At 71.3% G+C, this 111,689-nt stretch carries 101 protein-coding genes, 1 tRNA gene and 1 riboswitch (2 of these 103 cut by a window edge); of the genes, 52 read left to right on the top strand and 50 right to left on the bottom strand.

The genetic code is table 11. From position 1 onward, the window contains the following. Both ACZ5ID_RS04510 and ACZ5ID_RS04515 read right to left on the bottom strand, forming a co-directional pair. Window positions 1-968 carry the 5' portion of an MFS transporter gene (locus tag ACZ5ID_RS04510; protein WP_468893362.1) on the bottom strand. 391 nt of this gene lie to the left of the window's left edge, so the window shows 968 of its 1,359 coding nt (coding positions 1-968); the start codon lies at window positions 966-968; the stop codon falls past the left edge of the window. A 30-nt stretch (window positions 969-998) separates the two neighbouring features. Next, entirely contained in the window at window positions 999-1,442 is a 444-nt protein-coding gene (locus ACZ5ID_RS04515; protein ID WP_358831497.1) for a MarR family winged helix-turn-helix transcriptional regulator, read from the bottom strand. 169 nt (window positions 1,443-1,611) lie between these two features. Here ACZ5ID_RS04515 and ACZ5ID_RS04520 point away from each other — a divergent pair, with 169 nt between their 5' ends. Further along, a complete protein-coding gene (locus ACZ5ID_RS04520) occupies window positions 1,612-1,794 on the top strand; it encodes a ribbon-helix-helix protein, CopG family (protein ID WP_358831498.1) in 183 nt (60 codons plus the stop codon). Window positions 1,795-1,815: 21 nt separating this feature from the next. Here ACZ5ID_RS04520 and ACZ5ID_RS04525 read toward each other — a convergent pair whose 3' ends face one another. Next, window positions 1,816-3,264 carry an NCS2 family permease gene (locus tag ACZ5ID_RS04525; RefSeq protein WP_468893365.1) on the bottom strand — a complete coding sequence of 483 codons (1,449 nt, stop codon included), beginning with the start codon at window positions 3,262-3,264 and terminating at the stop codon, window positions 1,816-1,818. 236 nt (window positions 3,265-3,500) lie between these two features. Between ACZ5ID_RS04525 and ACZ5ID_RS04530 the strand changes: the two genes are divergently transcribed. Next, a complete protein-coding gene (locus tag ACZ5ID_RS04530; protein WP_406556891.1) occupies window positions 3,501-3,773 on the top strand; it encodes a DUF2530 domain-containing protein in 273 nt (90 codons plus the stop codon). A 143-nt stretch (window positions 3,774-3,916) separates the two neighbouring features. Then, the gene (locus tag ACZ5ID_RS04535) at window positions 3,917-6,334 is read left to right on the top strand and encodes an HAD-IC family P-type ATPase (RefSeq protein ID WP_468893367.1); all 2,418 of its coding nucleotides are present in this window, start codon (window positions 3,917-3,919) and stop codon (window positions 6,332-6,334) included. Window positions 6,335-6,722: 388 nt separating this feature from the next. Here ACZ5ID_RS04535 and ACZ5ID_RS04540 read toward each other — a convergent pair whose 3' ends face one another. Together ACZ5ID_RS04540 and ACZ5ID_RS04545 are read right to left on the bottom strand one after the other, a co-directional pair. After that, window positions 6,723-9,821 carry a sacsin N-terminal ATP-binding-like domain-containing protein gene (locus ACZ5ID_RS04540; protein WP_468894177.1) on the bottom strand — a complete coding sequence of 1,033 codons (3,099 nt, stop codon included), beginning with the start codon at window positions 9,819-9,821 and terminating at the stop codon, window positions 6,723-6,725. Between the two features lie 325 nt (window positions 9,822-10,146). Then, complete coding sequence (locus ACZ5ID_RS04545; protein WP_468893369.1) at window positions 10,147-11,058, bottom strand: DUF3027 domain-containing protein; 912 nt, start codon at window positions 11,056-11,058, stop codon at window positions 10,147-10,149. 291 nt (window positions 11,059-11,349) lie between these two features. On the opposite strand from ACZ5ID_RS04545, the gene ACZ5ID_RS04550 reads away from it, so the two are divergent. Genes ACZ5ID_RS04550 through ACZ5ID_RS04565 form a run of 4 tightly spaced genes read left to right on the top strand, consistent with a single transcriptional unit; the run spans window position 11,350 to window position 14,708 of the window. Beyond that, the gene (locus tag ACZ5ID_RS04550; protein ID WP_468893371.1) at window positions 11,350-12,696 is read left to right on the top strand and encodes an MFS transporter; all 1,347 of its coding nucleotides are present in this window, start codon (window positions 11,350-11,352) and stop codon (window positions 12,694-12,696) included. Window positions 12,697-12,723: 27 nt separating this feature from the next. Then, window positions 12,724-13,218 carry a DUF2771 domain-containing protein gene (locus ACZ5ID_RS04555; protein ID WP_468893373.1) on the top strand — a complete coding sequence of 165 codons (495 nt, stop codon included), beginning with the start codon at window positions 12,724-12,726 and terminating at the stop codon, window positions 13,216-13,218. 1 nt (window position 13,219) lies between these two features. After that, a complete protein-coding gene (locus ACZ5ID_RS04560; RefSeq protein WP_468893374.1) occupies window positions 13,220-13,858 on the top strand; it encodes a futalosine hydrolase in 639 nt (212 codons plus the stop codon). Next, window positions 13,851-14,708 (top strand): 1,4-dihydroxy-6-naphthoate synthase, encoded by an 858-nt coding sequence (locus tag ACZ5ID_RS04565; protein ID WP_468893376.1) that lies wholly within the window; start codon window positions 13,851-13,853, stop codon window positions 14,706-14,708. The genes ACZ5ID_RS04560 and ACZ5ID_RS04565 overlap by 8 nt, the downstream gene beginning before the upstream one ends. Before the next feature lie 21 nt (window positions 14,709-14,729). Here the strand turns inward: ACZ5ID_RS04565 and ACZ5ID_RS04570 are convergent, their stop codons facing one another. Further along, a complete protein-coding gene (locus ACZ5ID_RS04570; protein ID WP_067162767.1) occupies window positions 14,730-15,113 on the bottom strand; it encodes a cold-shock protein in 384 nt (127 codons plus the stop codon). A 173-nt stretch (window positions 15,114-15,286) separates the two neighbouring features. Here ACZ5ID_RS04570 and ACZ5ID_RS04575 point away from each other — a divergent pair, with 173 nt between their 5' ends. Continuing rightward, window positions 15,287-15,535 carry a hypothetical protein gene (locus tag ACZ5ID_RS04575; protein ID WP_406555777.1) on the top strand — a complete coding sequence of 83 codons (249 nt, stop codon included), beginning with the start codon at window positions 15,287-15,289 and terminating at the stop codon, window positions 15,533-15,535. On the opposite strand, the gene ACZ5ID_RS04580 is transcribed toward ACZ5ID_RS04575, so the two are convergent. Both ACZ5ID_RS04580 and ACZ5ID_RS04585 read right to left on the bottom strand, forming a co-directional pair. Further along, window positions 15,532-16,164 carry an HAD family hydrolase gene (locus ACZ5ID_RS04580; RefSeq protein ID WP_468893379.1) on the bottom strand — a complete coding sequence of 211 codons (633 nt, stop codon included), beginning with the start codon at window positions 16,162-16,164 and terminating at the stop codon, window positions 15,532-15,534. The two genes, ACZ5ID_RS04575 and ACZ5ID_RS04580, sit on opposite strands and share 4 nt — an antisense overlap. Before the next feature lie 620 nt (window positions 16,165-16,784). Further along, window positions 16,785-17,807, bottom strand: coding sequence for a hypothetical protein (locus ACZ5ID_RS04585; protein WP_468893381.1), 1,023 nt, complete (start codon window positions 17,805-17,807; stop codon window positions 16,785-16,787). 81 nt (window positions 17,808-17,888) lie between these two features. Between ACZ5ID_RS04585 and ACZ5ID_RS04590 the strand changes: the two genes are divergently transcribed. The 4 genes from ACZ5ID_RS04590 (at window position 17,889) to ACZ5ID_RS04605 (ending at window position 25,068) form a co-directional block, all read left to right on the top strand. Continuing rightward, the gene (locus ACZ5ID_RS04590; protein WP_468893383.1) at window positions 17,889-20,522 is read left to right on the top strand and encodes a helicase-associated domain-containing protein; all 2,634 of its coding nucleotides are present in this window, start codon (window positions 17,889-17,891) and stop codon (window positions 20,520-20,522) included. A gap of 1,030 nt (window positions 20,523-21,552) precedes the next feature. After that, entirely contained in the window at window positions 21,553-22,146 is a 594-nt protein-coding gene (locus ACZ5ID_RS04595) for an ABC-three component system protein (protein ID WP_468893385.1), read from the top strand. A gap of 212 nt (window positions 22,147-22,358) precedes the next feature. After that, the gene (locus ACZ5ID_RS04600; RefSeq protein WP_468893387.1) at window positions 22,359-24,089 is read left to right on the top strand and encodes a DUF2326 domain-containing protein; all 1,731 of its coding nucleotides are present in this window, start codon (window positions 22,359-22,361) and stop codon (window positions 24,087-24,089) included. A gap of 235 nt (window positions 24,090-24,324) precedes the next feature. Beyond that, window positions 24,325-25,068 (top strand): Shedu immune nuclease family protein, encoded by a 744-nt coding sequence (locus ACZ5ID_RS04605; RefSeq protein ID WP_468893389.1) that lies wholly within the window; start codon window positions 24,325-24,327, stop codon window positions 25,066-25,068. 1,876 nt (window positions 25,069-26,944) lie between these two features. Here ACZ5ID_RS04605 and ACZ5ID_RS04610 read toward each other — a convergent pair. Beyond that, complete coding sequence (locus ACZ5ID_RS04610) at window positions 26,945-27,415, bottom strand: NUDIX domain-containing protein (protein WP_468893390.1); 471 nt, start codon at window positions 27,413-27,415, stop codon at window positions 26,945-26,947. A gap of 2 nt (window positions 27,416-27,417) precedes the next feature. Continuing rightward, window positions 27,418-28,161, bottom strand: a complete 744-nt coding sequence (locus tag ACZ5ID_RS04615) for an XRE family transcriptional regulator (RefSeq protein ID WP_468893392.1) — start codon at window positions 28,159-28,161, stop codon at window positions 27,418-27,420. A gap of 119 nt (window positions 28,162-28,280) precedes the next feature. Between ACZ5ID_RS04615 and ACZ5ID_RS04620 the strand changes: the two genes are divergently transcribed. The 3 genes from ACZ5ID_RS04620 (at window position 28,281) to ACZ5ID_RS04630 (ending at window position 30,111) form a co-directional block, all read left to right on the top strand. Then, window positions 28,281-28,511, top strand: a complete 231-nt coding sequence (locus ACZ5ID_RS04620; RefSeq protein ID WP_468893393.1) for a hypothetical protein — start codon at window positions 28,281-28,283, stop codon at window positions 28,509-28,511. Between the two features lie 247 nt (window positions 28,512-28,758). After that, window positions 28,759-29,202: a glycine-rich domain-containing protein gene (locus tag ACZ5ID_RS04625; protein ID WP_468893395.1), complete on the top strand. Its 444-nt coding sequence runs from the start codon at window positions 28,759-28,761 to the stop codon at window positions 29,200-29,202. 72 nt (window positions 29,203-29,274) lie between these two features. Continuing rightward, entirely contained in the window at window positions 29,275-30,111 is an 837-nt protein-coding gene (locus ACZ5ID_RS04630) for a serine/threonine-protein kinase (RefSeq protein WP_468893397.1), read from the top strand. A 926-nt stretch (window positions 30,112-31,037) separates the two neighbouring features. Here ACZ5ID_RS04630 and ACZ5ID_RS04635 read toward each other — a convergent pair. Further along, entirely contained in the window at window positions 31,038-31,526 is a 489-nt protein-coding gene (locus ACZ5ID_RS04635) for a winged helix-turn-helix domain-containing protein (protein WP_468893399.1), read from the bottom strand. A gap of 171 nt (window positions 31,527-31,697) precedes the next feature. Here ACZ5ID_RS04635 and ACZ5ID_RS04640 point away from each other — a divergent pair, with 171 nt between their 5' ends. From ACZ5ID_RS04640 to ACZ5ID_RS04665, 6 genes are all read left to right on the top strand, one after another. After that, window positions 31,698-32,048 (top strand): SCO3933 family regulatory protein, encoded by a 351-nt coding sequence (locus ACZ5ID_RS04640; RefSeq protein WP_329411206.1) that lies wholly within the window; start codon window positions 31,698-31,700, stop codon window positions 32,046-32,048. Further along, entirely contained in the window at window positions 32,045-32,257 is a 213-nt protein-coding gene (locus ACZ5ID_RS04645) for a hypothetical protein (RefSeq protein ID WP_468893401.1), read from the top strand. The genes ACZ5ID_RS04640 and ACZ5ID_RS04645 overlap by 4 nt, the downstream gene beginning before the upstream one ends. Continuing rightward, complete coding sequence (locus tag ACZ5ID_RS04650) at window positions 32,254-33,660, top strand: FtsK/SpoIIIE domain-containing protein (RefSeq protein WP_468893403.1); 1,407 nt, start codon at window positions 32,254-32,256, stop codon at window positions 33,658-33,660. Before ACZ5ID_RS04645 ends, ACZ5ID_RS04650 begins: the two co-directional genes overlap by 4 nt. A gap of 58 nt (window positions 33,661-33,718) precedes the next feature. After that, window positions 33,719-34,417 carry a DUF2637 domain-containing protein gene (locus tag ACZ5ID_RS04655; protein WP_468893405.1) on the top strand — a complete coding sequence of 233 codons (699 nt, stop codon included), beginning with the start codon at window positions 33,719-33,721 and terminating at the stop codon, window positions 34,415-34,417. Window positions 34,418-34,568: 151 nt separating this feature from the next. After that, window positions 34,569-36,029, top strand: coding sequence for a replication initiator (locus ACZ5ID_RS04660; protein WP_468893407.1), 1,461 nt, complete (start codon window positions 34,569-34,571; stop codon window positions 36,027-36,029). Next, window positions 36,026-36,535 (top strand): hypothetical protein, encoded by a 510-nt coding sequence (locus ACZ5ID_RS04665; protein WP_468893411.1) that lies wholly within the window; start codon window positions 36,026-36,028, stop codon window positions 36,533-36,535. The genes ACZ5ID_RS04660 and ACZ5ID_RS04665 overlap by 4 nt, the downstream gene beginning before the upstream one ends. Before the next feature lie 76 nt (window positions 36,536-36,611). Here ACZ5ID_RS04665 and ACZ5ID_RS04670 read toward each other — a convergent pair whose 3' ends face one another. After that, window positions 36,612-38,171 (bottom strand): recombinase family protein, encoded by a 1,560-nt coding sequence (locus ACZ5ID_RS04670; protein WP_468893415.1) that lies wholly within the window; start codon window positions 38,169-38,171, stop codon window positions 36,612-36,614. Window positions 38,172-38,279: 108 nt separating this feature from the next. Between ACZ5ID_RS04670 and ACZ5ID_RS04675 the strand changes: the two genes are divergently transcribed. Next, window positions 38,280-39,926, top strand: a complete 1,647-nt coding sequence (locus ACZ5ID_RS04675) for a DNA repair helicase XPB (protein ID WP_468893417.1) — start codon at window positions 38,280-38,282, stop codon at window positions 39,924-39,926. Window positions 39,927-39,970: 44 nt separating this feature from the next. Here the strand turns inward: ACZ5ID_RS04675 and ACZ5ID_RS04680 are convergent, their stop codons facing one another. After that, window positions 39,971-41,191 carry a glycosyltransferase 87 family protein gene (locus ACZ5ID_RS04680; RefSeq protein WP_468893419.1) on the bottom strand — a complete coding sequence of 407 codons (1,221 nt, stop codon included), beginning with the start codon at window positions 41,189-41,191 and terminating at the stop codon, window positions 39,971-39,973. 60 nt (window positions 41,192-41,251) lie between these two features. Then, a complete protein-coding gene (locus ACZ5ID_RS04685) occupies window positions 41,252-41,443 on the bottom strand; it encodes a hypothetical protein (RefSeq protein ID WP_468893421.1) in 192 nt (63 codons plus the stop codon). Window positions 41,444-41,739: 296 nt separating this feature from the next. Between ACZ5ID_RS04685 and ACZ5ID_RS04690 the strand changes: the two genes are divergently transcribed. After that, window positions 41,740-43,791, top strand: a complete 2,052-nt coding sequence (locus tag ACZ5ID_RS04690; protein WP_468893423.1) for a HelD family protein — start codon at window positions 41,740-41,742, stop codon at window positions 43,789-43,791. 214 nt (window positions 43,792-44,005) lie between these two features. Further along, the gene (locus ACZ5ID_RS04695) at window positions 44,006-44,671 is read left to right on the top strand and encodes a hypothetical protein (protein WP_468893425.1); all 666 of its coding nucleotides are present in this window, start codon (window positions 44,006-44,008) and stop codon (window positions 44,669-44,671) included. A 7-nt stretch (window positions 44,672-44,678) separates the two neighbouring features. Here ACZ5ID_RS04695 and ACZ5ID_RS04700 read toward each other — a convergent pair whose 3' ends face one another. Then, on the bottom strand, window positions 44,679-44,921 hold the full coding sequence (locus tag ACZ5ID_RS04700) for a DUF397 domain-containing protein (protein WP_468893427.1): 243 nt from the start codon (window positions 44,919-44,921) through the stop codon (window positions 44,679-44,681). Continuing rightward, complete coding sequence (locus ACZ5ID_RS04705; RefSeq protein ID WP_468893429.1) at window positions 44,918-45,754, bottom strand: helix-turn-helix domain-containing protein; 837 nt, start codon at window positions 45,752-45,754, stop codon at window positions 44,918-44,920. The genes ACZ5ID_RS04700 and ACZ5ID_RS04705 overlap by 4 nt, the downstream gene beginning before the upstream one ends. A gap of 205 nt (window positions 45,755-45,959) precedes the next feature. On the opposite strand from ACZ5ID_RS04705, the gene ACZ5ID_RS04710 reads away from it, so the two are divergent. Together ACZ5ID_RS04710 and ACZ5ID_RS04715 are read left to right on the top strand one after the other, a co-directional pair. Next, window positions 45,960-46,373, top strand: coding sequence for an ATP-binding protein (locus tag ACZ5ID_RS04710; RefSeq protein ID WP_406555749.1), 414 nt, complete (start codon window positions 45,960-45,962; stop codon window positions 46,371-46,373). Between the two features lie 89 nt (window positions 46,374-46,462). After that, window positions 46,463-47,704: an LmeA family phospholipid-binding protein gene (locus ACZ5ID_RS04715; RefSeq protein ID WP_468893431.1), complete on the top strand. Its 1,242-nt coding sequence runs from the start codon at window positions 46,463-46,465 to the stop codon at window positions 47,702-47,704. Window positions 47,705-47,764: 60 nt separating this feature from the next. Here ACZ5ID_RS04715 and ACZ5ID_RS04720 read toward each other — a convergent pair whose 3' ends face one another. Both ACZ5ID_RS04720 and ACZ5ID_RS04725 read right to left on the bottom strand, forming a co-directional pair. Then, the gene (locus ACZ5ID_RS04720) at window positions 47,765-48,454 is read right to left on the bottom strand and encodes a copper homeostasis protein CutC (protein ID WP_468893433.1); all 690 of its coding nucleotides are present in this window, start codon (window positions 48,452-48,454) and stop codon (window positions 47,765-47,767) included. A 105-nt stretch (window positions 48,455-48,559) separates the two neighbouring features. After that, window positions 48,560-49,792: an alpha/beta hydrolase family protein gene (locus ACZ5ID_RS04725; protein WP_468893435.1), complete on the bottom strand. Its 1,233-nt coding sequence runs from the start codon at window positions 49,790-49,792 to the stop codon at window positions 48,560-48,562. A gap of 549 nt (window positions 49,793-50,341) precedes the next feature. On the opposite strand from ACZ5ID_RS04725, the gene ACZ5ID_RS04730 reads away from it, so the two are divergent. Next, on the top strand, window positions 50,342-50,974 hold the full coding sequence (locus tag ACZ5ID_RS04730; RefSeq protein WP_468893436.1) for an HD domain-containing protein: 633 nt from the start codon (window positions 50,342-50,344) through the stop codon (window positions 50,972-50,974). Window positions 50,975-50,991: 17 nt separating this feature from the next. Here ACZ5ID_RS04730 and ACZ5ID_RS04735 read toward each other — a convergent pair whose 3' ends face one another. Beyond that, window positions 50,992-51,261 carry a DUF4031 domain-containing protein gene (locus tag ACZ5ID_RS04735; protein WP_468893438.1) on the bottom strand — a complete coding sequence of 90 codons (270 nt, stop codon included), beginning with the start codon at window positions 51,259-51,261 and terminating at the stop codon, window positions 50,992-50,994. After that, window positions 51,258-51,629: a hypothetical protein gene (locus ACZ5ID_RS04740; protein ID WP_468893440.1), complete on the bottom strand. Its 372-nt coding sequence runs from the start codon at window positions 51,627-51,629 to the stop codon at window positions 51,258-51,260. Before ACZ5ID_RS04740 ends, ACZ5ID_RS04735 begins: the two co-directional genes overlap by 4 nt. Before the next feature lie 86 nt (window positions 51,630-51,715). Between ACZ5ID_RS04740 and ACZ5ID_RS04745 the strand changes: the two genes are divergently transcribed. Together ACZ5ID_RS04745 and murQ are read left to right on the top strand one after the other, a co-directional pair. After that, a complete protein-coding gene (locus tag ACZ5ID_RS04745; protein WP_468893442.1) occupies window positions 51,716-52,636 on the top strand; it encodes a MurR/RpiR family transcriptional regulator in 921 nt (306 codons plus the stop codon). 42 nt (window positions 52,637-52,678) lie between these two features. Continuing rightward, window positions 52,679-53,596 carry an N-acetylmuramic acid 6-phosphate etherase gene (murQ, locus tag ACZ5ID_RS04750; RefSeq protein WP_468893444.1) on the top strand — a complete coding sequence of 306 codons (918 nt, stop codon included), beginning with the start codon at window positions 52,679-52,681 and terminating at the stop codon, window positions 53,594-53,596. 94 nt (window positions 53,597-53,690) lie between these two features. Here the strand turns inward: murQ and groL are convergent, their stop codons facing one another. The 4 genes from groL to thrC all read right to left on the bottom strand — a co-directional run bounded on the left by groL (window position 53,691) and on the right by thrC (window position 57,939). Then, window positions 53,691-55,316, bottom strand: a complete 1,626-nt coding sequence (gene groL, locus ACZ5ID_RS04755; RefSeq protein WP_365100344.1) for a chaperonin GroEL — start codon at window positions 55,314-55,316, stop codon at window positions 53,691-53,693. A 344-nt stretch (window positions 55,317-55,660) separates the two neighbouring features. Further along, complete coding sequence (locus ACZ5ID_RS04760) at window positions 55,661-55,864, bottom strand: cold-shock protein (RefSeq protein ID WP_005315736.1); 204 nt, start codon at window positions 55,862-55,864, stop codon at window positions 55,661-55,663. Window positions 55,865-56,273: 409 nt separating this feature from the next. Beyond that, window positions 56,274-56,552: a MoaD/ThiS family protein gene (locus ACZ5ID_RS04765; RefSeq protein ID WP_468893447.1), complete on the bottom strand. Its 279-nt coding sequence runs from the start codon at window positions 56,550-56,552 to the stop codon at window positions 56,274-56,276. Window positions 56,553-56,586: 34 nt separating this feature from the next. Next, window positions 56,587-57,939: a threonine synthase gene (gene thrC, locus ACZ5ID_RS04770; RefSeq protein WP_468894179.1), complete on the bottom strand. Its 1,353-nt coding sequence runs from the start codon at window positions 57,937-57,939 to the stop codon at window positions 56,587-56,589. Continuing rightward, a riboswitch (SAM riboswitch) is annotated at window positions 57,933-58,060 on the bottom strand. It overlaps the preceding gene by 7 nt. Before the next feature lie 188 nt (window positions 58,061-58,248). Between thrC and ACZ5ID_RS04775 the strand changes: the two genes are divergently transcribed. After that, on the top strand, window positions 58,249-59,196 hold the full coding sequence (locus tag ACZ5ID_RS04775) for a glucosyl-3-phosphoglycerate synthase (protein WP_468893448.1): 948 nt from the start codon (window positions 58,249-58,251) through the stop codon (window positions 59,194-59,196). Between the two features lie 74 nt (window positions 59,197-59,270). Next, window positions 59,271-60,656 carry an alpha,alpha-trehalose-phosphate synthase (UDP-forming) gene (locus ACZ5ID_RS04780; protein ID WP_468893450.1) on the top strand — a complete coding sequence of 462 codons (1,386 nt, stop codon included), beginning with the start codon at window positions 59,271-59,273 and terminating at the stop codon, window positions 60,654-60,656. Between the two features lie 174 nt (window positions 60,657-60,830). Here the strand turns inward: ACZ5ID_RS04780 and otsB are convergent, their stop codons facing one another. Genes otsB through ACZ5ID_RS04795 form a run of 3 tightly spaced genes read right to left on the bottom strand, consistent with a single transcriptional unit; the run spans window position 60,831 to window position 63,234 of the window. Then, window positions 60,831-61,673, bottom strand: a complete 843-nt coding sequence (otsB, locus tag ACZ5ID_RS04785) for a trehalose-phosphatase (protein ID WP_468893452.1) — start codon at window positions 61,671-61,673, stop codon at window positions 60,831-60,833. A gap of 60 nt (window positions 61,674-61,733) precedes the next feature. Then, a complete protein-coding gene (locus ACZ5ID_RS04790; protein WP_468893454.1) occupies window positions 61,734-61,970 on the bottom strand; it encodes a DUF3263 domain-containing protein in 237 nt (78 codons plus the stop codon). Window positions 61,971-62,016: 46 nt separating this feature from the next. Next, window positions 62,017-63,234 (bottom strand): extracellular solute-binding protein, encoded by a 1,218-nt coding sequence (locus ACZ5ID_RS04795; protein ID WP_468894181.1) that lies wholly within the window; start codon window positions 63,232-63,234, stop codon window positions 62,017-62,019. A 305-nt stretch (window positions 63,235-63,539) separates the two neighbouring features. Between ACZ5ID_RS04795 and ACZ5ID_RS04800 the strand changes: the two genes are divergently transcribed. From ACZ5ID_RS04800 to ACZ5ID_RS04810, 3 genes are all read left to right on the top strand, one after another. Continuing rightward, window positions 63,540-64,529: an ROK family protein gene (locus tag ACZ5ID_RS04800; protein WP_468893456.1), complete on the top strand. Its 990-nt coding sequence runs from the start codon at window positions 63,540-63,542 to the stop codon at window positions 64,527-64,529. Continuing rightward, complete coding sequence (gene nagA / locus ACZ5ID_RS04805; RefSeq protein WP_468893458.1) at window positions 64,529-65,674, top strand: N-acetylglucosamine-6-phosphate deacetylase; 1,146 nt, start codon at window positions 64,529-64,531, stop codon at window positions 65,672-65,674. The genes ACZ5ID_RS04800 and nagA overlap by 1 nt, the downstream gene beginning before the upstream one ends. 79 nt (window positions 65,675-65,753) lie before the next feature. Next, window positions 65,754-66,674, top strand: coding sequence for a 1-phosphofructokinase family hexose kinase (locus ACZ5ID_RS04810; RefSeq protein WP_468893460.1), 921 nt, complete (start codon window positions 65,754-65,756; stop codon window positions 66,672-66,674). Window positions 66,675-66,751: 77 nt separating this feature from the next. Here ACZ5ID_RS04810 and ACZ5ID_RS04815 read toward each other — a convergent pair whose 3' ends face one another. Together ACZ5ID_RS04815 and cdgB are read right to left on the bottom strand one after the other, a co-directional pair. Then, complete coding sequence (locus ACZ5ID_RS04815) at window positions 66,752-67,750, bottom strand: carbohydrate-binding protein (protein ID WP_468893462.1); 999 nt, start codon at window positions 67,748-67,750, stop codon at window positions 66,752-66,754. 107 nt (window positions 67,751-67,857) lie between these two features. Further along, entirely contained in the window at window positions 67,858-69,528 is a 1,671-nt protein-coding gene (cdgB, locus tag ACZ5ID_RS04820) for a diguanylate cyclase CdgB (RefSeq protein WP_468893464.1), read from the bottom strand. Between the two features lie 553 nt (window positions 69,529-70,081). Between cdgB and ACZ5ID_RS04825 the strand changes: the two genes are divergently transcribed. Continuing rightward, a complete protein-coding gene (locus ACZ5ID_RS04825) occupies window positions 70,082-70,555 on the top strand; it encodes a flavin reductase family protein (protein ID WP_468894183.1) in 474 nt (157 codons plus the stop codon). Between the two features lie 422 nt (window positions 70,556-70,977). On the opposite strand, the gene arfB is transcribed toward ACZ5ID_RS04825, so the two are convergent. Next, window positions 70,978-71,412, bottom strand: a complete 435-nt coding sequence (arfB, locus tag ACZ5ID_RS04830; RefSeq protein ID WP_468893466.1) for an alternative ribosome rescue aminoacyl-tRNA hydrolase ArfB — start codon at window positions 71,410-71,412, stop codon at window positions 70,978-70,980. Window positions 71,413-71,585: 173 nt separating this feature from the next. On the opposite strand from arfB, the gene ACZ5ID_RS04835 reads away from it, so the two are divergent. Further along, on the top strand, window positions 71,586-72,161 hold the full coding sequence (locus ACZ5ID_RS04835) for a TerD family protein (protein ID WP_101388906.1): 576 nt from the start codon (window positions 71,586-71,588) through the stop codon (window positions 72,159-72,161). A 346-nt stretch (window positions 72,162-72,507) separates the two neighbouring features. Further along, window positions 72,508-74,013, top strand: coding sequence for a M4 family metallopeptidase (locus ACZ5ID_RS04840; protein ID WP_468894185.1), 1,506 nt, complete (start codon window positions 72,508-72,510; stop codon window positions 74,011-74,013). A gap of 27 nt (window positions 74,014-74,040) precedes the next feature. On the opposite strand, the gene ACZ5ID_RS04845 is transcribed toward ACZ5ID_RS04840, so the two are convergent. Together ACZ5ID_RS04845 and ACZ5ID_RS04850 are read right to left on the bottom strand one after the other, a co-directional pair. Further along, entirely contained in the window at window positions 74,041-75,438 is a 1,398-nt protein-coding gene (locus tag ACZ5ID_RS04845) for a M1 family metallopeptidase (RefSeq protein ID WP_468893468.1), read from the bottom strand. Between the two features lie 178 nt (window positions 75,439-75,616). Continuing rightward, a complete protein-coding gene (locus ACZ5ID_RS04850) occupies window positions 75,617-76,177 on the bottom strand; it encodes a GlcG/HbpS family heme-binding protein (RefSeq protein WP_468894187.1) in 561 nt (186 codons plus the stop codon). A 267-nt stretch (window positions 76,178-76,444) separates the two neighbouring features. Here ACZ5ID_RS04850 and ACZ5ID_RS04855 point away from each other — a divergent pair, with 267 nt between their 5' ends. After that, window positions 76,445-77,572 carry a sensor histidine kinase gene (locus ACZ5ID_RS04855; protein WP_468894189.1) on the top strand — a complete coding sequence of 376 codons (1,128 nt, stop codon included), beginning with the start codon at window positions 76,445-76,447 and terminating at the stop codon, window positions 77,570-77,572. Then, window positions 77,569-78,195 carry a response regulator gene (locus tag ACZ5ID_RS04860; protein WP_406557078.1) on the top strand — a complete coding sequence of 209 codons (627 nt, stop codon included), beginning with the start codon at window positions 77,569-77,571 and terminating at the stop codon, window positions 78,193-78,195. Before ACZ5ID_RS04855 ends, ACZ5ID_RS04860 begins: the two co-directional genes overlap by 4 nt. A gap of 551 nt (window positions 78,196-78,746) precedes the next feature. Here ACZ5ID_RS04860 and ACZ5ID_RS04865 read toward each other — a convergent pair. After that, on the bottom strand, window positions 78,747-79,904 hold the full coding sequence (locus tag ACZ5ID_RS04865) for an NAD(P)-binding protein (protein WP_468893471.1): 1,158 nt from the start codon (window positions 79,902-79,904) through the stop codon (window positions 78,747-78,749). 111 nt (window positions 79,905-80,015) lie between these two features. Here ACZ5ID_RS04865 and ACZ5ID_RS04870 point away from each other — a divergent pair, with 111 nt between their 5' ends. Next, a complete protein-coding gene (locus tag ACZ5ID_RS04870) occupies window positions 80,016-80,684 on the top strand; it encodes a pentapeptide repeat-containing protein (protein ID WP_468893472.1) in 669 nt (222 codons plus the stop codon). A gap of 31 nt (window positions 80,685-80,715) precedes the next feature. Here ACZ5ID_RS04870 and ACZ5ID_RS04875 read toward each other — a convergent pair whose 3' ends face one another. Beyond that, the gene (locus ACZ5ID_RS04875) at window positions 80,716-81,219 is read right to left on the bottom strand and encodes a hypothetical protein (protein ID WP_468894191.1); all 504 of its coding nucleotides are present in this window, start codon (window positions 81,217-81,219) and stop codon (window positions 80,716-80,718) included. Between the two features lie 53 nt (window positions 81,220-81,272). Continuing rightward, window positions 81,273-82,670 (bottom strand): NAD(P)/FAD-dependent oxidoreductase, encoded by a 1,398-nt coding sequence (locus ACZ5ID_RS04880; protein ID WP_468893474.1) that lies wholly within the window; start codon window positions 82,668-82,670, stop codon window positions 81,273-81,275. 103 nt (window positions 82,671-82,773) lie between these two features. On the opposite strand from ACZ5ID_RS04880, the gene ACZ5ID_RS04885 reads away from it, so the two are divergent. Together ACZ5ID_RS04885 and ACZ5ID_RS04890 are read left to right on the top strand one after the other, a co-directional pair. Next, window positions 82,774-83,694 (top strand): aminoglycoside phosphotransferase family protein, encoded by a 921-nt coding sequence (locus ACZ5ID_RS04885; protein ID WP_468893476.1) that lies wholly within the window; start codon window positions 82,774-82,776, stop codon window positions 83,692-83,694. A 61-nt stretch (window positions 83,695-83,755) separates the two neighbouring features. Beyond that, complete coding sequence (locus ACZ5ID_RS04890) at window positions 83,756-84,232, top strand: GNAT family N-acetyltransferase (RefSeq protein WP_468893478.1); 477 nt, start codon at window positions 83,756-83,758, stop codon at window positions 84,230-84,232. A gap of 148 nt (window positions 84,233-84,380) precedes the next feature. Here the strand turns inward: ACZ5ID_RS04890 and ACZ5ID_RS04895 are convergent, their stop codons facing one another. Together ACZ5ID_RS04895 and ACZ5ID_RS04900 are read right to left on the bottom strand one after the other, a co-directional pair. Next, window positions 84,381-86,525 carry a restriction endonuclease gene (locus ACZ5ID_RS04895; RefSeq protein ID WP_468893480.1) on the bottom strand — a complete coding sequence of 715 codons (2,145 nt, stop codon included), beginning with the start codon at window positions 86,523-86,525 and terminating at the stop codon, window positions 84,381-84,383. A gap of 92 nt (window positions 86,526-86,617) precedes the next feature. After that, window positions 86,618-86,694: transfer RNA gene (locus tag ACZ5ID_RS04900), tRNA-Thr, on the bottom strand. 229 nt (window positions 86,695-86,923) lie between these two features. Here ACZ5ID_RS04900 and ACZ5ID_RS04905 point away from each other — a divergent pair. The 3 genes from ACZ5ID_RS04905 to ACZ5ID_RS04915 all read left to right on the top strand — a co-directional run bounded on the left by ACZ5ID_RS04905 (window position 86,924) and on the right by ACZ5ID_RS04915 (window position 89,485). Beyond that, window positions 86,924-88,066 (top strand): ABC transporter ATP-binding protein, encoded by a 1,143-nt coding sequence (locus ACZ5ID_RS04905; RefSeq protein ID WP_468893481.1) that lies wholly within the window; start codon window positions 86,924-86,926, stop codon window positions 88,064-88,066. Between the two features lie 224 nt (window positions 88,067-88,290). Beyond that, window positions 88,291-88,701 (top strand): hypothetical protein, encoded by a 411-nt coding sequence (locus ACZ5ID_RS04910; RefSeq protein ID WP_468893484.1) that lies wholly within the window; start codon window positions 88,291-88,293, stop codon window positions 88,699-88,701. A gap of 52 nt (window positions 88,702-88,753) precedes the next feature. Then, window positions 88,754-89,485: a nucleotidyltransferase family protein gene (locus tag ACZ5ID_RS04915; RefSeq protein WP_406556341.1), complete on the top strand. Its 732-nt coding sequence runs from the start codon at window positions 88,754-88,756 to the stop codon at window positions 89,483-89,485. 311 nt (window positions 89,486-89,796) lie between these two features. On the opposite strand, the gene ACZ5ID_RS04920 is transcribed toward ACZ5ID_RS04915, so the two are convergent. The 6 genes from ACZ5ID_RS04920 to ACZ5ID_RS04945 form a co-directional block, all read right to left on the bottom strand. Beyond that, on the bottom strand, window positions 89,797-91,359 hold the full coding sequence (locus ACZ5ID_RS04920) for a DoxX family protein (RefSeq protein WP_468893486.1): 1,563 nt from the start codon (window positions 91,357-91,359) through the stop codon (window positions 89,797-89,799). Window positions 91,360-91,461: 102 nt separating this feature from the next. Continuing rightward, the gene (gene rlmB / locus ACZ5ID_RS04925; RefSeq protein ID WP_406552762.1) at window positions 91,462-92,421 is read right to left on the bottom strand and encodes a 23S rRNA (guanosine(2251)-2'-O)-methyltransferase RlmB; all 960 of its coding nucleotides are present in this window, start codon (window positions 92,419-92,421) and stop codon (window positions 91,462-91,464) included. A 119-nt stretch (window positions 92,422-92,540) separates the two neighbouring features. Further along, the gene (cysS, locus tag ACZ5ID_RS04930; protein ID WP_468893489.1) at window positions 92,541-93,938 is read right to left on the bottom strand and encodes a cysteine--tRNA ligase; all 1,398 of its coding nucleotides are present in this window, start codon (window positions 93,936-93,938) and stop codon (window positions 92,541-92,543) included. Window positions 93,939-94,130: 192 nt separating this feature from the next. After that, on the bottom strand, window positions 94,131-94,670 hold the full coding sequence (gene ispF / locus ACZ5ID_RS04935; RefSeq protein WP_468893490.1) for a 2-C-methyl-D-erythritol 2,4-cyclodiphosphate synthase: 540 nt from the start codon (window positions 94,668-94,670) through the stop codon (window positions 94,131-94,133). Continuing rightward, the gene (gene ispD, locus ACZ5ID_RS04940; RefSeq protein WP_468893492.1) at window positions 94,660-95,397 is read right to left on the bottom strand and encodes a 2-C-methyl-D-erythritol 4-phosphate cytidylyltransferase; all 738 of its coding nucleotides are present in this window, start codon (window positions 95,395-95,397) and stop codon (window positions 94,660-94,662) included. Before ispD ends, ispF begins: the two co-directional genes overlap by 11 nt. A gap of 252 nt (window positions 95,398-95,649) precedes the next feature. Beyond that, window positions 95,650-96,132 carry a CarD family transcriptional regulator gene (locus tag ACZ5ID_RS04945; RefSeq protein WP_003953493.1) on the bottom strand — a complete coding sequence of 161 codons (483 nt, stop codon included), beginning with the start codon at window positions 96,130-96,132 and terminating at the stop codon, window positions 95,650-95,652. Window positions 96,133-96,761: 629 nt separating this feature from the next. Between ACZ5ID_RS04945 and ACZ5ID_RS04950 the strand changes: the two genes are divergently transcribed. Continuing rightward, on the top strand, window positions 96,762-97,445 hold the full coding sequence (locus ACZ5ID_RS04950; protein ID WP_468893495.1) for a copper chaperone PCu(A)C domain-containing protein: 684 nt from the start codon (window positions 96,762-96,764) through the stop codon (window positions 97,443-97,445). Between the two features lie 119 nt (window positions 97,446-97,564). Here the strand turns inward: ACZ5ID_RS04950 and phoP are convergent, their stop codons facing one another. After that, complete coding sequence (phoP, locus tag ACZ5ID_RS04955; protein ID WP_466134857.1) at window positions 97,565-98,236, bottom strand: two-component system response regulator PhoP; 672 nt, start codon at window positions 98,234-98,236, stop codon at window positions 97,565-97,567. A gap of 5 nt (window positions 98,237-98,241) precedes the next feature. Then, window positions 98,242-99,519, bottom strand: a complete 1,278-nt coding sequence (phoR, locus tag ACZ5ID_RS04960) for a two-component system sensor histidine kinase PhoR (RefSeq protein ID WP_406552757.1) — start codon at window positions 99,517-99,519, stop codon at window positions 98,242-98,244. 212 nt (window positions 99,520-99,731) lie between these two features. Between phoR and phoU the strand changes: the two genes are divergently transcribed. Then, window positions 99,732-100,496 carry a phosphate signaling complex protein PhoU gene (phoU, locus tag ACZ5ID_RS04965; RefSeq protein ID WP_468893497.1) on the top strand — a complete coding sequence of 255 codons (765 nt, stop codon included), beginning with the start codon at window positions 99,732-99,734 and terminating at the stop codon, window positions 100,494-100,496. Window positions 100,497-100,897: 401 nt separating this feature from the next. Here phoU and ACZ5ID_RS04970 read toward each other — a convergent pair whose 3' ends face one another. Continuing rightward, window positions 100,898-101,311, bottom strand: a complete 414-nt coding sequence (locus ACZ5ID_RS04970) for an ATP-binding protein (protein WP_468893499.1) — start codon at window positions 101,309-101,311, stop codon at window positions 100,898-100,900. A gap of 212 nt (window positions 101,312-101,523) precedes the next feature. On the opposite strand from ACZ5ID_RS04970, the gene ACZ5ID_RS04975 reads away from it, so the two are divergent. Both ACZ5ID_RS04975 and ACZ5ID_RS04980 read left to right on the top strand, forming a co-directional pair. Then, a complete protein-coding gene (locus ACZ5ID_RS04975) occupies window positions 101,524-101,838 on the top strand; it encodes a putative quinol monooxygenase (protein ID WP_468893502.1) in 315 nt (104 codons plus the stop codon). After that, complete coding sequence (locus tag ACZ5ID_RS04980) at window positions 101,828-103,057, top strand: helix-turn-helix domain-containing protein (protein WP_468893504.1); 1,230 nt, start codon at window positions 101,828-101,830, stop codon at window positions 103,055-103,057. The genes ACZ5ID_RS04975 and ACZ5ID_RS04980 overlap by 11 nt, the downstream gene beginning before the upstream one ends. Window positions 103,058-103,601: 544 nt before the next feature. Here the strand turns inward: ACZ5ID_RS04980 and ACZ5ID_RS04985 are convergent. Beyond that, window positions 103,602-104,363 (bottom strand): phosphoglyceromutase, encoded by a 762-nt coding sequence (locus tag ACZ5ID_RS04985; RefSeq protein WP_468893507.1) that lies wholly within the window; start codon window positions 104,361-104,363, stop codon window positions 103,602-103,604. A 197-nt stretch (window positions 104,364-104,560) separates the two neighbouring features. On the opposite strand from ACZ5ID_RS04985, the gene ACZ5ID_RS04990 reads away from it, so the two are divergent. Beyond that, window positions 104,561-105,835 carry an MDR family MFS transporter gene (locus ACZ5ID_RS04990; protein WP_468893509.1) on the top strand — a complete coding sequence of 425 codons (1,275 nt, stop codon included), beginning with the start codon at window positions 104,561-104,563 and terminating at the stop codon, window positions 105,833-105,835. Here ACZ5ID_RS04990 and ACZ5ID_RS04995 read toward each other — a convergent pair. The 3 genes from ACZ5ID_RS04995 to mshA form a co-directional block, all read right to left on the bottom strand. Beyond that, on the bottom strand, window positions 105,789-107,468 hold the full coding sequence (locus ACZ5ID_RS04995) for a glycosyl hydrolase family 28-related protein (protein ID WP_468893511.1): 1,680 nt from the start codon (window positions 107,466-107,468) through the stop codon (window positions 105,789-105,791). The two genes, ACZ5ID_RS04990 and ACZ5ID_RS04995, sit on opposite strands and share 47 nt — an antisense overlap. 413 nt (window positions 107,469-107,881) lie before the next feature. Further along, complete coding sequence (locus ACZ5ID_RS05000) at window positions 107,882-108,370, bottom strand: type III secretion system chaperone family protein (RefSeq protein WP_468893513.1); 489 nt, start codon at window positions 108,368-108,370, stop codon at window positions 107,882-107,884. Continuing rightward, complete coding sequence (mshA, locus tag ACZ5ID_RS05005; RefSeq protein ID WP_468893515.1) at window positions 108,363-109,706, bottom strand: D-inositol-3-phosphate glycosyltransferase; 1,344 nt, start codon at window positions 109,704-109,706, stop codon at window positions 108,363-108,365. The genes ACZ5ID_RS05000 and mshA overlap by 8 nt, the downstream gene beginning before the upstream one ends. Window positions 109,707-109,920: 214 nt before the next feature. Here mshA and ACZ5ID_RS05010 point away from each other — a divergent pair, with 214 nt between their 5' ends. Both ACZ5ID_RS05010 and ACZ5ID_RS05015 read left to right on the top strand, forming a co-directional pair. Continuing rightward, complete coding sequence (locus ACZ5ID_RS05010; RefSeq protein ID WP_468893517.1) at window positions 109,921-110,709, top strand: class I SAM-dependent methyltransferase; 789 nt, start codon at window positions 109,921-109,923, stop codon at window positions 110,707-110,709. A gap of 320 nt (window positions 110,710-111,029) precedes the next feature. Continuing rightward, a protein-coding gene (locus tag ACZ5ID_RS05015; protein WP_468894193.1) for a C40 family peptidase crosses the window boundary here: on the top strand, window positions 111,030-111,689 show its 5' portion. Its footprint extends 360 nt past the window's final position; 660 of the gene's 1,020 nt are visible here — the first part of the coding sequence; it begins with the start codon at window positions 111,030-111,032; its stop codon lies off the right edge, out of view.

The raw sequence follows: 111,689 nt of genomic DNA on the forward strand, positions 1-111,689 counted from the left end.
ATCTCCAGGACCGCGAACAGGCCCGCCGCGCCCGCCAGCAGCCGCAGCCGTGTCGTGCCCCGGCGGGCCGCGAGCAGCGCGCCGATCAGGGAGCCGATCGCCATGAGGCTGTTGAACAGGCCGTACATCCCGGAGCCGCCGTGGAAGACGTCATGGGCGAAGGCGCTGAGCCAGATCGGGAAGTTGAAGCCGAAGGTGCCGACGAAGCCGACCAGGACGATGGGCCAGATCAGCTCCGGCCGCTTGGAGACGTAGTCCAGGCCCTCGCGGAGCTGGCCCTTGCCGCGCGGGGCGAGCTTGGTGGGCCGCAGATCCGCCGTACGCATCAGGGCCAGGCCCGCCAGCGGAGCGAGGAAGGAGAGGCCGTTGGCGAGGAACGCCCAGCCGGGGCCCACCGCCGCCATCACACCGCCCGCGACCGCGGGGCCGACCAGCCGGGCCGACTGGAAGTTGGCCGAGTTCAGGCTGACCGCGTTGCGGACCTGGTCGGGGCCGACCATCTCGGAGACGAAGGACTGGCGGGTCGGGTTGTCGACGACCGTCACCAGTCCGGTGAAGAACGCCGTCAGATAGACGTGCCAGACCTGGACGTGGCCGGAGAGCGTCATGGCCGCCAGGAACAGTCCGCCCAGGCCCATCGCGCTCTGGGTGACGAAGAGGATGCTCCGCTTGGCGAAGCGGTCGGCGATGACGCCGCCGTACAGGCCGAAGAGCAGCATCGGCAGGAACTGCATGGCGGTGGTGATGCCCACCGCCACCGAGGAGCCGGTGATCTGCAGGACCAGCCAGTCCTGGGTGATCCGCGCCATCCACGTCCCGATGTTGGAGACGATGGCACCGGAGAAGAACAGCCGGTAGTTGCGGATCGCGAGCGAGGAGAACGTCCCCCGCCGGGTGCTGCCGGGGGCAGCGGTGTCGTGGGTGGATTTGTGTGCGGGGGCGGAGTCTGCTCCGGATCCCGTACTCAAAGGGGTTCGCCTCCTATCATGCGCGGTCGGTCACAGGTGTGCGAGCTTCTCCAGTACGGGTGCGGCGGCGCGCAGCTTCGCCCACTCGTCCTCGTCCAGGCCTTCCGCGAGGGAAGCCAGCCAGACGTTGCGCCTGCGGCGGCTCTCTTCGAGCATCGCCTCGGCCTCCTCGGTCTGGCTGACCACCTTCTGGCGGCGGTCGTCGGGGTGCGGCTCCAGCCTGACCAGTCCCTTGGCCTCCAGCAGCGCGACGATGCGGGTCATCGACGGCGGCTGGACGTGCTCCTTGCGGGCCAGCTCACCGGGGGTGGCCGAGCCGCAGCGGAAGAGGGTGCCGAGCACCGACATCTCGGTCGGGCTCAGCGACTCGTCGACGCGCTGGTGCTTCAGGCGCCGGCTCAGGCGCATGATCGCCGAGCGGAGGGAGTTCACGGCGGCGACGTCGGCGTCGCTGTCGTGGGGCAGGTCAGACATGTTCGTTAGATTAACTCATTACTCTGGCTAAATACCAGCCGCAGCACCGCCCCCGCGCTGTAACGGTGGCCACACCCCGCCCCGTACACCGCCCCACACATCACCCGAACGAGTGAGAGTCGTCGGAAAAGTGACGCACCGGGGCGGGGTCTGCGGCGACCCTCGTCCCATGGGGACCAGCGTGCTCAGCCTGCGGATAGACGGTGAGCTGCTCGAACGGCTCCGGCAGCATGCCGCCAAACGCCGAATGAGCGTCCAGGACTATGTGGTCCGGACGCTCATTCGGGACGACTTCGACGAGCGGTTCAACGCCGCGGTCGACGAGACGGAGAAGTTCTACGGCGCGGCCTAGCGCCACCCCGCGCGGGGCCGGTCAGGTCAGGTCGAGCGCCGGCATCAGGTAGTAGAAGGCGAACACCGCCGAGACGACGTACATCGCCACCGGAACCTCACGCCCGCGGCCCGCCACCAGGCGCAGCACCGTGAAGGTGAGGAAGCCCATGCCGATGCCGTTGGTGATCGAGTACGTGAACGGCATCATCACCATCGTCACGAACGCCGGGATCGCGATCGTCCAGTCGTCCCAGTCGATCTGCCGGACCGAGCCGGACAGGATCAGGAAGCCCACCGCCAGCAGCGCCGGGGTGGCCGCCTGAGACGGGACCATGGTGGCGAGCGGGGTCAGGAAGAGCGCGACGGTGAACAGACCGCCGGTGACCACGTTCGCGAGGCCGGTGCGCGCGCCCTCGCCGACGCCCGCCGTGGACTCCACGAAGCAGGTGGTGGCCGAGGAGGACGAGGCGCCGCCCGCCGCGACCGCGATGCCGTCCACGAACAGCACCCGGTTGATGCCCGGCATGTTGCCCTCGGCGTCGGTCAGCCCGGCCTCGTCGCTGATGCCCATGATCGTGCCCATGGCGTCGAAGAAGCACGACAGCAGCACGGTGAAGACGAACAGGACGCCGGTCAGCACCCCGACCTTGTCGAAGCCGCCGAACAGGCTGACCTTGCCGACCAGCCCGAAGTCGGGGCTGGCGACCGGGTTGCCGGGCCACGTCGGGGTGGTCAGGCCCCAGGACGGAACGGTGGTCACCGCGTTGATGATCATCGCGACGCCGGTCATCACCACGATGGAGATGAGGATCGCGCCGGGCGTCTTGCGGACCAGCAGCGCCAGGGTGAGCAGGACGCCGAGCACGAAGACCAGGACCGGCCAGCCCAGCAGATGGCCGTTGCCGCCGAGCTGGAGCGGGACGGTGGTGTGGGCGGCGTCCGGGATACGGGAGACGAAGCCCGAGTCGACCAGGCCGATCAGCATGATGAACAGGCCGATGCCGATGGCGATGCCCTTGCGCAGCCCCAGCGGCACCGCGTTCATCACGCGCTCGCGCAGCCCGGTGGCGACCAGGAGCATCACCACGAAGCCCGCGAGGACGACCATGCCCATCGCATCGGGCCAGCTCATCCGGGGCGCCAGCTGGAGGGCGACCACGGTGTTGACCCCGAGGCCCGCGGCGAGCGCGATCGGCACATTGCCGATGACGCCCATCAGCAGCGTGGTGAAGGCGGCGGTCAGCACGGTGGCGGTGACCAGCTGGCCGCCGTCGAGCTGATGCCCGTACATGTCCTTCGCACTGCCGAGGATGATCGGGTTCAGCACGATGATGTACGCCATCGCGAAGAAGGTGGCGAAGCCGCCGCGGACCTCCCGGGCGACCGTGGAACCGCGCTCGGAGATCTTGAAGTACCGGTCCAGGGCGTTGGCCGGGGGCTTCGGGGCGGGCTGGGGGGCTTCGACCTCGGCGGTGGCCGACGGGGACATGCGGAACCTCAGTCGTGAGACGGGGCGGGGAGCGGGAGCTGCGCACTGCGTAAGCGGCTTTACCCGAACTTCTTTGGACGTTTCAACGAACAAAACGAGTCAGCCGTAAGCCGTTTCAGTATGAATACATAAGTCGAAGATCGCTATCTCCGCGCGTAGACACAAGGGGCGCCCGGGTCGCGGAAGGCCGTCGGCGGTCCGCCGGGGCGGTACGGGCGTCCCCCTACACTGATCGCATGGAGAAGTGGACCCCGAAGCACGAGGCGCCGGAGCCCCTGGAAGGGCCGGTCGTCGCCACCATCACCGGCGGCACGATCCTCTGGTTCGTCCTCTTCCTGGTCCAGCTGCCCTTCTACGGCTGGTTCGACGACCACGGCCATCTGTGGTGGGTGTGGACGTGCCTGGCCGGCGGCGGTCTCGGTCTGATCGGCATCTGGTACGTACGGGGGCGCGACGCGGCCCTCAAGCGGCACGCGGCAGAGCGGGACGCGGCGGCCGGGACGCCGTGAGGGGCTGGGGCAGCAGACGGGCCGGCGCGGTAGGAGGCGGCACGGGCGGGCATACCGCCGCAGGACCATTCGTCTCCTCCCCTGGTCTGATGTTCGACGTTCCCGGCAGGTGAAGCGGGAATTCCCCCCGTACCGTCGAAAACATGACGCAGCGCGCCAATATCGACGCCGGGGCGGAACTCGACCCCGTCCACCCCGTGCCGCCGCCCGTGGCGTCCGGCCGGGCGACCGGTCTGACCACCGCCGAAGTCGCCGAACGCGTCGCCCGGGGCGAGGTCAACGACGTACCGCTGCGCAGCAGCCGCTCCACCGCCGAGATCGTCCGCGCCAACGTCTTCACCCGCTTCAACGCGATCATCGGCGTGCTGTGGGTGGTCATGCTCTTCGTGGCGCCGCTCCAGGACAGCCTGTTCGGCTTCGTGATCATCGCCAACACGGGCATCGGCATCATCCAGGAGCTGCGCGCCAAGAAGACCCTGGACGGGCTCGCGGTCATCGGCGAGGCCAAGCCGACGGTCCGGCGCGACGGGACCGGCGCCGAGATCTCCACCTCCGAGATCGTCCTCGGCGACCTGGTGGAGCTCGGGCCGGGCGACCGGGTCGTGGTCGACGGCGAGGTGGTGGAGGCCGACGGCCTGGAGATCGACGAGTCGCTGCTGACCGGCGAGGCCGACCCGGTCCTCAAGAAGCCCGGCGACCGCATGATGTCCGGGTCGTTCGTGGTCGCGGGCGGCGGCGCGTTCACCGCGACGAAGGTCGGACGCGAGGCGTACGCGGCGCAGCTCGCGGAGGAGGCCAGCCGCTTCACCCTGGTCCACTCCGAGCTGCGCTCGGGCATCTCGATGATCCTCAAGTACGTGACCTGGCTGATGGTCCCGACCTCGATCGGCCTGGTGATCAGCCAGCTCGTGGTCAAGGACGACGACTTCAAGCAGTCGGTCGCGTACACGGTGGGCGGCATCGTCCCGATGATCCCCGAGGGCCTTGTGCTGCTCACCTCGGTCGCCTTCGCGATCGGGGTGATCCGGCTCGGCCGCAAGCAGTGCCTGGTGCAGGAGCTCCCCGCGATCGAGGGCCTCGCGCGCGTGGACGTGGTCTGCCTCGACAAGACCGGGACGCTCACCGAGGGCGGCATGGACGTCACCGAGCTGCGGCCCCTGGGCGGCGCCGACGAGGCGTACGTACGCAAGGTGCTCGGCGCGCTCGGCGAGTCCGACCCGCGTCCCAACGCCTCGCTCCAGGCGGTCATCGACGCGTATCCGGACAGCGAGGAGTGGCGGTGCACGGAGTCGCTGCCGTTCTCCTCGGCGCGCAAGTACAGCGGGGCGGCGTTCAGCGAGGGCGACGGGGAGAACTCGACGTGGCTCCTGGGCGCGCCGGACGTCCTGCTGCCGGCGGACGATCCGTCCCTCGCGGAGGTCGACTCCCTCAACGAACAGGGCCTGCGCGTCCTGCTGCTGGCCCGCGCCCGGCGCGAGCTCGACGACCCGCGGGTGGCGACGGACACGCGGGCGACGGCGCTGGTGGTGCTGGAGCAGCGGCTGCGGCCGGACGCGGGTGACACCCTGCGCTACTTCGAGGAGCAGGACGTCCACGCGAAGGTCATCTCCGGGGACAACGCGGTGTCGGTGGGCGCGGTGGCCGGCAAGCTGGGCCTGCCGGGCGCGCAGCACGCGGTGGACGCGCGCGAGCTGCCGGAGGGGCGCGCGGAGATGGCGTCCGTCCTGGACGAGAACGCGGTGTTCGGGCGGGTGTCGCCGCAGCAGAAGCGGGACATGGTGGCGGCGCTCCAGTCCCGCGGGCACACGGTGGCGATGACGGGCGACGGCGTCAACGACGTCCTGGCCCTCAAGGACGCGGACATCGGCGTCTCCATGGGGTCGGGTTCGGAGGCGACGCGGGCGGTCGCCCAGATCGTCCTGCTGGACAACAGCTTCGCCACCCTGCCGTCGGTGGTGGCGGAGGGGCGCCGGGTCATCGGGAACATCACGCGGGTGGCGACGCTGTTCCTGGTGAAGACGGTGTACTCGGTACTGCTGGCGCTCCTCGTGGTGTGCACACAGGTGGAGTACCTGTTCCTGCCGCGCCATCTGACGATGCTGTCCACGCTGACGATCGGCATCCCGGCGTTCTTCCTGGCGCTGGCCCCCAACACGGAACGGGCCCAGCCGCATTTCGTACGGCGCGTGATGCGGTACGCGATCCCCGGCGGGGTGATCGCGGCGGTGACCACCTTCGCCACGTATCTGCTGGCGCGGCACTACTACGACGGGCCGGGCGCCCGCGAGGCCGAGACCAGCGCGGCGACGCTGACGCTGTTCCTGGTGTCGATGTGGGTCCTGGCGATCGTCGCCCGGCCGTACACCTGGTGGCGGATAGCCCTCGTGGCGTCGATGGGCCTCGCCTTCCTCCTGGTCCTGGCGGTCCCCTGGCTCCAGACGTTCTTCGCCCTGCGCCTGGTGGGGACGACATTGCCGTGGGTCGCGGTGGGGATCGCGGTGGTGGGGGCTGTGGGGTTGGAGGGGGCGTGGAGGTGGGTGGGGAGGAAGTGGGCGGAGTAGGGGGCAGCGGACCGTCTGTGGCCGAACGCGCAGTTCCCCGCGCCCCTGTCGGCCGGGGGTTCGTCTGCGGGCCGTGGGTGGCTGGTCGCGCAGTTCCCCGCGCCCCTTATCGGGCCGGGACTTCGCCTGCGGGTCGGCTTCGGTTGCTCGCGCAGTTCCCCGCGCCCCTAAAGGCCCGTGGCCGAGCCAACTGCTCCGGCTGCGGCCGGACCCCTCAGGGGCGCGGGGAACTGCGCGACCGGCCCACCACCGGCCCGCGGACGAAAAACCCGGGGACCCGCAGCGCTGGGGCGCAGCCCCGCGTCGTTCAGGGGCGCGGGGAACTGCGCGACCGGCCCGCCACCGGCCCGCGGACGAAAGAAGGGGGCCCGGGGCGTAGCCCCGGGGGCTAGTCGAACCAGCGCGCTCGTGCCAGTTCGCCCGTCCGGGACGGGTCCTCCAGCAACGCCCCCACCTCGAACCGCCGCGGCCACTGCCCCGCCGCCCACGCCAGCCCCGCCGCGACCCCCTCCAGCGTCGCCGCGTGCACCGTCCCGTCCGGCGCCCGGTGCCAGTCCAGCTCGACCCCGCCCGCCAGCAGCTCCTCGTGCTCGACGTAACTCGACGGCGTCCCGGGCCCGAGCAGGACCCGGACCGCCTCCGGGACCGACCGCTCGGTCCCGACGCTCGTCACCTCCGCCGAGGCGGTCTCGCCCAGGCTCCGCACCTGGAGCAGCTCCGCCAGCTCGGCCGCCCGCGCCGGGGCGACCGGCAGCAGCGGCACCCCGGACGCCAGCGGCAGCAGATCCGGCGCGTCCGCCACCAGCGCGTCCGCCGCGTCCACGACCCGTACCTCCCCGTCCACCACCGCCCGCAGCTCGTCGGGGAGCGTCACCTGCTCGGGGTCGAGGTCGGCCAGCGCCGTGTACAGGGCGTGCAGTTGCGCGTCCGAGACCGGGCGGTCCGGGTCCGCGAGGCGGGCCAGGAGTTCGGCCGCGCCGCCGGGCTCGTCGAGCAGCGCCGCCACCGACGTACGGACACCGAGCGCCCGCAGCACCTGCTCGTCGTCGAAGCCGGTCGCGTCGGCGGACTCGTACAGACCGGCGAGCAGCGGGTCGGACCCGGCCGCACGCAGGCCCGCCGGGCGGCGTCCGCCCAGGACGGGGTGGCCGCGCAGCCACCACGCCGTGTACGGGCGGACCGACTCGGTCGTACCGTCCGGCAGCAGGATGCGTACGGGCTGGGTCAGCGCGTCCCGCAGCGGCGGCTGCGCGAGCAGCGCGAGGGCCCGCGGCCAGGCGTCGTCGTCGACGAGGTCGAGGTCGCGCACGGCGACGATCTCGGTGGCCACCGGCGGCACGGGCGTGTGCGGCAGCCGGTCGAGGACGTCCTCGCACCACACGTCGACCGCGTCGAGCAGACCGGCGTCGTCGGGCTCGGCGAAGTCGCCCTCGCGGGGCTCCAGTTCGTCCGGGTCGAGGACCACATCGGTGGCGCGGACCAGCGCGAACGTGGCCAGCACCCCGCACGCGGCGAGCGGCTGCTCGCCCCAGCGGGCCGCCAGTTCGCGGTCCACCTCGGCGAGTTCGCCGGGCCGGATGACGGCGGCGAAGGCGCTGCCGGGCAGCACGAGTTCACCCGCGGGGGCGAGTTCGCCGTCCTCGTCGGGCAGGGCGAGCGCGCCGAGCCACGGCTCCTCGCCGGGTTCGAGCGCGGCGTCCCGCACCAGCGTCAGTACGTTCTCGGCGAGTTCGTCGGCGTCGAGACCGTCCTCGTCCCAGATCTCGCCGCTGTCCAGCGAGGCGGCGACGGCGGCCCGCACCTGCGGGGTGGTCAGCACGGCCCGGGGGGTGGCGGGCAGGGCGCCCAGCTTCTCCAGGAGGGGGTGCGCGGCGTCCGCGTGCGCGACCTTCAGGCCGAGGCGGGTGAGGTCGGCGGGGGTGTCGGCCAGCGGCAGCAGGATCTGGCGCGGGCCGATGGCGGTGCGCCCGTCGCTCAGCGGCACCGGGAGCCCCGAGAGGCGGTCCGGGTCCACCCCGGCCAGCGTGTCGTAGAGCCGGTGCCACCACGACGGGTCGCGTTCCGCGCCGCCGATGCGCTCGATGGCGTCCCCGAGCGGCAGCCGCCCGACGCCGAGGGTGCGCAGCTCGGCCCGGCGCTCCAGGCCCGCGGGCAGCAGCGTGGGCAGCACCTCGGCCAGCACCCGCACGGTGTCGGCGCCCGCGCCCTCGACCACCTCGGCCTCGAACGGCCGCAGCGCGGGCAGCTCCTCGGAGGGCGCGGCCGGGGCGAGGAAGGCGACCCGGGGCAGCCGCTCCAGGATCGCCGCGCGCAGCGCCCCGTCCAGCTCGCCCCGCCCGAGCGGGCCGGGTACGAGGTCGACGGTGCCGGTCGAGACGGGCTCCCAGTCGCCGAGCAGCCGGGCGTACGCGTCGGCGGCGCGCTCCACCAGGAAGTCCGTCAGCGGGCCCGGGGCCGGGTGGCGCCGGGCGGTGTCCAGCGGCAGCGAGGCGATGAGCAGGGCGGGCAGGCCGAGGGGCTCGTCGGTGGGGGTCGGGGCGTGGACGACCGGGGCGGTACGGGGTCGTCGGGGGGCGCCGTCCAGGTCGACGGGGACGGCCCAGGTGACCGACCAGTGGGGCCGCAGCCGCTCCTCGACGGGCCGGTCGGCGAGCAGGTCCGCGCCGAGGGCGCCGCCCGCGCTCTCGACCCGCCAGCGGTTGGCCCCGTCCCGGGTGTCGTCGATGTGGACGTATCCGTCGTGCTCGGAGCGGCGCAGTACGCGGGCGCCGTCGGGGGTCTCGACGACGACCTCGACGAGGCCGGGCAGGGTGAGGAGCAGGGCGTCGTCGACGGCGGCGAGGAGCCTGCGCACGAGGTCCTCGGCGGGCTCGTCGCGCAGCGGCAGCACCACGACGGTGTCGTACCCCTCCGGCGCGCCGCCCTCGGCGGGCAGCGGCAGCCTGAGCAGGGGTACGTGGCCGTCGCGGCGGCGCAGTTCGTCACCGAGGCCGGGGCTGAAGCGGGCGGCCTCGGCGGCGAGGTCGCGGGCCTCGGCGAGCGACCAGCGGACGCCGCCGGTGCGGCCGACGACGGCGGGCTCGTCGCTGACGGCGAGGACGGCGGCGAAACCGACGCCGAACCGTCCGACGGCGGTGCCGGCGTCGCCCCGCTTGGCGGAGGCGCGCAGGGTGGAGAGCGACTCGACGCCGGTGGCGTCCAGGGGGGTGCCGGTGTTGGCGGCGGCGAGGACGGACTGCTCGCCGGGGGCACCGGGGTGCAGGGTGAGCCGCAGCCGGCCCGGGACGCCGGCGCGGGCGGCGGCGTCGGCGGCGTTCTGGGCGAGCTCGACGACGAGGCGGTCGCGGTAGCCGCCGAGGGCGAGGTCCTCCTCGGCGTTGGCGTCCTCGCGGAAGCGGGTGGGGGTGGCGGCCCAGGCGTCCACCACGCCGCGCCGTAGCCGCGCCGTTCCGAAGGGGTCGGGCCCTTGGTCCGCCGTCGCCTTCACGATCACGCCGCACTCCGCTTCTTGCGTCCACCGCATCGGTAACCCTGGGCCCGAAGGTACCGCGTCCCCGCCCCCCGGGCGCCGCGCGCCCCCTCCCGGGCCGGGGGTTCGTCCGCGGGCCGGTGGTGGGCTGCTCGCGCAGTTCCCCGCGCCCCTAAAAGCCTCCGGCCGAGCCAACTGCTCCGGCTGCGGCCGACCCCCTCAGGGGCGCGGGGAACTGCGCGAGCAACCCACCACGACCCGCAGCCAAGAACCGGGCGCGGTCCGCAGGCGGAGGAAGGCTGAAGAAGGGGGCCGGGCGCAGCCCCGGGAAGTCAGGGGGGCGTCACGAGTGGCCCAGGTCCTCCGACTCAGCGTCCGCCGCCCCCAACCCCACCGACCCACTGTCCCCCGCGGGACGCAACGGCAACGCATCCGCCCCCAACGTGTCCAGCACCGGCGCCGACGGCCGCGGCGGCTTCGGCATGACCGCCGCCTCCGAGTGGCCGCCGCAGCCGTAGGACAGGGACACGACACGCCCGTCCGCGGGGCTGAACTCGTTCGCGCAGACCCCGAAGGCCTGCCGCAGCGACCCGGCCAGCGGGACCAGGAAGGCGCACGACACGCAGGAGGCCGGCGCCGCCTGCGCCATCGGGGTCTTCGCGCCGAACGACTCGTCCCAGCGGTCCGCCGCCGCGTGCAGCCCGTACCGGGACAGCACGCGCGCCCGGCGCATGCCGAGCTCCTCGGCCACCGCCGCGATCGAGCCGCGCGCGGTGCCGGGGCGGGCCACCAGCTCCGCGTCCTCGGCCTCGACCCGCTCGGCCATCTCCTCGGAGACGGCGGAGTTCGGCGGCGGGGCGTCCTCCCCGGTGTAGCCGGGCTCCAGGCGCAGATCGTCCGCCTCGGTGGGCAGCAGATCGCCGGGACCCATGTCCCCGGGGCGCAGCCGCTCGCTCCACGGCACCCATTCGGGCGCCTGGAGCGCGTCGGGCCCGGGCAGCAGGACCGTCTCGTCGAGCGTGACCAGTTTCGCGCGGGAGGCCCGCGCGACGGTCACCGCCCAGCGCCAGCCCCGGTACCCCGGCTCCTTGCACTCGAAGAAGTGCGTGACGACCCGGTCGCCCTCGGCCACCACCGATACGTGCTCTCCGACCACGCCGGGGTGCGCGGCCTCCTCGGCCGCCTCCCGGGCGAGGTCGACCGCTTCGGCGCACAGGCGGTCGGGGGTACGGCTTCGCGTCGTCGCAGCACTCACAGGTCTCGCTTCTCTCCTACGCCGTCTCACGGGTGCGCCGGGGACCGCGTACGTACGAGTCGCGGACGGAGCGGACCAGGGGGCCGCGTCGACGTCCGCGCCCGGGCCGTGAACTGATCAGGGGCGCGCCTTTCGCCATCCATTCTGCGGGATCGCGGAGAGGCGCGCGGCCATGAGCAGCCGCGGGCGGCGCGCCTGTCACGCTACCCCCTTCCCGGCCCCTGGCCCACCTGCCGGTCCGAATCCCTGTCGGTACGTCATGGTCAGACGGGGTTGGGGCACTATGACTGCGTGGCTACCGCGAGGTCCGTCGACACGGCCGGTCCCCTCCGCAGGGCGGGGCGGACGGTCGGCCGAGCGCTGCATCTGCCCATCACGGGCACCGCACGTTCCATCCGAAAGGCGACACACGCCCATGGCGCCGGTGAGTCGGGCCTGGGCAAACTCATCGAGCTGCATGCCGTGAACGGCGCCGGTGACGTCATGATCACCGTCGCCCTGGCGTCCACCGTGTTCTTCTCCGTCCCCACCGACCAGGCCCGCGGCCGGGTCGCGCTGTATCTGGCGATCACCATGGCCCCGTTCACCCTGCTGGCCCCGGTGATCGGCCCGCTGCTCGACCGGATGCCGCACGGCCGGCGCGCCGCGATGGCGGGCGCCATGCTGGCGCGGGCGCTCCTCGCGCTCACCATGTCGGGCGCGGTCGCCACCGGCGGTCTGGAGCTGTATCCGGCGGCGCTCGGCGTCCTGGTGGCGTCGAAGGCGTACGGGGTGGTGCGCAGCGCGGTCGTGCCCCGGCTGCTGCCACCGGGGTTCTCGCTGGTCAAAGCCAATTCGAGAGTCACACTCGCGGGGCTGCTCGCGACGGCGGCGGCGGCCCCCGTCGGCGCCGGGCTCCAGCATGTCGGGCCCGAGTGGCCGCTCTACGGGGCGTTCTGCCTCTTCGTGGCGGGGACGTTCCTGGCCTTCACCCTCGACCACAAGGTCGACTCCGCCAAGGGCGAGAGCAAGGCCGGCCTGGTCGACCGTGCCGGCCGCAAACCGGGGCTGAGCTCGGTCGGCTCGTCGGTGCGCAGCGGACTGATCGCCAACGCGGCCCTGCGCGCCCTCTCCGGCTTCCTGATCTTCTTCCTGGCGTTCCTGCTGCGCGAGCACCCGCTCTCCGGGCAGAGCGCCGCCGTGTCGCTGGGCGTGGTCGGCGTCTCGGCGGGTGTGGGCAACGCGCTGGGCACGGCGGCCGGCTCGATGCTGCGCTCCCGGGGCCCGGAGGTCATCATCGTGGCGGCGCTGCTGGCCGCGCTGGGCGCGGCGGCGTGCGCGGCGGCGTTCTTCAGCGGGGTGCTGATGGCGGTGCTCGGGGCGACCGCGGGCTTCACCCAGGCGCTGGCCAAGCTGTCCCTGGACGCGATGCTCCAGCGCGATGTGCCCGAGGAGGTGCGCACCTCCGCGTTCGCCCGCTCGGAGACCGCGCTCCAGATGTCGTGGGTGCTCGGCGGTGCCATAGGGATCGTGCTGCCGCTCAACGGCGTGCTGGGGATGTCGGTCGCCGCGGGTCTGCTCGGGGTGGGCGCGGTCACGTCCGTACGGGGGCTGCTGAGCTCGTCGCGGCGCGGCACACCACACCCGCGCGTGGCGTGATCTCGGGGGACCGATAGCCTTCGGCTCATGACCGCCTCGTTCACCTCCGGTAAGGCCCGCCGGGCCGGCATCGCCCTGGGCGCTGTCTCCGTCGGCCTCCTCGTCCTCTCCGCCTGCGACAAGCCGACGCCCCTCGCGACCGTGACGGTCGGGACGACGTCGGTGACCGCCGAGGCCGCCTGCCGCAACGACGGCAAGGTGCTCTCCGAGGAGAAGCTCACCACCTGCCTGAGCAGCGTGAAGACCTCGAAGACGATCAAGTACTCGCCGGGCTCGACCCTGCGTCTGGGGGTTGACCCGGACGTGGTGGAGCACGGCAACAAGTGGGTCGCGGTCCTCGACGGCAACCCGATCACCGAGCCGTCCAACAAGACCTACCGCTCGTTCCCGAACGCGGACGTCTTCGCGACGGGCGGGCAGACCGCCGCGCCCAAGAGCAAGAAGATCAACATCATTCAGGTCAACGAGGACAACAAGCCCAAGTCGGTCTGGAGCTTCACGCTCAAGCGCGACGACAGCTGACATGCGCGTCCTGGTCGTGACCGCCGTCCCCGCCGAGCGGGACGCGGTCACGAGGGCGTGCCCGGCGGGCGCGGACGTCCTCGTGGGGGGCGTGGGCCCCGCCTCGGCCGCCGCCGCCACCGCCGCCGCCCTGGCCCGTGCCCCGTACGGCCTGGTCGTCTCCGCCGGGATCGGGGGCGGGTTCCCGTCCGCCGTGCCCGTCGGCGGCCTCGTGGTGGCGTCCCGGATCGTCGCCGCCGACCTCGGGGCCGACACGCCCGAGGGATATCTGGATGTCGAGGCGCTCGGGTTCGGGCGCTCCACCCATCTGCCTCCCGAGCCGCTCGCGCGGGCGGTCGCCGGGGCCACCGGCGCCGTCCACGGGCCCGTCCTCACCGTCTCCACCGTCACCGGCACCGCCGCCCGCGCCGCCGAGCTCGCGGCCCGGCACCCCGGGGCCGCCGCCGAGGCGATGGAGGGCTTCGGGGTCGCGGAGGCCGCGGCCCAGCAGGGGGTTCCCGTGCTGGAGATCCGGGCCGTCTCCAACGCCGTGGGGCCGCGCGACCGTTCCGCCTGGCGGATCGGGGACGCGCTCACCGCACTCACCGACGCCTTCGGGAAGCTCCCGCCCGTACTGGAGAGTTGGAACGGTCATGACTGAGCCGCTGCGCATCGCCTACTCGCCCTGCCCCAACGACACGTTCGTCTTCGACGCCTGGGCGCACGGCCGCGTCCCGGGCGCGCCGGAGCTCGACGTCACCTTCGCGGACATCGACATCACCAACGGCATCGCCGAACGCGGTCCCGGCGACGGCGGCTTCGACCTGCTGAAGGTGTCGTACGCCGTGCTGCCCTGGGTCCTCGACGACTACGCGCTGCTGCCCTGCGGCGGGGCGCTCGGGCGCGGCTGCGGCCCGCTGGTGCTCACCCGCGAGCCCGGTGTGGACCTCACCGGCCGGACGGTCGCCGTGCCGAGCGAGCGCTCGACGGCATATCTGCTCTTCCGGCTCTGGGCGGCCGACGTGCTGCCCGGCGGCGTCGGCAAGGTCGTCGTGATGCCGTTCCACGAGATCATGCCCGCCGTGCGCGACGGCCGGGTGGACGCCGGACTCGTCATCCACGAGGCCCGCTTCACCTACCAGGAGTACGGGCTGCACTCGCTCGCCGACATGGGCGAGCACTGGGAGTCGACGACCGGGCTGCCCATCCCGCTGGGCGCGATCATCGCCCGCCGCTCGCTGGGCGAGGAGCGGCTGCGCGAGCTCGCCGAGACCGTCCGGACCTCCGTCCGCATGGCCTGGGACGACCCGGAGGCCTCCCGGCCGTACGTACGCGAGCACGCCCAGGAGATGGACCCGGCGGTGGCCGACCAGCACATCGGGCTGTACGTCAACGAGTTCACCCACGATCTGGGCGAGGACGGCTACGCGGCGGTGCGGGGGCTGCTGACGCGGGCCGCGGCCGAGGGGCTGGTGCCTCCGCTCGGCCGCGACGCGCTCAGGTTCGCCTGAAATTCGCCTGAAATCCGGCGGTCAGACGTCGAGCTGGTCCGCCACCGCCCGCAGCAGTCCGGCGATCTTCTTGCCCGCGGCCTTGTCGGGGTAGCGCCCGCGCTCCAGCATCGGCGTGATGTTCTCCAGCAGGGTCGTCAGGTCCTGGACGATGGAGGCCAGTTCGTCCGGCTTGCGGCGCTGGGCCGCGGCGACCGAGGGGGCCGGGTCGAGAACGGTCACCGAGAGAGCCTGGTCACCGCGCTGGCCGGCAACGACGCCGAACTCGACGCGCTGGCCGGGCTTGAGTGTCTCGACCCCGGAGGGGAGCACGGACGAGTGGACGAAGACGTCACCGCCGTCGTCGCGGGAGAGAAAGCCGAAGCCCTTCTCGCTGTTGAACCATTTGACCTTGCCGGTAGGCACGTCTGTCCTCGTCCTCGTACTCGTCGTCGGGTGCTCGGGGCGCCGCGGAAAACGGCTCTGGATAGCACGGCAGCGGGTCGCCTTCGGACCCGCCGGGACCAAGGCTAATGGTCCAGAGGCTGCTGACAAGACGTCCCGGCGGGTCCTTACGGGCAGGGAACTACCCTGACCGAGTGAGTAACGAAACCCAAGCGAATTCGGCCAGGGACGAGTCGAACAGCGGCGACCGGCTGGTTCGCGCCGGTGTCATCGTCTTCTTCGTCGGCGCGCTCGCCACGCTGGTCACGGTGGCGCCGCTGTTCCTGCACACCTCCCCGTTCCCGCCCGTCGCGTACGCGGTGTGCATGCTGATGGGGGTCGGCTTCCTCATCGCCGCGGCGGGTGTGGTGCGGTCAGTGCGGGCGGGGCGCGGGGCGGCCTAGGTCCGCTCCTGGGCGCCGACGTACGCCTTCAACCACGGGCGGAACTCCGTGAGGTCGGCGAGGACGACGTCCGCGCCCGCCTCGCGCAGCTCCCGCGCGCCGATCGGGCCGGTCGGCACGGCCACCGAGAGCGCTCCGGCGGCGTGGGCGCCGCGGACGTCGCCGGTGTGGTCGCCGACGTACACCGAGGCGCCGTGCGCGCGCAGCGCCTCCGCCTTGGCCTCCGCCCACAGCCCGCCGATGAGCTCGTCGGGCTCCAGCCCGAGGTGGGTGAGGTGCAGGGCGGCCTGCGGCCGGTTCTTGGCGGTCACCACGACGGCGCGCCCGCCGAGCTCCTGGACGGCGCGTATCGCGTCGGCGGCGCCGGGGAGGGCGTGGGTGGGTTCGATGGCGTACGTGGGGTACAGCTCGCGGTACCGCGCGGCCATCTCCGGGACGCGGTCCTCGGGGAACCAGTGGCTCAGCTCCCACTCCAGCGGGGGGCCGAGACGGCTGACGGCGGCGTCGGCGTCGATGGGGGTGCGGGTGTCCTCGGCGAGGCGGGTGTAGCAGGCGTGGATGCCGGGGCGGGAGTCGATGAGGGTCATGTCCAGGTCGAATCCGACGGTGGGGGTTGCCATGGGCCCCATTGTGGGGCCGGATTTCCCCCACCCCGCCCTCTTCCCTGAACCCTCCGGGGGTGGGGGGCAGGTGCACGTCTCCCGGGGGCTGCGCCCCGGGCCCCCTCTTTCGTCCGCGGACCGTGCTGGGCCGCTCGCGCAGTTCCCCGCGCCCCTGGGGGCCCGGGCCACACCCGGAACATTCGGCTCGCCCCCAGGCTTTGAGGGGCGCGACCAGCCACCCACAACCCGCAGCCGAAGCCCGGCCCGACAGGGGCGCGAGGAACTGCGCGAGCAACCCTCCACCGACCCGCGGCCGAAGTCCGGGCCCTGAAGGGGCGCGGGGAACTGCGCGACCAGCACACCACCGACCCGCAGACGAACCCCCGGCCCTGAAGGGGCGCGGGGAACTGCGCGACCAGCACACCACCGACCCGCAGCCGAAGCCCGGCCCGACAGGGGCGCGGGGAACTGCGCGAGCAACCCACCACCCACCCGCAGACGAACCCCGGGCCAAAAAGGGGCGCGGGGAACTGCGCGAGCAACCCACCACCCACCCGCAGACGAACCCCGGGCCAAAAAGGGGCGCGGGGAACTGCGCGAGCAACCCTCCACCGGGCCGCAGACGTACCCCGGGTCACAGCAAAGCCTCAGCGCCGACGCCCACCCCGCCACACCAAGAACGCCGCCGACCCCAGCGCAGCACCCCGCACCACCCACGGCCACACCCCCGCCACCGCGTCCCCCATCGCCCCGTCCGCGATCGGCGAGCCCCAGCGGCCGTCCTGGCGGCCCCACAGCCATACCGCCCCGGCCGCCACCGACAGGCCGGGCAGGCCCAGTACCGCCCACTTCGTCTCCGCGGGCGTCAGACGGCGCGACACGTACGCCAGGAGCCAGCCGCCGCCCAGCGCGAGCCAGTTGCCGAGGGCCGCGCCCACCACCAGCAGCGCCGCGGCGAGCATCAGGAGCGGACTGGAGAAGCCGGGGCGGGGAAGCGCGGTCCGCCAACTCCTCGACGGGGCGGGCGGCTCCTCGACGGCCCCGACGGCCCCGACGGCCCCGACCGCCTCGACGGACGCCTCGGCATCCCGCGCCTTCGCCGCTTCCTCCGCCTTCGTCACGTCCTGCGGAGGCCGCAGTATCTCCGGGATCTCCACCCCGCCCACGAACCCCGCCACCGACTCCCCCGGGCCACCCCCGAACGGGCCCGGTTCGATCCGCCACCAGTCCGGCTCGCCCTCCGAGGGGCCGAGTTCGTCCATGCCCGCCAGGTGCGGCGGCGACGCGGCCGTCACCGGCGGGGGCGGGGGCGGGGCAGGAGCCGGGGGCGGCGACGACTCGCGCGGGCGCGGGAAGATCTGGCGGCGGCCCCGGCCCCCGTCCCGCTGCCCCGGCACCCCCCGCCCCGCCGTCTCCACCTCCGGCGGCGCCTCGTACGCACCGGCCGTCGAGACGGACTCCACCACCTCGTCCGGCGTACCGAGCCGCCCCAGGATCCGGCGCACCGCCGCCGGGGAGTCGGCGCCGAACTTCGCCCGTCTGCGGTCGATCTCGTCGCGCAGCCCGGACACCAGCCGCATCCGTGCCGCGGAGGGCAACTGCCGCCGCTGGGCCAGGTCGCCGACCCGGCTCAGATAGTCGTAGACCAGCTGGTCGCTCTCGATCCCCACACCGTTCCCCTCCGTGCCCCGCCGGGGCCCGCCGCCGCCTCCCTGCCCTGACGGTAGCGCGCAGCGGCTACCGTGGGGCGGATGGGGACCGGCGAGCGCGACCAGGAGGCGCACGTGTCCGAAGCACCGACCGGAGCGGGTGGAGTGAGCGGACCCGGCGACCACGCGGCCCACACCGGCCACGCCACCGACGCCGCCGCCACCGACGCCGCCGCCACCAGCACCGGTGCCGCCACCACCGGCGCCGCCGGCGGCACCCGCGTGCCCGCCGCCCCCCGCACCCTCGCCGAAGCACTCCGTGCGCGCCCCGACTCCTCCCTCGCCGCGCTCCTGCGCGCCCGGCCCGATCTGCTCACCCCCGTACCGAACGACCTGACCCAGCTGGCCACCCGCGCCGCGACACGGGCCTCGGTCGTGCGGGCGCTGGAGCGGCTCGACCGGTTCGCGCTCCAGACCGCGCAGGCGCTGGCCGTGGCGCCCGACCCGGCGCCCTACCCCGTCCTGCTCGCGCTCCTGGCGGGCGACGAGGGCGACGCGGCCGTCGAGGCGGCGCTGCCGGGGGCGCTCGCCGGGCTGCGCGAGCAGGCGCTGGTGTGGGGGACCGACGAGCGGCTGCGGCTGGTGCGCACCGCCCGCGAGCTGCTGGCGCCCTCCCCCGCGCACCCCTCCCCCACCGGCCTCGGCCCGACCGTCGCCGAGGCCACGGCCGGGATGTCGCCGGGGCGGGTGCAGGAGATCCTCCGGGCGGCCGGGCTGCCCGCCACCCATGACCCCGTCTCCGCCGTCGCCGCGCTGACCTCGCTCTTCACCGACCGGACGCGGATGTCGGCGCTGCTGGACACCGCCCCGCCGGAGGCGCTGGGGGTGCTCGACCGGCTGGTGTGGGGGCCGCCGTACGGCGAGGTGTCGGCCGATCCGGCGCCGCCCGTGCGCTGGCTGCGCGACCACGGGCTGCTGCTGCCGACCTCGGCGCGCACGGTCGTCCTGCCGCGCGAGGCCGCCCTGCATCTGCGCGCCGGGCGCGCGCACCGGGCGCCCGAGCCGGTGGCGCCCGCCGTCGCGCCGGCCCGGGAGTACAAGCCGCAGGTGGTGGACTCCGCCGCGGCCGGACAGGCGCTGACCGCGCTGACCATGGTCGAGGACCTGCTGGCCGAGTGGAACGAGGGCGGGCCCGCCGTGCTGCGCGCGGGCGGTCTGAGCGTGCGTGACCTGAAAAGGACCGCCCTGGCCCTGGACACCACCGAGCAGGCCGCCGCTTTCTGGCTCGAACTCGCCTACGCGGCCGGGCTGCTGGCGTCCGACGGGGAGGCCGACGAGCGGTACGCGCCGACGCCCGCGTACGACGACTGGCTGGACCTGCCGCCCGCCGAGCGGTGGTCGCGGCTGGCCGCCGCGTGGCTCACCGCGACCCGTACGCCCGGCCTGGTCGGCGATCAGGACGCCCGCGCCCGCACGCTCGCGGCCCTCGGCCCCGACCTGGACCGCTCCCCCGCCCCGGAGGTACGCCACCGGGTGCTGGCCCTGCTCGCGCTGCTGCCCGAGGGGACCGCGCCCGACCCCGAGACGCTGCTCGCCCGGCTGCGCTGGGAGCACCCGGCCCGCTCCGGCCCCGAGGACCTGCGGCCCCGGCTGGCCCGGTGGACGCTGGCCGAGGCGGAGTGGCTGGGCGTGACGGGCCGGGGCGCGCTCGCCGCGCACGGGCGGGCGCTGCTCGCCGCGGCCGACGGCACCGCGAAGGCGCCCCGGTCCGGCGCCACCACCGCGTCGCCCGGCCTCGCGGCTGCCGCCGCGCTCGCGCCGCACCTGCCAGAGCCCGTGGACCACGTCCTGCTCCAGGCCGACCTGACCGCCGTAGCGCCCGGCCCGCTGCGGCGCCCGCTCGCCGCGACGCTGAACGTGCTGGCGGACATCGAGTCGAAGGGCGGCGCGACGGTGTACCGGTTCACGCCCGCCTCGGTGCGCCGCGCCCTCGACGCCGGGCAGGCCGCCTCCGATCTGCACGCCTTCCTCGCCGCGCACAGCGCCACGCCCGTCCCGCAGCCGCTCAGCTACCTCATCGACGACGTGGCACGCCGCCACGGGCACCTCCGGGTCGGCGCGGCCTCGGCGTATGTGCGCTGCGACGACGACGCGCTGCTCGACGAGATCGTCGCGGACAAGCGGTCCGCGGGGCTCCGGCTGCGCCGGCTCGCCCCGACCGTGCTCGCCGCCCAGGCCGACCCCGCCGCCCTCCTCGAAGGGCTGCGCGCGATGGGGTACGCCCCGGCCGCCGAGTCCGCCGAGGGCGATGTGGTGATCACCCGCGCCGACACCCGCCGCACCCCGCCCCGTACCGCTCCCGCGCCCGTGCCGGAGGGCCCGCCGCTGCCCGACGAGACCTTGCTCGGCGCGGCGGTCCGGGCGATCCGGGCGGGCGACGAGGCCGCCACGGTCGTCCGCAAGGAGGCGCCGCGCGCCGCCCACGCCGAACCGGGCGGGCTGCCGCGCACCACGGCCGCCGAGACGCTGGCCACCGTCCAGGCCGCGGTGATGACCGGCTCGGCCCTGTGGATCGGCTACGTCAACGCCGACGGCGCCGCCAGCCAGCGGGTGATCGCGCCGGTGCGGGTGGAGGGCGGTTTCGTGACGGCGTACGACCACACGGCCGACGAGGTCCGCACCTATCCCCTGCACCGGATCACCGGCGTCGCGGAACTGGCGGACGACCCGGCCTGACACGCACGGCCCCTCATCGCGCCCGGCTGAGGCACACTGGAGGTTTGGCACCTGCGGAGGGATGTAGGTACGTGAACGGGCCACTGATCGTCCATACGATCAAGCGCGGTGCACACACTAACGGATAGATCCGAGCTGTGAAGTGGCTTGCCTGATCAGTGCGGCAATCCAGACCCGCTGCGGAACCACCGACGTTGTTGCGGAGCGAATGGGAGGTCTGCCTTGGGTGGGGAACGATGATCACTGACCAAGCCATCGACCTTCTGATCCGTAGGATCGGGCGGGCAGTTGTGCCGGGGGTCCGCCGACCTAGCAACTGATCGCCGGCGGCCGTGATCAACGGCCTCTGTGTGCCGTCGTTGCCGTCAGGGCTGCCGTCAGCGCTGAACGATGGCACCGACCAGCGCGACTCCCAGCATGTGCCGGGCTCCAGGCCCTGCCCGGCTTGGGAGTAGCAACTTTCTCTACAGGTTCAAGGCGGCTCGCTCCGCTCCCCGCGCGCGACCCGGCCGACGCCCGGGCCGCGCTCAGAGCAATCAGCCGCCTGACGTCAGAGAAGGGGTACGTCGTGGCTGGGGCGGTCGGCTCCATGACTTTAGCCACCTCCCCGGTCCGGGTCCCGCGTCGAGCAAGACCAGGGGGCCACTCGTGCACATTGCGGTCAGGCCCAAAGCCTGCCCGAGTTGGCAGCCAGCGTACGGCCCCCTGGCCATGCTCAACCCCAGATCGGGCAGGCCAGCGGCCAAACCCGCTCCGCCGACCTAACGCTTGCACCTCTACAGCGAGCGCAAGATCTCATACCCTGTAGGTAAGCAAAGGACGACGACGGGGAGAAATCGTGGCTCGTGATCCGGTTCCACCAGCACAAGCCAAGATCGTAATCCAACGGAGCGGCGACAGGTGCGCGTACCCAGAGTGCGGAATCGCACTGAGTATCGATGCGCAAGTTACCGCAGATCAGCATAAGGCCGTTGGTAAAGTCGCTCATATTTGCGCAGCTAGCAAAGGCGGCCCTCGGTACGACTCGAATATGACGCCAGAGGAGCGAGGTAGCGCAGAAAATCTAATTTATCTCTGCGGCCCTCATCATGATGTAATTGATACGCAGCTCAATTACCACACGACGGACTTGCTCCGCGATATCAAAAGAAAGCACGAACGAACTGTCGCCCGCGCCATGGCGCACGCAATGGGACAGGTCGGATTTGAGCATCTGGAAATCGTTTGCAAATTCCTCGGGACATCAAAGTCAAAAACTGATGACAAAATAGTGATCCCAATCGACATAAAGCAGAAAGTGGACTTGAACGGACTTGGCCCCGTGGCTGAGGAGAGAATAAAGGTAGGGCTGGCCAAGTCTGACGAGGTAGCGGATTTTATTACCGCAATCTCAAATATGCGCCCAAGCTTCGGCAACATTCTGGCTGCGCGATTCAAGCAGGAATACTATGCGGGAATCGCTCAAGGCCTGGAGCGCGACGAACTTTTCGAATACATATGTGCAGCTGCACTTGAACATGCTGGACCCGTTGAATCTGACACGCTTCGGGCCGCAACTCTCGCCACCGTCGCCCACCTATTTCAGATATGCGAGCTCTTCGAGCATGAGTCTCCTGCTGCCTAATCGCTATGTTAAGACATCCAGTAGCCTGGCACTGCATGCCGCAAGGCTGTACAGGCGACTGGAACCCACGTCATCGGTAGCTTCCGCCTGGGCGGCATACAAAGCCATCTACCCAGATCTCCCTTTCGAGCGCTTCGCTTTGACTCTGGATGTCCTAGTGGCGCTGCGCCTGTTGAATTTTGACGGCGACTTCTTGCACAAGGCGGCGAACAATGCTGCGTAAAATCAGCGCCAACATTAAATCCTTTGAGCCCATCACATTCAAGCCCGGTTTTAATGTTATTCTAGCGGCTAAAGCTCCTGGAGCTACGGATAAACACAGCAGAAACGCGCGGGGAAAAACGACACTAATCCAAGCGATCGGCTATTGCCTCGGTGGAAATTTGCCGAAACCGTTGGCACCCTTGGGACCCGCCGGCTGGGAGTTCACGCTCGACCTCGATATGTTCAATGGCGTCGTCTCTGCTACGCGTCGCGTCCAGGGTGGTACGCGCGTGCATCTGCGATATCCGCCTGAGTTGGCAACCACGCTACGGCCATACATGGATGACCGATCGACTGTCTCAGTTGATGACTGGAAGTACCTTCTTGGTTTGAGTCTCTTCGCCTTGGACCGTGTGGCTGAAGCTGGCGACCGAGCTATCTCCCCCCGAACTCTCCTGTCCTATGTGATCCGAACAGACGCCGTCAAGGATCCACTAAAAATTATCCCTCAGCAGCCCGCTTGGAGCTCTAGGGAGCACGTAGCCTACCTGCTAAACCTAAATTGGGAGCTTGTGCGGGATTTGTCTCTCTTGGAAGAAGAGGCTGAAACCTATAAAGCAATTGCGAAAGCCACTAAGAAAAATCTTCTCCCCAGGGCTCTACGGCCAGAGCCAGAACTAATGCTTGAGTTGGCGGAGGCTCAACGCGAACTAGACGAATTGAAGGCGCGTGTCTCCGGTTTCCAAGTAGTAGAAGATCCGCAAGGGTTGATCGCCCGGGCGGATCGAATCACCGAAGACCTAAAAGAACTTCGCAACGATGCTGTCGTTGACAGAAGGATGATCCAACTCTATGCAACATCCCTAGAAGAGGAACCACAAAACTCATATGAGGAAATGGAAGTATCCGACCTATATGTCGAAATGCAGCGGGCCTTTACACCTGAGGCGTTGCGCAGCTTGGAAGCAGTCACCGAGTTTCACCAGCAGTTGATGGGCAACAGGCGCAGGTTCCTATCATCGGAGCTCGAAAGGCTACGCAACCAGCAGTCCGTCCGTGATGCGCGCATAAGAGAGCTCACAGAATCTCGCAACTCGATTCTTGCAGTTATCGATGCCGGCGGGGCTCTAGAGGAGCTCTCCGCACTCCAGGCTGAAGCGAACAGGGCTGCTGCGAAGGTAGCTGAGATTGAAAATGCTCTTGCAACTGTCCGAGACGTAGCGCAAGCGCAGGAGGACATCCGCCTCAAGCGCGCGCAGCTACGAACGGAGACCGCGCGCGACCTAAATCATAGTCGCCGAAAGCTTGATTCCGTGGCATCACGTTTCGACCGCATGATGCAAGAGCTCTACGGAGTCGGCGGCGTTCTCACGGCCGAGGTCGATGATCTCGGCTACAAGTTCACCTTGAAGGTGTCCACTTCAGCCAGTGGGGGCGTCACCAGGATGCAATTGCTCTGCTTTGACTTGACACTACTCGCTGAAGGGGTAGATACCAAACATCATCCTGGTTTCCTAGTTCATGACTCAGTTGTGTTCGATGGAGTCGATCCGCGTCAGGTGTCCGCAGGGATCAGTCTTGTCAATGAAACAATTTGCTCGTCTGGCGGCCAGTATATTTGCACGATGAACAACAATGACGTACCTCTTACCGTCCGAAACTCAGACTGGTTTCAAAATGGCATACGGCGGACTGTCCTGGACACCGAAGAGGGTGGGATCTTGGGTACGCGCTTCTGACCTCCACGCCAGTGCAACATTCACAACTATGTAGCGGCATGAGGGAGACATGGAAATCAGGATGGCACGTCGTCGACCTATCCCGCAGTCGGTTATCAAGGAGGTGTTCTCCCAGGCTGGTGGAAGGTGCATGTTTCCCGGGTGTCCACCCCTGATCCTCGAAAATGGGATGCCGCTCCTAGAAATTGCTCACATCTCTTCAATAGCTCCCGGCGGGCCGCGGTACCACAGTGATATGACTCTGGACGAACGAGGCAGTATTGACAACGTAATTGTACTCTGCCCAACCCATCATGCGTATGTGGATAAAAGTCCAGAAACATACACAGTCGAAGCACTCAAGAAGATGCGAGCCGAGCACGTCTCTCGAATAGGTCACGCTCTCTCAGAGAACGAACGAACAGCAACCACTTCTCGCCTCGTGGAATCGCTAAGTATATGGCGGAACAATCGCAATAACCCGAGTGAGGAATACTGGCAAACCTTCCTAAGCAGCCGTCCCGAGGTCTTGGCGCTAGCCTTGGAAGGAAGGGCTTACACACTGAGAAGCAAGTGCTATGTGGGTGGAAAGTCGGTCGATAACTCTGGCGGCAATGTACTGGATTTCCTTGCCAGTCATGCGGGAAACGTCGCACTTGTCGAAATCAAAACACCAGCAACTAAGTTGCTTGCCTCGCCCAAATATCGGGGAAATGTATATGCCCCATCTCGCGAACTCGCAGGGTCATGCGTCCAGGTGCTGGAATATCGACACAGCCTTGTATCCAACCTTCCTGGCTTGGCATTCCATACGCCGGGACTGCGAGCTGCGAACCCTCTCGGCATTGTCATCAGTGGCGATCTGGAAGCAGAAAATTTGGATGAAAGTCAACGTCGATCGTTCGAACTGTACAGATCCAGTTTTCGCGACCTTAAAGTTCTTACTTATGACGAGCTGTTCGCTGGCATCGAGATGCTGTTGAACGCGCTGAAAGACTGATTTCGGCTACACCGCTCTTTTCGTCGATCTCCGAATCCGCTTGAGCGCCGAGAAGGTGGTGTCCCAGGAGGGCAGGCCGATTGCGGAATCGGCCGGTCAGCCACGGTCAACAAGGGCGTCTGGCGGTTGAGTTGCTGGACATCTCACCAGTCATCGAAGCCGAAGGACACCGGCATGACACCCCAGCCGTTCTCCTAAAGCGGTGCTCTCGCTCAAGAGGCTGTGAAGCCGGCGGACTGGTCGAGGTGGAACGAGGAGCCCGAAGCCGTCGGAGCCCAACCCTCACGCAGGGCAAGCCGAATAGCCGCGGCAACACCGGACGGCAGTACAGGCTCAGTCTCGCGGCCGATCCAGTTGCTCGGATGCGGCTGGTTGGTGGTGACCACAAGGGTCGTACCCGGGTTGTCCGTATGCTCGACCGCGAATGTGCACGGCGACCAGGCCAGGCTCTCGGGGTACGTCGGCCTGCCTCGCAGCCGCCAACGGTAGGCAGTACCGTCGACGACGATCCGTCGTGATCCCTTACGGACCAGTGCCATGCCTCCCCCTTCAACAGCGACGATGCTAGCGAGCCAGGCCCCTCCCTCCGTCTCATTCAGCGCCGTTCGCCGCCGTTCAGACAGCCCGTAGCCCGTAGCCGCCCCCACGAACGGCCGCCCATGAACGCAGGTGAACGGCCCCGCATGCGGTCCCGCGCGGCACCACCACAGTTGGAAATCGTGCATCTGCGACTGGTCATGTGGTGCTCTGCGCGTCGCATCCCAAGCTTAGGGACGTCCCTTCGGATGAATCACGACAATGTTGCGCTTCCAACTAGTTCGCCTCGCATGTGACTCGGGGTGGCCTACGGTGACCGTCACGCGTAGCAAGCAGGGGGAACCGTGAGCACACCACCACTACCGCCGCAGAGGCCACCGCGCCCTGACGAAGTGCTTGCCTTCCACAACGGGGACACGCTGGAGAACATCCCTGTCATCCGCGACGCCGCACCCCCTCGACCGCCGCAGTTCCCTTGGAAGGCGACGATGACCGCAGGAGCCGTCGCAGCCGTTGTGGGCGTTTGCCTGGCCCTGGTGCTGCATCAGCAGACAGGCACGAACCACAGAGGCGCGAGGGCTCAAACAACACCGAGCATCACAGGGGCCGGCCGCGAAGACAGCGAGACCTCCCCGGCACCGCCAGCGCACGCTTCGCCGTCGAGTGCTGCACCGTCCCGCTCAGTGGCTGCAGCGCCGTCATGCGTTCCGGTGACCTACAAGCTGCCGACGGGTCCGGCCGGCTGTGAGCCGAAGGCCGATGTCTGTCTGGCTGGCGCACCCTGGTACGTCGAGGGCATCGAGGAACTGTGTGGTGGCCCTCTGCCCCTCCAGGCCATCCACGTCATCTCGCAACCTGCCACCGGTGGGGACCCCGGGTCCACCTACTGTCTCGCGTGGACGGGCAGCAGCGACGGGGCAGGAAGGGACGCCACCCTTCTGATGAACGCGGCCGGTTATCAGTGCGGTGCGTATCTGGTCGGCTCAGACGGACAGGCGATCCAAGCAGACGGCACTTCGGTCTTCTCGGACAGTCCCCAATCTTGTGAGGGGTCCTACCCGGGCACCAGGATGACCTATCCGGGCGTCCTGGACTTTCCGAACGAGGGCGGTGCGCAGCCCCCCACGTATGTCTGTGTTGCTGAGAACTCGGGCGCATGAGTGTGGGAACAGCAACGATCAGAGCTAACGATCAGAAAACGACGGACCGCACGGCAGGCCGCCGCGCCCCAAGTACAGCCGTCTCGCGGCTGATTGGGCATCGGGTCGGGTGGTGAGTGTCTAACTGCGTGACAACGCCGACGAACAGCAGCGCCTAAAGCGGGTGTCGCAGGTCTCGATCAGCCGAGGTAGGGCTGCTCACGGTGCTCCAGGAAGTGACGGATCCGGAGCCGCTGCGTGTGGTGCATCGGCAGTTGTGCAACTTCCGCCGGCTGCACGAACCGCAGCTCGGTGGACTCGTCCGAGATCTCGAGTTGGCCGCCGACCACACGGGCGGTGAAGCAGACGTTGAACTGCCTGCGCACCTCACCGTCCGTGTAGGCGATGATGTGGCGCGGGTCGGTGTACGTCCCCACGAGCCCGGTGATCTCCACGTCCAGGCCCGTTTCCTCCTTCACCTCGCGGACGGCGGTTCCTGGCAGGGAGTCGGTCATCTCCATGCCGCCGCCGGGCAGCGCCCAGAGATCGTTGTCCCGCCGGCGCTGTAGGAGGATGCGTCCCTCGTCGTCGGTGACCACTGCGGACGCGGCGACGACCAGGCTGTTGGGCTTGGGGGCGTCTGGGTCGTCGTAGTACTCGGTGCGTGCCATGATCACTTCTCTCGTGCGGGTGTCGCGGTTGCCCACACCGCGTCGAAGCTGTCTGCGTAGGTGTCGAACATGCCGCCTTCCCCGTTTCGGCGCAGGTGCCACACGGGGGCCTTGTAGGCGTTAACGCCCCAGACGTGGGCGTTGACCAGTGCCTGATCATCGGCGCGGTAGATCGAGTTGTAAAGCGTCGTGGCGTGAGTCCGTACCTCGATGCCCGGTACCCCGATGAGGGGGCGGTAGTGCATGAGCGCGAGACGGCAACGGGACTGGATGCCGTGGCCGAACTTTTCCTCGTCTCCACGCTGTTGCACGTTGGGGCTGTCCGCGTCGCCAACGGCGATACGGACCACGCAGCCCTCGGCCGCTCGCTCCTTCAGAAGCTCGTTGAGCCTCGGGTACGCCTCGTGCAGGAACACGGCGGCGTACACCAACACGTCGATCTGCTCGCGTGCCTGGGTCAGCATGTCCACGAAGGTGGAGACGGGGATGTCCGCCCGCTGGTCGTAGAGGGCCACAAGTTCCGGACTGACGGCGCGGGCGGGGCGTGCCTGCCTGAGCGATGGCCATAGAGCGTGCACGTCTTCTCCTAGCGTCTCTGCTGCCACCATGGCCGTGGCACGACGTGGCGTACGCCCCAGGTTGACCCATCGTTCGACGGACTTGGGATCGACTTCGACCTTGTCCGCGAGGGCGTTGTACGTCCAGCCGCCGGCCGCCATGGCCGCACGTAACCTCTCGTTTGCCATTTCAATCTCTCCTAACAACCAGGGACGGCACTAGGGACGTTCTACCGGATGCGGGACGTCCCGAAGTGGTGTTTGTCGGTGGTTCCGACGTCCTGCCGGTCGGCAGGAAGCTCGTCGGCATGGCGAGCAACCAGCAGACCAGGCCAGGCATCGGCGAACTGGCGAAGGACAGTGCCAGCGGACGCATCGGCGTCGTCATGGGGGAGATCGGCGGTCGTGTACAGATGCGGCCCGTCCGTGGCGGCAGGGAGTGGGATGCCATGCCCGGTGGCGTCGTCGCACTCAGCGCTCGGGAAGAGCTGAGCGCGCGTCTGAACGCGAGGAACGGCACCAGTCGGGCCGGGCTGTGATGCGCGCCGTCGGCCGGTACGCCGGGGTCCTGTTCATCATCTGCATCAGCGGTTCGTGCGGCTTGGTGATCGGCATGGCCCTCGGCACCGGCCAGTACTGACCGGCCGCCCCGGGCGGGTGCCACACACGGCTCCCCGTCCCCGCTCGGGGCCGGCCTCCAGTCCGCTGTCGATCACTTTCGAGGCGAACTCGGCGATCGAGGCGGCAGGTAAGTGCCCTGCACCACTTCACATGAGGAGACGGCACATGACAGCAACGGCGAACGTGCAGAAGACCGGTCGCGCGGTCGCGGGTGAAGAGCTGTTCGAGAGCCTCGCCCACTTCGTGGTCACCCACGACGGCGAGTCGGCCGAGCGTGCCGAGCTCATCGCCGACCAAGCGGTGGCCTTCGTGGTCACGGCGGCCACCGCGACCGTTCCCATGGTCCCGTCGGACGACGTGGACCTCGGCCTCCACGCGCTCATCCTGCACACCAAGGAGTACGCCCAGCTGTGCGAGCGGTACGCGGGCCGCTTCCTCCACCACAACCCGACGCCGGGTGGCGGGGCCCGTGACCCGGAGAAGGTCACGGCGTCGGCTCACGCCATGAAGGCCGCCGGGTTCGCGGTCTTCGACGACCTGTGGACCGTCGACGGCACGAACCTCGCTCAGTGCGACTCGGACTGCGGCCGTCCCTACGGTCAGAACTAGGACCTGACACCAGTGACGCGGCCGGCCCGAACTCAGGGTCGGCCGCGTTCGTCCGGAAGGAGAACAACGACGTTGTCCTGCTCGATCCATGAAGTTCCGACCGTGGTGCTCGATGCGCTCGTGCCCAACGCGCGACGTCTGGTCGTCAACCGGCGTGGTTCCACCGTGTGGGAGGTGTTCGGCCCTCGCGGTCACTACGCCGTGAAGGTCGGCTATCCGATCGAGGCCACGACCGACTGGCCAGCGCAGCCCTGGACCGCCGTCGCACCTGCGCGCGAGGGCGCCGTGCTTCACCGGCTCGGCGTCGAAGAGATCGCTTACGGCGAGTGGGAACACGGCACTTGGAACTTCCAGCCGTGGCACGAGGGACCCGATCTCCACCGGCTCTGGGAACCCTGCCGTGTGCCGGACCCGATCATCACGCCACAGACCAGTGTCGCTCTTGGATGCGTCGAAGCTCTCGCCGAACTCCACGGCAAGGGCTGGGCTCACGGAGACGTGCAGCCTGCCCACTTCATCATCGGACTCGAGCGAACGCACCTCATCGACCTTGCCTTGGCCAAGGGCGGACACGTACCCCAGGGGTACGACTTCCCGTTCCGCGGTTGCCTCGTCCACTACGAAGCGCCGGAGATCGCCCGCAGCGTGCTCGCCACCGGAGAGGCTGAGCCGACGCAGGCTGCCGACGTCTACGCCCTCGGCGCTTCCCTGCTCATCTCCGCCACTGGTTGGCGGGCTGTCGAGTACCCGGACAACGCCCCCCGCTCCGTACAGAGAGAAGCAGTGGCGGAGGGTCGGCGTCGTCTTGTGAAGGCGCCGGGTGAGCTGGGCGACCTGATCGACGCGATGCTCAGTCATGCCCCCGAGGACCGGCCGACGATCTACGAGGTGGGCAAAGCCTTGAGCTGATCCCGAAGCCTGCTCGCCGTGATGCTGCTCAGCGGCGGCGACGATAGCAAGAGACCGGACCACCCCTCAGCCTGGACAGCATTCCGGGTGGTCCGGTCGTGGAAGCCCTGATCAGGACCCCGGTGCCGATGGTACCGGGGTGGTCGGCGTGCTCGAACGCGGGTGCGGATACAACCCCGGTCGTCTACCTGTCGAGTTGGAGCGAAGCACGCATGAAGTCCTGTCAGAGCAGGCCCCGTTCTGACCCGCGCCACCGAAAGTCAGCCACGGCGGCGGGTTCGTCGAACGAGCACCCGTCACGTGTGCCTCCAGCAACCCAGAAGGACCGCAACCACGCTTCCTTGATGCGTCACGATCCGCAGTCCCACCCGCTGTGGCGTTGCGCACGTACGGGCCGCCCCTGGCTCGCCTCCGGGCTTCCCCGGAGGAAGCGGTGACCGTGCGTTCTGCCGTCGCTCCGCCCTCAGCTTGGTCCTGGCGCTCGGACCCGTCGGGGTGCTTCCTGCTCTGGCTGTCTGTCTCGGCGGTACTGCGCGCTGAGTGGCCGGGGGCCGGCGCAGCGGTGGCGGAGACAGGGAGCGGCGGCGGCCCCCGGCCGCCAACGCGCGCGGACCGCCGTAGGCGGGCCGCCTTGATCCAGTAAAGAAACTCTGAACAGCGCCGCAGCCCGGCAGTCGATCAACCTGGGAGAACAACGGGTGGCAGGGCAAGTCCTGACGGTTCGGGCAACTGCGGCACGAGACGACGGCACGGCTGCAAGTGGGGAGCGATGACCGAGCGCATACCGGACAACGAGATGGGGTCGACCAGCATTCACGTCGGGGACAGGGATCAGGTACTCGTGCTGATCAGCGAGATGCGTGCCATGGTCGTCCGCCTCAGTGGAGAGACGAGAGAGTTGCGCGAGGAAGTCGCCCAGCTCAGGGCTACGACGTCGAGTGCCGTGCTGCCTTCAGCTCCTCGACCTCGCGACGCAGCTCCTGATGATCGGCGCTGAGCACACGGATCTCGTCACGTAGTGCGGTGAGTACTTCGGCGAGGGTGGTCCCGACGGCTTCGGCAGGTTCGGAGTCGTCGGGCTCCTCTCCCTGCCCTGCCTGGCCGGGGCTCTCGCCCTTGTTCGCCAAGTACCAGGCTGGAGCGGTGTAGTTCGCTGAGAGCTCCCCGCCGGCGTTGTGGTCCGCAACGAAGCTGCCCCGCCCATGGATCGTGTAGATCAAGCCCTCATCGCGCAGCACGTTGAGCGCGGACCTCGCGGTCATGTTGGCCACGCCGAAGCGTTCTTGCAGCTCGCGGATGGACGGCATCTGCTCGCCCGGCTTGATCCGCCCCTGCAAGATGTCGCGCCGAAGCTCGTCGGCAGCGTGCTGATACGGCGGCCGACGGTCCTGCTTGCTCTCTGGCGCGGGGCTCATGGCCCAAGAGTAGCGATTCCTAGCACCCCTAGCACACCCCACTGACATAGGTGGCCTATGTCAGCTGATGCCTAGCTCACCCGATTCACTTGACACTGCTAGGTCAGCTATGTTCAATGGTGATCACGCCCCACCGCTCTGGTGGAGCGCAACCGAAAGGAATCAACTCCCATGGCACGCATCCGTGTTGGTCTGCTCCCCACCTCGTCGTTCATGGTCGGCACCCTGCCGGTGCCGAAGTACGCGGACCAGGAGAAAACGCAGTTCGCCACCGACCGTGAGACCGGCGCGAAGCTCTACACGATCACCCTCTTCTTCATGGAGGAGGACCGTGCCGAAGCTCTGAAGATCACCGTTCCGGAGACCGGACTGCCCAACGGCCTCCGACCGGGTGTCCCGGTCATGCCGGTGGAACTGTTCGCCACCCCCTGGGCGCGGATCTTCAACGGCTCGCTCTCGGACGGCATCGCCTACCGCGCGGGTCGGCTGGACCTGGTGGCCCCGGACGCTGAAGCGGCGTGAGCGTCACCACCTCCCGGTCCGGCGCTGAGCGCAGCTACCCGCTGCTTCACGCCGGGCCGGATGCCCGGTTCACCGAATCGCTCGTGACCTCGGTGGCGGGCGTGCTCGTGGGCTACGGCTACCCCCGCTTGGGCTCCTCCGCCGATCGGGCGGCCCTCGCATCGGCCCTCGGGGCCTTCCTCTACAACCCGTTGGAGAACCGCACATGAAGGATCCGAACGCCCCCACGGAAGGCATCCTCGGCCACGTCCCGCTCGTCGTCGTCCTGGCGCTCGCCGTGTTCGTCGGGTGGGCTGCCTGGTGGGTAGTCCGCTACGTTCGCGCCGACGCCATGACCCGCCAGTCCATACGGCAGGCCGCACGCGTGCGGTGGGGCTGGAAGCGGCTCGCGCCGATGCTCAAACTTTCGGCAACGGACAAGACACCGACCGCGCTGGCGTCCCTGGCGAAGACGAGCGGCAAGCCCATCAAGCCGCGCGTCCTCATCCCCACCCTGAAGGTGAAGCACGACGCGTACGGAGTGATCGCGCGGGCTCAGTGTCTGCCTGGCGTCGGGCTCCAGCAGTTCCAGAAAGCGGGCCCGCATCTCGCGGACGCCTGGCGGTGCACACGGGTGGCGGTCACCCAGGACAAGCCTGGGCAGGTCCTCATCCGGGGCGTACGACTGGACCCGCTGAAGTTCCCCACCGAACACCACCCCACAGGTGAACCACCGGAGGAGACAGCCCGGTGGGATCTGGGCCTGGACGAGTACGCGCAACCCGTGTCCGTGAATCTCACGCAGGTGCCGGGCGTGACAGTGGCCGGCCTTCCCGGCTTCGGCAAGACCAGTCTGATCAACCGGCTTCTCTCCGACTGGGCGCCCTCGCCCGCAGTGCAGTTCGCCTGCGCGGACGGCAAGGTGTCGGCTGCCTACGAAGGTGACTACGCGGACTGGGTCCAACGCATGTTCGCCTTCGTGGGCGATGACCTGGAAGAGGCCAACAAGCTGTTCCGGCACCTGGTGGAACTCCGACGTGCCCGGTCGGCTTCAGTGCGCCAGATGCTCGGCGTGAAGTCCATGTGGGACGTCGGGCCGTCCGAGCACTGGCCCCTGGTCGTGCTGATCGTCGACGAAGCCCACACCTACTTCCGCGACCACAAGGGCAGCGACCAGCAGACGAAGAAGCTGGCCGCGCTCGCCGCCGAGAACGCGCGGCTCGTGGAAGACCTGGTGAAGAAGGGCCGGTCCGTGGGATTGCTCGTCATCCTCACCACTCAGAAGTCCACCGGCGACGCGATCCCCACCTTCATCCGCGACGTGTGCCCCGTCGGCTTGAGCTTCGCCCAGAAGACCGCCGAAGCCTCCGTGGCCGCGCTCGGTGAGGAGATTCGGGAATGGCCGGACGCCAACCCGATCAACCTCCAGGACCCCACCTACGTCGGCGTCGCCTCGATGAACCATCAGTCGCAACCCGGCTTCACCCGCATCCGCACGCCCTACGTGCCCGACGCGGAAGCGGCTCGCGTCGCCGAACGGACGGCGCACCTCACTGCCGACCCCTCCATCCTCCTGGAAGCCTTCCTCGGCCTTCGCCTGGCGGACGTGGACCTGACCAAGCTCGACGTCTGAGCAGACCGCCCTACCGCCCTCGCACGCTCCCCTCACCCCGGAGAGGAGGTGAACACTCATGACAGAAGACCGGATCACTCAGCGCACCATCACGGCCGTCATGATCGTCATTGCCGCGCTGGCGTTCGTCTTCTCCTTCGGCAACGTCTGGTCCCTCGCCCTGCGCCTCGGTGTCCCCGGCCCGATCGCACCGCTCATCGCCCCGATGGTGGACCTGTCCGTGGTCGGCCTCTTGGTCGCGCTCCGCTACCTCTCCCTGCGTGGCCTGCCCGCAGACCAGATGACGGCCGCCACCCGTCTCATGCACTTCTCCGGACTGCTGACCCTCGCCCTCAACGTCGCTGACCCGATCGTCGCCGGACACTACGGCCGTGCCGCCGTCGACGCGGTGGCCCCGCTGCTCCTCCTCGGCTGGGGCTCCGTCGGCCCGCAGCTCCTGCGCGCCTTCCACACCGTTGCGCGCCCCGCCGTATCGGCTCCCGTGCTGGACGAGATCGACTCGCAGCCCGAGACGGCAACTGAGGCCTCCCGCCCTTCGGTGCCCCTCACCCTTCCGGCCCCGGCCCCGATCACTCCTCAGATCGCCCCGGCTCCCGCTGCGCCTGCGGTCAAGGTTCCTGAGCCGCTACTGACCGAAGCACGCTCCATCGCGACGTCCCACCAAACCGAGCACGGCGAGCCGATCACGGCGGCCCAGCTCAAGACGCGACTCGGGATCGGCTTGCCCATGGCCACCGCGCTGCACGCCGCTCTGTAGAGCTCCGCCCTTTCCGCCGGCCGTCCGGCACCTCCCACCGCAGCCCGCCCCTGGGCCCGGTCCGCCATGCCTGCGGGCAGCAGCCCGAGCGCACTGAATCGCTGCTGCCCGCAGGTCTCACCCTCGCGCCAGAAGGGACACCCCGCCACCCATGCGCCGCCCCCTCGACCTGCGCCACGTCATCAGCCCCGGCCTGCGGGACCTGGTCGAACTGGCCAACACGGAGAACTTCGACCGCGTGACGGAACAGGTCCGCGACCTTCGCGGCTGCACCAGTCCCGTCAACCTCCACGGCTGGACGGTCACCACCGACCAGACCACCAAGCAAGTGGTCCGCTCCTACCGCTCCGAGGACGAACCCTCCGGACGCCTCCTCACCACCTGCGGCAACCGCCGCGCCTCCCGCTGCCCCGCCTGCTCCCGCCTCTACGCGGCCGACACCTACCACCTGATCAAGGCCGGACTGTCCGGCGGCAAGAACGTCGCCGAAGCCGTCCGCGACCACCCACGCGCCTTCGTCACCCTCACCGCCCCGTCCTTCGGCCCCGTCCACAACCGCCCGACGACCGACACGGGCAAGCCCCGCCCCTGCGCGTGCGGCGAGAGCCACCCCCAGGACGCTCCCGAACTCGGCACCCCACTCCGCCCGGCAAGCTACGACTACGCCGGAGCCGTGCTGTGGAACGCCCACGCCGGGGCTCTGTGGGCACGCTTCACCACCTACCTGCGCCGCGCCCTCGCCGAGCACCTCGGCATGACACAGAAGGCACTCAACGCGGCCCTCCGCGTCTCCTTCGCCAGGGTCGCCGAGTACCAGCAACGCGGCTTGGTCCACTTCCACGCGGTCGTCCGCTTCGACGGTCCCGAAGGTCACACCACCTCGCCCCCGGCCTGGGCCACCTTCGACGCCCTCCGCGTCGCCGTCGGCCTGGCGGTCGAGCGGGCCCGGCTCACGGTCGAGTCGGACGCGGTCGGCGAACGCGTGATCCGCTGGGGTGACCGCTTCAAGGTGGATCAGATCTCCGCCCTCGGAGACGGCGAACTCACGGACGCCAAAGTCGCCGGATACGTCGCCAAGTACGCCACCAAGAACGCTGAAGGCGCGGGCACCGTGGACCGCACCCTCGTATGCCGCCCCTGCGCCGGACGCGGCCACGTACGCGGACCTGACGGCTTCCGCGACCTCTGCACCGACTGTGACGGCACCGGCCAAGCCGAATCCCTCGCCAGCCTCCCCGTCCAGCATCACGCCCGGCAGATGATCCGCACCGCCTGGACGCTCGGCCATCTCCCGGAGTTCGCCCACCTCAAGCTCTGGAAGTGGGCCCACATGCTCGGCTTCCGCGGCCACTTCTCCAGCAAGTCGCGCGCCTACTCGACCACCCTCGGCGCACTCCGCGACATACGCCGGGCCTGGCGCACCGCCCAAGCCGAAGCCACCCGCAGCCGCGCCGGCCTCCCCGTGGACGACGAGACCACCACCCTCGTCACCACCTCCTCCTGGACCTACCTCAGCAGCGGCTACCGCCCCGGCGAAGAGCTCCTCGCCGCCCAGGTCCGCCACGACATCGCCCACACCCAACGCCTCAAGCAGGAGGGGGATTTCTCATGATCAACCGCAAGACGACGTTCGTCGGTCGCTTCCACTGCGGCCAAGGCTCCTGGCGTGTCTCCACCGGAACTGCCGAAGTCGCCACGGTCATCGGGCAGCTCTTCGGCAGGCAATCGCCGTCCCACGACAGCCACGAAGCCGACCACTTCGAAGTGCTGCCCCGATCAACCTCCATGCGAGTCGTCATCTCCGGCCCCGAATCCATCAAGGCCGGCCTGCTGACAGCCGCACCCCGCTATGAACCCCAACCCAGTACTCGACTGTCGTTCCGCCTCGCCGACGCACCCGCCCTAGGCGGCTTCCGCCTCAGTTCCCCTTCCTGGGACCTGGCAGAGTCCGTCCCCACGCTCAGGACGGCACTGTCCGAGACAGACGGGGACGCCCTCTGCGAACTCGCGGCAGAGACAGTCGAGTTCACAACCCGCGACGGTGAAGCACTGTCGTATTGCCGCCCCTCCATCAAGGTCATCGGCCCCTGGCGCAACCCCGACCAGCACGCCGCCTGACCCGAACACAAACAGCAGCGCCCCCACCTCGTCCGTCCGGTGGGGGCGCCGCTGGGCGTGTCTTGTGACGTCGTCGTCAGCCCTGGCTGTCAGCCGCTTCGGTCTCCTGCTCGCTCTCTTTCGCCGCTGCTGCCCGCCGCATGTGCCCCTCTTCGCCGAAGTGCACCGACAGCCGGGACGTGTCCAGCTTCTTGCCGCCACGCCGCGCGGGTGCCACCTCCACATAGCCGCCCGCGTTCAACAGCAGATCTCGCTTACCGGCCACGTCCGAGCGCTTCCACTGCTCGGCGTGCGTCTCTCCGGTCGTCTCCGCCTTGACGCCACCCGGTTTCGCCCTTCGCTGCCTCTCCTTCAGGCTCGCCAGTCGCTCCTCCAGCTTGGCGTACTGCTCCGCGTACCGGATCGCTCCGTCGTCGCCCTTGAACAGGCCCCGGTCGTAGCGATCTTTTTGCAGGTCGGCCAACGCTTCCTCAGCCTGTCTGATCTGGGGCCGGAAGTCCTCGCCCACCTCCTGGACCATCCGCATCACGGAGAGATGCCCGTACTTCGTGAGGAACTGCTCGGTGACGTACTCCTCGGTGGTTACCCCCGCCACGGTCGGCCCGTAGCACTTCACGCCCTGCTTCTCCTCCCCCCTGGCTGCCCGCTGGCGGTACTTCAGAGGCCCGATGCACCGGTACCGAAGCTGACCGTTGCGCCCGCTGAAGGTGTACATGCGCTCGCCGCAGACTGCGCAGTGCAAGATGCCGCGCAGTAGCGACGTCCCCTCCCGTCGCTTCTCACCGGGATTGGCCCGCCGCTCCAACTCGTCCTGGAGCGCCTGCCAGGTGTCCGTATCGAGGATCGGCGGGCGATTGACCAGCGGCAGGCCGTCCGTCCGCAGGATCGGCCTTCCGTCCTCGATGACCTGGCCGAGCAACTGGGGGTTGCCCAGCAAGCTCCGCAGCGTCGTCGTGTACCACTGCTTGGAGTCGCTGCGCTTGCCCGTGGTCTGGCGTGAGGAGTGGCCGGGCGACGGGACGCCCTCCTTGTTGAGGTCGTTGATGATCTGCATGAGCGAGTCCTTGGTCAGGACCCGCTCCACGATCCGCTTGATCGTCTTGGCTTCGTCCTCGTTGACGGCAAGGACCTTGCCCGCCCCGTTGGGGTTGGGGACGACCATGTACCCGTACGGAACCCGACCGCCGGTGTAGCGACCCTCGCGGCGCAGGTGCTCGTGCGCGCTGGATACCCGCATCCCAATGGTGTCGGACTCCAGCTCGGCGAAGACCGCGATCACCTTCGCCATGGCCCGGCCCATCGACGACGTGAGGTCGAGCGGCTCCGTCGCCGAAGCGAGCGCAACGCTCTGGTGCTCGGCGAGTCGCATGATCTCCGCGAAGTCGACCGTCGAGCGCGCAAGCCGGTCGATCTTGAAGAACACGATCACGTCCAGCTCCGCGAGCCTGGTCAGGATGCGTTGCAGTCCCGGCCGGTCGAGCCCACGCGAGAAGCCCGAGACATCGATGTCTTCCTCGGCTGTCACCACCTCCCAGCCGCGCGCCTCGCACAAGGCTTCACAGGCCGCGCGCTGGCGTTCAGGCGAAGTCGTCTCGTCGGTTTCGCGCGATAGGCGAACATAGATAGCGGCGCGCATCCCCGGCGCGCTGGCCGGGACGCCCTTCCGGCGTCGGGCACGGGGCATAGCCCGTGCTGTGACAGGCGTTGCTTCTGTCATGAGACGACCTTATCTCCGGAGGTATGTGTGTCCTGCCTAATCGTCCAGTCGGACAAGACCCTGCTCCTGGAAGTCGACCACGACCGGGCCGACGCCTGCCGCCGGGCCATCGCGCCCTTCGCGGAGCTGGAGCGGGCGCCGGAGCACATCCACACCTACCGGCTGACCCCGCTGGGGCTGTGGAACGCGCGCGCGGCCGGGCACGACGCCGAGCAGGTGGTGGACGCGCTGGTGGAGTTCTCGCGCTACCCGGTGCCGCACGCCCTGCTCGTCGACGTCGCGGAGACGATGGCGCGCTACGGCCGGCTCACCCTAAGCAAGCATCCCGTCCACGGTCTGGTGCTGACCACCACCGACCGGCCGGTGCTGGAGGAGATCCTGCGGTCGAAGAAGGTCGGGCCGCTGGTGGGGACGCGTATCGACGCGGACACGGTCGCCGTGCACCCCTCCGAGCGCGGCCAGATCAAGCAGACCCTGCTCAGGCTCGGCTGGCCCGCCGAGGACCTCGCGGGGTACGTGGACGGCGAGGCGCACCCCATCGAGCTCGCGGAGGACGGCTGGGCGCTGCGCCCGTACCAGAAGCAGGCCGTCGAGGGGTTCTGGCACGGCGGCAGCGGTGTGGTCGTGCTGCCCTGCGGCGCGGGCAAGACGCTGGTCGGGGCGGGCGCCATGGCACAGGCCAAGGCCACCACGCTCATCCTGGTCACCAACACCGTCTCGGCCCGCCAGTGGAAGCACGAACTGGTCAAGCGCACCTCGCTGACCGAGGACGAGATCGGCGAGTACAGCGGGACGCGCAAGGAGATCCGGCCCGTCACCATCGCCACCTACCAGGTGCTGACCACCCGCAGGAAGGGTGTGTACCCGCATCTGGAGCTCTTCGACTCCCGGGACTGGGGACTGATCGTCTACGACGAGGTGCACCTGCTGCCCGCGCCGGTCTTCAAGTTCACCGCCGACCTCCAGGCCCGGCGGCGGCTCGGCCTCACGGCCACGCTGGTGCGCGAGGACGGCCGCGAGTCGGACGTCTTCTCGCTGATCGGCCCGAAGCGGTTCGACGCGCCGTGGAAGGAGATCGAGGCGCAGGGCTACATCGCGCCCGCCGACTGCGTGGAGGTCCGGGTCAATCTGACCGACTCCGAACGGCTGGCGTACGCGACGGCCGAGACCGAGGAGAAGTACCGGTTCTGCGCGACCACCGCCACCAAGCGGAAGGTCACGGAGGCGCTGGTGCGGAAGTTCGCGGGGCAGCAGATCCTCGTCATCGGGCAGTACATCGACCAGCTCGACGAGCTGGGCGAGCATCTGAACGCGCCGGTGATCAAGGGCGAGACGCCCAACGCGCAGCGCGAGAAGCTCTTCGAGTCCTTCCGGCAGGGCGAGATCTCCGTGCTGGTCGTCTCCAAGGTGGCGAACTTCTCCATCGACCTGCCCGAGGCGACGGTCGCCATCCAGGTCTCCGGCACCTTCGGCTCGCGCCAGGAGGAGGCCCAGCGGCTGGGCCGGGTACTGCGCCCGAAGGCGGACGGCCACCAGGCGCACTTCTACTCGGTGGTGGCCCGGGACACCCTCGACCAGGACTTCGCGGCGCACCGCCAGCGGTTCCTGGCGGAGCAGGGGTACGCGTACCGGATCGTGGACGCGGACGATCTGCTCGCGGGGGATGTGGGCTGACGGGGGCTGAGTCCGGCGGTCCCCCGGGCCCGTGACCGGCCGGGTCACTGTCCGCGGGCCGTGGCCGGTTGCTCGCGCAGTTCCTCGCGCCCCTCGGGTGCGCGGGGCCGCAGGCGGGTGGCGGCCCGGGCCGACAGCGCGAGTCCCAGCAGTGCGTACGGTGATGCCAACGGCTGCTGCCACCAGGGCAGGTGAAGGTCCAGCTCGCCCTGGTGCGGCACCAGCCACAGCGTGCGGGCGGTGAACACCGCCGCGACGGCGGCGGCCGTACGGATCCGGCCCTCGGCCACCAGGACCGCCAGCAGCGGTACGCACCACACCCAGTGGTGCGACCAGCTGACCGGGGAGACGAGCAGCGCGGTGAGGGCGGTGACCAGGACGCCCCAGCGCTCGGGCGCCCGGCGGGCGATCCACAGCCCGGCCACCGCGACGAGCGCCGCCACCGCCACCCCCGCCGCGCCGGGCGCGGGCGTGTGGAGCAGCCGGGCCAGCAGGCCCTGGAGCGACTGGTTGTCGACGATCCACGTCTTGCCGACCCGTTCGGTCTCGTAGAGCCGCTGCGTCCAGAAGTCCACGCTGGCGCCCGGCAGGACGAGCGCGCCCAGCAGCACGGTCCCGGTGAACGCGGCGGCGCCCGTTCCCGCCTCCCGCCACCGCCCTTTGAGCAGCGCGTACAGCAGGAAGAGCGCGGGCGTGAGCTTGACGCCCGCCGCCACGCCGACCGCGAGGCCCCTGCCGGGGGAGCCGGGCGGCCTGGTGAGGTCCCACAGGACCAGGCAGGCCAGCGCGAGGTTGATCTGGCCGAACAGCAGCGTCTGGAACACCGGTTCAAGCCAGAGCCCGGCGGCGGTGGCGGCGATCCGGGCGGCGGGGCGGGCCGCGATCCCGGCGAACCGGCAGGACAGCCGCACCAGGAGGGCGAGCAGCAGCACGTTGCCGACGGCGAAGGCGGCCTTGAGCGCCGGGACGGGGAGCCAGGCGGCCGGCACGAACAGGAGCGCGGCGAACGGCGGGTACGTGGCGGGCAGATGCCAGCGGGTGACGGTGAAGCCGTACAGGTCGGTGCCGTGCGCGACGGCCGCGCCCTCCGCCCGGTAGACCAGGGCGTCCGCCATGGGGACGCGCAGGACGAGGCAGAGCGCTGCCAGCGCGGCGAGGGAGAGCGCGAGGAGGAGCAGGGCGGCACGGGGAGCGCCGGGGGCACCTGTGGCACCTGTGGCGCCGGTGGCGCGGAGTGAACGGTCGGTCACGGTCCGGTACGTCACGGCCGTGACCCTAGAGGATCACGCGGGCGGGCCGGGTCGGGCACGCGGTGGGGGATCGGGTCAGGGGTGGCGGCGTACGCCTGCCTCTTCCGAGTACTCCCCGAGGACGACGACGCTCAGGGCGGCGCCCGCGAAGGCCTTCGCGGCGCGCAGGGCGTTGCCGACGCGGTGCGGGGAGTGCTCGGCGCCGGTGGCGGTGGCGCCTCGGGGGGCCGGGACGGTGGGCGCGGGGGTGAGGGTCACGGGGCTCATGTATCCATGGTGCTCCTGGACCCCTCCCGTTTCATCGCTCTGCGGTCTGAACCGTCCGGCCCCCCGTGTCCACCTCTGGTCCAAGGCCGTCCCCTACGGGTAGGACCCCGCTCCCTAGGGGCTGCCCCGGGGTCCGGGCCGGGCCCGGGAAAATTCGTTCGCCCCGCCCGGCCTCCCTGACTACAATCGCCGCTTCCCCGCCTCCCTCCGAGGAGCGCGCCGCCGCCCGGACGGAAACCGGCCGGCCGCCGAAGCCGCAAGGCGAGCCAGCCCGACCAGCCGCCCGGAGGAATCCCGTGTTCCCGCACGACCCCGAAGACCCCCTCAGCCGTGAGCGCGCCCACCTCGGCCGGTCGCGCGCGGCCCTGCGCGCGATGCGCGAGGACGTGGAGAACCTCGACATCAAGGACGTCACCGCGAACTGGGTGAACGCCGCCGTCCTCCAGCGCCAGATCGACGACCGCATCAAGGCCCTGGCGGACCTCTCGCACACCCCCCTCTTCTTCGGCCGTCTCGACTATCTGCACGCCCCCGGCGCGGAGTTGGCCGAGGGAGCCGAGGGGGAGCGGTTCTACATCGGGCGCCGCCACGTCCACGACGCCGAGGGCGACCCGATGGTGATCGACTGGCGTGCGCCGGTCTCCCAGCCGTTCTACCGCGCCTCCCGCAAGGACCCGCAGGACATCGGCCTGCGCCGCCGCTTCGGCTACACCGGCGGCGAGCTCACCGCGTACGAGGACGAGCACCTCACCGACCCCGCCGAGGCGGCCACCACCAGCAAGCTCCTCCAGGCGGAGATCGAGCGCCCGCGTGTCGGCCCGATGCGCGACATCGTGGCGACGATCCAGCCGGAGCAGGACGAGATCGTCCGCTCGGGCCTCGGCGGGTCCGTCTGTGTGCAGGGCGGCCCCGGCACCGGCAAGACGGCCGTCGGCCTGCACCGGGTCGCGTACCTCCTCTACGCCCACCGCGACCGCCTCGCCCGCACCGGCACGCTGGTCATCGGCCCGAACGCCTCCTTCCTCCACTACATCGAGCAAGTGCTGCCCGCACTGGGTGAGTTGGAGGTCAAGCAGGCGACCGTCGACGACCTCGTGGCGCACGTCGAGGTGAAGGGCGTCGACGACGCGCCCGCCGCGATCGTCAAGGGCGACGCCCGGATGGCCGAGGTGCTGCGCCGGGCGGTCCGCAGCCATGTGAGCCTGCCCACCGAGCCGCTGGTGGTGGTGCGCGGCTCGCGCCGCTGGCGCATCCCGGCGTACGAACTGGAGGAGATCGTCCGCGAGTTGCAGGACCGCGAGATCCGCTACGGCGCCGCCCGGGACGCCCTGCCGCAGCGGATCGCGCACGCCGTGCTCGTACGGATGGAGCAGGCCGGCGAGGCGCCCGACGACCGGGTGCAGGACGCGGTGGCCCGCAACGCGGCGGTGAAGGCGGCCGTGAAGGAGCTCTGGCCGCCGGTCGACCCGGCGAAGCTCGTGCTGCGGCTGCTCTCCGACCCCGACTTCCTCGCCGCGCACGCGGAGGGGCTGCTCAGCGCGGACGAGCAGAAGACCATCCTGTGGGCGAAGCCCGCCCGCAGCGTCAGGGCCGCCAAGTGGTCGGCTGCGGACGCCGTGCTGATCGACGAGGCGAACGACCTGGTGGCGCGGACCCACTCGCTCGGCCATGTCGTGGTCGACGAGGCGCAGGACCTCTCCCCCATGCAGTACCGGGCGGTCGGCCGCCGCTGCTCGACCGGCTCGGCGACGGTCCTGGGCGACCTGGCGCAGGGCACCACGCCCTGGGCGACGGCGAGCTGGGACGAGGCGCTGCGGCACCTGGGCAAGCCGGACGCGGTGGTGGAGGAGCTGACGGCGGGCTTCCGCGTACCGCGCGAGGTGATCGCGTACGCCTCGCGGCTGCTGCCGTCGATCTCGCCGGGCCTGGCCCCGGTGGAGTCGGTGCGTGAGACCCCCGGCTCGCTGGCCGTGCGCGCCTCGGCCCCGGACGGGCTGGACGCGGACGTGCTGGCCGCCTGCCGCCGGGCGTTGGCCCACGAGGGCTCGACCGGCCTGATCGCGGCCGACGCGCGTATCCCGGTGCTCGCCGAGGCGCTGACGGCGGCGGGCCTGGCGTTCCTGGACCCGGGCGAGGAGACCACGGCCGAATCCCGGCTCACCCTGGTCCCCGCGTCGCTCGCGAAGGGCCTGGAGTACGACTACGTGGTCCTGGACGAGCCCTCGGCGGTGGTCGACGGCGAGCCCGACGAACGCACCGGCCTGCGCCGTCTGTACGTGGCCCTGACCAGGGCGGTGTCGGGGCTGACCATCTGCCACGCGGCACCCCTGCCTGCCCAGCTGGCCTGATCCGCAGCAGGCCGCCGCAGCAGGCCGCCGATGTCCGCCCCGCGTAGCGCTTTCGTCTTGACGAAGTCATGAATCGGCCACGGGCCGGGGCATTTCGGTCAGCCCGGTGGCGACGCGTCGCACTCGTGCCGTAGGAACTCTGTTCGTAGAGATCGCCAAGGCGGTCCACAGCATCGGTCCACAGCGTCATCGCTTCAACGGGGGAGTTCGAACAATGAGCAGTTCTGTCATGCGCCGGGGCGGCCGGGTCAAGCTGGCGTCGGTCGGCCTGGTGGTCGTCGGTTCGCTGGCGCTGAGCGCGTGCAACGGGGACGACGGCGCCGACCAGCGGGTCGGCGGGGCGACGCCGACACCGTCCGCGCCCTCGTCGCCCTCGTCCCAGGCGCCGTCCACCCAGCCCCCCTCGGGCGGCGGCGGAGCCGGCCAGGCCAAGGGCGGCCAGACCTTCAAGCTGGGCGAGGCCGCCCGCTTCCCGTTCTCGTACGGCACCAAGACGAAGGGCGAGATCGCCCTCACCGTCGACGCGATCGAGAAGGGCGCCCCCGCCGACCTGGCGCCGCTCAAGCTCGGCGACAAGGTCAGCGGGAAGGTCCCGTACTACATCCGCTACACGGTCGAGAACGTCGGCACGACGGACCTGGCGTACGCCTCCGTCAGCCACATGAAGGGCCACCTCGGCGACAACACCGAGGCGCAGAACCTGATGATCACCGGCAGCTTCGACAAGTGCCCGAGCGAGTCCCTGCCCAAGGACTTCACCCACGGCAAAACCCAGAAGGGCTGTGCGGTCGCGCTGGCCCCCTCCGCGACGACGAAGGTCGTGTCGGCGGAGTACTGGGGCGACCCCTTCACCATGGGCCAGGGCCTCTACTGGAAGTAGCCCGCGCCTAGCCGGCCGCGTACGGGACGAACCGCTCCCACGCGGCCGGCGACAGGGCGAGCGCGGGGCCCTGCGGGTTCTTGGAGTCACGGACGTGGATGGTGGCGGGGCAGGTGGCCACCTCTACGCAGTCGCCGTCCGAGCCGCTGCTGTACGTGGACTTGCGCCAGTCGAGGGCGACTTCGACGCAACTGTCCCCGGATCCGCTGCTGTAGCTGCTCTTGAACCAGGCGAGTTCGGTGGCGGTCATAACGCTCCTCGCAGTTGCTCCAACAGGCGCACGGAGTCCTCGGGGGTGAGGGCCTGCGTGCGCAGTTTCGCATACCGCATGTGGAGTGTGCTGACCACTTTGGGATCAGAGATGAACTGGCCGCTCTCCTGTCCCTCGCAGTACCCGAACCAACGATTGGCCGGGGTTTCCAGTAGCTGCACGGGGCCAGCAAGTCCGGCATGAACGTCCCTGGTCAGCGGCAGGATTTGAAGCTCGACGTTACGTGCGGACGCGCACTCCAAAACGTAATCAATGAGCTCGCGGGTCACCTCTGCACCGCCCGTGCGCCGCATGAAGAGATGCTCGTCGACGATGAAGCTGAACGAGGTGTTGGGACGGTCACGTAGCAGTTGCTGTCGAAGCTTTCGGGCAGTCAGATGGGCCTCCACCTGCTCGTCGGTCAAAGGCGGCACTTGCGCGGCAAACAACGTCCGTGCGTACGCCTCCGTCTGCAACAGCCCCGGTACAAGCCGCGACTCGTACGTGTAGAGGCTGATCGCGCACCGTTCGTACTGCGCCCAGCGGCGGAACCAGCGGGCGAGTCCCGGCTGACGGTTGAGGTACTGCATCGCGCTGCGCAGCGCGTTCGTGTTGCCGAGTGCCGCCTCCGCGCTCTCGACGAAGTCGGGGTCGGGCATACGGCGGCCCAACTCAACGGACGCCACGGTGTGTTTGGAGAAGCCGACCAGTACGGCGAAGTCCTCGCGGCTCAGCCCCGCGTGCTCCCGCAGGGCCTGGAGGACCGCGCCGAACGTCCGCAGACTGTCCGACGGCTCCGGCTCGCTGTCGTACCCCTCGTGGTCCCAGGCCATGTGGCTGTCCTCCGGTGAGTGGATCTCCCCGCGCGTAACTCACCCAGAGTTACTGCCCGTTGGCCGTACTGTCTACAGCATCACCGCGTACGCTCGCGCGGAGTACGCGCTCCCGGCCTGGTCACGGGCGTGCGAGCGCCGCCACTGTGGCCCCATGCACCCCGAAAACGGCACGGCGACCGCCCATCTGTCCACTACCGTACGCATGTTCAGGCGCAGAATCTCCGCCACCCGGCACGGCGCGCGGCTGGCCCGGCTGCTCGCCGTACAGCGGCTGGCCGACTGGGGTGTGGCGCGTCACAGTGAGGCGTCGGACACGGCCGCGCTGGTCGTGGCGGAGCTGGCGTCCAACGCGGTGCTGCACGCGCGCGTACCCGGCCGCGACTTCGAACTGGCCCTCGCCCTGCGGGAGGGGACCCTGCGGATCGCGGTGACGGACGGGCGGGGCGACCGGCGGCTGCCGGCCGCCGTGGGCGCGTCGGCGGACGCGGGCGGACGCGGCGAGGCCGAGTCGGGGCGGGGGCTGTTGCTGGTGGCGGCGGTGGCCGCGCGCTGGGGCACGGAGGAGGGCCCGGTGCCGCGCAAGACGGTGTGGGCCGAGGTGCGGGTGAACGGCTAGCGGGCTTCCGGAACGGACGTACCGTTGGTGGCGCTTGTGTTCGAAGAAGGCATGTGTGGTGGGATAAGACGATGCGCTCCCCCACACGCATGCAGCCCCGTTCCCACAACCCCTATGACGAACTCGCGGCACTGGCCGATCCCGAGCCCGGCTCCGAGCCCGGTCCCGGCGCCGCCGGCGGGCTCACGGTCCTGCCGCTCGACCTCAGCAGCATGCACGCCGGGCCCGAGGACGAGCCCTGGTCGCCGCCCGACCACCGGCGCTCCGGGAAGGGCCGTCGCGCCAGGCGCGGCCGTAGGCGTCGCCGCAGTCCCTTCGCCGCGCTCCCGCGCCTCGCCAAGCTGCTGTTCGCGCTCGTCGTGTGCGTCGGGTTCCTGGTCCTCGCGGACCGGTGCGCGGCGATGTACGCGGAGAAGAAGGCGCGGCAGGCGCTTCAGGACGAACTCCACCTGGCCGCCGCCCCCGAGGTGGACATCCACGGGTTCCCGTTCCTCACGCAGGTCCTGGACAAGCGTCTGGAACGGGTGGACGTCACCGTGCCGCATGTGGCCGCCGACCGCATATCGCTCGCGAAGGTGCAGGCCAGTGCGCGGGACATCAAACTGACGGGGGATCTGCCGAGCGACATCCGCAGTGCGGTCATCGGTGACCTCCACGGCCGGATCACGCTGTCCTTCGACGACATGAACCGTGAACTGGCGGCCTCGCAGCTCAAGTTCAGCCGGGTGAGCGACGACACGGTGGGCGCGGACGGCAGGCTGAGCATCGCGGGGCAGGAGCTGCGCGTACGGGCTCGGGCCCAGGTGCGGCTCGTCGGCACCAGCGGCCTGTCCACGGACGTCGACGGCATGAGCCTCGACATGCCGGGCGTCGCCACGTACCGGCCGGGGCGGAACCGGGGGCTGACGCTGCACCGGGAGTCCGCCGAGCTCATCAGCCGGGACACGGCACGGGTGAAGGCCCTGCTGTCGGTCCCGGCCGTGGTGGAGCGGCTCGGAGTGCCGAAGGAGGACGTGGCGGCGGCGCTGCGCAGCGAGGAGAAGCTGCACGAGCTGACGGGCACGCCCCGGTTCGCGGAGCAGTTGACGCGGGTCAACCTCGTCGACGTGGTGGCGGACCACCCCTGGCTGCTGTCGAAGATCGGTATCGATCCGAAGCTGGTCACGGGCCTGCTGGCGATGCGTCCGCCGGAGCTGTCCGACCGTCTGTCCTTCTCGTACACGCTGCCGCGCGAGGCGCGGATGCTGCGGGTGCGGGACGTGCGGGTGGAGAAGGACGGCGTGGTGGCGACGGTCTCCGGGGTGGAGCTGGCGGTGGGGAAGGGACGGTAGGAACGGCGGGGGCGGGGCCCCGGGGTCCTCCGCCGGCCCGCGACCGCTGCCCGCTGCCCGCTACGCGTCCAGCGCCTCGCGCCACTGGGCGACGGCCTGTGCCGAGACCGGTGCCGCCCAGCCGCCGGGGCGGGACGCCCCGCCGATGTGCACCGCGTCGATCCCGGCGCTGCGCAGTCGGGGCAGATGGTCGAGGCGCAGGCCGCCGCCGACGAGGATGCGGGGTTCGTAGCCGGGCTCGCCGGACCGGGCCGCCTCCGCGACCAGCGTCTCCAGGCCGTCGTCGACGCCGCCCGCCGCACCCGCCGTCAGATACGTGTCGAGGCCCGGCAGGCCCGCGAGCTCCTTGCGCAGGGCGTCGCGGTCGGCGGCGCGGTCGACGGCCCGGTGGAACGTCCACCGGCAGCCGTCCAGCTCCGCGACGAGTGCCCGTACCGCGGTCATGTCCGGCGCGCCGGTCTCGTCGAGGAAGCCGAGCACGAACTCGTCCGCGCCCTCCGCGCGCAGCGCCCGCGCGTCGCGTACGAGCGCGTCCACGTCGCCCGCCGCGAAGCCGTCCGCCGCGCGGAGCATCACGCGCAGCGGGATGTCCACGGCGGCGCGGATCGCCGCGAAGGTCTCCCGGGGCGGGGTGAGGCCGTCGGCCGCCATGTCGGTGACCAGCTCCAGCCGGTCCGCGCCGCCGGCCCGCGCCGCGACCGCGTCGTCCGCGTCGAGGGCGATCACCTCAAGCAGTGCACGGTTGCTCATCTGACCCCAATTCCTCGGCTGCCTACAGATTCAACAGGTCTAGTCCAATACAGCCTACGCGGCGGGTCACGGGGGCGCGTGCGGCAGGGGGCGGCGCGTCGGGGCTCACTCCACGAACCGCACCTCCGGCCAGCGCCGGGAGGGCCGCTCCAGGAGGCCCGAGTCGTCGCGGTCCCGCAGCCACCGGTCGAAGAAGGCGGTGATGTACGCCTTCTGGGCGGCGACCGAACGAACGGGGTCGATGGTCCCCACGTTCTGGGTCACGAAGTCGTCCGGCAGCCCGAGCCGGTGGGCGATCTGCGGGATCTGCGACTGGAGGTCGGTGAACGAGGCGTGCTCGCTTCCGGCGAGGGTCAGGTCCCGGTGCCAACCGGTGCTGTGCCGCCAGGCGGCGCCCCAGGAGGGGAGGGTGCGGTGGTCGTCGCCGTCCTTGCCCATGAGGAGCAGGGGCCGGGTGACGCCGTCGGTGCCGACGGAGGACGGGTTCGCCGGGTCGTGGTCGTCCTCGGTGTAGCCCATCACCCCGTCCATGTTGAGCGCGGCCCTGATCCGGCGGTCGTCGTGCATGGTCCGGGCGGCGGTGAACCCGCCCGCCGACTGCCCGAACATCCCGACGGCCCCCAGGTCGAGGAGCTGCCCGAGGGGGCCGGGGAGATGACGGAGCCGGTCGAGGACGAACCGGGTGTCGGCCACCCGTACGTCCACGACCTTCTTCAGCAGCGCGACGACGTGCTCGGGCCCGGCCTTCTTGGCGCGCGTGTACTCGCGGGGCAGCACGGTGCGTTCGAGGCGGCCCCGGGGGAACTCGACGACCTGGGCGTCGTACGTGTGGTCCAGCATCACCACGAAGTACCCGCGCGAGGCGAGCTCGTCGCAGAGGGTGGTGCCGAGGGTGCGGGGGTCGCCGGCGCCGGGCGAGTAGAGGACGACGGGGAAGCCGGCGGAGTGGGGGGCGGGGCGGGCGACGGGGGCGTGGGTGTGGGCGTGGCTGCGGGTGGCGCCCCAGTCCACGCTTCCCTCGGGCACGTCGAGCCCGCTCGTCCGGCCGTACGCGTCGGCGGCGGCCCGGGTCATCTGGGGTGCGCGCTCGTACCCGCGCACGCTGCGGGCGGGATACCGCACCCCCACCATCAGCTCCCGGCAGACCCGCGTGCCCCACGGGTCCCGCCGCGCCCGGTCGACGAGCCGCAGACTCACGGTGCCGACGGGGTGGGGGCCGGTGGGTGGGGGGAGTTCGGTGTGGATGCGGGGGGTGGCGGTGGCGGTGGCGGTTCCGGTGGGGAGGAGGGTGAGGGCGGCGGCGGTGGTCAGGACGAGTCGGCGGGAGGGCGCGATCATGCCTCCGACTGTCCCAGGGGGCGGTCCCCCTGCCCATCGGGGAGTCCCCCGGGTGGGGGCGGGGGGTAGCCCGAGGGGGCGGGTTCTGGCCGGGGTACGTCTGCGGCCCGGTGGTGGCTTGCTCGCGCAGTTCCCCGCGCCCCTTAAAGGGCCGGATCTTGTCTGCGGGCCGCCTTGGGTTGCTCGCGCAGTTCCCCGCGCCCCTTAGGGGGTCGGCGGCAGCCGGAACAGTCGGCTCAGCCACGGCCCTTCAGGGGCGCGGGGAACTGCGCGACCGGCCACCCACCACCCGCAGACGAACACCGGGCCCTGAAGGGGCGCGGGGAACTGCGCGACCAGCCCACCACCGGCCGCAGACGAACACCGGGCCCTGAAGGGGCGCGGGGAACTGCGCGACCAGCCCACCACCGGCCCGCAGACGAACACCGGGCCCTGAAGGGGCGCGGGGAACTGCGCGACCGGCCCACCACCGGCCCGCAGACGAACCCCCGGCCGATAAGGGGCGCGGGGCTGTGCCCCGGGGGTGTGGGGGATCGTTACGCTCGGGGCATGGCCGATCTCGCCGCCCGTTGGGCCGACACCCTCACCGCCGCCCGCCAAGCCCCCGGCCCCGACCCCACCCCGTACGCCACGAACCTCCTCACCCGCTGGACCGAACCGCACCGCAAGTACCACACCGCCGACCACCTCACCGCCGTGCTGCGCCACATCGACACCCTCGCCGACCACGCCGCCGCCCCCGAACTCGTCCGCCTCGCCGCGTGGTTCCACGACGCCGTGTACCGTCCGGACCGTTCCGAGAACGAGGAGCGCAGCGCGGCGCTGGCCGAACGGGCGCTGCCCGAGGCCGGGTTGGGGGCGGACGACACCGCCGAGGTCGCCCGGCTCGTACGGCTCACCGTCACCCACGACCCCGCCGAGGGCGACACCAACGGCGAGGTGCTGTGCGACGCGGACCTCGCGGTGCTGGCGGGCGGTTCGGAGGAGTACGCCGCGTACGCCGCCGCCGTCCGCGAGGAGTACGCCTTCGTCCCCGACGACGCCTTCCGCACCGGCCGCGCCCAGGTCCTGCGCCGGCTCCTCGCCCTGCCGAGGCTCTTCCGTACCCCGTACGGCACCAGGGAGTGGGAGACCCGCGCCCGCGAGAACCTGACGACGGAGCTGGAGCTGCTGACCGGCTGAGCGGCACGGCGGAACGGCTAGGGCGCGGCACGCCCCTTGGGCCGCCGCAGCCCCGCCCCCGTCAGCCGCCGCACCAGCTCCTTGGAGCCGACCTCCACCGCCCCGGCCCGCACCGCGTCCGCGTACCGCGACTCCGGTACGTCGTAGTGGTCGCGGTCGAAAGCGCGCGGCGGGCAGCCGACGGCGGCGGCGAAGGCGTGGAGTTCCTCGTACGACACATCGCTGACCAGGTGCGACCACATACGGCCGTGACCCGGCCAGGTGGGCGGGTCGATGTAGAGCGTCATGCCAGCGGGCCGGTGCCCAGGCCGCCGACCGGAGCCACCGTCACCCCCGCCTTGCCGCACACCCAGTGCGGATCGGGGCCGAGCTCGGGCTCCACGTCGAGGGCGTGCGGGTCCCCCGAGTGGCAGACGGGGCAGATGGGCCAGCGGCCGTACTTCTCCAGAAGCGCGTCCTGCACGTCCTGCGCGACCAGCCCGGCGACGTACGACGCTCCGTCCGGCCACTGCTCCACCCACCAGCGGCGGTGCGTCACCGCGTCCTCGACCAGGGAGACCACATCGGCCCGGGCCACGTCGCGCGCTGCCAGATCCGCCAGCACCAGGGCGCGGGCGGCGTGCAGGTACTGCTCCAGGGAGTCGACGTCGTCCATGGAGCCATTGTCACCCCATCCGCCACTTCCGCCCGTCCCGAGCCGAGGGGTTGACCCCGCCCCACCTGCGAAAATATCTTTCAAGGGTGACCCATGACGTGAAGGAAACTTCCACCGGCGAACCGGCTCCCCCGGCCCCCGCCGCCCTCGCGGCCAAGGTGCGCACGCTGGCCCCCTCCATGACCCGCTCCATGCAGCGCGTCGCCGAGGCCGTCGCCGGGGACCCGGCCGGGTGCGCCGCCCTCACCGTCACCGGCCTCGCCGAGCTCACCGGCACCAGCGAGGCCACCGTGGTCCGCACCGCCCGCCTCCTCGGCTATCCCGGCTACCGCGATCTGCGCCTCGCGCTCGCCGGGCTCGCCGCCCAGCAGCAGTCGGGGCGCGCCCCGGCCGTCACCGCCGACATCGCCGTGGACGACCCCCTCGCGGACGTCGTCGCCAAGCTCGCCCACGACGAGCAGCAGACACTCGCCGACACCGCCGCCGCCCTCGACACCGTCCAGCTCGGCGCGGCCGTCGCCGCCCTGGCGCAGGCCCGCCGCATCGATGTGTACGGCGTCGGCGCCTCCTCGCTCGTCGGCCAGGACCTCGCACAGAAGCTGCTGCGGATCGGCCTCATCGCGCACGCCCACACCGACCCGCACCTCGCCGTCACCAACGCCGTGCAGCTGCGGACGGGGGACGCGGCCGTCGCCATCACCCACTCCGGCTCGACCGGCGACGTCATCGAGCCGCTGCGCGTCGCCTTCGACCGGGGCGCCACCACCATCGCCGTCACCGGCCGCCCCGACGGCCCCGTCTCCCAGTACGCCGACCACGTCCTGACCACCTCCACCGCCCGCGAGAGCGAGCTGCGCCCGGCCGCGATGTCGTCGCGCACCAGCCAACTCCTCGTCGTGGACTGCCTGTTCATCGGTGTCGCCCAGCGCACCTACGAGACGGCCGCCCCCGCGCTGGCCGCCTCCTACGAGGCGCTCGCCCACCGCCACCGCCCGCGCACCCGCTGACCCCGGGTGCCCTCGGACACGTCACGAGAGAGCAGCGCTGCCATGACTTCCACGTACGGGGAACTCCGCGCCCAGCTGGCCGGTCTGACCACCGAGGCGTTCCGGCCCGAGCTCGCCGACATCGACCGGCTGCCGACCGCCGAGATCGCCCGCATCATGAACGGCGAGGACGCCACGGTCCCCGCCGCCGTCGCCGCCCAGCTCCCGCGCATCGCCGCCGCCATCGACGCCACCGCCGAGCGGATGGGCCGGGGCGGGCGGCTGGTCTACGCGGGCGCGGGCACCGCCGGGCGGCTCGGGGTGCTGGACGCCAGCGAGTGCCCGCCCACCTTCAACACCGACCCCTCGCAGGTCGTCGGGCTGATCGCGGGCGGCCCGACGGCCCTCGCCTCCTCCGTCGAGGGCGCCGAGGACTCCGGGGAGCTGGCGGCGGCCGATCTGGACGGGCTCGCCCTCACCGCGCTCGACACGGTCGTCGGCGTCTCCGCCTCCGGCCGCACCCCGTACGCGGTGGGCGCGGTCGAACACGCCCGGGCGCGCGGGGCGCTGACCATCGGCCTGGCCTGCAACGCGGGCTCGGCGCTCGCCGCCGCAGCCGAGCACGGCATCGAGGTGGTGGTCGGCCCGGAGCTGCTGACCGGCTCGACCCGGCTGAAGTCCGGCACCGCCCAGAAGCTCGTCCTCAACATGATCTCGACGATCACGATGATCCGGCTGGGCAAGACGTACGGAAACCTGATGGTCGATGTCCGCGCCTCCAACGACAAGCTGCGCGCCCGCTCCCGCCGGATCGTCGCGCTGGCCACGGACGCGGACGAGGAGGCCGTCGAGAGCGCCCTGGCCGCCGCCGACGGCGAGGTGAAGACGGCGATCCTGATGCTGCTGGCGGATCTGGACGCGGCGGCGGCGACCCGGCGGCTGGCCGAGGCCCGGGGCCGGCTGCGCGCCGCGCTGCCGTAGCCGGCCGCCGGAACCCGCGAACGCCGAAGGGCGGCACCCCCAGTGGGGTGCCGCCCTCCGTACGTAACCGGGCTCGCCGATCCTCCGACGAGGATCAGAAGTCCATGTCACCGCCCGGCATGCCGCCCGGAGCGCCGCCCGCGGCGGCCTTCTCCGGCTTGTCGGCGATGACGGCCTCGGTGGTGAGGAACAGCGCGGCGATCGACGCGGCGTTCTGCAGCGCGGAGCGCGTGACCTTCGCCGGGTCGATGATGCCCTCGGCGATCATGTCCACGTACTCACCGGTCGCGGCGTTCAGACCGTGGCCGACGGGCAGGTTGCGGACCTTCTCGACGATGACGCCGCCCTCAAGACCACCGTTGACGGCGATCTGCTTCAGCGGGGCCTCCAGCGCGAGCTTCACGGCGTTGGCGCCGGTCAGCTCGTCACCCGACAGGTCCAGCTTCTCGAAGACCGAGGAGGCCTGGAGCAGGGCCACGCCACCACCGGCGACGATGCCCTCCTCGACGGCCGCCTTGGCGTTGCGCACGGCGTCCTCGATGCGGTGCTTGCGCTCCTTGAGCTCCACCTCGGTGGCGGCGCCGGCCTTGATGACGGCCACGCCGCCGGCCAGCTTCGCCAGACGCTCCTGGAGCTTCTCGCGGTCGTAGTCCGAGTCCGAGTTCTCGATCTCGGCGCGGATCTGGTTCACGCGACCGGCGACCTGCTCGCTGTCACCGGCACCGTCGACGATGGTGGTCTCGTCCTTGGTGATGACGACCTTGCGGGCGCGGCCGAGCAGGTCGAGGCCCGCGTTCTCCAGCTTGAGGCCGACCTCCTCGGAGATGACCGTGCCGCCGGTGAGGATGGCGATGTCGTTCAGCATGGCCTTGCGGCGGTCGCCGAAGCCCGGGGCCTTGACGGCGACGGACTTGAAGGTGCCGCGGATCTTGTTCACGACCAGGGTCGACAGGGCCTCGCCCTCGACGTCCTCGGCGATGATCAGGAGCGGCTTGCCCGACTGCATGACCTTCTCGAGGAGCGGCAGCAGGTCCTTGACCGAGCCGATCTTCGAGTTGACGATCAGGATGTACGGGTCGTCGAGCGCGGCTTCCATGCGCTCCATGTCGGTCGCGAAGTACGCCGAGATGTAGCCCTTGTCGAAGCGCATGCCCTCGGTGAGCTCGAGCTCCAGACCGAAGGTCTGGGACTCCTCGACCGTGATGACGCCTTCCTTGCCGACCTTGTCCATCGCCTCGGCGATGAGCTCGCCGATCTGGGTGTCGGCGGCGGAGATGGAGGCCGTCGAAGCGATCTGCTCCTTGGTCTCGACATCCTTGGCCTGCTCCAGGAGCGCACCGGAGACGGCCTCGACGGCCTTCTCGATGCCGCGCTTCAGGGCCATCGGGTTGGCACCCGCGGCCACGTTGCGCAGACCCTCGCGGACGAGCGCCTGGGCGAGGACGGTCGCGGTGGTCGTACCGTCACCGGCGACGTCGTCCGTCTTCTTGGCGACTTCCTTGACCAGCTCGGCGCCGATCTTCTCGTACGGGTCCTCGAGCTCGATCTCCTTGGCGATGGAAACACCATCGTTGGTGATCGTGGGGGCGCCCCACTTCTTCTCGAGGACGACGTTGCGGCCCTTGGGGCCAAGGGTGACCTTGACGGCGTCGGCGAGCTGGTTCATCCCGCGCTCGAGACCGCGCCGTGCCTCCTCGTCGAACGCGATGATCTTGGCCATGTGAAGTGGTCCTCCCGGACAGGGGTGGCGTTCTTCGTGGACCGCGCCGGTGCCCGCGACGGACGGCTCGCGGTCCTTGTGGTTCCTTGCCCCACCCGGTCCGCAGGCCTCACTGACCCGATCCAAGTTCTGTCACTCTCACTGGGAGAGTGCTAACGCCAATGATTAGCACTCGACCCCGGAGAGTGCAAGGCCGTCCCACCGCCACGGCCCGGTCCCGGACACCCGCGCGCCGCGGCCGGGGGCGCCGACGCGGGCCCGGACACACACGTGGGGCCCGCATCCATTTACAGAGGATGCGGGCCCCACGGGCCTGTATGCGTCGGTGGCCGATCGCGCCGAGATCAGACGGCGAGCTTGACCATGTCCGCCTGCGGACCCTTCTGGCCCTGCGAGATCTCGAACTCGACTCGCTGACCTTCTTCAAGGGTGCGGTACCCGTCCATCTGGATCGCGCTGTAGTGGACGAAAACATCCGCACCACCGTCGACCGCGATGAAGCCGTACCCCTTCTCCGCGTTGAACCACTTGACGGTGCCCTGAGCCATGCCTAACTCCCCTATTACTGGCCCTTGCACGGGACCGCACTTCGCGGACCCGGGTCAGATCTCCACCCTCCGACAGGAGAGGGTGTGCGCCGGAACGCGTCGACCGCGGCTGAATGTATCTGCCCAACTGCCCTCTGCAACAGGTCAATCGGACGAGAATTCCAGGCAGGGGCCGGGAGCGGAATGCCGCCTATTCCAGCATTACGGGGCAAGTCGGGCCGGGCAAAGCGCACTTAAGGAGCAATATGCTCGAACACTTTGACTGCATCTCGACGCCGGTTCGTCGCGTTCTCATATGCACGTGGCATGCGCAACGAAGGGGACTTCCCCACTGTACCGCGCTCAACCACACTGAATTGCCCCCTCCGCTTAGCTTGCGGAGGGGGCAATTCAGGTAACAGCGCGTAGGTCAGCAGCCGCCCGCGACGGCCGGAATGATCGAGATTCCGGCGCCGTCCGGCGTGGCCGTCTGAAGCCCCTGCTCGAAGCGGACGTCGTCGTCGTTGACGTACACGTTGACGAACCGGCGCAGCTTGCCCTGGTCGTCCAGGACCCGGGCGGCGATCCCGGTGTGGTTCTTCTCCAGGTCGGCGATGACCTCGGCGAGGGTGGCACCCTCGGCCGCGACCTCGGCCCGCCCGCCGGTGTACGTACGGAGGATGGTGGGGATGCGGACGTTGACGCTCATGGGGCTTCCTGCCTTCCGTCTGGGAGCTGGTGGGTCAGCCGGCCAGGCCGGCGTCGCGGAACGCGTCCAGGCTCGGGCGGATGGTCGCGGTCGGGCCGGTGGTCGGCGCCACCGCGTCCAGGGTCTTGAGGCCGTCGCCCGTGTTGAGGACGACAGTAGTCAGGGCCGGGTCCAGAAGCCCGTCCTCGATGAGCTTGCGGGTGACACCGACCGTCACACCGCCCGCCGTCTCGGCGAAGATGCCCTCGGTCCGGGCCAGCAGCTTGATCGCGTCCACGATCTGCGCGTCGTCGACGTCCTCCACCGCGCCGCCGGTGCGCCGGGCGATGTCCAGGACGTACGGACCGTCCGCCGGGTTGCCGATGGCCAGGGACTTGGCGATCGTGTCCGGCTTCTGCGGGCGGACCACGTCGTGGCCCGCCTTGAAGGCGGTGGAGACCGGGGAGCAGCCCTCGGCCTGGGCGCCGAAGATCTTGTACGGCCGGTCCTCGACGAGCCCCAGCCGGATCAGCTCCTGGAGCCCCTTGTCGATCTTCGTGAGCTGGGAGCCGGAGGCGATCGGGACGACGAGCTGGTCGGGCAGCCGCCAGCCGAGCTGCTCGCAGATCTCGTACGCCAGCGTCTTGGAGCCCTCGCCGTAGTACGGGCGCAGGTTCACGTTGACGAAGCCCCAGCCCTCGCCGAGCGGGTCGCCGATGAGCTCCGAGCAGAAGCGGTTGACGTCGTCGTAGTTGCCCTCGATGCCGACCAGCTCGCCGCCGTACACCGCGGCCATGACGACCTTGCCCTGCTCCAGGTCGTGCGGGATGAAGACGCAGGAGCGCAGCCCGGCGCGGGCGGCGGCGGCGCCCACCGCGCCCGCGAGGTTGCCGGTGGAGGAGCAGGAGAGCGTGGTGAAGCCGAAGGCGCGGGCGGCCTCGACGGCGATGGCGACGACGCGGTCCTTGAAGGAGTGCGTCGGGTTGCCGGAGTCGTCCTTGACGTAGAGACCACCGGTGACGCCGAGTTCGCGGGCGAGGTTGTCGGCCTTGACGAGCTTGGTGAATCCCGGATTCAGGTTGGGCTTTTCAGCCACATTGGCCGGAACAGGCAGCAGGGGCGCATAGCGCCAGATGTTGTCGGGGCCCGCTTCGATCCGCTTGCGGAGCGCCTCGGGATCACCAGTCGGAAGGTCGTACGCGACTTCGAGCGGCCCGAAACACAGGGCGCAGGCGAAGATGGGGCCGAGGTCGAACCGCTCGCCGCATTCCCGGCAGGAAAGCGCGACGGCGGGACCGAGATCCACTGAGGTGGTGGCGTTTACGGTGGTGGCGTCCGCGTTGGCGTCCGTGGCGGCAGCTACGTCGGCGGTGTGCACAGCCATGATGGCGAGGCCCTTTCTCCTCATCTTCCCCATGGCGCGTTTCGCCATGAGACGGAATTGGCACCTTCCCCACCGTGACCTCGCGGTCGGCAGGAGGGTTGCCGGGACTTCAACGGGCCGTTCCCTCAGTCCCTCTGGATGAGCGCTGTGGCACCGGGTCCATGACCCGGGCATTTGTCCGCGTGGCGACCCCGACATGCGACGGCCGTCCGCGTTGTTCAAGACTGTAACCGAAGGCGCGGACGGTTGAGATAGTCGTCCGAACCGCGAGATGGATCACAGACGGCACCCGAGCCGTCCCGCACACCGTCACTCACAGAGGGGTCACCGATCGTGCTGGAAGAGGTGGAGCGCTGGCTGAGCAGGCGTTCCTGGTCGGCGGCCGACCGCCCGCTGGACGCGATCACGGCCGCCAAGCGCCGCACCGGCACCACGGTCAGCGTGGTCCTGCCGGCGCTGGACGAGGAGGCCACGGTCGGGCAGATCGTGACCGCGATCCGGCGCGAGCTGATGACCGTCGCCGTGCCGCTGGTGGACGAGCTGGTGGTGGTCGACTCCGGCTCCACCGACCGTACGGCCGAGGTCGCGTCCGCCGCGGGCGCCCGGGTAGTGCACCGGGACGCGATCCTGCCCCGGATACCGGCGCTGCCCGGCAAGGGCGAGGTCCTGTGGCGCTCCCTGCTGGTCACCACGGGTGACATCGTCTGCTTCATCGACGCGGACCTGAAGGACTTCGACCCCGGCTTCGTCTCCGGGATCGTCGGCCCGCTCCTGACCGATCCGGACGTCGACCTCGTCAAGGCGATGTACGACCGCCCGTTCGGCGACTCCCCAGGTCAGGGCGGTCGCGTCACCGAACTGGTGGCCCGCCCGCTGCTCAATCTGCACTGGCCCCAGCTGGCCGGGTTCGTCCAGCCGCTGGGCGGCGAGTACGCGGCCCGGCGCTCCCTGCTGGAGCGGCTGCCCTTCCCCGTCGGTTACGGAGTGGAGCTGGGGCTGCTCGTCGACGCGCTGCACACCGTGGGTCTCGACGCGCTGGCCCAGGTCGACGTGGGCGTGCGCAGACACCGCCACCAGGACGGGCAGGCGCTCGGCCGGATGGCCGCCGCGATCTACCGCACGGCCCAACTGCGGCTGTCCCGGGCCCACTTGGTGCGGCCCTCGCTGACCCAGTTCGAGCGGGCCGAGGAGGGCTTCGTACCGCGCACGTACGCGGTGGACACCGAGGAACGGCCGCCCATGCGCGAAATCTCGGAGTACGCGGTGCATCGCGCGGCGTAAACGAGCATGACCGTCGGGTTCCGTGACACGGTTCGCACGTTTGAGGCATTCCGCTTCGGGCTAGGTTCGTCTCCATGGTCTCCGCGCGTGCTGCCCAGATCCTCGTCGCGTCCAACCGCGGCCCGGTCTCGTACACCCTCGACCCCGACGGAACACTCACACCCCGCCGCGGCGGCGGCGGCCTGGTCTCGGGCCTCTCCGCCATCGGCGCCGAGGCGGACACCCTGTGGGTGTGCTCCGCGCTCGGCGACGGCGACCGGGAGGCGGTGCGGCGCGGGGTGGGCGAGCCCGGTGTGCGGATGCTCGACATCGACGCGTCCGTGCACACCGACGCCTACAACGGCATCGCCAACTCGGTGCTGTGGTTCGTCCACCACATGCTCTACCAGACGCCCCTTGAGCCCGCCTTCGACGCGGAGTTCCGGCGCCAGTGGGGTGCGTACGAGACGTACAACCGGGCCTTCGCGCGGGCCCTGGCGGACGAGGCGGCGGACGGGGCGGCCGTGGTCGTCCAGGACTACCACCTGGCGCTGGTCCCCGGCATGCTCCGCGAACTCCGCCCCGACCTGCGCATCGGCCACTTCTCGCACACCCCGTGGGCGCCGCCCGAGTACTTCCGGATGCTCCCGGACGACGTGGCCGCGCAGCTCCTGAAGGGGATGCTCGGCGCGGACCGGCTCGGCTTCCTGACCCGGCGCTGGGCGGACGCGTTCACCCGCTGCTGCGAGGACGTCGTCGGCGGTACGGGCACCACCCGGATCGGGGTGCACGGGCTCGGCACGGACGCCGAGTTCCTGCGGCGCCGCTCGCACGAGAGCGACGTCGAGGAGCGGATGGCCGCGCTGCGGGAGGAGATCGGCGCGGGCCGCCGCACGATCGTCCGGGTCGACCGCACGGAGCTGTCGAAGAACATCGTGCGCGGGCTGCTGGCGTACCGGCAGCTCCTGGAGGAGCACCCCGAGTGGCGCGAGCGGGTGGTGCACGTCGCCTTCGCCTATCCGTCGCGACAGGACCTGCCGGTGTACCGGAAGTACACCGAGGAGGTGTCCCGGGTGGCCGCCTCGATCAACTCCGCGTACGGGACGGACGGCTGGACCCCGGTGGTCCTGCACGTCAAGGACGACTTCGCCCGGTCCCTGGCGGCATACCGGCTGGCCGACGTGGCGCTGGTCAACCCGATCCGGGACGGCATGAACCTGGTCGCCAAGGAAGTGCCGGTGGTCTCGGACTCCGGGTGCGCGCTGGTGCTGTCGCGGGAGGCGGGGGCGTACGAGGAGCTGGGCGAGGACGCGGTGGTGGTGAACCCGTACGACGTGTCGGGGACGGCGACCGCGCTGCACGAGGCGCTGTCCATGGGACCGGAGGAGCGGGCCGCGCGCACGAAGCGGCTGGCGGCTGCGGCGACCGCGTTGCCGCCGCAGCGGTGGTTCCTGGAGCAGCTGGAGGAACTGCGGCGCTGATTTCGTCCGCGGACCGTGCTGGGTCGCTCGCGCAGTTCCCCGCGCCCCCAGGCGGTTAGGGGCGCGGGGCCGTGTCGACGTGCGGCTCCGCCGCGTGGGCGCGACCAGCCGCCCACGGTCCACAGGCGACCGGCATCCGCCGGAGGCTTTCGGGAAGGGGTGGGGTGGGGGCTCCTACAGGCGGTCGGCCAGCGCCGACAGGAACTCCACCACCGACGCCGGCCCCGGCACCCGCACATCCGCCCGCTCCGCGAGCTCCGGCACCTCCCCCGCCCCGCTGCACACCAGCAGCCCCGGCACCCCGTCCGAGCGCAGCTTCTCGACCGCCCCGAACGCGGGCAGGTCACCGAGGTCGTCCCCCGCGTACACCACGGACCCCGCGCCGACCTCGCGCAGGTACTCCGCCAGCGCCACCCCCTTGTCCATCCCCGGGGGCCGCAGCTCCAGGACCAGCCGGCCGGGCTCCAGGATCAGGCCGTGCCGGGCGGCGAGGGCGGCGAGCGGGTCGTGCAGGGCGGCGTACGCGGCCTGCGGGTCCGAGGCGCGCCGGGTGTGGACCGCGACCGCCTGCCCCTTCTCCTCGATCCAGGTGCCCCGCCAGGCCCCGTGCGCGTCCAGGACCCCCGGCAGCTCGGCGCGGGCGGCGGTGACGCCGGGGTGCGGCGCGGGCGCGTGGACCGTCCCGGTCACGGCGTCCCAGCGCTCGGCGCCGTAGTGGCCCAGCACCACCAGGTGCTCCAGACCGGGGACGCCCGCGAACCCCCCGTACCGTACGGCGACCCCGGCGGGGCGACCGGTGATCACGGCGACGGAGGCGACCTTCGGGGCGAGCGCCGCCAGCGCGGGCACCGCGCCGGGGTGCGCCCTGGCCTGTTCGGGGTCGGCGACGATCTCCGCGAGCGTCCCGTCGAAGTCGAGCGCGATCACGGCCCGCTCGGGTGCGGCCAGGATCGCGGCCAGCGCCTCGCGCCCGGCGGACGTGGCAGGAGTCGGCAAAGGATGCGTGTGGCTGCCCATGGCACGACCCTAACGGCGCGGGGCGGATCACAGCCATGCCGGGGTGGGGAAAAGCCCCGGTCAGTCCCGGCGTTCGCGCTGCGTCTCGCGTACCCGGCGCAGCCGGTTCACGGTGACCGGGTCGTGGGCGAGCGCCCGCTCGTCGTCGAGCAGGGCGTTGAGGAGCTGGTAGTAGTGCGTCGGCGAGATCCCCAGCCGCTCGCGCACGGCCCGCTCCTTGGCGCCGGGCCCGGCCCAGGACCGCCGCTCGATGGCCAGCACGGCCCGAGCGCGCTCACTGAGGTCGTCGTCGGTCATACAAGCCAACGTATCGCGGCCGGACCGCCCCCCGCGGCGCCCGGACCTACTCCGCGTTCTCGGCCTCGGTGGCGACCTTCGCGATGCCTTCGAGCACCGACCGGGGGTCACCCTCGGGCGAGACCGCCCCGCCGATCCGCTTCTTGATCGTCTCGCTGACCTTCGGCCAGGAGGTCTTGCCGACCGGCGGCAGCTCGGAGGTGGGCAGCGCGGTCAGGAACTCCTTGAGCTCCGGGTGCTTGCCGTCGTTCTGCATGGCCTGCGACGCCGTACGGGTCGCGGGCAGCAGGTCGTACTTGTCCGCGAACGCCAGCACGTTCTGGTCGTTGAACGCGAAGTCGAGGAACTCGCCGATCTCCTCGCGGTGGCCGTTCTGCTTGAAGCCCATGATCCAGTCGGCCACGCCCATCGACGCCTTGGCCTTGCCCTCGGTGCCGGGCAGCGGGACCATGCCGAACTTCACGCCCTTCTTGCGGGCCTGCTCCATCAGCGAGGGGTGGCCGTTGAGCATGCCGACCTCGCCCTTGGCGAACGCGTCGAAGGCCGCCTGCCGGTTCAGCTTCCCGGGCGCGACGGGCCCGGTGAGGCCCTCCTCGACGAGGTTCTTCTTCAGCCAGTTGAAGGTCTTGATGTTCTCCGGCGAGTCGAGGTCGTAGCCGGAGATCTGGTTGACGTAACCGCCACCGCCGCTCAGCATCCACATCATCGTCTCGGCCTGGGCCTCCTCGCTGCCCAGCGGCAGCGCGAACGGGGTCTTCACCCCCTTGGCCTTCAGCGCCTTCGCGTCGGACGCCAGCTGCGCCCAGGTCTGCGGCGGCTTGATGTGCGCCTTGTCGAAGAGCGTCTGGTTGTAGAAGAGCAGCCGGGTGGAGGCCACGAACGGGATGCCGTACTGGACACGCTTCATCTCGCCCGCGTCGGCCAGCGGCGCCAGGAAGTTCGCCTGGACGGGGATGGAGAGCAGCTGGTCGACGGAGTAGAGCTTGCCGCCGGCGGCGTAGTCGGAGTAGGCGCCGATCTGCGCGATGTCTGGGGCCTTGCCCGCCTTCACCATCTCCGCGACCTTGGCGTCGACGACGTCCCAGGACAGGACGGTGACCTCGACCTTGATACGGGGGTTCTTCTTCTCGAAGTCGCTGACGACGTCGTGCCAGTACGCCTTGGTGCTGCTGCCGCCCGCGATGTCGTAGTCGGCGGCCACCAGCTTGAGGGTGACGCTGCCGGAGCCGCTGTCGCTGCCGCAGCCGGCGAGGCCCGCCGTCATGCCGAGTGCGGCCACCGCCGCCGTCAGACCCAAGAAGCGCCGCTGCACGTGCTCTGTCCCACCCTCGTTGTTCGCCAGTCGGTCCCCCGTGAACGTCCTGTTCGCAACGTCCTGTCTACATGAGCTGCGATCTTCCCTCGCAGCCGGGGCTGAGGTCTACACCAGTTGGATATCACTTCCACAACTTCTCCCCCTGATGCCCCACCCGTACGGCCGTATGCCCGGCGGCACTTGGGAAAACGCTTACCCCGCCACCCGGTGAGTGGACTAGACCTTTCATGGGTGAACGCGCGAGACTGTCTCCCGTGAGACACGTCATCGCCCTGGATGTGGGCGGCACCGGGATGAAAGCCGCCCTCATCGGGGTGGACGGCGGCCTGCTGTACGAGGCGCGCAGGCCCACCGGCCGCGAGCGCGGCCCCGAGGCCGTCGTCGCGGGCATCCTCGACTTCGCCGCCGAGCTGCGGTCGTACGGCGAGGAGCACCTCGGCGAGAGCGCCCGGGCGGCCGGGGTCGCCGTGCCCGGCATCGTCGACGCCGAGAACGGCGTCGCCGTCTACGCGGCCAACCTCGGCTGGCGCGACGTCCCCATGCGGCGGCTGCTGAGCGACCGGCTGGACGGCGTGCCCGTCGCCCTCGGCCACGACGTACGCACCGGCGGCCTCGCCGAGGGCCGCATCGGCGCGGGCAGGGACGCCGACCGCTTCCTCTTCGTCCCGCTCGGCACCGGCATCGCCGGAGCCATCGGCATCGACGGCCGGATCGAGCCGGGCGCCCACGGCTACGCCGGCGAGATCGGCCACATCGTGGTGCGCCCCGGCGGCATCCCCTGCGGCTGCGGCCAGCGCGGCTGCCTGGAGCGCCTCGCCTCCGCCTCCGCCGTCACCCAGGCGTGGGCCGAGGCCAGCGGTGACCCGGACGCGGACGCGGCCGACTGCGCCAAGGCCGTCGAGTCCGGCGACCCGGCGGCGCGGGCCGTCTGGCACGAGGCCGTCGCCGCCCTCGCGGACGGCCTGGTCACCGCGCTCACCCTGCTCGACCCCCGCACCCTGATCATCGGTGGCGGACTCGCCGAAGCCGGGGAAACCTTGTTCGTACCGCTGCGGGCGGCCGTCGAGGAGCGCGTCACGTTCCAGAAGATGCCCGCGATCGTCCCGGCCGCCCTCGGCGACACGGCGGGCTGCCTGGGCGCGGGCCTGCTCGCCTGGGACCTGCTCGACGCCACCGGCACCGCACCCGCTCCCGGCACCGGGACCCCTCCCGGCACCACCCACTCCACGGAGGTAACCGCCTGATGGCCGCAGTCAAGGTCCTCTCCGGCGCCCGCGTCGTGCTGCCGACCGGCGTCGTCGAGAACGGACGCGTGATCGTCGAGGGCGCGCGGATCGCGGGAAGCGCGCCCGGGAGCGCCGAGCGCGTCGACCTCAGCGGCCACTGGGTCCTCCCCGGCTTCGTCGACATGCACGTCCACGGCGGCGGCGGCGCCTCCTTCACCAACGGCACGGTCGAGGACGTCCTGAAGGGCATCCACACCCACCGTCTGCACGGCACCACCACCATGGTGGCCTCCACCGTCACCGGCGAGATGGACTTCCTGGCCCAGCGGGCCGGGCTGCTCTCCGAGCTGGTCGAGCAGGGCGACCTGGCGGGCATCCACTTCGAGGGGCCCTTCATCTCGCCGTGCCGCAAGGGCGCCCACAGCGAGGACCTGCTGCGCCACCCCGACCCGGCCGAGGTCCGCAAGCTGATGGACGCGGCCCGGGGCACCGCCAGGATGTTCACCCTCGCCACCGAGCTGCCCGGCGGCCTCGACTCCGTACGCCTGCTCGCCGAGCACGGGGTGATCGCCGCCATCGGCCACACCGACGCCACCTACGAGCAGACCGTCGAGGCGATCGACGCGGGCGCCACCGTCGCCACGCACCTCTACAACGCGATGCCCGCGCTCGGCCACCGCGCGCCCGGCCCGATCGCCGCCCTCCTGGAGGACGAGCGGATCACCGTCGAGCTGATCAACGACGGCACGCACCTGCACCCCGCCTCGCTCGAACTGGCCTTCCACCACAAGGGCGCCGACCGGGTCGCCTTCATCACGGACGCCATGGACGCGGCCGGGTTCGGCGACGGGCTCTACCACCTCGGACCGCTGGAGGTCGAGGTCAAGGAGGGCGTCGCCCGGCTCGTAGAGGGCGGCTCCATCGCGGGCTCCACCCTGACCCTGGACCGTGCCTTCAGGCGCGCGGTGAGCGTCGACGGCCTCTCGGTGCAGGACGCGGTCCGCGCGCTCTGCGCCAACCCGGCGCGGCTGCTCGGCGTGTACGACAGGGTCGGCTCGCTGGAGCCGGGCAAGGACGCGGACCTGGTGGTCCTGGACGAGGCGTTCGCGCTGAAGGGCGTGATGCGCCGGGGCGAGTGGATCGTGGCGCCCGTGCTCGGCTGAGCCCCCGGGACACGGTGGCGGCCGGAACCCGCGGCTGCGGGGTCTGGGCCGGCCACCGTCCGTTTGGCATGATCACCCCGTGATCCTGACCGTCACGCCGAACACGGCACTCGACCTGACCTACCGGGTCCCCGAGCTCGTCCCGCACACCGCCCACCGGGTGGAGGAGGTGACCGAGCGCCCCGGCGGCAAGGGCCTCAACGTGGCCCGGGTCCTGGCCGCGCTCGGCCACGAATGTGTCGTCACGGGCTTCGCGGGCGGTCGCACCGGCGCGGTCCTGCGCGAACTGCTCGCCCCGCTGGCCCCCGTGGACGCGCTGGTCCCCATCGCCGGGACCACCCGCCGCACGATCGCGGTCGTGGACGCGGCCACCGGCGACACCACCCAGCTCAACGAGCCGGGCCCGCAGGTCACGGCCGAGGAGTGGGAGGCGTTCCTCGCGGTGTACGAGCCGCTGCTGCGGGAGGCGGACGCGGTCGCCCTCTGCGGCAGCCTGCCGCCCGGGGTCCCCGTCGGCGCCTACGCCGACCTCGTACGCCGGGCCCGCGCGGCCGGCGTCCCCGTCCTGCTGGACACCAGCGGCGAACCCCTGCGGCGCGGCCTCGCCGCCCGCCCCGATCTGATCAAGCCCAACGCGGACGAGCTGGCCCGGCTGACCGGCTCCCGTGAGCCCCTGCGCGCGGCCCGCGACGCCCGCCGCCGGGGCGCGCACGGCGTGGTCGCCTCCCTGGGCCCCGAGGGCCTGGTGGCGGTCACCCCCGAGGGCACCTGGCAGGCGGCCCCGCCGTCCCCGGTCCGGGGCAACCCCACGGGCGCGGGCGACTCGGCGGTGGCGGCCCTGCTGTCGTCCCTGGTGGAGGGGCTGCCCTGGCCGGACCGGCTGGCGCGGGCGGTGGCCCTGTCGGCGGCGACGGTCCTGGCGCCGGTGGCGGGCGAGTACGACACGGGGGCGTACGAGGAGCTGCTCACACAGGTGCGGGTAACGAGCGTGACGGGCTAGCCCGCACCCCCGGCCCCCGGGGCGCGGGGAACCGCGCGCGCAACCGGGCACGGCCCGCGGCGAACAGACCCGCCCGACTAGTAGTGCTTCTTCGTCTTGCTGATCTCGACCCAGTCGAACACCGCGTCGCACTGGTTCCCCTGCTCACAGGAGAACTTGATGGTGTTCGGCCCCCGCTTCAGGTTGACCTGCGTCCACGAGTACTGCCAGTTGTTCTCCAGCTTCGGGTCGGTGGACCCCCTGAAGTTCCTCAGGCCTATCGGCTGGGCGTTCGGCTTGCCGTTGACCGTCACGGTCGCGTTGGCGTCCTTCGCCGGGATGGCGAACCGCACGTACAGGTAGTACGAGCCGGACGACGGCAGATCGGCCTGCCAGGTCAGCGAGGCGCCGATCTGGTTGAAGCCGTTGACGTACGCCCCGTCCGTGCCCTGCGCGCCCTTCACGTCCTTGGCCAGCACCGCGCCCCCGCCCAGCTTCAGCGTCGCCGCGTCCTGCTTGGGGAGCTCCTGGGCCGGGGGGGACGCCGAGTCGGAGGGCTTCTGCGACGGCTGCTGGGGGGCGCCCGTGGAGGTGCCGCCGCCCGTCGGCCCGGCCGCGCCGTCGTCCTTCTTGCCGTCGCCGTTGGTGGCCAACGCCACACCGATGCCGATGACGACCGCCGCGACCACCGCGACCGCGCCGATCAGCAGGCCCTTGGTGTTGGGGCCACGGCCGCCGCGCCCGCCGCCGCCGTCGACCGGGGGCGCGGGACGGCCGGGGGCACCGCCGTAGGTCTCGGGCGCCGCGTACTGGGCGGTGGGCTGGCCGTACTGCTGCCGGCCCTGCTGCTGAGGGGGCTGGCCGTACTGCTGGGCGTACTGCTGCTGCGGGACCTGCCCGTACTGGCGCTCGCCGACCGTCCGCACCTGGTTGTACGAGGTGCGGGGCACGCCGGGCTGCTGCGGTGCCGTCGGGTTGGGGTAGCCGTAGCCGCCCGAGCGGGGCGGGGTGGCGCCGGAGGCCTGTCCGTCCTCGTACAGATAGCCGAACGGATCGTCGTCCTCGGGCGTGCTCGCGCCGTTGTTGCCGGGCGTCATCCGGGGTCACTCCTCACTGTTCGCCAGCCGTCGCCGACCGGCCGAGCCTACCCCGAACGGCCGACACCATGGCCGCGACCTCGGTCGCACCCCCGGTGCGCCGGAAGCTAACCGGCGCGCCGGTGGACCTTCGCGCGCGACCGCTTCTCGATGTACATCCGCTGGTCGGCGGAGCGCAGGACCTCCTCGACGGACATCCCGCAGCTGGCCCAGCCGATGCCGAAACTCGCCCCGACGCGGACCGCCCGTCCGTCCACCCTGATGGGCGGGATGATCGCGTTGCGCAGCCGGACCGCGAGGTCGGCCGCGTCGGCCGCGCCCAGGCCGTCGGCGAGGACGACGAACTCGTCACCGCCGAGCCGCGCGACCGTGTCGCCGTCGCGCACCCCGCTCGTGAGCCGGCGCGCTACCTCGATGAGGACGGCGTCGCCGGTGTTGTGACCGAACCGGTCGTTGATCGACTTGAAGCCGTCGAGGTCGCAGAAGAGGACCGCGAGCCCCTTGGTGCCGTCGTCCACCTCACCCTCGGGGGCGACCATGTGCACATGGTGGTCGAAGGGCCCCACCCCCGGCGCCGGGTCGAAGTCGAAGCCGCCGGAGGCGCACACCGCGTGCCCCGGGGTCTCGGGCCGCCCGTCGTGCACCTCCCCGTACGCCGCGTCCAGCGCCTCCACGGCGGTGGCGCCCACCGCGTACGGCCGCTGGCAGAGCCGGGCGGAGAGGCGGGCGCGCAGCTCCGCGCTGTTGGGCAGGCCGGTGAGCGAGTCGTGCGAGGCGCGGTGGGCGAGCTGGAGCTCGTGCCGCTTGCGCTCCTCGATGTCCTCGACGTGGGTGAGCAGGAAACGGGGACCGTCGGCGGTATCGGCGACGACGGAATTGCGCAGCGACACCCATACGTACGAGCCGTCGCGGCGCCCGAGCCGCAGCTCGGCGCGCCCGCCCTCGGCCGAGGTGCGCAGCAGCAGGCCTATGTCGTCGGGGTGGACGAGGTCGGCGAAGGAGTAGCGCCGCATGACGGCGGCGGGCCGGCCGAGCAGCCGGCAAAGCGCGTCGTTGGTACGCAGCAGACGTCCGTGCTGGTCACCGCCCATCTCGGCGATGGCCATACCGGACGGCGCGTACTCGAAGGCCTGCCGGAAGCTCTCCTCGCTGGCCCGCAGCGCCTGCTGCTCCCGCTCCAGCCGAACCAGGGCGCGCTGCATGTTTGCGCGAAGCCGGGCGTTGCTGATCGCAATGGCGGACTGGGAGGCGTACATCTGGAGCGCTTCGCGTCCCCAGGCGCCCGGACGCCGCCCGTTGCGCGGCTTGTCGACCGAGATGACGCCGAGGAGCTCGCGCCCGCCCCCGGAGGCGTACATCGGCGCGTAGAGACGGTCCTGGGGGTGCCACTCGTCCTCGAAGCGCGGCTCGGGGCCCTCGGTGTACCACTGGGGGACGTCGTCCTCCAGGAGCACCCAGCCCTCGGTGTGCGGGATGAACCGCAGGTCGCCCCAGCCCTCACCCATGGTGAGCCGGCGCTCCCAGGAGGCGCGGCTGCCGACGCGCCCGGTGATCAGAGCCTCGGCGGCGGCGTTCCCGGCGAAGGCGGCGACGACGAGGTCCCCGTCGGGGCGTACGAGATTGACGCAGGCCAGCTCGTATCCGAGCCCGGCGATGACGCCGTCGGCGACGGTCTGCAGCGTGTCCGCCAGACTGCGGGCCGTGTTCAGGTCGGTGACCACCTGATGCAGCTGCCGCAGGGTCGCAAGACGGACGTACGGCTCCGACTCGGTCTCCATTGCTCGCTCTCCCCGAGACCTCGACAGCAACTCCAGGATCCTGATTCGGCGCGCTTCTTCTCCGGCTTCCGGCCCGGCTTCCGACTTCCCCGTGGGCGCTTTTCGTGCAACGTCCCCGTCACTGAATCACAGCGAGCTGCCCACTCGGTACACAGGGTCAACAATTACTGCACTCTGTGACTCAAGTCACACGGGGTGATGGCGGGTGCCGTGCGGAGGGTGGGAGCGCTCCGCGGAATTACGGAATGCAAACAGGCGTTAATGCCGGTTATTGGGGCGGGGTGGGGTGTGGCGGGGTACGGGTTTGCAGTAGGGCGCCCTCGCCCACACCCGCCTCCGCCTGCCCCTCACCTCCGCTTGCACCTCCCCCGGGGCCCTCCGCGCCCCCATCCGGTCCTAGGACCCTTCTGGTCCCAGGGCCCGATGTGCGGCGTTGGGGCCGGAGACTAGCGTTCTGTACGTGTTGCAGACAGACGTTCTCCGAGCTCTCCCGTCCCTGCCGTCGCAGACCCCCCATGCTGAGGGGGTGAGCAATGACGAATTCCGTGCCGCGATGTCCCGGCTGGCCGGCGGGGTGGTGCTGGTGACCGCCCACGACGAGGACGCGGGCCCGCGCGGCGAGGACGTCGGGATGACGGCCACGGCGTTCCTGTCCGTCTCCATCGACCCGCCGCTGATCCTGGTGAGCGTACGGAACGGCTCCCGCATGGACGACCTGCTCGCCGAGCAGCCCCTCTGGGCGGTCTCGGTCCTCTCGGAGAGCCAGCGCCACATCGCGGGCCGCTTCGCGATGAAGGGCCGCATCAGCGACCGCCTGCTCTTCGAGGACATCGCCTACAAGAGGGGCGAACTGAGCGGCGCGCCGCTGGTGGGGGGCGCGCTGTCGACCCTGGAGTGCCGGACGGAACAGCGGGTCGAGGCCGGCGATCACACGCTGGTGATCGCCCGGGTGCTGGGGGTGGAGCTGCCCAGTGCGGAGGGGGGGCCGCTGACGTATTTCCGGGGGCGGTACCGGCAGCTGGGGTGAGGGGGGTGGGGGTGGCTGTGCGGGTAGGTGGCTGCTCGCGCAGTTCCCCGCGCCCCTTTTTTGGCGGGGGGTTCGTCTGCGGGTCGGTGGTGGGTTGCTCGCGCAGTTCCCCGCGCCCCTTTTTGGCCAGGGGTACGTCTGCGGGCCGGTGGTGGGTTACTCGCGCAGTTCCCCGCGCCCCTGGGGGTCTGGGGCTGAGCTGGGTGTTCCGGGTGCGGCCGACCCCCTAGGGGCGCGGGGAACTGCGCGACCGGCCCAGCACGGTCCGCAGACGAAAGAGGGCACCGGGGCGCAGCCCCGTAAGGGGGGCGTGGGGCCGCAGCCCCGTAAGGGGGGTACCGGGGCGCAGGCCTCGGCGAGGGGCGCGGGGGGGCGCAGGCCCCGGCGAGGGGGTGGGGTGCGGGGAGGTCGCGAGGACGGGGCTACCAGTCGCGGCCCGTGCGACCCCGCTTCGTCTCCCCCCGCGCCTTCTTCTCCCGCAACCGCCGCTCATTGATCCCCCGCGGAATCCGCGTCGCCCGCCGCGGCTTCGGCGGCGGCGCGGTCGCCTCGGCGAGCAGCGCCGCCAGCCGCACCGCCGCCGTCTCCCGGTTGCGCCACTGCGAGCGGTGCTCGGACGCCCGGACCGTCACCACCCCGCCCACCAGCCGCGAATCCAGCCGCGCGAGCGCCCGCTCCTTCCACACCTCCGGCAGCGCCTCCGTACGACCGAGGTCGAAGCGGAGCTCCACCTGCGAGTCGCTGGTGTTGACGTGCTGCCCGCCGGGCCCGGAGGACCGCGAGAAACGCCACATGAGCTCGGCCTCCGGAAGGGAGACGGAGCCGCGGATGAGGTAGGGCCCGGACATGGGCTCCATGGTCCCCCGCGCGACGCGCCGCGTCACCCTCTTTTGTACGGCACCCGTCTGCCCGTACCCCGGCAAAGAAAGTAAAGACAACTGGAACCCGGCATCCCCTGCCGACGTTATGAGGGGTGACGGTAGCTTCGGGAACGGCCGTAGCCCGCACATCACGATGAAAGGGACTTCCCATGGCTGTAAGCCTGTCCAAGGGCGGCAACGTCTCGCTCACCAAGGAGGCCCCGGGCCTGACCGCCGTCACGGTGGGCCTCGGCTGGGACGTCCGCACCACCACCGGCACCGACTTCGACCTCGACGCCTCCGCGATCGCGGTCAACCCGGCGGGCAAGGTCTACTCGGACGCCCACTTCGTCTTCTTCAACAACAAGTCCACCCCGGACCAGACCATCGTCCACACCGGTGACAACGTCACGGGCCAGGGCGAGGGCGACGACGAGCAGATCAACGTCAACCTGGCAGGCCTCCCCGCCGACGTCGACAAGATCGTCTTCCCGGTCTCCATCTACGACGCGGAGAACCGCTCGCAGAACTTCGGCCAGGTCCGCAACGCCTTCATCCGCATCATCAACCAGGCCGGCGGCGCCGAGATCGCCCGCTACGACCTGAGCGAGGACGCCGCCACCGAGACCGCCATGGTCTTCGGCGAGCTGTACCGCAACGGTGCGGAGTGGAAGTTCCGCGCGGTCGGCCAGGGGTACGCCTCGGGCCTCGTCGGCATCGCCCAGGACTTCGGCGTCAACGTCTGAGCGACCGCCACCGGCACAGGCACCGCCACTACGGCGCCACCGCCTGAGAGAACGACCGCCGAAGCCCCCCCGCGCGCCCCGCGCCGGGGGGCTTCGGCGTGCCCGCGCCCGTACCCGGTTCCCACCCCCGCGAACCGCACGCTTACCGGACACCCCGCACCCCCTGACGGACACATTCCAGTCAAATACTTGTCAGTACCCTGTCAAAAACTGGTCATCTGCTGGCACGCTCCACCCACTCGCACCACCCCCCACCGCGCACCCCCACCGCGCAACTGGATCGAGTGAAGGAGACCCCTCCGTGCAAACTTCCCTGCGTGCCGCCGCACTTGCCGCCACCGCCGCCATGGTCGTCGTCGGCGTCCAGTCCGGCACCAGCGCCGGAGCCGCCGACCGCGAGGCGGGCGCGAGCGCCCGCGTGCTCGGTGTGGCCGAGCGCGCGGACGCACTCCAGGCCGCCCAGGCCGCCGCGCCCGCCGCCGCCCACCGGATCGGCCTCGGCGCCAAGGAGGCGCTCGTCGTACGCGACGTCATCAAGGACGTGGACGGCACCGTCCACACCCGCTACGAGCGCACCTACGAGGGCCTGCCCGTCCTCGGCGGCGACCTCGTCGTCCACGCCAAGAAGGACGGCAGCGTCAAGGGCGTCAGCAGGAGCACCGACGCCCGGATATCCGTCGCCACCTCGGGCGCCTCGCTCAAGGCCGCCCCCGCCCACGCCCGCAAGGTCGTCTGGGCCGCGAGCGGCAGGCCCGTCCTGGCGTACGAGGCCGTCCGCACCGGCACCCAGCGCGACGGCACCCCCAGCGAGCGCCACGTCATCACCGACGCCGCGACCGGCGCCGAGCTCTACTCGTACGAGGCCATCGACACCGGGACCGGCACCAGCGAGTACTCCGGCAAGGTCACCCTCGGCACCTCCAAGTCCGGCACCACGTACAGCCTGACGGACGCGGGGCGCGGCGGGCACAAGACGTACGACCTCAAGCACGGCTCCTCCGGCACCGGCACCCTCTTCACCAAGTCGGTGGACACCTGGGGCGACGGCACCCCGCAGAACCGCGAGACCGCCGGTGTGGACGCGCACTACGGCGCCGCCGTGACCTGGGACTTCTACAAGGCCGAGCTCAACCGCAACGGCATCGCGGGCAACGGCAAGGCCGCCTACTCCCGCGTCCACTACGGCAACGCGTACGTCAACGCCTTCTGGGACGACAGCTGCTTCTGCATGACGTACGGCGACGGCGCGAACAACCTCAAGCCGCTCACCGCGCTCGACGTCGCCGGCCACGAGATGAGCCACGGCCTGACCGCCGCCACCGCCAAGCTCAACTACAGCAAGGAGTCCGGCGGGCTCAACGAGGGCACCAGCGACATCTTCGGCACGTCGGTGGAGTTCTTCGCCAACAACGCCAGTGACCCCGGTGACTACCTCATCGGCGAGAAGATCGACATCCGGGGCAACGGCACCCCGCTGCGCTACATGGACAAGCCGAGCAAGGACGGCCAGTCGGCGGACTACTGGTCGAGCACGGTCGGCAACAAGGACGTGCACTACTCGTCCGGTGTGGCCAACCACTTCTTCTACCTGCTGTCCGAGGGCAGCGGCGCGAAGGTCATCAACGGGGTGAGCTACAACTCCCCGACCTCCGACGGCTCCAAGGTCACCGGCATCGGGCGGACCAAGGCGTACAAGATCTGGTACAAGGCCCTGTCCACGTACATGACGTCGACGACCAACTACGCCAAGGCGCGCACCACGACCCTCCAGGCGGCGGCCGACCTGTACGGGGCGAGCAGCACCGAGTACAAGACGGTGGCGGCTGCCTGGACCGCCGTCAACGTGAAGTGACACACCGGTAGGCCGATCGACCCGGCTCTACGGGGACTTGGGCTTGCCCTCCCCGTAGAGCCAGGTGTTCCACAGCTCCGTCAGGTCCTTGCCGGACTCCTCCGCCATGAACCGGGTGAAGTCCTCGGTGGAGGCGTTGGCGTGCCGGTACCGCTTCGTCCACCCCTGTACGAGGCCGTAGAAGGCTTCGTCCCCGACGGCCCGGCGGAGCTGGTGGACCACCATCGCCCCGCGCTCGTACACCGGCCGGTCCGAGATCCGGGCGGCCGTCGGCGGTTCGGCGGGCGGGAAGTCCCACACCTGGTCGTCGGCCCCCTTGGCGTAGGTCTCGTCGAAGTACGCCTGGGCGGACCTGCCGCCGTGGTCCTCGCTCCACAGCCACTCCGCGTATGTCGCGAAACCCTCGTTGAGCCACATGTCCCGCCACCGCCGGGGCGTGACCGAGTCGCCGAACCACTGGTGGGCGAGCTCGTGGACGAGTGTCGTGGTGTCGAGCTGGTCGGCGGGGATCACCGGCCGGTTCTGGGTCTCCAGGGCGTACTCGGCCGACCCCTCGGGCGCCACGATCACACCGGCGGAGGAGAAGGGGTAGGGCCCGAAGTTCTCCTTGCCCCAGGCGAGGATCTCCGGAAGCTGCCCGACCACCTCGGCGGACTCCTTCTCCGCGTCCCGGTCGACCGCCGTGCGGACGGACGGTCCCGACGCCGTGGTGACCGGCTCGAGGTCGTACCGGCCGATCACCACCGTCGCCAGATAGCTCGCCATCGGTTCACCGGTGTGCCAGGTGAAGGTGGTGCGCCCGTTCTTCGTGACCGTGGACGCGAGCTCGCCGTTGGAGACCGCCGTCAGCCCCTCGGGCACGGTGACCGCCAGGTCGTACGTGGCCTTGTCGGCAGGGTGGTTGTTCGACGGGAACCAGGTCATCGACCCGGCGGGCTCGCCGAGCGCCAGCGCGCCGCCGTCGGCGGTCCGCAGCCAGCCCTCGTGCGAGCCGTCCTGGTCGGTGAGGGCCCTGGGGGTCCCCGAGTAGGCCACGCTCGTACGGAACCGCTCCCCCTCGCGGATGTCGTCCGCCGGGCGCAGGGTCAGCTCGTTGCCCGCCCGGTTGGCGTCCGCGCGCTCACCGCCGACCGTCGCGGAGGTGACCTCCATCCCCGAGAAGTCGAGGTTGAAGGCGCTGAGGTCACGGGTGGCGCGGGCATCGAGGGTGACGCGGCCGGTGAGGTGGTCGCGGGCCGGGTCGTAGTCGAGGACGACGCTGTAGTGCTCGGCGTCGTAGCCGCCGTTGCCCAGCTTGGGGAAGAGCCCGTCCCGCAGCCCCGCCGCCCCCGGTTTGCCCTCCACCCCGCCCGTACAGCCGCCGACGGCGAGCAGGAGGGCCGCGGCGGGGAGGGTGAGCCGGCGTATCGCGCTGCGGTGATCCACACGGCGATCCTACGGGCGGGGGGCGCGGGGGGCTTGGGGATGCGGAGCGCGGGGGCTGTTTCGCGCCAGGCAGCAGACCGGGCGGGGGCTGCGGCGGGCGGCGGCTGGGGCGGGCGGCGGCTGCGGCGCGAGGCTCGGGAACGGCTGCTCGGTCGGCGCGGCTGCCCGGTCAGTACGGCTACCTGGTCAGCGCGGCCACGCCCGCCTGGGCGAACTTCTCGTCCAGGTCGCCGCTGGGGGCGCCGGCCACGCCGATGCCCGCGATCGGTGCGCCCTGGGCCCGCACGGGCGCACCGCCCGCGAGGAAGAGCGTGCCCGGGATGTCCTTGAGCTGGGGCGCCTGGGCGAGGCGGCCGGCCAGCACCGAAGTGGGGGCGTTCCAGGAGACGGCCGTGTACGCCTTGCGCTCGGCCGACTCGTACGACTGCGGACCGGCGCCGTCGCCGCGCAGGGTGACGACGGTGTTGCCGTCGCGGTCGACCACGGCGACCGAGACATTCCGGCCGTCCTCGCGGGCGGCGTCGAGGGCGGCGGTGGCGGCCCTGGTCGCGGCGGCCACGGTGAGGTGGGTGGAACGGGTCAGATCGCGGTCCCCGGCGTCGGCGCGGGTGGCGGCGGGCGTCCTGGCGGGGGCGGCGGCGCTGGCGCCGACCGCGCCGAAGGTACCGGCGGCGAGGGCCGCCGCGGCGAGGGCGCCGACGACGACCCTCCTGGTGCGCCGCGGGCGGACGGCGTTCATGTCGGCGTTCATGTGAGTGTTCGTGTTGGTGTCCATGCTTCGATCGTGGGCCCGGTGGGGCAGCCGCACGGTCGGCGCACCGGCTGCTCCCCGGGCGCGGACCGGTCGACCCGGCCGTCAACCGATCGGCTGATGCGGGGCCGGCCGGACCGGGTGAGGATGAGTACGGATACGTACGTACGCGCAGGTCAGGAGCGGACAGTGGAGGCAGGGGCGGAGCCGCGCACCGAGGCGCCGACGGCCGAGGAGCGCTGGCTGCCCGCGGTGATGCACGCCGCCTTCTTCCTGCTGCTGGGCGCTTCACTCACGCGTTTCCTGATCCGCCACCCCGGCGACGGCCGCACCGCGTGGATCGTCGCGCTCTCGGCCGCCCTGGCCGCGCTGTACGTCCTCGGGCCCGCCCTGGGGCCACGGCCCACCCCCCGACGGCTCGGCTGGCTCGGGGGGGTGGTGGCGGTGTGGATGGTGCTGGTGGTGCTCGCGCCGAGCTTCTCGTGGTGCGCGGTGCCGCTGTTCTACACCGGGCTGCGGACGCTGCCGACGCGGGCGGCGCTGGTGCTGGTGGCGCTGCTGACCGCGTTCGTGGTGGCCGCGCAGCTGATGCTGGCCGACGGGATCGACCCCAACCTGGTGGTCGCGCCGCCCGCCGTCGCGGCCGTCGCCACCGCCGTCTTCGTCCATATGCAGCGTCAGGGGGACCGGCAGCGCCTCCTCATCGACGACCTGCTGCGCACCCGGCGCGAACTGGCCGCCACCGAGCGGCGCGAGGGCACCCTCGCGGAGCGCCAGCGCCTGTCCATGGAGATCCACGACACGCTCGCGCAGGGCCTGTCCAGTCAGCAGATGCTGCTCCAGGCGTCCGAGCGGGTGTGGGAGTCCGACCCGGCGGCGGCCCGCCGCCACGTCCGTACGGCCGAGTCCATCGCGGAACGCAACCTGGCCGAGGCGCGCCGCTTCGTCCACGATCTCGCTCCCGCGGAGCTGGCGGCGGGCGGCAGCCTGCCCCGGGCGCTGCGGGCGCTGGCCGCGCGGGCGTCGGCCGAGTCCGGCCTGGACGTACGGCTGCACGTCGACGGGGCGCCGACGGCCCTGCCCGACCGGGTCGAGTCGGCGCTGCTGCGGATCGCGCAGGGGGCGCTGGCGAACGTGACCGAGCACGCGCGGGCGGCCACGGCCGCGCTCACCCTCACCTATCTGGGTGACCAGATCGTGCTGGACGTGGCGGACGACGGGCGTGGGTTCGCGCTCGCGGACGTGGAGCCCCGGGACGGCCGGGGCCATGGACTGCCCGCGATGCGGGCGCGGGTGCGGCAGCTCGCGGGGACCCTGACGGTGGAGTCGGCGCCCGGCGAGGGCACCGTGCTGTCGGCGGCGGTCCCCCTGGAGGAACGGTGAACGCGGTGGTGCGGATCCTGTTGTGCGACGACCACGCGGTGGTACGGGCCGGGCTGCTCGCCCTCCTCGGGAGCGAGCCCGACATCGAGGTGGTGGGGGAGGCGGGCAGCGGTGAGGAGGCGGTCGCGGCGGCGGCCCGGGTACGGCCCGACGTCGTACTGATGGACCTCCAGCTCGGCCCCGGCATCGACGGGGTCGAGGCGACGCGGCGTATCGCGGGGACGGGGGTGCGGGTGCTCGTCCTGACGACGTACGACACGGACGCGGACATCACCCGGGCGATCGCGGCCGGGGCGACCGGCTATCTGCTGAAGGCCGAACGCCCGGAGGAGCTGTTCGCGGCGATCCGCGCGGCGGCGCAGGGCCGCACCGCGCTGTCGCCGCCGGTGGCGAGCCGGGTGATGGAACGTATGCGGGGCACGGGCGCCCCCACCCTCACCGACCGCGAACTGGACATCCTGGCTCAGCTGTCACGGGGCCTGGGCAACCGTGAGATCGCGCGGGCGCTGTTCATCAGCGAGGCGACGGTGAAGACGCATCTGGGGCGGATCTACGAGAAGTTGGGGGTGGAGACGCGGGCGGGGGCGGTGGCGCGGGGAAAGGAGCGGCGCCTCCTGCCGTGAGCCTCGCCCCCGCCGACCCCACTCCCGGGGCTGCGCCCCAGCACCCCTTCTTCCGTCCGCGGGTTCGTGGTGGCCGGTCGCGCAGTTCCCCGCGCCCCTTTTTGGCTTGGGGTTTGTCTGCGGGATGTGGTGGGCCGGTCGCGCAGTTCCCCGCGCCCCCAGGGGGTCGGCCGCAGCCGGAACAGTCGGCTCAGCCACAGGCTCCCAGACCCGACCAACACCCCACGCCCCGCCCTCTTTAGGGGCGCGGGGAACCCACCACCGCCCCGCAGACGAGGTCCGGGCCCCGAAAGGGGCGCGGGGAACTGCGCGACCAGCCCACCACCGCCCCGCAGCCAAAGTCCGGGCCCCGAAAGGGGCGCGGGGAACTGCGCGAGCAACCCACCACCGCCCCGCGGCCAAAGTCCGGGCCCTGAAGGGGCGCGGGGAACTGCGCGAGCAACCCACCACAACCCGCAGACGAACCCCCGGCCAATAGGGGCGCGGGGAACTGCGCGACCAGCCACAGACGGCCCGCAGACGGAGCCCGGGCAACAGGGGCCCGCGGCCCCCTACGCCGCAGCCATCCGCAACCCCCGCACCGCCGCCGCCCCCGCCTCCACCCCACTCGCGAACGCCACCTCCGACAGCACGCCCGGTGCCGCCACCTGGTCGCCCGCCAGGAACACCCCGTGGCCGCGGTCGATCGCCGGGCGGTCGCGCCACGTCGTGCCGGGCAGGTCCACCGCCCCCGTACGCCCCGCCGCGAGCGCGTCGCGGCGCCAGGTGAGCCGCTGGCGCCAGCCCGCGAACGCCGCGTCCAGCAGACGCTCACCCCGCGCGACCCCCTCGGCCTTCGACTCGTGCGGCGCGATGGGGAACTGCGCCTGGAGAAGCTGGTGCCCGGCCGGCGCGAGAGTGCGGCCCGCCGCCGTGAAGCGTTCGATCCAGCCCGGCGTCTCCAGGTCGGAGACGACGAACGGATCGCCCCGCCGACCGGTGAGCCCGACATCCATCAGCACCGTACGGCCACTGGTCCAGCGCAGCGAGTCGTCGCCGAGCAGCCGGCGCGCGGCGTCGAGGGACGTCGCGACGACCACCGGCCCGTGGTCGTCGGGGAGCGCGTCCACGCGCGCGGTGGTCTCCACGTGCACCCCCAGCTCCCACGCGCGCGTGGCCATCCGGTCGACCAGCGCGCCCCAACCCCCCACCGGATAACGCGCCTCGGGCGGCAGCGCGGCGGCGCGGTGCAGCCGCTCCTGGACGAACGCGGCGGAGAGCGAGCCGGGGTCGTGGTGGAAGACGGCGACGGCCGCGTAGTTGGCGGCGGCGCGGGCGGCCCTGGCGCCGACGACCCCGGCCGCCCAGGTGGCGAAGTCGCTGTCCACGGGGGCGCTCCCCGGACTCTGCCGGGCCAGCTTCAGCAGGGCCAGAGGCGGAGTGTGCCGCAGCGAGCCGTCCCAGTGGAAGCGGAATCTGGCGGCCTCCAGCGGCGGTACGGAGGCGACCTGCCCCAGCAGACCACGGCGTTTGAGCCAGGCCCAGTGCGGGCCTCCGTTGTACAGGACGTGCGGGCCGTCGTTGGTGAGGTACGGCCCCTCCGAGGTGCGCGCGCGCCCGCCCAGCGTGTGGTGCGACTCGTACAGGTTCACCCGGGCGCCGGACTCGGCCGCGGTGATGGCCGCGGTGAGCCCGGCGAGGCCGCCGCCGATGACGGTGATCCGGTCCATTCTGCTCTCCTGTCGCTGTACGGGCACTCATCGTTAGAGACGGAGCGAGGAGGGGGGAATGTGACAGGTAGAGGTGGGACGGTTGTCAGTGGGGTGGTCCAGCATGGAGTCATGGCGAAGAGGGCGAGCGAAGTGACGGCGGTGCGGCGTCCGGAGGTACGGCTGCCCCCGCTGGCACCACACGGTCCGGCGGAACTGGAACCGGAGGGCGACTACGACGGCCTGGAGTTCCGGAATCTGGACCTGTCGGGCCAGGAGGGCACCGGGGCCCGCTTCATGGACTGCGGGGTGTTCGGCTGCGTGCTGGACGGGACGCGGCTGCCCGGGTCCCGTCTCATCGACACGGTGATCTCCGGGATCCGGGGCGTGGGGACCGACCTCTCGCGCGCGTCCCTGCGCGATGTGGAGATCCATGACGTCCGGATGGGTGGTGTGCAGCTGCACGGAGCGATGCTCGAACGGGTGCTGATCCGCGGCGGAAAGATCGACTACCTGAATCTGCGCGACACGGACCTGCGGGACGTGGTCTTCGAGAACTGCGTCCTGGCCGAGCCGGACTTCGCGGCGGCCCGGCTCGACCGGGTGGCGTTCGCGGGCTGCGAGCTGCGGGGCGCGGACTTCACCGGCGCCCGGATGAAGGACGTGGACCTGCGCGGCGCCTCGCTCCTGGACATCGCCCGGGGCGTGGACCGACTGGCGGGCGCGGTGATCACGCCGTCCCAGCTGGTCGATCTGGCGCCCGCGTTCGCGGCTCAGGTGGGGGTGCGGGTGGTGGCGTGAGTGAGGGCGTCGCGCGGCCGGCGGCCCGGCCCTAGTCCGTCAGGCGCGGGAAGCGGGCCTGGAGCGTCCAGATGACGGGGTTCTCGGCGAGGTCGTCGTGCATGTCGCTGAGGTCGGCGATCACGTCGTGCAGGAAGTCGCGGGCCTCGCGGCGCAGCAGGCGGTGGCTGAAGGTGAGCGGGGGCTCGTCGCCGGGCATCCAGTCGGCCTCGACGTCCACCCAGCCGAAGCGGCGCTCGAAGAGCATGCGGTCGGTGGACTCGGTGAAGTCGATCTCGGCGTACTGGCTCCGGGAGGAGCGGCTGCCGCGCGGGTCGCGGTCGAGCGCCTCCACGGTGTCGCAGAGCGCCCAGGCGAAGTCGAGCACCGGCACCCATCCCCAGGCTGTGGACACCTCGCGGTCCGCCTTGGTGTCGGCGAGGTAGACGTCTCCGCAGAAGAGGTCGTGGCGCAGGGCGTGGACGTCCGCGCGGCGGTAGTCGGTCTGCGGGGGGTCGGGGAAGCGGTTGGAGAGGGAGTAGCCGATGTCGAGCACGCTCGATGGTCCCACGCCCGGCGGGCGGCCCTCCGCCGCAGCCCCCCGGGAAATCAGTGACGCCCAGCGATCCGGTCCGCCACCACCGCGATCCGGTGCGTCCCCGCAGCGTGTGTGGACAGCTCCCGGCGGTCCGCCTCGCGGTACGCCGCGTACATCCCCCGCACACCCACCCAGCGCAACGGCTCCGGCTCCCAGCGGCGGACCCGGTGGTTGACCCACGGCAGCGCGGTCAGCTCGGTGGGTCCGGCCTGGCCGGAGTCCTGCTGGACCAGGTCGCGCAGGGTGCGGGCGGCGAGGTTGGCGGTGGCCACGCCCGAGCCGACGTAGCCGCCCGCCCAGCCGAGGCCCGTCGAGCGGTCGAGGGTCACGGTGGCGCACCAGTCGCGCGGCACCCCCAGCACCCCCGACCAGGCGTGGGTGATGTCGACCCCGGCGAGCTGGGGGAAGAAGCGGATCAGGACGTCGCGCAGGGCCTCGACCGTCTCCGGCCGGGTCCGGCCGTCGTTGTCGGTGCGGGAGCCGAAGCGGTAGGGCACCCCGCGCCCGCCGAGCGCGATCCGGTCGTCGGCGGTGCGCTGCGCGTACATGTACGCGTGCGCCATGTCGCCGAGCGTCTCGCGGCCCTCCCAGCCGATCGTCTCCCACAGCTCCGCCGGCAGCGGCTCGGTGGCGATCATGGAGGAGTTCATCGGCAGCCAGGTGCGGCGCAGGCCCTTCAGGGAGGCGGTGAACCCCTCGGTGCAGCGCAGTACGTACGGGGCGCGGACCGTGCCGTACGGAGTGACCGCGTGCTTGGGGCGGATCTCGGTCACCGGGGTCGACTCGTGGACGGTCACGCCCAGCGCCTCCACGGCCGCCGCCAGCCCCTTGAGCAGCTTGACGGGGTGGACGCGGGCGCCGTGCGGGGTCCAGGCGGAGCCGACGGCCCCGGCGACCCGGACGCGCTCGGCCGTCTCACGGGCCCCCAGCAGCAGCCGGTCCTTCTCGCCGAAGGCGAGCTCGGCGGCGTGGAAGGCCTTCAGGCGGACCGACTGGGCCGGGGTGTAGGCGACTTCGAGTACCCCGCCCTGATGCACGTCGGCGTCGATCGACTCCTCGGCGGCGGCCCGCACGACCTCCCCGACCGTGTCGTTCATGGCCCGCTGGAGGCGCACGGCGGCCTCGTGGCCGTGCAGCTTCGCGTACCGGTCGCGGCCCGCTATGCCGTTGTAGAGCCAGCCGCCGTTGCGGCCGGAGGCACCGTATCCGCAGAAGCGGGCCTCCAGAACGGTGATGTTGAGGAAGGGCACGGCCTTCTTGAGGTAGTACGCCGTCCACAGCCCCGTGTAGCCGCCGCCCACGATGACGACGTCCGCCGTCGCGTCGCCCGTCAGGGGCTCGCGCGGGGCGGGGATGCCGTCCTGCGCGTACCAGAAGGAGATGCCGCCGTTGATCGTCCGCGTACTCATGGGGCTTGTTGGTACACCGCCGGATGAGCCCTGTCCAGATACGGAATCCGCAGCCGCCGACAGCTCGTGGATGCTGGTGGAGCGCTGCCCGGGGAATCGGCTCATGGACCGGTTCGGGCACGGGGGTAGGGTCGGCCGGGTGATCGACATTCCCGATGAGCTGATCGCGAGGGGGAGGGACGGCGACGAGGCGGACCGCGCCTTCCTCGCCGCGCTGCCGGGCCGGGTGGAGGAGTTCCTCTCGCGCTGGGGCCTGCGCCTCGGCGCCGGGCCCCCGATGTACGGGATGTGCGCGCTGGTGCTGCCGGTGACCGCCGAGGACGGCACCCCGGCGGTCCTCAAGCTCCAGCCGCCCGACGAGGAGACCGCGGGCGAGCCGACGGCCCTGCGGGTGTGGGACGGGGCGGGGGCGGTGCGCCTGCTGCGTCACGACGCCGCCACGGGCACGATGCTCCTCGAACGCCTCGACTCCGCCCGCCCGTTGTCGGCGGTGGCGGACTCCCGCGCGGCGGTCCGGGTGATCGCGGAGCTGCTGTCCCGGCTCACCTCCGTGCCCGCGCCGCCCGGGATGCGCCGGCTGGCGGACAGCGCCGCCGGGATGCTGGAGCGGACCCCCGGGGCGGTGCGCCTGCTGCGCGACCGGGCCGAGCGGCGACTGCTGGAGGACTGCGCGGCGGCCGTACGCGAGGTGGCGGCCGAGCCGGGCGACCGGCTGCTGCACTGGGACCTGCACTACGACAACGTCCTGGCCGCCGGGCGCGAGCCGTGGCTCGCCATCGACCCCAAGCCGCTGGCGGGCGACCCGGGCTTCGAGCTGCTGCCCGCGCTGGTCAACCGTTTCGACGCGGCGGAGGTGCGGTGGCGCTTCGACGCGCTGACCGAGGTGCTGGGCCTGGACCGCTCCCGGGCGCGCGCCTGGACGCTGGGGCGGGTGCTCCAGAACTGCCTCTGGGACATCGAGGAGGGCGAGGGCGCGCTCGCCCCGGAGCAGTTGGAGGTGGCGCTGCGGCTGCGGTCCCGCTGAGCCCCGTCCGGGGAGCGGAACGCCCGCGACCGCTCCGCCGCCGCCCGGCTAACCTGCGGCCATGATTCGTACCGCGACGCCCGAAGACGTACCCGTCATCCACGCCATGGTCCGCGAACTGGCCGCGTACGAGAAGTGCCCGGACGAGGCGCGGGCGACGCCGGAGCAGTTGCGCGAGGCCCTGTTCGGCGAGCACCCCGCGGCGTACGCGCACATCGCCGAGACCGACACCGGCGAGCCCGCGGGCTTCGCGCTGTGGTTCCTCAACTTCTCCACCTGGCGCGGGGTGCACGGCATCTACCTGGAGGACCTGTACGTCCGCCCCGAACTGCGCGGCGGCGGTCACGGCAAGGCCCTCCTGACGGAACTGGCCCGTATCTGCGTGGCCCGCGGCTACGGCCGGCTGGAGTGGTCCGTCCTGAACTGGAACACCCCGTCCATCGCGTTCTACGAGTCGCTGGGGGCCCGTCCGCAGGACGAGTGGACGATCTACCGGCTGACGGACGGAGCGCTGGAGGAGCTGGGGGCGGCGCGGTAACCAGGGGCGTCCGGCCCGGGTCCGCCGAAGGCCCCTCGGAGCCACCCGGGGCCGCCCAAGGCCGCGTCGGGCCGCCCGATGGCCCCTCGGAGCCGCCCGGGTCCGCCGAAGGCCCCCTCGGGGCGCCCGGCGCCCCGCCCTACTCCACCTACTCCACCTCGATCCCGAAGTCCCCCACCAGCTCCTCCAGACCGCCGCCGTACCCCTTTCCGCCCACCACGAAGTCCCAGTCGCCCCCCGGGCGGCGCCGGAACGAGCCCAGTACCAGGGCCGTTTCGCCCGCGCGGCCGTCCGAGACCTCCAGGCGGTCCAGTTCCGTACCGGCCGCGTCGCGCAGCCGGATGCCCGCGTCCGTGAAGCCGGAGAGGTCCGCGTCCGGGTTCGCCTCGGGGTCGACCGAGGCGACCAGGACCAGGCGGTCCGCGCGGTCCGGCAGGTCGTCGAACGCCACCCGGACCGCGGCCCGGTCGCCCAGCGCGCCCGGCACCATCCGCACCGAACCCCCGGGTATCTCCCGGTTGTTGAAGAAGACGAAGTGGTCGTCGTCGAGGACGCGGCTCCCCGCGCACACCAGCGCGCACACGTCCAGGACGACCGATCCGGTCCACGTCATACCCAGGACGTTGAAGTCCGCGTCGCTCTCGGGGGCCTCCGGCTCCTCGTCGGCCGCGTCCGCCCCCGCCGCGGGCAGGTCCACCAGCGTCCCCGAGGGGCCCCTCTGTTCCGGCACCCGGCGCCCCGGCCGCTCCCCCAGCCTCCCCCGCAGCCCGCACGCGTGCAGCAGGTCCACCAGCTCCGCCCCCGACACCAGCGTCAGCGGCTTGCCCTGCGCGAAGGCGTACGAGCCGGGGCCGAAGCCCGAAGTCGTCACCAGGACGCCCTTGTTGGCGCCGGCCGCCTGGACCGTGCCGTACAGATCGCGGACCGCGGTGGGCGGGACCGTGTTGCGGTAGCGCTTGACCTGGACGATGATCCGGCCACCGCTGATCGGGTCGGGGTCCACCGCCTCCACGTCCACGCCGCCGTCGTTGGAGCGCTGGGTGGTCACCGCGTCCATCCCGCGCGCCCGGAACAACTCCGCCACCAGCGACTCGAAAACGATCGGGTCCATCACGAACAGATCCGGATCCTCGCCGGAGTCCGCGCCATGGGTGAGCACCCCCGTGCCGATCTCCCCCGGGCGGCGCACGGCGGCCACCGCCGCCCGCTGGTCGGGGCGGGCCGACAGCCGGCCCCGCACCGCGTCCACCAAACAGTCCACCGCGCTCACCTGCGTCAGGTTCAGGCCCTGGAAGGTCGCCCGGTCCACCATCACGGAGGCCAGCACGATCTCCGCGCGGCGGCCGGTCGCCGGGTCCACGTCGTCCACGAAACCGTTGAGCGCCACCGCGTCCAGTACGCCGTACTCGTCCGCCGCGAACAGGTCCCGCACCACCAGCAGCACGCTCTGCGCCAGCGCGTCCCGGTACAGCGCGCGCCGCTGGGTCAGCGGACGTGCCGACTCGCGCTCCTCGTCCGTACTGGCCACGTACCGTACGGACTTGGCGGCGGGGACGACGTCGAAGGCGGGCAGCTCCCAGTCCAGCACCAGCTGACGGGCGCCCCGGTCGTACGCGCAGGACAGTTGCCGCGGGAAGCCCTCGGGCCAGGCGGAGGCCGCGTACAGGGCCGCCGAGAAGTACTCGACGACCGCGTCCGGCTCGCCCGCGCCCAGACCGGCGACCAGGTCGGCCACGCCCGCGTTGTGGCCCCGGACCTCCGCGAGCCGCTCCCGCGCCCAGGACTCGTACCGCGCCCGGTGGTCGGCGAGTCGACGGCGGCGCTCGGTCTCGGCGAGCTGCGCCGCGTCCCAGTCCCGCCGGTAGGCGGCCTGGGCCTCCTGCTCGGCGCGGCGGCCCGTCCAGCCGCCGCGGGCCTCGTAGCGCGCCGGGTCCGGCATCGGCACCGGCTGCGCCAGCGGTCCCGGCGAGAACGGCTCGACGCTCTCCTCGCGCAGCAGCGCCGCCGTACGGAACGGGGGCTGTGCGCGCCCCGCCGCCAGCAGTCCCGTCAGCGCGTCCACGCGCGCGTCCAGCTCCTGGGTGCGCTGCCGGGCGTCCGCCTCCCGGCTCTGGCGGTAGGCGGCCCGCTGTTCGCGGTGGACCCGCGCGGCGTCCCGCTCGTACTCGCGCTGCCGACGCTCCATCTGGCGCTGCTGCTGGACCGCCGCCCGGTGCTGGACCTCCCGCTGGCGCTGCTGCTGGCGCTGCGCCTCCGCCCACACCCCGGCCAGCCCGCTGGAACGACGACTCATACGGCTCCCCCGGCCCCTTTCCCACACACCCCTGGAGACACGATTGTCCCGGACCAGAAAGGTCCGGGACACGGTGTGACGCGGTGTTTCGGTGGAGCCGCCTGTCGGAATCGAACCGACGACCTCAAGATTACAAGTCAAGCGCTCTAGCCAACTGAGCTAAGGCGGCAGCACGTGCGCCGGGCCCGCGCACGCGAGGCGCCCCCACCTCGCGGCGAGGGCTCCCTCACTCTACACAGAGCACGATCGGGGCCTCCACGAAGTTCCCCTCCCGGACCTGCTGACAGATCCCACAGCGCCGGGTAGCGTCTCGTGCAGCCCACTCAGGTGGACTACACCACTTCTCCCTCTACTCGGATCGTCCGGCACGTTCCTGCCGGTGAAGGGACAGGTCTCCCATGGCCACTGTCACGTTCGACAAGGCGACCCGGATCTACCCGGGCTCCACCAAGCCCGCGGTCGACGGGCTCGAGATCGAGATCGAGGACGGCGAGTTCCTCGTCCTCGTCGGCCCCTCGGGCTGCGGCAAGTCCACCTCCCTGCGGATGCTCGCGGGCCTGGAGGACGTCAACGGCGGAGCCATCCGCATCGGTGACCGCGATGTCACCCATCTCCCGCCCAAGGACCGGGACATCGCCATGGTGTTCCAGAACTACGCGCTCTACCCGCACATGACGGTCGCCGACAACATGGGCTTCGCGCTCAAGATCGCCGGGGTCAACAAGGCGGACATCCGTAAGAAGGTCGAGGAGGCGGCGAAGATCCTCGACCTCACCGAGTACCTGGACCGCAAGCCCAAGGCCCTCTCCGGCGGTCAGCGCCAGCGCGTCGCCATGGGCCGCGCCATCGTGCGCGAGCCGCAGGTCTTCCTCATGGACGAGCCGCTGTCCAACCTCGACGCCAAGCTCCGCGTCTCCACCCGTACGCAGATCGCCTCGCTCCAGCGGCGCCTGGGCATCACCACGGTGTACGTCACCCACGACCAGGTCGAGGCGATGACCATGGGCGACCGGGTGGCGGTCCTCAAGGACGGGCTGCTCCAGCAGGTCGACTCGCCGCGCAACATGTACGACCGCCCGGCCAACCTCTTCGTCGCCGGCTTCATCGGCTCGCCCGCGATGAACCTGGTCGAGGTCCCGATCACCGACGGCGGGGTGAAGTTCGGCAACAGCGTGGTCCCCGTCAGCCGCGAGGCGCTGTCCGCGGCGGCCGACAAGGGCGACCGCACGGTGACGGTCGGCGTCCGGCCCGAGCACTTCGACATCGTGGAACTGGGCGGCGCCGCCTCGTCCGTGGCGTCCCTCTCCAAGGAGTCCGACACCGAGCCCGCGGGCCTCGCCGTCACGGTGAACGTGGTGGAGGAGCTCGGCGCCGACGGCTACGTGTACGGCACGGCCGAGGTCGGCGGCGAGCAGAAGGACCTCGTGGTCCGGGTGAACGGCCGCTCGGTCCCGGAGAAGGGCTCCCAGCTCCACGTGGTCCCGCGGCCCGGCGAGACGCATGTCTTCTCGACCTCGACGGGCGAGCGCCTCAGCGACTGACGTACGGCGGCACGTCAGCCGGCCCCGCACCCACCTACCGGGGTGCGGGGCTTTTCCCTGCCCACGGCCGGGCCCACCTGCTGTCACCTGTCGACAAATACCCCGGCGGACCGGCCATTTCGAACAGTGTTCGTCAACACGGGATTCGAAACGCCGCCTCGAACCATCCCCCGACCGGGTGACTAAATGTCGCCAAATCATTACCCCCCGCTACGCTCGCCTCCGTGACGCACACAGCCCGCCGAATCGGCCGCACCCTAGCTCTCGTCCTGCCCGTCGTCCTCGTCCTCTCCGGGACGCTCGCGGTCACCCGGGTCAACTGGGCCGGGACCAGCGACTCGCAGCTGCTGACCGCCTCCTCCCAGGACGTCTCCGTACGCGCGAAGCCACGCGCACCGCAGGACCTCCTGCGCGACGCGCTCCTCGTCGAGCTCCAGGAGAAGGGCCCCGGAACCGCCCTCACCCACCTCCAGCGCGAGGTGGAGCAGCGCCCCTCGCTCGCCAAGCACTGCATGTCGATCGCGCGTGCGCTGGGCCGGGCCGCCGTGGAGCAGTACGGCCCCGCCAAGGCCCAGTCGTACTCGCGCCCGGTCTGCGACACGTCCTTCGCCTCGGGCGTGGCCCAGGAGTCCTGAGCGCGGGCAGCCCGGCCGTACCGCATCCGGTCCACGGCATAGGGTTCACCGCATGACTGCGAGCACGACTTCGACCTTCCCGACGCAGGCCGTGGTCCTGGCGGGCGGCCAGGGCTCACGACTGCGTCCGTACACCGACGACCGCCCCAAGCCGATGGTCGAGATCCCGGGCACCGGGACCCCGATCATCGGCCATCAGCTTGCCTGGCTCGCGGCGGAGGGCGTCACCGACGCCGTGATCTCCTGCGGCCATCTCGCCGGCGTGCTCCAGGAGTGGCTGGACTCGGCGGACCTTCCGCTGCGCGTCACGACGGTGGTCGAGAGCGAGCCGCTCGGGCGCGGGGGCGGCCTCAAGTACGCGGCGGCGCACCTGCCGCACGGCGACCAGCCGTGGTACGCCACGAACGGTGACATCTGGACGCGGTTCTCGCTGCGCGAGATGGCGTCCTTCCACGGGGAGCGCGACGCGACGGCCACGCTGGCGCTGGCCCGTCCCCGTATCCCGTGGGGCGCGGTCGAGACGGACGCCTTCGGCCACATCACGGACTTCATCGAGTCCCCGCCGTCGCCGTATCTGATCAACGCGGGCGTGTACGTGTTCTCGTCCGCCTTCACGGGGCTGCTCCCCGACCGGGGCGACCACGAGCGCACCACGTTCCCGCGCCTGGCCCGCGAGCGCCGCCTGGCCGGTTTTCCGCTGCCGCACGGGGCGTACTGGCGGGCGATCGACACGGCGAAGGATCTGACGGAGGCGGCGAAGGAACTGGCGGCGGCGCGGCACTGAGGCCTGTGGCCGTGCTCCCCCGGGGGTTGCTCCCCCTGGGGGCCGCGCCCCCGCACCCCCCTTCTGTCCGCGGACCGTGTCGGGTTGCCCGCGCAGTTCCCCGCGCCCCTAGGGGGTTGGGGTCGTCCGGCCCCTTCAGGGGCGCGGGGAACCGCGCGAGGACCCAGGACGGCCCGCAGGCACAAGAGGGGTGCAGGGGGCGCAGCCCCCGCCCGGGGGTGCAGGGGGCGCAGCCCCCTGGAGAACGCCTCCGCCCCTCCCCCCGCCCCCGGAGGGGTTGGGGGAAGGGGCGGGGTGGGGGCGAACCCCCGTCAGCCCAGCAGCCCCCCGATCGGGTTCCGGTTACCCCCCGTGGACCCCCCCGACCCACCCGACGGAGTCGACGCACCCCCCGTGGACGTCGGCCCGGACGTCGTCGACGGCGGCGCGACCGGGGCCGGCTTGTGGTGGGGTGCCGGAGCCTTGTGGCCCGTCGTCCCCTGGGACGTCTGGCTCGGCACACCCCCGACCGTCCCCGACTCCCGTACCGACTTCGACGCCGCCCGCTTCGACGGCTTCGCCGACGGCTTGGCCGAGCCGCTCACGGACGGCTTGGGCGGGCCGGGGCGGTGGACGGACGGGGTGTGCGGCGTGGGCGCCAGCGGCGTGCCCGGGAGGTAGTTGGTGGGGTCGGAGTGCGGACCCGGCACCGTCACCATCTCGGTGGAGCGCACCGCCCCGCCCAGCAGCGAGCCGATCAGCAGCGTCAGCCCGACCACCACCGTCGCCATCACACTGCCCCGCCGCAGCACCCGCCGCCGCAGCTCCCACAGTGTGGAGCGCGGGCCGAGACGGCGCCAGGCCTCGCCGGAGAGACGGGCGTCCAGCGAGTACACCGGCGCGCCGGCCGTGATCAGCGGGGACCAGGCGGCGAGGTAGATGAAGTCCGGCGCGTCGTACGCCGGGACCGTCTGCCAGCTCACCGTCAGCAGCAGGGCCGCCGAGAGCAGCGCCCCGAACACCGCCGCGACCCGCTGCCACAGGCCCAGCATGGTCAGCACGCCCACCACGATCTGGAGGAAGGCCACCGACAGGCCCGCCCCGACCGGATGCTGGAGCGCGAAGGTGCGCAGCGGCTCGGCGAGGGCCCACGGGTGCAGCGAGTTCAGCCACTTCATCATCGAGCCGCGCTCGCCGCCGTCGAAGTAGACGGGGTCGCAGAGCTTGCCCATCCCCGCGTACACGGAGATGAAGCCGAGGAAGACCCGGAGCGGGAGGAGGACCACGCCGAGGTTCATCCGGCGGCCCGGGTAGTACGCGTGGCGGACCTGGTCCCCGGCGTGCCGCTGGCCGCGCTGCCCGGAGCCTTCGGACCCGTCGGGCCCGTCGGTCCCCTCGGCGCCGTCGCCGTAGCCGTAGCCGCGCTCGAACTCCTCGAACCCGCCGTCCCCGTACGCCCCTTGGCGCACCGCCTGGAACAGGGCCGTCTCGGCGCCGCCCCCGGAGTCCGACATCGGCGCGCGCGGGCCCACCACGACCGGCGTCGGCCTGGTGTCCTCGTCGACGCGCGGGATGACCTGGGTGTTGCCCACGTCGAGCGCCTCGCCCGGCGCCGCCGGCGCGTCCAGGCCGCGCACCGCCTGCAACAGGCCGGTCGCCCCGGGCGCCGCCCGGCCGCTCCACACCACCGGGGCCCGGCGGCGGGCCGCCCCGGGGGCGCCCGGCATCCTCGCCGGATCCCTCGGAGGGCGCTTCGACTGGGCCTTCGGGGCGAAGTGCACCCGGAAACTGGCGTGGTTGACGATGACCTGCGCCGGGTCGGAGTCCACCTTGACCATACTCAGGGCAGGCTGATCGTCGAACCCGGGCCGGGGCGTTCTGGTGTCCACACTCATCTAACCGAGTGATGGTGGTTTAGGACACTGCCTTGACAGCTGCGATCTGTCCGAGGCCCGTCAAGATCACCTACTCCGGACGGGCGGCCCGGCGGATCGGCGTCAGCCCTTGCGCCGGCGCGCCGCCTCGTAGAGCACGATGCCCGCCGCGACACCGGCGTTCAGCGACTCGGCGCCGCCCGGCATCGAGATCCGCACCCGGTAGTCGCAGGTCTCGCCGACCAGACGGCCCAGGCCCTTGCCCTCGCTGCCGATCACGATGACGACCGGACCCGCCAGCGCCTCCAGCTGCTCGACCGTGTGCTCGCCGTCGGCGGCGAGGCCGACGATGGTGACCCCGGCCTTCTTGTAGTCCTCCAGGGCGCGCGTCAGGTTGGTGACGCGCGAGACCGGCGTACGGGCGGCGGTGCCGGCCGAGGACTTCCAGGCGCCGGCCGTCATCCCGGCCGCGCGGCGCTCGGGCACGACCACGCCGTGCCCGCCGAAGGCGGAGGTGGAGCGGACGATCGCGCCGAGGTTGCGCGGGTCGGTGACGCCGTCGAGGGCGACGATCAGCGGCTCGTCGTGGTTGTCGTACGCCGCCTCCAGCAGGTCCTGCGGGTGCGCGTACTCGTACGGCGGGACCTGGAGGACCAGGCCCTGGTGGTTGAGCCCGTTGGTCATCCGGTCGAGCTCGGCGCGCGGGGCCTCCATCAGGTTGATGTTGCCGCGCTCGCCCGCGAGCTGGAGCGCCTCGCGCACCCGCTCGTCGTTGTCGATGTACTGCTGCACGTAGAGCGTGGTCGCGGGGACGCCGTCGCGCAGCGCCTCGAAGACCGGGTTGCGGCCCACGACCATCTCGGACGTGCCCTTGGGACCGCCGCGGCGCGGGGCGGGGCGGCGGGTCGCGGCCTGCTTGGCCTTGGCGGTGGCGATGCGGTTCTTCTTGTGCTTCTTGCGCTCCTCCGCGGGCGGCGTCGGGCCCCTGCCCTCCAGGCCCCGGCGCCGCTGGCCACCGCTGCCGACCGTCGCGCCCTTCTTGTTGGACGTGCGGCGGTTCCTGCGCTGGCTGTTCCCGGCCATGACCTACCTGTTTCCGTGATTGAGCGACCTACGGGGCGTCGTGGCTTCCGCGGGTCCTGCGTACGTACGTATATGAAGTGTGCCGCCCAGTCGCCCGGGCGGCACATCGCGCCTGCCCGTCAGCGGGGGCCGAGGGTCCAGCGGGGGCCGCTGGGGCTGTCCTCGATGACGAGGCCGGACTGGGTCAGCTGGTCGCGGATGGCGTCCGCGGTGGCCCAGTCCTTGCGGGCACGGGCCGCCTCGCGCTGTTCGAGCACCAGCCGTACGAGCGTGTCGACTGCCCCGTGCAGGTCGTCGCCCCGGTCGGCCTCGCCCGCCCAGTGGGCGTCCAGCGGGTCCAGACCGAGGACGGCCAGCATGGCGCGGACCTCGGCGAGACGGGCGACGGCCTCTTCCTTGTCGTCGGCGGCCAGCGCGCTGTTGCCCTGGCGGACCGCGGTGTGGACGATCGCGAGCGCCTGCGGGACGCCCAGGTCGTCGTCCATCGCCTCGGCGAACGCGGGCGGCACCTCGGCGGCGGGCTCGACCACGCCCCCCGCCTTCTCGACCACGCGCTGGACGAAGCCCTCGATGCGCGCGAACGCCGACTCGGCCTCGCGCAGGGCCTCCTCGCTGTACTCGATGGTGGAGCGGTAGTGCGGGGTGCCCAGGTAGTAGCGGAGCACGATGGGGCGCCACCGCTGGACCATGTCGGAGACGAGCACCGAGTTGCCCAGCGACTTGGACATCTTCTCGCCGGCCATGGTGACCCAGGCGTTGTGCATCCAGTACGCGGCGAAGTCGTCGCCGTACGCCTTGGCCTGGGCGATCTCGTTCTCGTGGTGCGGGAAGATCAGGTCACGGCCGCCGCCGTGGATGTCGAAGGCGCTGCCCAGGTACTTGTGGGCCATCGCCGAGCACTCCAGGTGCCAGCCGGGACGGCCGCGGCCCCAGGGCGTCTCCCAGTCGGGCTCGCCCGGCCTGGACGCCTTCCACATGGCGAAGTCGCGCGGGTCGCGCTTGCCCGCGACGCCCTCGTCGGGCTGGCGCAGGTCGTCGATGTCCTGGTTGGACAGCTCCAGATAGCCGGGGAAGGAGCGCACGTCGAAGTAGACGCTGCCGTCGGCCTCGTACGCGTGGCCGCGCTCGATCAGACCGCGCATCATCTCGATCATCTCCGGGACGTGCCCGGTCGCGCGCGGCTCGTAGGTGGGCGGCAGGCAGCCGAGTGCCTGGTAGCCGTCGTTGAAGGCGCGCTCGTTCTCGTAGCCGATCGACCACCAGGGGCGGCCCTGCTCGGCCGACTTGGCGATGATCTTGTCGTCGATGTCGGTGACGTTGCGGATGAACGTGACGTCGTAGCCGCGGTACTGGAACCAGCGGCGCGCGATGTCGAAGTTGAGGTAGGAGCGGACGTGCCCGATGTGCGGGGCGGCCTGCACGGTCGCGCCACAGAGGTAGATCGAGACACAGCCCGGCACGAGCGGGGTGAAATCACGGATCTGCCGGGCGCTGGTGTCGTACAGGCGAATAGTCACGGGTCCAGGGTAGTGGGCCCGTGGCGGTGCCCCGCGACCCTTGGGCCACGGGGCACCGAAGTGTGACAGAAGCTTTTCCGGCGGGCCGGGACGGCCGTCGCGGCGGGCCCGGCCGCGGGCTTTCGGTCCGTGCCGCGGGCTGTCCGCCGGTCGGCCGGGCCCGTTCATCGGGGCCTGTTCAGCCGGGCCCGTTCAGCCGGTCCGGTAGACCAGCGCCGTGGCGATCGCGGCGAGGCCGTCGCCGCGGCCGGGGAAGCCCAGGCCGTCGGTGGTGGCGCCGGAGACCGAGACCGGCGCGCCGACCGCGTCGGAGAGCACCTTCTGCGCCTCGTCGCGCCGCTTGCCGATCTTCGGGCGGGGGCCGACGACCTGGACGGCCACGTTGCCGATGCCGAAGCCCGCGGCCCGGACGATCCGGGCCGCCTCGGTGAGGAGGGTGACCCCGGAGGCGCCGGACCACTGGGGGCGCCCGGTGCCGAAGTGGGCGCCGAGGTCGCCGAGGCCCGCCGCCGAGAAGAGCGCGTTGCAGGCGGCGTGCGCGACGACGTCGGCGTCGGAGTGGCCCGCGAGGCCGGGGCCCTCGCCCTCCCAGAGCAGGCCCGCGCACCACAGCTCGCGGCCCTCCTCGAAGGCGTGGATGTCGGTGCCGATGCCGACCTGCGGGATCACCGGCGGCTGCGGGGAAGGGGCCGGGGCCGGAGCCGGGGCCGCCGGAGTCGTCTCAGAAGCCATCGTTGGCCCTCCTGCGCGCCAGGACCGCCTCCGCCAGGACCAGGTCCAGCGGGCGGGTGACCTTGAAGGCCTCCTCGTGGCCGGGCACGACGACGACCTTCAGGCCGAGCCGCTCGACCATGGAGGCGTCGTCCGTGACCTCGCCGCGGACGCTCTCGTGGGCGCGCACCAGCGTGGCGTGGTCGAAGCCCTGCGGGGTCTGGACCGCACGCAGCCGGGACCGGTCGGGCGTGGCGAGCACCGGCTCGGGGGTGCCGTCGGTGCGCGGCTCGACCTCCTTGACGGTGTCGGCCAGCGGCAGCGCGGGGACGACGGCCGGGGCCCCGTCCCGTACCGCCTCGATCACCGCGTCGACCGTGTCCACCGGCACCAGCGGGCGGGCCGCGTCATGGACGAGGACGACGTCGATGCCGGGCGCCAGCGCGGCCAGGCCCAGGCGCACGGACTCCTGGCGGCTCTCGCCCCCGGGCACCACGACGAAGTCCGTCCGCTCCGGCAGGGCGTGCTCGGCCAGCAGGTTCCTGACCTCGGTGGCGCCGTCGGGCGGGGCCACGACGACCACGAGCGAGACGGCGCGGGAGGCGGCCATCGCGCGGACGGCGTGGATGAGCATGGGCGTGCCGTTCAGCGCGCGGAGCGCTTTGGGGGCGCCCGGGCCGAGCCGCACGCCGCGGCCGGCTGCGGGGATCACGGCCGCGGTGCGGAAAACGCGCGTTTCCTCAGACAAGGTTTGTGTCCTTCGGCGACATGGGTATGGCCTCAGCAAGCCGGGCGCGACGCCCCTGACCGGCCCCTTCCGTGACGATCGGTCGGGCGCTCTGCCCGGCGCGGCGCGCCGCGGGGGGGCGTTCGTGGGCGTACGAATGATGTCCGAACATGCCGCAGCGCCCGGCGACGCAGCAGTTGGGTCACTGCTGGTCAGCGGGCACCGCGGCAATTACTGGCCGGCCGGGAGGCGCAGCCCCCGGAGTCGGCCGTGTCAGGACGCGAGAACCTCGTCGAGGAGGGCCTCGGCCTTGTCTTCGTTGGTGTTCTCAGCGAGGGCCAGCTCGCTCACCAGGATCTGCCGCGCCTTGGCGAGCATGCGCTTCTCACCTGCGGAGAGTCCGCGCTCGCGCTCACGACGCCACAGGTCGCGCACTACTTCCGCGACCTTGATGACATCGCCGGAGGCGAGCTTCTCCAGATTCGCCTTGTAGCGACGGGACCAGTTCGTGGGCTCTTCCGCGTAAGGTGCGCGCAGCACCTCGAAGACCCGGTCCAGCCCGTCCTGCCCGACCACATCGCGCACGCCTACGAACTCCGCATTGTCCGCGGGTACGCGCACCGTCAGATCGCCCTGGGCGACCTTGAGCACCAAGTAGGTCTTGTCCACGCCTTTGATCTGGCGAGTTTCGATGGCCTCGATCAGCGCGGCCCCGTGATGGGGATAGACCACGGTGTCGCCAACCTTGAACGTCATGTGACAGGTACCCCTTCCGTGGCTATCCAGAGTAACACGAGAACAGCCTGTTCTGAATGGCGTTTTCGCAGGTCAGGGCATATCTCGGGGCTTGACAACAGCAACAGGAACGTGCTGCGGAGGGCTCACGGGAAGGGGTATTCGCAGGTCGGAGCGGCTGTGCGGGGGCAGGGAAACATGCGCGTCACACTCTTCGCAACCCCCTTCCGTTGCCCCGAACATCCCGGTTTGTCGGGTTCCAAGCGGTGAACTTCCACTGCTCCGTTCGGTGATCGGTCACCCGTTCGGCGGGACCGCGACTTTTTCGCGAATTGATCACCGGGGGCGGACCGGGAGGTTTTCGGTAAGGAATACGTGGTGGTCCGGGGAATTGATCACCCGCGATATGTGAACGGCACGGGAAACATCGAGATCAGAGCGGGTGCGGAGGTCCGGAGGAGGTTGTGGGGAGAGTTGTGGAGGCGCGCTCGGCGGGCGCGCCGGGAACGGCGTACGGCTCCCGGCGCGGCCCACCGGCGCACAGGGGCGGGTCGGGTGCGGGCTCGCCGGGACGGCTCGGTAACCTAAGCCAGCTGACACAGACTTTGCCGTCCTTTAGATGTCCTTACGTCCAAGGAGTTGCCGCCGCCGTGAGCCGCAGCCTTCGACGCGGCGCCCTCGCCGCCTCTGCCATCGCGTTCTCGCTCGCCTCCCTCGCCGCCTGCTCGGCGGGCAACGACGCGCAGACGCTCGAAGTGAAGCCGGACAACGCCGCCGTCAAGGTCGGTGACATCAAGATCCAGAACGCGACCGTCCTGACCCAGCCGAAGGCGGACGCCGCCGGGCCGGCCGTCATCGCGGCGACCCTCTTCAACAACGGCGCCGAGCCGCAGACGCTCGACGCGGTCAAGCTCGCGTCCTCGGGCGCCACGGTGAAGCTCACCCCCGGCAAGGGCCAGACGGCGCTCACCGTGCCCCCGCACGGCTCGCTGATCCTCGGCGGCAAGGACAACGCGTCCGCCGTCGTCGAGAACGGCAAGGAGGCCGCCCGCAACGGCGACGCCCAGCCGGTCACCTTCCAGCTGAGCAAGGCCGGCGACGTGACGCTGCGCGCCTTCGTGGTCCCGTCCACCAGCTACTTCGAGGGCTACGGCCCCAACCAGCTCCCCAAGCCCCCGGCGGCCACGCCGGCCGGGCCGGGCTCGGCCACCTCGCCGGAGGCCGGCACGACGCCGGGTGCCACCACGAGCGGCAAGCCGTCGGGCAAGCCGTCGAACACCCCGGCCAAGGGCGTCAAGCCGTCCGGCACCGCGAGCACGGGTGCGGCCCACTGACGTACACGTACGCAGCGAGGAGGGGCCCCGGACAGCTGTCCGGGGCCCCTCCCGCGTGTGGCGCCCGGGACGCGCGCGTACGGCCCGGATGCCGCCGCCGCGCGCCCCGAAAGGGCGGCCTACGGCTCGAACTTGTACCCCAGCCCCCGCACCGTCACCAGGTAGCGCGGCGCCCCCGGGTCCGGCTCGATCTTGGCGCGCAGACGCTTGACGTGGACGTCGAGGGTCTTGGTGTCGCCGACGTAGTCCGCGCCCCAGACTCTGTCGATCAGCTGCATACGGGTCAGGACGCGGCCCGCGTTGCGCAGCAGCATCTCCAGGAGGTCGAACTCCTTCAGCGGCAGGTCGACCTTGGCGCCGGAGACCGTCACCACGTGGCGGTCCACGTCCATCCGGACCGGGCCCGCCTCCAGTGCCGCCGGGGTGACCTCCTCGGGCTCCCCGCGCCGGCGCAGCACCGCGCGGATACGGGCGACGAGCTCGCGGGAGGAGAAGGGCTTGGTGACGTAGTCGTCGGCTCCTATTTCGAGGCCCACCACCTTGTCGATCTCGCTGTCCTTGGCGGTGACCATGATCACCGGGACGTTGGAGCGACCGCGCAGCTGGCGGCAGACCTCCGTGCCGGGCAGCCCCGGCAGCATCAGGTCGAGCAGTACGAGGTCGGCGCCGTTGCGCTCGAACTCGTCCAGCCCGTCGGGCCCGGTGGCCGCCACGGCGACCTCGAAGCCCTCTTTGCGGAGCATGTAGGACAGGGCGTCGCTGAACGATTCCTCGTCCTCGACGACGAGCACTCGGGTCACGGAAGGACCTCCGGGGCATGGGGCACAGTGGTGGAGTCGTGCGCGGTGGGGAAGGTGTCGTACGGCGGCTCGTCGACGGCGTCGTCGTCCGGTCCAGCCGGGTCTGGGGCGGCGCGGTCCCGTACGGCGCCGGCCTCCGGCAGCCTCAGGGTGAAGGTGGAGCCCTGTCCCTCGGAGCTCCACACCGTGACCTCCCCGCCGTGCGAGGCGGCCACGTGCTTGACGATGGCCAGGCCCAGGCCCGTACCGCCGGTGGCGCGGGAGCGGGCCGGGTCGACGCGGTAGAAGCGCTCGAAGACGCGCTCCCGGTCCTTCTCCGAGATGCCTATGCCCTGGTCGGTCACGGCTATCTCGATCAGGTCCCCGCCGGGCGCGGCGACCCGGCGGCCCGCGATGCCGACCCTGGTCCTGGCCGGGGAGTAGTTGACGGCGTTCTCGACGAGATTGCCGAGGGCGGCGGCGAGCTGGCCGCGGTGGCCCCAGACGTACAGGTCCGCCGTGCCGCCCGCGGCCATGGTGATCTGCTTGGTGGACGCGGGGTGGCGGGAGCGGTCGATGGCCTCGGCCACCAGCTCGTCGACCCGGACCGGCTCGGCGTCCTCCAGCGGGTCGTCGTTCTGCACCCGGGAGAGGTCGATGAGCTCCTGGACCAGATTGGTCAGCCGGTTCGCCTCGATCTGCATCCGGCCGGCGAAGCGGGTGATCGCCTCGGGGTCGTCCGAGGCGTCCATGACGGCCTCGGAGAGCAGGGAGAGCGCGCCGACCGGGGTCTTGAGCTCATGGCTGACGTTGGCGACGAAGTCGCGCCGGACCGCCTCGATGCGGCGCGCCTCGGTGAGGTCCTCGACCAGGAGCAGCACCAGGCGGGAGCCGAGCGGCGCGACTCTGGCCGAGACCGCCAGCGCCTCGCCCCGGCCGGTGCCCCGGCGCGGCAGATCCAGCTCCACCTGCCGTATCTCACCGTCGCGGCGGGTGTCGCGGGCCATGTGGAGCATCGGCTCCACGGCCAGCTTCCCGCCCCTGACCAGGCCCAGGGCGTACGCCGCGGAGCTGGCCTTGACCACCGAGTCGCTCTCGTCGAGGACCACCGCCGAGGAGCGGAGCACCGAGAGCACGGTGTCCACGCCGGGCGGCAGGACCGCGTCCGTGTGCAGGGATGTCCGGGTGGGCCGCGCCTGGTCGCGCTCGCTCCAGCGGAACGCCAGCATGGCGATGACGCCGGTGCACAACCCGGCGATCGCTGCAGCTGCGGCGACCGCCGCGTTCACGTCCATGCCCCCAGGTTATGCGGGTGCGCGGACACTCTCCCAGCCATCCGGGTGCCTGCTCGAACGTTCGTCGCCCAGAGTTCACCATGGTGATAGTGCTGGTTCACTTGGTGTGGCCGAATCGGACGCGTAGCCCACGGACCGTGGGAGCGTGGGGAGCGCGGCATCCCCCGCCTCCCCCGGAGCCATAGCCCGGAGTCATCGAAAGAGGGACACCCATGCGGGACGCGTACCACGAGGAACTGGACTCGATCGGCGAGGGCCTGGTCGAGATGGCCCGTCTCGTCGGGTCGGCGATCGGGCGCGCCACGACGGCCATGCTCGACGCCGATCTCAAGCTCGCCGAGAGTGTGATCGCCGCCGACCAGAAGGTCGACGACCTCCAGCACGACCTGGAGGCGCGGGCCATAGCCCTGCTGGCCCGCCAGCAGCCGGTCGCCACCGACCTGCGGATCGTGGTGACCTCGCTCCGGATGAGCGCCGACCTGGAGCGCTCGGGCGACCTGGCCCAGCACGTGGCGAAGCTGACCCGGCTGCGCTACCCGGCGCGGGCGGTCCCGCACGACCTGCACGCCACCATCCTGGAGATGGGCCAGCTGGCCCAGCGCCTGATGGCGAAGGCCGCCGAGGTGATCATCACCAAGGACGTCGACCTGGCGCTCCAGCTGGAGCAGGACGACGACGAGATGGACCTGCTGCACCGCACGCTCTTCCAGCACCTGATGGACGACCGCTGGAAGCACGGCATCGAGACGGCCGTCGACGTGACGCTGCTCGGCCGCTACTACGAGCGGTTCGCCGACCACGCCGTCTCGGTCGCCAAGCGGGTCGTGTACCTGGTCACCGGCGAGCACGCGGACGAGCTCCAGCCTCCGGTGCAGGTCGAGACACACCCCATCGATAGCGCTGTCGGCACTGCCGGCGCTGCCGGCGCTGCCGGCGCTGCCGGCGCTGCCGGCGCCACGGACGCTGAGGGCGCGTAGCACCGGTTTCGGGGCGTCCCGGAGCACGCACGGCGCGCGAAGGGGATGTGCGCGCGCCGTTGATGCGCCTGCCCCCCTGGGCATCCAATGGAGTGAGGTGTGCGCCTACCCCAACCCCGGGAGGGACCATGACCGATACCCCGACCCCGACCCCCACCGCCTCGAACTGCAGCTGCGGCCCCAACTGCCAGTGCGGCTGCCAGTCGGGCGGCGCCTGCCAGTGCGGCGGCGGCTGCTGAGCGAGCGGCACGAGAAGGGCCCCGTCCGGTCCACGGACGGGGCCCTTCTCGCACGCGGGTTGCTTCATGGGCACCCGTGGCCTCCTGCGGCGGCCGTGGGCCCGCCGTTGTTTCCGTCGCTCCCCTTGGGCACGTCGGCCCAGTGGGCGTCCCGCTCAGGGTTCAGAGGCATCGCGCCGGCTCCTCGACGTCTGCGCGGACACGTAGTTCGGCGGTGACCGTCCGGCCCGAGTCGTCGCCCTGGATCGTGACGCTGTCTGCAAGTGCGGTGACCAAGGCGAGCCCGCGGCCGTGGGTGGAGTTGAGGGTTGGGTGCTGGACCTCGGGAGCTGTCCGCGTGCCGCCCGAGTCCGTCACCGTGATCGTGATCGTCCGTTCGGACACGGTGAGCCGGACGTGGAAGGTGCCGTCGCAGTCGCCGCTGGTGGTGTGGGCGAGCGCGTTGGTGCCGAGTTCCGTGACGATCAGTGCGGCATCGTCCGAGTGCGGGTGGCCGTCCAGTGTGGCGAGGGTCCAGCGGCGTGCGGCGCTGACTTCTTGAGGATCCCCGGGGAAGGTGCGTCCGTGGGTGGGCATGGCGTCCTCCAGGCGGTGACCTGCTGTCCTCCGGGTCGGCCCGGCCGGCTGACTGACACGGACCATGCAGAGCCGTACAATTAGTACTAGCACCGTACCCAATGTGCGCGTAAGGAGAGTGCGGGTTCGTACTTTTCGTACGGGCGGTCAGCACATAGCGTTCGCCAAGTGGTCTGGTGCTGGCCTGGATGCCGATAGAGGGAGGACCTCGCATGTTCGGACTCATGGTGCGTTTCACCTGCAAGGACGAGGCGCCGGCGGCGGCCTTCGACGACCTTGTGGCACGGACCGGAGAGCTGATCCGCGCGAATGAGCCCGGAACAGTGATCTACACCGTGCACCGCGTTGACGGGCGCCCGTTGGAGCGGATCTTCTACGAGCTGTACCGGGACGAGGACGCCTTCGAGGAGCACGAGTCGAAGGACTACGTGCGAGCCTTCCTCTCCGAGCGGGACCAGTACCTTGCGGCGACAGAGGTCGACCGTCTGGACTTCGTGTCCGGCAAGGGCGTGGACGTTGAGCACTGAGTACCAGAAAGCGCTGGGCCGCAAGATCGCCTTCCATCGCAAGCGGCGCGGACTCTCGCAGAAGGAGTTCGCCGGCCTGCTGGAGCGATCCGAAGCATGGGTGTCCCAGGTCGAGCGGGGCGTACGCCGCATCGACCGTATGACCGTGCTGGAAAAGGTCGCCCAGGTGCTGGAACTGCCCCTCGCGGAGCTGGCGGCCGAGGCGCCCATCGTCGCGTCGGTGGCTGAGGAAGAATCGCCGGGAGCCGGCCGACTCCGGCTCGTACTGAGCGCCGCGCACTCGCTCAAGGCCGTCCTCGATCGGCAGGACACTTCCCCAGATGTGCCGGCGCTTGGCGCAGAGGTCGACCGTGCCTGGGAGCTGACGCACCAGGGCAACTACGCCGGCCTGGCCGAGCTGCTCGAAGGGCTCGTTCCCCGGCTGGAGGCGGCCACCCGGTCCGTTCCTGAGGCGGACCGTCCCGAGCTGTTCCGTCTCCTGGCCGTCATGTACCACACGTGCAGCGGCGCGCTCGCGAACATGGGAGAGCCTGAGGCGGCCTGGATCGCCGTCGATCGTGCCGTGGTCGCCGCCGAGCGGGCCGACGATCCGCTCCTGATGGCGGCCGGTGAATTCCGGCTTTCGATCGTCTTCCTCGGCGCACGACACTTCGAGCAAGCAGCTCAGGCGTCCGGCACTGCGGCTGACGCGCTAGGGCCCTTGGCGGACTCCGGCCAGGTCGAGGCGGTGGCGCTCCGCGGAGCGCTGACCCTGCAACGGGCCGCTGCCGCTGCACGGCTGAACCTGGCCGACGAGGCGTACGGCTATCTCCGCGACGCTCGCGCCATGGCCGAACAGGTCGGCGACGGACGCAACGACTACAACACCGAGTTCGGGCCGACCAACGTCGGCTTGCACGAAGTGGCCGTAGCGGTCGACCTCGGCGACGCCGGCGTCGCTCTCCGGGCTGCTCAATCGGTCGATGCGTCCGGGCTGTCCGCAGAGCGGCAGACACGGTTCCAGATCGACGTGGCGAGGGCCCATGCGCAGCGACGACAGGTTACTGACGCTGTAGCGGCACTGGTGAAGGCACATGGACTGTCCTCTGAGATGGTGCGGGCCCTGCCGATGGTCAAGCAGATCGTGGCGGACCTGCTGACCATGAGCCAGCCGCCTTCCGAGGAGCTTCGGGCCCTGGCAGGCGAGTTGGGCCTACACGAAGCATGGACTGGTTCGTGAAGTCCTGGAGGGTCCTCTCTGATCGAGGTCACCGTCCCGGAAAGCGGCGCCACCGGGGCCCGACCCTTGGTCTTCCGGTCTCCCTGGCGGCCGGCCCTACCGTTGCCGACGGCCCGGCTCCTGGTCCGTACGGCTCTGTCATGGAGCGAGATGTCCGACGAAGAGTCCACCGAGTACTACACGCTGCTCTGCGACGACCCGGCCTACGAGGTGGTGCTCGTCGACTGTGGGCCCCGCGAGATGGATGTGACCCTGGCGGTGCGCAAGGTGACCGGGCAGAGCTTGTGGCACAGCCGGGTTCTGGCGCGCCAGGCGCCCATCACCCTCCGTGGGGGTCTGTCGGCGTATAGGGCCCAGTCCGCTGTCGCTGTGCTCCAAGGCGCCGGGGCCAGAGCGGAGTGGAGACAAGAGCCGGAGCCCGGAGACGTACGGCCCTATCGCCCTGACGGCCCAGGGACGGCCCAGAGGTAGCGAGAAGCCCAGAGGTAGCGAGAAGCCCCCTCCCCGCGGAGAACCCGCAGGCAGGGGGCTTACCCGTGGGCGCTTACTTCTTCTTGCCCTGGTTCTTGACCGCCTCGATCGCCGCCGCCGCCGCGTCCGGGTCGAGGTAGGTGCCGCCGGGGTTGACCGGCTTGAAGTCCGCGTCCAGCTCGTAGACGAGCGGGATGCCGGTCGGGATGTTCAGGCCCGCGATGTCGGCGTCGGAGACGCCGTCGAGGTGCTTGACCAGGGCGCGCAGCGAGTTGCCGTGCGCCGCCACCAGGACCGTGCGGCCCGCGAGCAGGTCCGGGACGATGCCGTCGTACCAGTACGGCAGCATGCGGACGACGACGTCCTTGAGGCACTCCGTGCGCGGACGCAGCTCCGGCGGGATCGTCGCGTAGCGCGCGTCGTCCGACTGGGAGAACTCGGTGCCGTCCTCCAGGGCGGGCGGCGGGGTGTCGTAGGAGCGGCGCCACAGCATGAACTGCTCCTCGCCGAACTCGGCGAGCGTCTGCGCCTTGTCCTTGCCCTGGAGCGCGCCGTAGTGGCGCTCGTTCAGGCGCCACGAGCGGTGCACGGGGATCCAGTGGCGGTCGGCGGACTCCAGCGCCAGCTGAGCCGTGCGGATCGCGCGCTTCTGGAGGGAGGTGTGCAGCACGTCGGGGAGCAGGCCGGCGTCCTTGAGCAGCTCACCGCCGCGCGCCGCCTCCTTCTCGCCCTTCGCGGTGAGGTTGACGTCCACCCACCCGGTGAACAGGTTCTTCTCGTTCCACTCGCTCTCGCCGTGGCGGAGGAGGATCAGCTTGTACGGTGCGTCGGCCATGCGTCCGAGCGTAATCGACGTGACCGGGCCCTCGCGCGCGTGGGCGCCGAGCTCCCGCGGACGTCTCGGCAGGTGGACGATTGACGGTCGCCGTCAATTGAGTGGCGGCCGGGAGCCCCGGAATCGTAAGTTGCGGTTGTCCACAGCGCCACTTACACCGCCAGGTGCTGTCCGTTCGTCGCTCCGGGGGGAAACCGATGTCCGTCGCCAGTCTCAGACGAGCAGCGCAGGAGAGCGTCTCGGGTCTGCCCCGGGAGTTCTGGTGGCTGTGGACGAGCACGCTGATCAACCGGCTCGGGGCGTTCGTCGCCACCTTCATGACCCTGTACCTGACGCACGAGCGCGGCTACTCCGCCTCGTACGCGGGTCTGGTGGTCTCGCTGCACGGCCTGGGCGGGGTCATCTCCTCGCTCGGCGCGGGCGTCCTGACCGACCGGCTGGGCCGCCGCCCCACGATGATGATCGCCCAGACCTCGACGGCCTTCTCGGTGGCGCTGCTCGGCTTCATGACCGACCCGGCGGCGATCGTCGCGGTGGCCTTCCTGGTCGGGATGGCCTCCAACGCCTCGCGGCCCGCGGTGCAGGCGATGATGGCGGACATCGTGAAGCCCGAGGACCGGATGCGGGCCTTCTCGCTCAACTACTGGGCGATCAACCTCGGGTTCGCGGTCTCCTCGGCGGGCGCCGGCTTCGTCGCCCAGCACAGCTACCGGGCGGGCTTCCTGGGCGAGGCCGCCCTGACGCTGGTCTGCGCGGTCCTGGTCTTCCTCAAGCTGCCCGAGTCCCGCCCCGAGGCGACCGCGACGGTACGGGAGAAGGACCGCGCGCCCGAGATCGGCCTCGGCACGGTCTTCCGCGACGGCCGCTTCATGGGGGTGGTCGGCCTCTCCTTCCTCATCTCCCTGATCTTCCAGCAGGGTTACGTCGGCCTGCCGGTGGCGATGGGCGCGGACGGCTTCTCCAGCGCGGACTTCGGTCTGGCGATCGCGGTCAACGGCGTCCTCATCGTCGCCCTGCAGATCCCGGTCACCCGGGCCATCGAACACCGCGACCCGCGCCGGCTGCTGATCGTCTCGGCCCTCCTGGCGGGATACGGCTTCGGGCTCACCGCGTTCGCCGGCTCGGTGGCGGCGTACGCGCTGACGATCTGCGTCTGGACGCTGGCCGAGATCGTCAACTCCCCCACCCAGACCGGCCTGGTGGTACGTCTCTCCCCCGTCCACGGCCGGGGCCGCTACCAGGGCGTGTACACGATGTCCTGGTCGGTGGCGGCCCTGGTTGCCCCGCTCCTCTCCGGCTTCGCCGTCGACCGCTTCGGCGCGGACTGGCTGTGGGCGGCCTGCGCGGTGCTGGGGACGGTGGCCGCGGCCGGGTACGCGCTGCTGATGCGCGGCCTGACGAGCGAACAGGACGTGGTGGCCAAGGTCAGCGCCCCAGAGCGCGCTGAGCCTCGTACAGGTTCCGTGGTCTGACGGCGTCGGGGGCGCCGTACGCCTCCAGGCGGGAGTGCGGGTCGCCGGTGAAGTCGGGCACGTCGATCTGGTCGAACTCCCGGACCTCACTGATCCCGACGGTCGCGCTGTAGGGGGCGAGACCGTCGATCTTCACCAGTCCCGCGCGGTGGTTGGTGACGGTGATGTTCCAGTGGGTGAACCGGGCGCCGAAGAGGGGCCCGGCGGAGGCGTCACCACCGTGCCGCCCGTCGTTCTCCACCACGATCTCGGTCCGTACGTCGGCGAACGGCAGCCCGCGGTGGGAGTCGAAGGTTCCCATCTCCATCCGGCCGCGCGACCAGACGTTGTGGCTGGACAGCCCCTCCACGTTGATGCCGTGGAGCTGGGTGTCCGGGCGCGCCGGGACCGTACGCCGGACGATGGCGAAGTGCTCCACCAGGTTGTCGTGCGAGCCCTCCCGGCAGAAGTACGGGTGGTGCGAGCCGCGCCCCTCCACGCGGGTGCGCCGGAGCGTACAGGCGGAGGCGGCGACCAGCCCGAAGCCGTTGTCGACATGGCGGACGACGACGTCGTCGACCCAGCAGTCGTACGCGCACTGGAGGGTGACGCCGTTGTAGCCCTTGTCCAGGAGGTGCGGGGACTGCGGCGTCTCGACGGCCTCCAGGGTGAGGCCCTCCACTCCGGAGTCGGTGAGGGCGGGGACGTGGGTGGTCAGCCGGGGGTCCCACTCGGGCCGCACGTCGAGCGGCAGCGGCCGTTCGAGGGTGATGCGGTGACCGCGCGCGTGGCGTGCGACGTGCGCGATCCGCACGGGCCATTCGTACGGGACGTACGAGGTCAGCTTGGTCTTGTCGGCCCAGGAGTACGCGGCCGGGCCCGGACCGTCGCCGGACATGTGCTGGAGGAGGGTGTGGCGGCTGTCGTCGGCGAGGCGCAGCAGCACCAGCGCGCCGGGGCGCAGCCGGGAGCCGTCGGCGACGGTCACGGACCAGGAGCCGCGCGGGGCGGGCGCGGAGACGGTGGCGAGGGTGCTCCACTCGTCCCGTCTGTTGCCGGTCCACCCCTCGAAGGGCCACGCCCGGGCCCGGATGGCGTCGGTGAGCGCGTCCCAACGGGCCTGTGGCGCCAGCCAGATGAGCCCGCCGGCCCAGGACCAGGAGGACTTGTCGCCGCCGTAGCGGGAGCCGTACGGGCCGATCAGCTCGGTGAGGTGCTTGGTGGCGTACAGCGTGGTGCGCGCGCTGCCGGCGCCACGCAGGGTGACGCCGCTGTGCGCGATACGGATCAGCCCGTCGATACGGAAGGTGCCCGGCGGCAGGACCACGGTGCCGCCGCCGGCCCGGCCGGCCTCTTCCAGGGCGCGGTTGATGGCGGGGGCGGCGTCGGCGGCGGGGTCCGAGTCCGGGGAGAGGTGGGTGACGGGGCGGGGCCGGGGCGGACGGAGTTCGCCGCAGTGTCGGCCCGCGCGGCCTATGTAGGGGATTTGGGGGTGGGTGAAGGGGGTGCGGGTGAACTCGTGCCACAGGGTGGGGGTGGGGGGTTGGGCCGTGTGGGCCTGGGCCTGGGCCGGGGGGAGGGTGGTGGCCGCGGTGGCGGCGAGGGCGCCGCCGAGGAGGGTGCGTCTGCCGAGGGTTGGCCGGGGTGTGCTCATGGACTGGCCTCCGTCACCTGTCATCCATATACATGAACTGCGTTCAGGTGTGCGTGTTGCGCGGAGGTGAGCATGGCATGCGGGTGGGGGGTGCGGGAACCCCTTGGGACTCCCCCACCCCGCCCCTTCCCAAAAGCCCTCGGGCGGGCGGCCGATCGTTCACCTGCGGCAAGGTGGGGGCTGATCGCGCAGTTCCCCGCGCCCCTAACTACCCAGGGGCGCGGGGAACTGCGCGAGCGGCCACAGACGGCCCGCAGACAAAGGACGGGCCCATAAGGGGCGCGGGGAACTGCGCGACCAGCCACCCACCGACCCGCAGACAGACACCGGCCCCATAAGGGGCGCGGGGAACTGCGCGACCAGCCACCCACCGGCCCGCAGGCGAACCTCGGCCGCAGCGAGCCGCCGCAGGGCTAGCCCTTCGGGTGGGTCAGGCTCTTGAACGCGTCCAGGTTCCGCGTGGACTCCCCCCGCGACACCCTCCACTCGTACTCCCGCCGGATCGCCCCCGCGAACCCCAGCTCCAGCAGGGTGTTGAAGGACCCGTCCGCCTCCTCCAGGACCGTCCCGAGCAGCCGGTCCAGCTCCTCGGACGTGACCGAGGAGAGCGGGAGCTTGCCCGCGAGGTAGACGTCCCCGAGGCTGTCGATCGCGTAACCCACCCCGTACAGACGGAGGTTGCGCTCCAGGCACCAGCGGTGGACTCCCGCCGCGTTCTCGTCGGGGTGGCGGACCACGAAGGCGTTGACCGACAGGGAGTGCCGCCCCACCCGCAGCGAGCAGGTCGTGGACAGCTTCCTCGTACCGGGGAGCTTCACCACGTACGAGTCCGGCTCGGGGGACTCCCACTCCAGCTCCGCGTCCTTGAGGTACGCGTCGATCACCGCGCGTGCGTCAGCCATGGTGCGAGCGTACGCGACGCCGGTGTTCCTGCATGGCGGCGGTGTAGACGTCGGCCGTGGCCGACGCGGCCGTGCCCCAGCCGAAGGACTCGGCGTGCCGGGCCGCCGCCGCGCCCATCCGGTCCGCGAGCGAGGGCTCGTCCACGAAGCGGCGCAGGGCGCGCGCGTAGTCGGCCGGATCGTGGCCGGCCACCAGGAAGCCGGTCTCGCCGGAGCGCACCGCGACCGGCAGACCGCCCACCGACGCCGCCACCACCGGCGTCCCCGCCGCCTGCGCCTCGATCGCCACCAGTCCGAAGGACTCGCTGTAGGAGGGCATGACCAGCACCGACGCCGCCCGGAACCAGTCCGCGAGCCGGTCCTGGCCGACCGGCGGGTGGAAGCGGACCACGTCCGAGATGCCGAGCCGGGCCGCCAGCTTGTGCAGCCCCTCCGGCTTCGCCAGACCGCTGCCCGAGGGGCCGCCTATCACCGGCACCACCAGGCGCGAGCGCAGCGACGGGGTCTCGGTGAGCAGGACCGCCACCGCCCGCAGCAGGACGTCGGGGGCCTTCAGGGGCTGGATGCGGCCCGCGAAGAGCGGGACCAGGGCGTCCTGCGGCAGGCCGAGCCGGGCCCGGGCCGCCGCCCGGCCGTCCCCGGGGCGGAAGCGGTCGAGGTTCACCCCGGGGTGGACGACCGCGACCTTGCCGGGGTCGGCGTCGTAGAAGCGGACGAGCTCGTCGGCCTCCTCGGCGGTGTTGGCGATCAGCCGGTCCGCCGCGTCCACGATCTGCGTCTCACCGATCACGCGCGCGGCGGGCTCGGGCGTGTCGCCGTCGGCGAGCGCGGCGTTCTTGACCTTGGCCATGGTGTGCATGGCGTGCACCAGCGGCACGCCCCAGCGCTGGGCGGCGAGCCAGCCGACGTGGCCGGAGAGCCAGTAGTGGGAGTGGACCAGGTCGTAGTGGCCGGGCCGGTGGCCCGCCCAGGCCTGCATCACACCGTGGGTGAAGGCGCACAGCTGGGCCGGCAGCTCCTCCTTGGCCAGGCCCTCGTACGGACCCGCGTCCACGTGCCGCACCAGCACGCCCGGCGCCATCTCGACCGTGGGGGCGAGCCCGCCGGTGGTGGCCCGGGTGAAGATCTCGACCTCGATGTTGATCGCGGCGAGCCGTCTGGCGAGCTCCACGATGTAGACGTTCATCCCGCCCGCGTCGCCCGTGCCGGGCTGGTGCAGCGGGGAGGTGTGGACGCTGAGCATGGCGATCCGGCGCGGCCTGCGGTGGGCACCGGGCAGCCGGAGCCGCGGCGGCCCCGCCAGGGTGCCGGTGAACCGGGACACGTACTGGCTCACGTCGACGTCCTCTCGGCCGGGGAAGGCGGGTGGCGCTGCGCTCCGGACATGCTCGGACATGCCCGGACATGCTCATGGAGGGCACGCGCGCGCCCTCAGTGACCGGTAACCACCGGAACCCTTCTTTTCATTTCCGCTTCCCCGCTCTTTTGCCGAAAACTTGCCCGTCGGGCCGCCACCCGGCGCGCCCTCCCATGGCGCCTACCCTCGTCGTATGGCTCCACCCAAGCGCCCCGTCGGCACCGTCACGCGCGGCACCACCAATCCCAACCGGCTGCGCCGTATGGACCGCTGGATCGCCGAGGTCCACGGGCCCGCGCTGCGCCGCGCCGAGGCGCCCGTCGCGGTGGACCTGGGGTACGGGGCGGCCCCCTGGACGGCCGTCGAACTGCTCCAGCGGCTGCGGACCGCCGCGCCCGCCGTCTCCGTGGTGGGGATCGAGATCGAACCCGCCCGGGTCGCCGCCGCCAAGCCGTACGAGAGGGACGGCCTCACCTTTCTGCACGGCGGCTTCGAGGTGCCGCTGCCCAGCCCGCCGCTGCTGATCCGGGCGGCGAACGTGCTGCGGCAGTACGAGGAGGGCGAGGTCGCGGCGGTGTGGGCGCGACTGTGCGGGCGGCTGGCGGAGGGCGGGCTGCTGGTGGAGGGCACCTGCGACGAGATCGGGCGGCGGCATGTGTGGGTCGCCCTCGACGCCTCGGGCCCGCGCACGGTGACCTTCGCCACCCGGCTCGGCTCCCTCGACCGCCCCTCGGACCTGGCGGAGCGGCTGCCGAAGGCGCTGATCCACCGGAACGTGCCGGGCGAGCCGGTCCACGCGTTCCTGCGCGACTTCGACCGGGCGTGGGCGGCGGCGGCGCCGTACGCCTCGCTGGGCGCGCGCCAGCGCTGGATCCGGGCGGTGCGGGACCTGGCGGCGGACTGGCCGCTGCGGGACGGGCCCCGGCGCTGGCGGCAGGGCGAGGTCACCGTGGAGTGGGGGGCGCTGGCGCCGCGGGGGTGAGAGCGCCCTCGGGCACGTCCCGGGCACTCCCGGGGCGGCTTGACCTCGCACGGGTGAATACGGGAGCAGATCACCGCCGAGGGGAACGCACCGCCCCCTCCGTTCGTCCCACACGCGGGGGGTGACCCGTGAGGCAGCCGTCCGCCCCTGTCGTTTTGGGGGACGGCATGGCACCATCACGACGTCGCCAGAATGTTACTGACGGTAAATCACCTACCGTATTGCCTGGTGTTGTCCGGTTGTCCGGAGGGGGAGACTTAGTGCAGCCGCGCCGCTTGGCCACCGCGATCACCGTGGTGTGCGCCCTGACCGTGCTCGCGATGCCGGCCACGGCGTTCGCCGCGCCGAATCCGACGCCGGACCCGACCGCCTCCAGCGCTCCCCCGGCCGCCCCGCCCGCCTCCTCGGAGCGCCTGGAGGACGTGCGCAAGCAGATAGACGAGCTCTACCGGCAGGCGGCGGTCGCGACCGAGGCGTACAACCAGGCCCAGGAGCAGACCAAGCTCCAGTCCGCCGAGATCGTGAAGATCGCCCAGGAGATCGTCAAGGGCGAGGAGCGGATCAAGCGGCTCCGGGACCAGGCGGGCGCGACGGCCCGGCTGCAGTACCGCACGGGCGGGCTGCCGGCCGGGGCGCAGATGATGCTCAGCGGCAACCCGGACAGCTTCCTCGACGGCGCCGACCGGCTGCGCCAGGGCCAGCAGGCCGCCCAGGGCATGCTGGCCGAACTGAACCGTACGCAACAGGACTTGGCGCAGTACTCGAAGGACGCCTCCGCCCAGTGGAAGCGGCTGGAGGCGAACCGGGTCAAGAAGGAGACCGCCAAGAAGGAGGTCACCGGCAAGATCGCCGCCGCCGAGAAGCTGGAGTCCCAGCTGGAGGCGAAGGAGCGCGAGCGGCTCGCCGAGCTGGAGCGCCGCCAGCAGTACAAGGCGCAGACGGACTGGCTCGGTTCGGGAATACTGAAGGAGATCAACGGC

The organism is Streptomyces sp. NPDC031670 (assembly GCF_055580545.1).

Excerpts from the sequence above, each read along its gene's own strand:
- ACZ5ID_RS04515 (WP_358831497.1), bottom strand. The coding sequence starts at position 1,442 with ATGTCTGACCTGCCCCACGACAGCGACGCCGACGTCGCCGCCGTGAAC.
- ACZ5ID_RS04520 (WP_358831498.1), top strand. The coding sequence starts at position 1,612 with ATGGGGACCAGCGTGCTCAGCCTGCGGATAGACGGTGAGCTGCTCGAA.
- ACZ5ID_RS04525 (WP_468893365.1), bottom strand. The coding sequence starts at position 3,264 with ATGTCCCCGTCGGCCACCGCCGAGGTCGAAGCCCCCCAGCCCGCCCCG.
- ACZ5ID_RS04530 (WP_406556891.1), top strand. The coding sequence starts at position 3,501 with ATGGAGAAGTGGACCCCGAAGCACGAGGCGCCGGAGCCCCTGGAAGGG.
- ACZ5ID_RS04535 (WP_468893367.1), top strand. The coding sequence starts at position 3,917 with ATGACGCAGCGCGCCAATATCGACGCCGGGGCGGAACTCGACCCCGTC.
- ACZ5ID_RS04555 (WP_468893373.1), top strand. The coding sequence starts at position 12,724 with ATGACCGCCTCGTTCACCTCCGGTAAGGCCCGCCGGGCCGGCATCGCC.
- ACZ5ID_RS04560 (WP_468893374.1), top strand. The coding sequence starts at position 13,220 with ATGCGCGTCCTGGTCGTGACCGCCGTCCCCGCCGAGCGGGACGCGGTC.
- ACZ5ID_RS04565 (WP_468893376.1), top strand. The coding sequence starts at position 13,851 with ATGACTGAGCCGCTGCGCATCGCCTACTCGCCCTGCCCCAACGACACG.
- ACZ5ID_RS04580 (WP_468893379.1), bottom strand. The coding sequence starts at position 16,164 with ATGGGGCCCATGGCAACCCCCACCGTCGGATTCGACCTGGACATGACC.
- ACZ5ID_RS04590 (WP_468893383.1), top strand. The coding sequence starts at position 17,889 with ATGGGGACCGGCGAGCGCGACCAGGAGGCGCACGTGTCCGAAGCACCG.
- ACZ5ID_RS04595 (WP_468893385.1), top strand. The coding sequence starts at position 21,553 with ATGACGCCAGAGGAGCGAGGTAGCGCAGAAAATCTAATTTATCTCTGC.
- ACZ5ID_RS04600 (WP_468893387.1), top strand. The coding sequence starts at position 22,359 with ATGCTGCGTAAAATCAGCGCCAACATTAAATCCTTTGAGCCCATCACA.
- ACZ5ID_RS04605 (WP_468893389.1), top strand. The coding sequence starts at position 24,325 with ATGACTCTGGACGAACGAGGCAGTATTGACAACGTAATTGTACTCTGC.
- ACZ5ID_RS04610 (WP_468893390.1), bottom strand. The coding sequence starts at position 27,415 with ATGGCACGCACCGAGTACTACGACGACCCAGACGCCCCCAAGCCCAAC.
- ACZ5ID_RS04615 (WP_468893392.1), bottom strand. The coding sequence starts at position 28,161 with ATGGCAAACGAGAGGTTACGTGCGGCCATGGCGGCCGGCGGCTGGACG.
- ACZ5ID_RS04620 (WP_468893393.1), top strand. The coding sequence starts at position 28,281 with ATGGCGAGCAACCAGCAGACCAGGCCAGGCATCGGCGAACTGGCGAAG.
- ACZ5ID_RS04625 (WP_468893395.1), top strand. The coding sequence starts at position 28,759 with ATGACAGCAACGGCGAACGTGCAGAAGACCGGTCGCGCGGTCGCGGGT.
- ACZ5ID_RS04635 (WP_468893399.1), bottom strand. The coding sequence starts at position 31,526 with ATGAGCCCCGCGCCAGAGAGCAAGCAGGACCGTCGGCCGCCGTATCAG.
- ACZ5ID_RS04640 (WP_329411206.1), top strand. The coding sequence starts at position 31,698 with ATGGCACGCATCCGTGTTGGTCTGCTCCCCACCTCGTCGTTCATGGTC.
- ACZ5ID_RS04650 (WP_468893403.1), top strand. The coding sequence starts at position 32,254 with ATGAAGGATCCGAACGCCCCCACGGAAGGCATCCTCGGCCACGTCCCG.
- ACZ5ID_RS04655 (WP_468893405.1), top strand. The coding sequence starts at position 33,719 with ATGACAGAAGACCGGATCACTCAGCGCACCATCACGGCCGTCATGATC.
- ACZ5ID_RS04660 (WP_468893407.1), top strand. The coding sequence starts at position 34,569 with ATGCGCCGCCCCCTCGACCTGCGCCACGTCATCAGCCCCGGCCTGCGG.
- ACZ5ID_RS04665 (WP_468893411.1), top strand. The coding sequence starts at position 36,026 with ATGATCAACCGCAAGACGACGTTCGTCGGTCGCTTCCACTGCGGCCAA.
- ACZ5ID_RS04670 (WP_468893415.1), bottom strand. The coding sequence starts at position 38,171 with ATGCGCGCCGCTATCTATGTTCGCCTATCGCGCGAAACCGACGAGACG.
- ACZ5ID_RS04685 (WP_468893421.1), bottom strand. The coding sequence starts at position 41,443 with ATGAGCCCCGTGACCCTCACCCCCGCGCCCACCGTCCCGGCCCCCCGA.
- ACZ5ID_RS04695 (WP_468893425.1), top strand. The coding sequence starts at position 44,006 with ATGAGCAGTTCTGTCATGCGCCGGGGCGGCCGGGTCAAGCTGGCGTCG.
- ACZ5ID_RS04700 (WP_468893427.1), bottom strand. The coding sequence starts at position 44,921 with ATGACCGCCACCGAACTCGCCTGGTTCAAGAGCAGCTACAGCAGCGGA.
- ACZ5ID_RS04705 (WP_468893429.1), bottom strand. The coding sequence starts at position 45,754 with ATGGCCTGGGACCACGAGGGGTACGACAGCGAGCCGGAGCCGTCGGAC.
- ACZ5ID_RS04710 (WP_406555749.1), top strand. The coding sequence starts at position 45,960 with ATGTTCAGGCGCAGAATCTCCGCCACCCGGCACGGCGCGCGGCTGGCC.
- ACZ5ID_RS04715 (WP_468893431.1), top strand. The coding sequence starts at position 46,463 with ATGCAGCCCCGTTCCCACAACCCCTATGACGAACTCGCGGCACTGGCC.
- ACZ5ID_RS04720 (WP_468893433.1), bottom strand. The coding sequence starts at position 48,454 with ATGAGCAACCGTGCACTGCTTGAGGTGATCGCCCTCGACGCGGACGAC.
- ACZ5ID_RS04725 (WP_468893435.1), bottom strand. The coding sequence starts at position 49,792 with ATGATCGCGCCCTCCCGCCGACTCGTCCTGACCACCGCCGCCGCCCTC.
- ACZ5ID_RS04730 (WP_468893436.1), top strand. The coding sequence starts at position 50,342 with ATGGCCGATCTCGCCGCCCGTTGGGCCGACACCCTCACCGCCGCCCGC.
- ACZ5ID_RS04735 (WP_468893438.1), bottom strand. The coding sequence starts at position 51,261 with ATGACGCTCTACATCGACCCGCCCACCTGGCCGGGTCACGGCCGTATG.
- ACZ5ID_RS04740 (WP_468893440.1), bottom strand. The coding sequence starts at position 51,629 with ATGGACGACGTCGACTCCCTGGAGCAGTACCTGCACGCCGCCCGCGCC.
- murQ (WP_468893444.1), top strand. The coding sequence starts at position 52,679 with ATGACTTCCACGTACGGGGAACTCCGCGCCCAGCTGGCCGGTCTGACC.
- groL (WP_365100344.1), bottom strand. The coding sequence starts at position 55,316 with ATGGCCAAGATCATCGCGTTCGACGAGGAGGCACGGCGCGGTCTCGAG.
- ACZ5ID_RS04760 (WP_005315736.1), bottom strand. The coding sequence starts at position 55,864 with ATGGCTCAGGGCACCGTCAAGTGGTTCAACGCGGAGAAGGGGTACGGC.
- ACZ5ID_RS04765 (WP_468893447.1), bottom strand. The coding sequence starts at position 56,552 with ATGAGCGTCAACGTCCGCATCCCCACCATCCTCCGTACGTACACCGGC.
- thrC (WP_468894179.1), bottom strand. The coding sequence starts at position 57,939 with ATGAGGAGAAAGGGCCTCGCCATCATGGCTGTGCACACCGCCGACGTA.
- ACZ5ID_RS04780 (WP_468893450.1), top strand. The coding sequence starts at position 59,271 with ATGGTCTCCGCGCGTGCTGCCCAGATCCTCGTCGCGTCCAACCGCGGC.
- otsB (WP_468893452.1), bottom strand. The coding sequence starts at position 61,673 with ATGGGCAGCCACACGCATCCTTTGCCGACTCCTGCCACGTCCGCCGGG.
- ACZ5ID_RS04790 (WP_468893454.1), bottom strand. The coding sequence starts at position 61,970 with ATGACCGACGACGACCTCAGTGAGCGCGCTCGGGCCGTGCTGGCCATC.
- ACZ5ID_RS04795 (WP_468894181.1), bottom strand. The coding sequence starts at position 63,234 with ATGACGGCGGGCCTCGCCGGCTGCGGCAGCGACAGCGGCTCCGGCAGC.
- nagA (WP_468893458.1), top strand. The coding sequence starts at position 64,529 with ATGGCCGCAGTCAAGGTCCTCTCCGGCGCCCGCGTCGTGCTGCCGACC.
- ACZ5ID_RS04815 (WP_468893462.1), bottom strand. The coding sequence starts at position 67,750 with ATGACGCCCGGCAACAACGGCGCGAGCACGCCCGAGGACGACGATCCG.
- cdgB (WP_468893464.1), bottom strand. The coding sequence starts at position 69,528 with ATGGAGACCGAGTCGGAGCCGTACGTCCGTCTTGCGACCCTGCGGCAG.
- ACZ5ID_RS04825 (WP_468894183.1), top strand. The coding sequence starts at position 70,082 with ATGTCCCGGCTGGCCGGCGGGGTGGTGCTGGTGACCGCCCACGACGAG.
- arfB (WP_468893466.1), bottom strand. The coding sequence starts at position 71,412 with ATGGAGCCCATGTCCGGGCCCTACCTCATCCGCGGCTCCGTCTCCCTT.
- ACZ5ID_RS04835 (WP_101388906.1), top strand. The coding sequence starts at position 71,586 with ATGGCTGTAAGCCTGTCCAAGGGCGGCAACGTCTCGCTCACCAAGGAG.
- ACZ5ID_RS04840 (WP_468894185.1), top strand. The coding sequence starts at position 72,508 with ATGGTCGTCGTCGGCGTCCAGTCCGGCACCAGCGCCGGAGCCGCCGAC.
- ACZ5ID_RS04850 (WP_468894187.1), bottom strand. The coding sequence starts at position 76,177 with ATGAACGCCGTCCGCCCGCGGCGCACCAGGAGGGTCGTCGTCGGCGCC.
- ACZ5ID_RS04855 (WP_468894189.1), top strand. The coding sequence starts at position 76,445 with ATGCACGCCGCCTTCTTCCTGCTGCTGGGCGCTTCACTCACGCGTTTC.
- ACZ5ID_RS04865 (WP_468893471.1), bottom strand. The coding sequence starts at position 79,904 with ATGGACCGGATCACCGTCATCGGCGGCGGCCTCGCCGGGCTCACCGCG.
- ACZ5ID_RS04870 (WP_468893472.1), top strand. The coding sequence starts at position 80,016 with ATGGCGAAGAGGGCGAGCGAAGTGACGGCGGTGCGGCGTCCGGAGGTA.
- ACZ5ID_RS04880 (WP_468893474.1), bottom strand. The coding sequence starts at position 82,670 with ATGAGTACGCGGACGATCAACGGCGGCATCTCCTTCTGGTACGCGCAG.
- ACZ5ID_RS04885 (WP_468893476.1), top strand. The coding sequence starts at position 82,774 with ATGGACCGGTTCGGGCACGGGGGTAGGGTCGGCCGGGTGATCGACATT.
- ACZ5ID_RS04890 (WP_468893478.1), top strand. The coding sequence starts at position 83,756 with ATGATTCGTACCGCGACGCCCGAAGACGTACCCGTCATCCACGCCATG.
- ACZ5ID_RS04895 (WP_468893480.1), bottom strand. The coding sequence starts at position 86,525 with ATGAGTCGTCGTTCCAGCGGGCTGGCCGGGGTGTGGGCGGAGGCGCAG.
- ACZ5ID_RS04905 (WP_468893481.1), top strand. The coding sequence starts at position 86,924 with ATGGCCACTGTCACGTTCGACAAGGCGACCCGGATCTACCCGGGCTCC.
- ACZ5ID_RS04915 (WP_406556341.1), top strand. The coding sequence starts at position 88,754 with ATGACTGCGAGCACGACTTCGACCTTCCCGACGCAGGCCGTGGTCCTG.
- ACZ5ID_RS04920 (WP_468893486.1), bottom strand. The coding sequence starts at position 91,359 with ATGAGTGTGGACACCAGAACGCCCCGGCCCGGGTTCGACGATCAGCCT.
- rlmB (WP_406552762.1), bottom strand. The coding sequence starts at position 92,421 with ATGGCCGGGAACAGCCAGCGCAGGAACCGCCGCACGTCCAACAAGAAG.
- ispF (WP_468893490.1), bottom strand. The coding sequence starts at position 94,670 with ATGGCTTCTGAGACGACTCCGGCGGCCCCGGCTCCGGCCCCGGCCCCT.
- ACZ5ID_RS04945 (WP_003953493.1), bottom strand. The coding sequence starts at position 96,132 with ATGACGTTCAAGGTTGGCGACACCGTGGTCTATCCCCATCACGGGGCC.
- phoR (WP_406552757.1), bottom strand. The coding sequence starts at position 99,519 with ATGGACGTGAACGCGGCGGTCGCCGCAGCTGCAGCGATCGCCGGGTTG.
- phoU (WP_468893497.1), top strand. The coding sequence starts at position 99,732 with ATGCGGGACGCGTACCACGAGGAACTGGACTCGATCGGCGAGGGCCTG.
- ACZ5ID_RS04970 (WP_468893499.1), bottom strand. The coding sequence starts at position 101,311 with ATGCCCACCCACGGACGCACCTTCCCCGGGGATCCTCAAGAAGTCAGC.
- ACZ5ID_RS04975 (WP_468893502.1), top strand. The coding sequence starts at position 101,524 with ATGTTCGGACTCATGGTGCGTTTCACCTGCAAGGACGAGGCGCCGGCG.
- ACZ5ID_RS04985 (WP_468893507.1), bottom strand. The coding sequence starts at position 104,363 with ATGGCCGACGCACCGTACAAGCTGATCCTCCTCCGCCACGGCGAGAGC.
- ACZ5ID_RS04990 (WP_468893509.1), top strand. The coding sequence starts at position 104,561 with ATGTCCGTCGCCAGTCTCAGACGAGCAGCGCAGGAGAGCGTCTCGGGT.
- ACZ5ID_RS04995 (WP_468893511.1), bottom strand. The coding sequence starts at position 107,468 with ATGAGCACACCCCGGCCAACCCTCGGCAGACGCACCCTCCTCGGCGGC.
- ACZ5ID_RS05000 (WP_468893513.1), bottom strand. The coding sequence starts at position 108,370 with ATGGCTGACGCACGCGCGGTGATCGACGCGTACCTCAAGGACGCGGAG.
- ACZ5ID_RS05010 (WP_468893517.1), top strand. The coding sequence starts at position 109,921 with ATGGCTCCACCCAAGCGCCCCGTCGGCACCGTCACGCGCGGCACCACC.